This is a genomic window from Flavonifractor sp. An92 (assembly GCF_002159175.1).
Classification (GTDB): Bacteria; Bacillota; Clostridia; order Oscillospirales; family Oscillospiraceae; genus Pseudoflavonifractor_A.
In genome coordinates, this window is the sequence record NZ_NFGZ01000010.1 from 1 (window position 1) to 112040 (window position 112040).

The 112040-nt window shown below is 61.1% G+C and carries 120 protein-coding genes, 1 tRNA gene, 1 pseudogene, 1 riboswitch and 1 other annotated feature (1 of these 124 running past the window's edge); of the genes and pseudogenes, 95 read left to right on the top strand and 27 right to left on the bottom strand.

Annotated features, from left to right (window positions below):
- The 47 genes and pseudogenes from B5G43_RS08530 to B5G43_RS08750 all read left to right on the top strand — a co-directional run.
- Positions 1 to 509: DUF6138 family protein (locus B5G43_RS08530; protein WP_242960509.1), on the top strand; the 509-nt coding region annotated here is incomplete at its 5' end.
- On the top strand, positions 506 to 1888 hold the full coding sequence (locus tag B5G43_RS08535) for a DUF6138 family protein (protein ID WP_087260249.1): 1383 nt from the start codon (positions 506 to 508) through the stop codon (positions 1886 to 1888). The genes B5G43_RS08530 and B5G43_RS08535, both read left to right, overlap by 4 nt.
- A gap of 10 nt (positions 1889 to 1898) precedes the next feature.
- Entirely contained in the window at positions 1899 to 2741 is an 843-nt protein-coding gene (locus B5G43_RS08540; RefSeq protein ID WP_087260251.1) for a DUF2262 domain-containing protein, read from the top strand.
- Between the two features lie 18 nt (positions 2742 to 2759).
- Entirely contained in the window at positions 2760 to 2993 is a 234-nt protein-coding gene (locus B5G43_RS08545) for an Imm17 family immunity protein (protein WP_087260252.1), read from the top strand.
- Between the two features lie 13 nt (positions 2994 to 3006).
- Positions 3007 to 3219, top strand: coding sequence for a hypothetical protein (locus B5G43_RS08550; RefSeq protein ID WP_087260254.1), 213 nt, complete (start codon positions 3007 to 3009; stop codon positions 3217 to 3219).
- An 82-nt stretch (positions 3220 to 3301) separates the two neighbouring features.
- Positions 3302 to 3610, top strand: coding sequence for a hypothetical protein (locus tag B5G43_RS08555; RefSeq protein ID WP_242960510.1), 309 nt, complete (start codon positions 3302 to 3304; stop codon positions 3608 to 3610).
- Complete coding sequence (locus tag B5G43_RS08560) at positions 3601 to 4101, top strand: hypothetical protein (RefSeq protein ID WP_087260255.1); 501 nt, start codon at positions 3601 to 3603, stop codon at positions 4099 to 4101. The genes B5G43_RS08555 and B5G43_RS08560 overlap by 10 nt, the downstream gene beginning before the upstream one ends.
- Before the next feature lie 97 nt (positions 4102 to 4198).
- The gene (locus B5G43_RS08565; protein WP_087260257.1) at positions 4199 to 5341 is read left to right on the top strand and encodes a hypothetical protein; all 1143 of its coding nucleotides are present in this window, start codon (positions 4199 to 4201) and stop codon (positions 5339 to 5341) included.
- A gap of 26 nt (positions 5342 to 5367) precedes the next feature.
- Positions 5368 to 6447, top strand: coding sequence for an ankyrin repeat domain-containing protein (locus tag B5G43_RS08570; RefSeq protein ID WP_087260259.1), 1080 nt, complete (start codon positions 5368 to 5370; stop codon positions 6445 to 6447).
- 4 nt (positions 6448 to 6451) lie between these two features.
- Complete coding sequence (locus B5G43_RS08575; RefSeq protein WP_087260261.1) at positions 6452 to 7072, top strand: hypothetical protein; 621 nt, start codon at positions 6452 to 6454, stop codon at positions 7070 to 7072.
- Positions 7073 to 7084: 12 nt separating this feature from the next.
- Positions 7085 to 7675 carry a hypothetical protein gene (locus B5G43_RS08580; RefSeq protein ID WP_087260263.1) on the top strand — a complete coding sequence of 197 codons (591 nt, stop codon included), beginning with the start codon at positions 7085 to 7087 and terminating at the stop codon, positions 7673 to 7675.
- 14 nt (positions 7676 to 7689) lie between these two features.
- Positions 7690 to 8529, top strand: a complete 840-nt coding sequence (locus B5G43_RS08585) for a DUF2262 domain-containing protein (protein WP_087260266.1) — start codon at positions 7690 to 7692, stop codon at positions 8527 to 8529.
- Positions 8530 to 8542: 13 nt separating this feature from the next.
- Entirely contained in the window at positions 8543 to 9046 is a 504-nt protein-coding gene (locus tag B5G43_RS08590; RefSeq protein ID WP_087260268.1) for a DUF2004 domain-containing protein, read from the top strand.
- 11 nt (positions 9047 to 9057) lie between these two features.
- Positions 9058 to 9612 carry an SUKH-3 domain-containing protein gene (locus B5G43_RS08595; protein WP_087260270.1) on the top strand — a complete coding sequence of 185 codons (555 nt, stop codon included), beginning with the start codon at positions 9058 to 9060 and terminating at the stop codon, positions 9610 to 9612.
- A 23-nt stretch (positions 9613 to 9635) separates the two neighbouring features.
- Positions 9636 to 10484, top strand: a complete 849-nt coding sequence (locus B5G43_RS08600) for a YwqG family protein (RefSeq protein ID WP_087260272.1) — start codon at positions 9636 to 9638, stop codon at positions 10482 to 10484.
- A 4-nt stretch (positions 10485 to 10488) separates the two neighbouring features.
- Positions 10489 to 11493 carry a DKNYY domain-containing protein gene (locus B5G43_RS08605; RefSeq protein ID WP_087260274.1) on the top strand — a complete coding sequence of 335 codons (1005 nt, stop codon included), beginning with the start codon at positions 10489 to 10491 and terminating at the stop codon, positions 11491 to 11493.
- Positions 11494 to 11509: 16 nt separating this feature from the next.
- Entirely contained in the window at positions 11510 to 12055 is a 546-nt protein-coding gene (locus B5G43_RS08610) for a hypothetical protein (RefSeq protein ID WP_087260275.1), read from the top strand.
- A 16-nt stretch (positions 12056 to 12071) separates the two neighbouring features.
- On the top strand, positions 12072 to 12398 hold the full coding sequence (locus B5G43_RS08615; RefSeq protein WP_087260277.1) for a DUF5713 family protein: 327 nt from the start codon (positions 12072 to 12074) through the stop codon (positions 12396 to 12398).
- A gap of 5 nt (positions 12399 to 12403) precedes the next feature.
- Entirely contained in the window at positions 12404 to 12751 is a 348-nt protein-coding gene (locus B5G43_RS08620; RefSeq protein ID WP_006572426.1) for a hypothetical protein, read from the top strand.
- Positions 12752 to 12754: 3 nt separating this feature from the next.
- Positions 12755 to 13519 carry a DUF4241 domain-containing protein gene (locus B5G43_RS08625; RefSeq protein ID WP_087260278.1) on the top strand — a complete coding sequence of 255 codons (765 nt, stop codon included), beginning with the start codon at positions 12755 to 12757 and terminating at the stop codon, positions 13517 to 13519.
- 14 nt (positions 13520 to 13533) lie between these two features.
- Positions 13534 to 14493, top strand: a complete 960-nt coding sequence (locus tag B5G43_RS08630) for an NTF2 fold immunity protein (RefSeq protein ID WP_087260280.1) — start codon at positions 13534 to 13536, stop codon at positions 14491 to 14493.
- Positions 14494 to 14501: 8 nt separating this feature from the next.
- Complete coding sequence (locus tag B5G43_RS08635) at positions 14502 to 14738, top strand: hypothetical protein (protein ID WP_071435111.1); 237 nt, start codon at positions 14502 to 14504, stop codon at positions 14736 to 14738.
- A gap of 15 nt (positions 14739 to 14753) precedes the next feature.
- Positions 14754 to 16235, top strand: coding sequence for a hypothetical protein (locus B5G43_RS08640; RefSeq protein ID WP_087260282.1), 1482 nt, complete (start codon positions 14754 to 14756; stop codon positions 16233 to 16235).
- 12 nt (positions 16236 to 16247) lie between these two features.
- A complete protein-coding gene (locus B5G43_RS08645; protein WP_087260284.1) occupies positions 16248 to 16847 on the top strand; it encodes a hypothetical protein in 600 nt (199 codons plus the stop codon).
- Positions 16848 to 16878: 31 nt separating this feature from the next.
- Positions 16879 to 17478 carry a hypothetical protein gene (locus tag B5G43_RS08650; protein WP_087260286.1) on the top strand — a complete coding sequence of 200 codons (600 nt, stop codon included), beginning with the start codon at positions 16879 to 16881 and terminating at the stop codon, positions 17476 to 17478.
- Positions 17479 to 17488: 10 nt separating this feature from the next.
- Positions 17489 to 18358 (top strand): NADAR family protein, encoded by an 870-nt coding sequence (locus tag B5G43_RS08655; RefSeq protein WP_087260288.1) that lies wholly within the window; start codon positions 17489 to 17491, stop codon positions 18356 to 18358.
- Positions 18346 to 18804 carry a C-GCAxxG-C-C family protein gene (locus B5G43_RS08660; RefSeq protein WP_242960511.1) on the top strand — a complete coding sequence of 153 codons (459 nt, stop codon included), beginning with the start codon at positions 18346 to 18348 and terminating at the stop codon, positions 18802 to 18804. The genes B5G43_RS08655 and B5G43_RS08660 overlap by 13 nt, the downstream gene beginning before the upstream one ends.
- A 23-nt stretch (positions 18805 to 18827) precedes the next feature.
- Positions 18828 to 19262: pseudogene (locus B5G43_RS17795) on the top strand (immunity 51 family protein); the annotation flags it as partial.
- Positions 19248 to 19556: a hypothetical protein gene (locus B5G43_RS17800; RefSeq protein ID WP_343214417.1), complete on the top strand. Its 309-nt coding sequence runs from the start codon at positions 19248 to 19250 to the stop codon at positions 19554 to 19556. The pseudogene B5G43_RS17795 and the gene B5G43_RS17800, both read left to right, overlap by 15 nt.
- A 2-nt stretch (positions 19557 to 19558) precedes the next feature.
- Positions 19559 to 20248 (top strand): hypothetical protein, encoded by a 690-nt coding sequence (locus B5G43_RS08670; protein WP_242960512.1) that lies wholly within the window; start codon positions 19559 to 19561, stop codon positions 20246 to 20248.
- 9 nt (positions 20249 to 20257) lie between these two features.
- Positions 20258 to 20923, top strand: coding sequence for a hypothetical protein (locus B5G43_RS08675; protein ID WP_087260292.1), 666 nt, complete (start codon positions 20258 to 20260; stop codon positions 20921 to 20923).
- Positions 20920 to 21888 carry a hypothetical protein gene (locus B5G43_RS08680; protein ID WP_087260293.1) on the top strand — a complete coding sequence of 323 codons (969 nt, stop codon included), beginning with the start codon at positions 20920 to 20922 and terminating at the stop codon, positions 21886 to 21888. Before B5G43_RS08675 ends, B5G43_RS08680 begins: the two co-directional genes overlap by 4 nt.
- Positions 21889 to 21904: 16 nt before the next feature.
- The gene (locus B5G43_RS08685; RefSeq protein WP_087260295.1) at positions 21905 to 22474 is read left to right on the top strand and encodes an RNA 2'-phosphotransferase; all 570 of its coding nucleotides are present in this window, start codon (positions 21905 to 21907) and stop codon (positions 22472 to 22474) included.
- A gap of 127 nt (positions 22475 to 22601) precedes the next feature.
- A complete protein-coding gene (locus tag B5G43_RS08690) occupies positions 22602 to 23450 on the top strand; it encodes a hypothetical protein (protein WP_087260297.1) in 849 nt (282 codons plus the stop codon).
- 71 nt (positions 23451 to 23521) lie between these two features.
- Entirely contained in the window at positions 23522 to 23572 is a 51-nt protein-coding gene (locus B5G43_RS18135; protein ID WP_343214418.1) for a DUF6547 family protein, read from the top strand.
- A gap of 15 nt (positions 23573 to 23587) precedes the next feature.
- Positions 23588 to 29200, top strand: a complete 5613-nt coding sequence (locus B5G43_RS08695) for a DUF2185 domain-containing protein (protein ID WP_087260300.1) — start codon at positions 23588 to 23590, stop codon at positions 29198 to 29200.
- A 15-nt stretch (positions 29201 to 29215) separates the two neighbouring features.
- A complete protein-coding gene (locus B5G43_RS08700; RefSeq protein WP_087260302.1) occupies positions 29216 to 30079 on the top strand; it encodes a CbrC family protein in 864 nt (287 codons plus the stop codon).
- Entirely contained in the window at positions 30003 to 31208 is a 1206-nt protein-coding gene (locus B5G43_RS08705) for a hypothetical protein (protein WP_242960513.1), read from the top strand. The genes B5G43_RS08700 and B5G43_RS08705 overlap by 77 nt, the downstream gene beginning before the upstream one ends.
- 16 nt (positions 31209 to 31224) lie before the next feature.
- Positions 31225 to 31659, top strand: a complete 435-nt coding sequence (locus B5G43_RS08710) for a hypothetical protein (protein ID WP_087260307.1) — start codon at positions 31225 to 31227, stop codon at positions 31657 to 31659.
- Between the two features lie 25 nt (positions 31660 to 31684).
- Positions 31685 to 32434: an SMI1/KNR4 family protein gene (locus tag B5G43_RS08715; protein WP_087260309.1), complete on the top strand. Its 750-nt coding sequence runs from the start codon at positions 31685 to 31687 to the stop codon at positions 32432 to 32434.
- Positions 32424 to 33143, top strand: a complete 720-nt coding sequence (locus tag B5G43_RS17545; protein ID WP_204244496.1) for a hypothetical protein — start codon at positions 32424 to 32426, stop codon at positions 33141 to 33143. The genes B5G43_RS08715 and B5G43_RS17545 overlap by 11 nt, the downstream gene beginning before the upstream one ends.
- A gap of 4 nt (positions 33144 to 33147) precedes the next feature.
- Positions 33148 to 33669 carry a hypothetical protein gene (locus B5G43_RS08725; protein WP_087260314.1) on the top strand — a complete coding sequence of 174 codons (522 nt, stop codon included), beginning with the start codon at positions 33148 to 33150 and terminating at the stop codon, positions 33667 to 33669.
- An 18-nt stretch (positions 33670 to 33687) separates the two neighbouring features.
- Positions 33688 to 34047 carry a hypothetical protein gene (locus B5G43_RS08730; protein WP_087260317.1) on the top strand — a complete coding sequence of 120 codons (360 nt, stop codon included), beginning with the start codon at positions 33688 to 33690 and terminating at the stop codon, positions 34045 to 34047.
- A gap of 14 nt (positions 34048 to 34061) precedes the next feature.
- On the top strand, positions 34062 to 34706 hold the full coding sequence (locus tag B5G43_RS08735) for a DUF3885 domain-containing protein (RefSeq protein ID WP_087260318.1): 645 nt from the start codon (positions 34062 to 34064) through the stop codon (positions 34704 to 34706).
- A 27-nt stretch (positions 34707 to 34733) separates the two neighbouring features.
- Positions 34734 to 35513 (top strand): hypothetical protein, encoded by a 780-nt coding sequence (locus B5G43_RS08740; protein ID WP_087260321.1) that lies wholly within the window; start codon positions 34734 to 34736, stop codon positions 35511 to 35513.
- An 11-nt stretch (positions 35514 to 35524) separates the two neighbouring features.
- Positions 35525 to 36238, top strand: a complete 714-nt coding sequence (locus tag B5G43_RS08745) for a hypothetical protein (RefSeq protein WP_087260324.1) — start codon at positions 35525 to 35527, stop codon at positions 36236 to 36238.
- Complete coding sequence (locus B5G43_RS08750) at positions 36235 to 37113, top strand: DUF4261 domain-containing protein (protein ID WP_087260325.1); 879 nt, start codon at positions 36235 to 36237, stop codon at positions 37111 to 37113. Before B5G43_RS08745 ends, B5G43_RS08750 begins: the two co-directional genes overlap by 4 nt.
- Before the next feature lie 344 nt (positions 37114 to 37457).
- Here B5G43_RS08750 and B5G43_RS17070 read toward each other — a convergent pair whose 3' ends face one another.
- Positions 37458 to 38357, bottom strand: a complete 900-nt coding sequence (locus tag B5G43_RS17070; protein ID WP_143382847.1) for a hypothetical protein — start codon at positions 38355 to 38357, stop codon at positions 37458 to 37460.
- 484 nt (positions 38358 to 38841) lie between these two features.
- Here B5G43_RS17070 and B5G43_RS08760 point away from each other — a divergent pair, with 484 nt between their 5' ends.
- The 18 genes from B5G43_RS08760 (at position 38842) to hisE (ending at position 56618) form a co-directional block, all read left to right on the top strand.
- On the top strand, positions 38842 to 39345 hold the full coding sequence (locus B5G43_RS08760; protein ID WP_087260328.1) for a S26 family signal peptidase: 504 nt from the start codon (positions 38842 to 38844) through the stop codon (positions 39343 to 39345).
- Between the two features lie 256 nt (positions 39346 to 39601).
- A complete protein-coding gene (pyrH, locus tag B5G43_RS08765) occupies positions 39602 to 40324 on the top strand; it encodes a UMP kinase (RefSeq protein ID WP_087260468.1) in 723 nt (240 codons plus the stop codon).
- 1 nt (position 40325) lies between these two features.
- Positions 40326 to 40880 (top strand): ribosome recycling factor, encoded by a 555-nt coding sequence (gene frr / locus B5G43_RS08770; RefSeq protein ID WP_087260330.1) that lies wholly within the window; start codon positions 40326 to 40328, stop codon positions 40878 to 40880.
- 78 nt (positions 40881 to 40958) lie between these two features.
- Complete coding sequence (locus B5G43_RS08775) at positions 40959 to 41705, top strand: isoprenyl transferase (protein WP_087260331.1); 747 nt, start codon at positions 40959 to 40961, stop codon at positions 41703 to 41705.
- A complete protein-coding gene (locus B5G43_RS08780; RefSeq protein WP_087260333.1) occupies positions 41705 to 42529 on the top strand; it encodes a phosphatidate cytidylyltransferase in 825 nt (274 codons plus the stop codon). Before B5G43_RS08775 ends, B5G43_RS08780 begins: the two co-directional genes overlap by 1 nt.
- A gap of 13 nt (positions 42530 to 42542) precedes the next feature.
- Positions 42543 to 43682 carry a 1-deoxy-D-xylulose-5-phosphate reductoisomerase gene (locus B5G43_RS08785; RefSeq protein WP_204244497.1) on the top strand — a complete coding sequence of 380 codons (1140 nt, stop codon included), beginning with the start codon at positions 42543 to 42545 and terminating at the stop codon, positions 43680 to 43682.
- A 60-nt stretch (positions 43683 to 43742) separates the two neighbouring features.
- Entirely contained in the window at positions 43743 to 44807 is a 1065-nt protein-coding gene (locus tag B5G43_RS08790) for a M50 family metallopeptidase (RefSeq protein ID WP_087260337.1), read from the top strand.
- 15 nt (positions 44808 to 44822) lie between these two features.
- Positions 44823 to 45860 carry a flavodoxin-dependent (E)-4-hydroxy-3-methylbut-2-enyl-diphosphate synthase gene (ispG, locus tag B5G43_RS08795; RefSeq protein ID WP_087260339.1) on the top strand — a complete coding sequence of 346 codons (1038 nt, stop codon included), beginning with the start codon at positions 44823 to 44825 and terminating at the stop codon, positions 45858 to 45860.
- Positions 45861 to 45879: 19 nt separating this feature from the next.
- A complete protein-coding gene (locus tag B5G43_RS08800) occupies positions 45880 to 50052 on the top strand; it encodes a PolC-type DNA polymerase III (protein ID WP_087260341.1) in 4173 nt (1390 codons plus the stop codon).
- A gap of 144 nt (positions 50053 to 50196) precedes the next feature.
- Positions 50197 to 51366: an ATP phosphoribosyltransferase regulatory subunit gene (gene hisZ, locus B5G43_RS08805; RefSeq protein ID WP_087260343.1), complete on the top strand. Its 1170-nt coding sequence runs from the start codon at positions 50197 to 50199 to the stop codon at positions 51364 to 51366.
- Positions 51363 to 52013 carry an ATP phosphoribosyltransferase gene (gene hisG / locus B5G43_RS08810; RefSeq protein WP_087260345.1) on the top strand — a complete coding sequence of 217 codons (651 nt, stop codon included), beginning with the start codon at positions 51363 to 51365 and terminating at the stop codon, positions 52011 to 52013. The genes hisZ and hisG overlap by 4 nt, the downstream gene beginning before the upstream one ends.
- A complete protein-coding gene (gene hisD / locus B5G43_RS08815) occupies positions 52010 to 53284 on the top strand; it encodes a histidinol dehydrogenase (RefSeq protein ID WP_087260347.1) in 1275 nt (424 codons plus the stop codon). The genes hisG and hisD overlap by 4 nt, the downstream gene beginning before the upstream one ends.
- 12 nt (positions 53285 to 53296) lie before the next feature.
- A complete protein-coding gene (gene hisB, locus B5G43_RS08820; protein ID WP_087260349.1) occupies positions 53297 to 53872 on the top strand; it encodes an imidazoleglycerol-phosphate dehydratase HisB in 576 nt (191 codons plus the stop codon).
- Positions 53872 to 54480, top strand: a complete 609-nt coding sequence (hisH, locus tag B5G43_RS08825) for an imidazole glycerol phosphate synthase subunit HisH (RefSeq protein ID WP_087260351.1) — start codon at positions 53872 to 53874, stop codon at positions 54478 to 54480. Before hisB ends, hisH begins: the two co-directional genes overlap by 1 nt.
- Positions 54477 to 55199, top strand: a complete 723-nt coding sequence (gene hisA, locus B5G43_RS08830; protein ID WP_087260353.1) for a 1-(5-phosphoribosyl)-5-[(5-phosphoribosylamino)methylideneamino]imidazole-4-carboxamide isomerase — start codon at positions 54477 to 54479, stop codon at positions 55197 to 55199. The genes hisH and hisA overlap by 4 nt, the downstream gene beginning before the upstream one ends.
- A complete protein-coding gene (gene hisF / locus B5G43_RS08835; RefSeq protein ID WP_087260355.1) occupies positions 55193 to 55948 on the top strand; it encodes an imidazole glycerol phosphate synthase subunit HisF in 756 nt (251 codons plus the stop codon). Before hisA ends, hisF begins: the two co-directional genes overlap by 7 nt.
- Positions 55949 to 55951: 3 nt before the next feature.
- Positions 55952 to 56299 carry a phosphoribosyl-AMP cyclohydrolase gene (gene hisI, locus B5G43_RS08840; protein ID WP_087260358.1) on the top strand — a complete coding sequence of 116 codons (348 nt, stop codon included), beginning with the start codon at positions 55952 to 55954 and terminating at the stop codon, positions 56297 to 56299.
- Positions 56292 to 56618: a phosphoribosyl-ATP diphosphatase gene (hisE, locus tag B5G43_RS08845; RefSeq protein ID WP_087260361.1), complete on the top strand. Its 327-nt coding sequence runs from the start codon at positions 56292 to 56294 to the stop codon at positions 56616 to 56618. Before hisI ends, hisE begins: the two co-directional genes overlap by 8 nt.
- Positions 56619 to 56659: 41 nt before the next feature.
- Here hisE and B5G43_RS08850 read toward each other — a convergent pair whose 3' ends face one another.
- Genes B5G43_RS08850 through B5G43_RS08860 form a run of 3 tightly spaced genes read right to left on the bottom strand, consistent with a single transcriptional unit; the run spans position 56660 to position 58472 of the window.
- On the bottom strand, positions 56660 to 56920 hold the full coding sequence (locus B5G43_RS08850; RefSeq protein ID WP_087260363.1) for a hypothetical protein: 261 nt from the start codon (positions 56918 to 56920) through the stop codon (positions 56660 to 56662).
- A gap of 18 nt (positions 56921 to 56938) precedes the next feature.
- Complete coding sequence (locus B5G43_RS08855) at positions 56939 to 58066, bottom strand: peptidoglycan-binding protein (RefSeq protein WP_087260365.1); 1128 nt, start codon at positions 58064 to 58066, stop codon at positions 56939 to 56941.
- A 13-nt stretch (positions 58067 to 58079) separates the two neighbouring features.
- On the bottom strand, positions 58080 to 58472 hold the full coding sequence (locus B5G43_RS08860; protein ID WP_087260366.1) for a spore cortex-lytic protein: 393 nt from the start codon (positions 58470 to 58472) through the stop codon (positions 58080 to 58082).
- 150 nt (positions 58473 to 58622) lie between these two features.
- On the opposite strand from B5G43_RS08860, the gene B5G43_RS08865 reads away from it, so the two are divergent.
- Positions 58623 to 58699, top strand: a tRNA-Pro gene (locus tag B5G43_RS08865).
- 192 nt (positions 58700 to 58891) lie between these two features.
- On the opposite strand, the gene B5G43_RS08870 is transcribed toward B5G43_RS08865, so the two are convergent.
- On the bottom strand, positions 58892 to 59131 hold the full coding sequence (locus B5G43_RS08870; protein WP_087260368.1) for a hypothetical protein: 240 nt from the start codon (positions 59129 to 59131) through the stop codon (positions 58892 to 58894).
- 80 nt (positions 59132 to 59211) lie between these two features.
- The gene (locus tag B5G43_RS08875; protein ID WP_087260370.1) at positions 59212 to 59772 is read right to left on the bottom strand and encodes an adenylyltransferase/cytidyltransferase family protein; all 561 of its coding nucleotides are present in this window, start codon (positions 59770 to 59772) and stop codon (positions 59212 to 59214) included.
- A gap of 184 nt (positions 59773 to 59956) precedes the next feature.
- Between B5G43_RS08875 and B5G43_RS08880 the strand changes: the two genes are divergently transcribed.
- The gene (locus B5G43_RS08880) at positions 59957 to 60616 is read left to right on the top strand and encodes a YesL family protein (protein ID WP_158097386.1); all 660 of its coding nucleotides are present in this window, start codon (positions 59957 to 59959) and stop codon (positions 60614 to 60616) included.
- 50 nt (positions 60617 to 60666) lie between these two features.
- Here B5G43_RS08880 and B5G43_RS08885 read toward each other — a convergent pair whose 3' ends face one another.
- Both B5G43_RS08885 and B5G43_RS08890 read right to left on the bottom strand, forming a co-directional pair.
- Positions 60667 to 61524: a rhomboid family intramembrane serine protease gene (locus tag B5G43_RS08885; RefSeq protein ID WP_242960514.1), complete on the bottom strand. Its 858-nt coding sequence runs from the start codon at positions 61522 to 61524 to the stop codon at positions 60667 to 60669.
- Between the two features lie 90 nt (positions 61525 to 61614).
- The gene (locus B5G43_RS08890; RefSeq protein WP_242960515.1) at positions 61615 to 63984 is read right to left on the bottom strand and encodes a polysaccharide pyruvyl transferase family protein; all 2370 of its coding nucleotides are present in this window, start codon (positions 63982 to 63984) and stop codon (positions 61615 to 61617) included.
- 94 nt (positions 63985 to 64078) lie between these two features.
- Positions 64079 to 64174: riboswitch (SAM riboswitch) on the top strand.
- Positions 64175 to 64259: 85 nt separating this feature from the next.
- Between B5G43_RS08890 and metK the strand changes: the two genes are divergently transcribed.
- Positions 64260 to 65447 carry a methionine adenosyltransferase gene (metK, locus tag B5G43_RS08895; protein WP_087260374.1) on the top strand — a complete coding sequence of 396 codons (1188 nt, stop codon included), beginning with the start codon at positions 64260 to 64262 and terminating at the stop codon, positions 65445 to 65447.
- Between the two features lie 81 nt (positions 65448 to 65528).
- Here the strand turns inward: metK and B5G43_RS08900 are convergent, their stop codons facing one another.
- Together B5G43_RS08900 and larA are read right to left on the bottom strand one after the other, a co-directional pair.
- A complete protein-coding gene (locus B5G43_RS08900) occupies positions 65529 to 66701 on the bottom strand; it encodes a malic enzyme-like NAD(P)-binding protein (protein WP_087260377.1) in 1173 nt (390 codons plus the stop codon).
- 34 nt (positions 66702 to 66735) lie between these two features.
- The gene (larA, locus tag B5G43_RS08905; protein WP_087260380.1) at positions 66736 to 67989 is read right to left on the bottom strand and encodes a nickel-dependent lactate racemase; all 1254 of its coding nucleotides are present in this window, start codon (positions 67987 to 67989) and stop codon (positions 66736 to 66738) included.
- A 138-nt stretch (positions 67990 to 68127) separates the two neighbouring features.
- Here larA and B5G43_RS08910 point away from each other — a divergent pair, with 138 nt between their 5' ends.
- From B5G43_RS08910 to B5G43_RS17320, 7 genes are all read left to right on the top strand, one after another.
- Positions 68128 to 69003 (top strand): LysR family transcriptional regulator, encoded by an 876-nt coding sequence (locus tag B5G43_RS08910; RefSeq protein ID WP_087260381.1) that lies wholly within the window; start codon positions 68128 to 68130, stop codon positions 69001 to 69003.
- A 250-nt stretch (positions 69004 to 69253) separates the two neighbouring features.
- Positions 69254 to 70066, top strand: a complete 813-nt coding sequence (locus B5G43_RS08915; RefSeq protein ID WP_206405015.1) for a carbon-nitrogen hydrolase family protein — start codon at positions 69254 to 69256, stop codon at positions 70064 to 70066.
- Positions 70067 to 70141: 75 nt separating this feature from the next.
- Positions 70142 to 71026, top strand: a complete 885-nt coding sequence (locus tag B5G43_RS08920) for a polysaccharide deacetylase (RefSeq protein WP_087260383.1) — start codon at positions 70142 to 70144, stop codon at positions 71024 to 71026.
- 27 nt (positions 71027 to 71053) lie between these two features.
- Positions 71054 to 71383 (top strand): hypothetical protein, encoded by a 330-nt coding sequence (locus B5G43_RS08925; RefSeq protein ID WP_087260386.1) that lies wholly within the window; start codon positions 71054 to 71056, stop codon positions 71381 to 71383.
- Positions 71384 to 71407: 24 nt separating this feature from the next.
- Positions 71408 to 72436, top strand: coding sequence for a GTP-binding protein (locus B5G43_RS08930; protein WP_087260388.1), 1029 nt, complete (start codon positions 71408 to 71410; stop codon positions 72434 to 72436).
- Positions 72437 to 72475: 39 nt separating this feature from the next.
- Entirely contained in the window at positions 72476 to 73834 is a 1359-nt protein-coding gene (locus B5G43_RS08935) for a cytosine permease (protein WP_087260391.1), read from the top strand.
- A gap of 17 nt (positions 73835 to 73851) precedes the next feature.
- Positions 73852 to 74010, top strand: coding sequence for a hypothetical protein (locus B5G43_RS17320; RefSeq protein WP_158097387.1), 159 nt, complete (start codon positions 73852 to 73854; stop codon positions 74008 to 74010).
- A 102-nt stretch (positions 74011 to 74112) separates the two neighbouring features.
- On the opposite strand, the gene B5G43_RS08940 is transcribed toward B5G43_RS17320, so the two are convergent.
- Positions 74113 to 74811, bottom strand: coding sequence for a FadR/GntR family transcriptional regulator (locus B5G43_RS08940; protein ID WP_158097388.1), 699 nt, complete (start codon positions 74809 to 74811; stop codon positions 74113 to 74115).
- Positions 74812 to 74941: 130 nt separating this feature from the next.
- Between B5G43_RS08940 and B5G43_RS08945 the strand changes: the two genes are divergently transcribed.
- Positions 74942 to 76030: a C45 family peptidase gene (locus B5G43_RS08945; protein ID WP_087260395.1), complete on the top strand. Its 1089-nt coding sequence runs from the start codon at positions 74942 to 74944 to the stop codon at positions 76028 to 76030.
- Between the two features lie 47 nt (positions 76031 to 76077).
- Here B5G43_RS08945 and B5G43_RS08950 read toward each other — a convergent pair whose 3' ends face one another.
- On the bottom strand, positions 76078 to 76809 hold the full coding sequence (locus B5G43_RS08950) for a phosphatase (RefSeq protein WP_087260396.1): 732 nt from the start codon (positions 76807 to 76809) through the stop codon (positions 76078 to 76080).
- A gap of 101 nt (positions 76810 to 76910) precedes the next feature.
- Positions 76911 to 78605 carry a 2-isopropylmalate synthase gene (gene leuA, locus B5G43_RS08955; protein WP_087260398.1) on the bottom strand — a complete coding sequence of 565 codons (1695 nt, stop codon included), beginning with the start codon at positions 78603 to 78605 and terminating at the stop codon, positions 76911 to 76913.
- Between the two features lie 58 nt (positions 78606 to 78663).
- Positions 78664 to 78897: a binding site (T-box leader), on the bottom strand.
- A gap of 611 nt (positions 78898 to 79508) precedes the next feature.
- On the opposite strand from leuA, the gene B5G43_RS08960 reads away from it, so the two are divergent.
- Genes B5G43_RS08960 through B5G43_RS08975 form a run of 4 tightly spaced genes read left to right on the top strand, consistent with a single transcriptional unit; the run spans position 79509 to position 82810 of the window.
- Positions 79509 to 80897, top strand: a complete 1389-nt coding sequence (locus tag B5G43_RS08960; protein WP_087260400.1) for a pyruvate carboxylase subunit B — start codon at positions 79509 to 79511, stop codon at positions 80895 to 80897.
- On the top strand, positions 80894 to 81220 hold the full coding sequence (locus tag B5G43_RS08965; protein WP_087260402.1) for an OadG family protein: 327 nt from the start codon (positions 80894 to 80896) through the stop codon (positions 81218 to 81220). The genes B5G43_RS08960 and B5G43_RS08965 overlap by 4 nt, the downstream gene beginning before the upstream one ends.
- A gap of 14 nt (positions 81221 to 81234) precedes the next feature.
- The gene (locus B5G43_RS08970; protein ID WP_087260404.1) at positions 81235 to 81633 is read left to right on the top strand and encodes a biotin/lipoyl-containing protein; all 399 of its coding nucleotides are present in this window, start codon (positions 81235 to 81237) and stop codon (positions 81631 to 81633) included.
- Positions 81634 to 81646: 13 nt separating this feature from the next.
- Positions 81647 to 82810, top strand: coding sequence for a sodium ion-translocating decarboxylase subunit beta (locus B5G43_RS08975; RefSeq protein ID WP_087260407.1), 1164 nt, complete (start codon positions 81647 to 81649; stop codon positions 82808 to 82810).
- 480 nt (positions 82811 to 83290) lie between these two features.
- On the opposite strand, the gene B5G43_RS08980 is transcribed toward B5G43_RS08975, so the two are convergent.
- The 3 genes from B5G43_RS08980 to B5G43_RS08990 form a co-directional block, all read right to left on the bottom strand.
- Positions 83291 to 83701: a hypothetical protein gene (locus B5G43_RS08980; RefSeq protein ID WP_087260409.1), complete on the bottom strand. Its 411-nt coding sequence runs from the start codon at positions 83699 to 83701 to the stop codon at positions 83291 to 83293.
- 11 nt (positions 83702 to 83712) lie between these two features.
- A complete protein-coding gene (locus B5G43_RS08985) occupies positions 83713 to 84342 on the bottom strand; it encodes a flavodoxin family protein (RefSeq protein WP_087260411.1) in 630 nt (209 codons plus the stop codon).
- A 120-nt stretch (positions 84343 to 84462) separates the two neighbouring features.
- Positions 84463 to 86094, bottom strand: a complete 1632-nt coding sequence (locus B5G43_RS08990) for a CTP synthase (RefSeq protein ID WP_087260413.1) — start codon at positions 86092 to 86094, stop codon at positions 84463 to 84465.
- A gap of 309 nt (positions 86095 to 86403) precedes the next feature.
- On the opposite strand from B5G43_RS08990, the gene B5G43_RS08995 reads away from it, so the two are divergent.
- From B5G43_RS08995 to B5G43_RS09015, 5 genes are all read left to right on the top strand, one after another.
- Positions 86404 to 86751, top strand: coding sequence for a cupin domain-containing protein (locus tag B5G43_RS08995; RefSeq protein ID WP_087260415.1), 348 nt, complete (start codon positions 86404 to 86406; stop codon positions 86749 to 86751).
- A gap of 26 nt (positions 86752 to 86777) precedes the next feature.
- Positions 86778 to 88412: a hydroxylamine reductase gene (gene hcp / locus B5G43_RS09000; RefSeq protein ID WP_087260417.1), complete on the top strand. Its 1635-nt coding sequence runs from the start codon at positions 86778 to 86780 to the stop codon at positions 88410 to 88412.
- Between the two features lie 451 nt (positions 88413 to 88863).
- Positions 88864 to 89205 carry a helix-turn-helix transcriptional regulator gene (locus tag B5G43_RS09005; protein ID WP_087260419.1) on the top strand — a complete coding sequence of 114 codons (342 nt, stop codon included), beginning with the start codon at positions 88864 to 88866 and terminating at the stop codon, positions 89203 to 89205.
- Complete coding sequence (locus tag B5G43_RS17325) at positions 89192 to 89926, top strand: permease prefix domain 1-containing protein (RefSeq protein WP_087260421.1); 735 nt, start codon at positions 89192 to 89194, stop codon at positions 89924 to 89926. The genes B5G43_RS09005 and B5G43_RS17325 overlap by 14 nt, the downstream gene beginning before the upstream one ends.
- Complete coding sequence (locus B5G43_RS09015) at positions 89923 to 90438, top strand: hypothetical protein (protein ID WP_087260424.1); 516 nt, start codon at positions 89923 to 89925, stop codon at positions 90436 to 90438. The genes B5G43_RS17325 and B5G43_RS09015 overlap by 4 nt, the downstream gene beginning before the upstream one ends.
- A 51-nt stretch (positions 90439 to 90489) precedes the next feature.
- Here the strand turns inward: B5G43_RS09015 and B5G43_RS09020 are convergent, their stop codons facing one another.
- The gene (locus B5G43_RS09020) at positions 90490 to 91071 is read right to left on the bottom strand and encodes a hydrolase (protein WP_087260425.1); all 582 of its coding nucleotides are present in this window, start codon (positions 91069 to 91071) and stop codon (positions 90490 to 90492) included.
- A 40-nt stretch (positions 91072 to 91111) separates the two neighbouring features.
- Here B5G43_RS09020 and B5G43_RS09025 point away from each other — a divergent pair, with 40 nt between their 5' ends.
- Entirely contained in the window at positions 91112 to 91405 is a 294-nt protein-coding gene (locus B5G43_RS09025) for a GIY-YIG nuclease family protein (RefSeq protein WP_204244499.1), read from the top strand.
- Here B5G43_RS09025 and B5G43_RS09030 read toward each other — a convergent pair.
- Both B5G43_RS09030 and udp read right to left on the bottom strand, forming a co-directional pair.
- Complete coding sequence (locus B5G43_RS09030) at positions 91368 to 91898, bottom strand: NAD(P)H-dependent oxidoreductase (protein WP_087260429.1); 531 nt, start codon at positions 91896 to 91898, stop codon at positions 91368 to 91370. The genes B5G43_RS09025 and B5G43_RS09030 overlap by 38 nt on opposite strands.
- 114 nt (positions 91899 to 92012) lie before the next feature.
- On the bottom strand, positions 92013 to 92786 hold the full coding sequence (udp, locus tag B5G43_RS09035) for a uridine phosphorylase (protein WP_087260431.1): 774 nt from the start codon (positions 92784 to 92786) through the stop codon (positions 92013 to 92015).
- Positions 92787 to 93062: 276 nt separating this feature from the next.
- On the opposite strand from udp, the gene B5G43_RS09040 reads away from it, so the two are divergent.
- The 5 genes from B5G43_RS09040 (at position 93063) to B5G43_RS09060 (ending at position 98637) form a co-directional block, all read left to right on the top strand.
- On the top strand, positions 93063 to 93767 hold the full coding sequence (locus B5G43_RS09040) for a hypothetical protein (protein ID WP_087260434.1): 705 nt from the start codon (positions 93063 to 93065) through the stop codon (positions 93765 to 93767).
- Positions 93768 to 94060: 293 nt separating this feature from the next.
- Positions 94061 to 96178 (top strand): sodium-translocating pyrophosphatase, encoded by a 2118-nt coding sequence (locus tag B5G43_RS09045; protein WP_087260436.1) that lies wholly within the window; start codon positions 94061 to 94063, stop codon positions 96176 to 96178.
- 207 nt (positions 96179 to 96385) lie between these two features.
- The gene (locus B5G43_RS09050; protein WP_087377663.1) at positions 96386 to 96739 is read left to right on the top strand and encodes an Hpt domain-containing protein; all 354 of its coding nucleotides are present in this window, start codon (positions 96386 to 96388) and stop codon (positions 96737 to 96739) included.
- Positions 96740 to 96765: 26 nt separating this feature from the next.
- Positions 96766 to 97824, top strand: coding sequence for an HD domain-containing phosphohydrolase (locus B5G43_RS09055; protein ID WP_087260440.1), 1059 nt, complete (start codon positions 96766 to 96768; stop codon positions 97822 to 97824).
- A gap of 60 nt (positions 97825 to 97884) precedes the next feature.
- Positions 97885 to 98637, top strand: a complete 753-nt coding sequence (locus tag B5G43_RS09060; RefSeq protein ID WP_087260442.1) for an epoxyqueuosine reductase — start codon at positions 97885 to 97887, stop codon at positions 98635 to 98637.
- 46 nt (positions 98638 to 98683) lie between these two features.
- On the opposite strand, the gene B5G43_RS09065 is transcribed toward B5G43_RS09060, so the two are convergent.
- The gene (locus B5G43_RS09065) at positions 98684 to 99628 is read right to left on the bottom strand and encodes an L-lactate dehydrogenase (RefSeq protein ID WP_087260444.1); all 945 of its coding nucleotides are present in this window, start codon (positions 99626 to 99628) and stop codon (positions 98684 to 98686) included.
- Positions 99629 to 99846: 218 nt separating this feature from the next.
- On the opposite strand from B5G43_RS09065, the gene B5G43_RS09070 reads away from it, so the two are divergent.
- Positions 99847 to 100665 (top strand): alpha/beta hydrolase, encoded by an 819-nt coding sequence (locus tag B5G43_RS09070; RefSeq protein ID WP_087260446.1) that lies wholly within the window; start codon positions 99847 to 99849, stop codon positions 100663 to 100665.
- Here B5G43_RS09070 and B5G43_RS09075 read toward each other — a convergent pair.
- Positions 100640 to 102739, bottom strand: a complete 2100-nt coding sequence (locus B5G43_RS09075; protein ID WP_087260448.1) for an ATP-dependent helicase — start codon at positions 102737 to 102739, stop codon at positions 100640 to 100642. The two genes, B5G43_RS09070 and B5G43_RS09075, sit on opposite strands and share 26 nt — an antisense overlap.
- Positions 102740 to 102855: 116 nt before the next feature.
- Here B5G43_RS09075 and B5G43_RS09080 point away from each other — a divergent pair, with 116 nt between their 5' ends.
- Positions 102856 to 103803: a hypothetical protein gene (locus tag B5G43_RS09080; protein ID WP_087260449.1), complete on the top strand. Its 948-nt coding sequence runs from the start codon at positions 102856 to 102858 to the stop codon at positions 103801 to 103803.
- A 44-nt stretch (positions 103804 to 103847) separates the two neighbouring features.
- Here the strand turns inward: B5G43_RS09080 and galT are convergent, their stop codons facing one another.
- The 6 genes from galT to B5G43_RS09110 form a co-directional block, all read right to left on the bottom strand.
- A complete protein-coding gene (gene galT, locus B5G43_RS09085) occupies positions 103848 to 105338 on the bottom strand; it encodes a UDP-glucose--hexose-1-phosphate uridylyltransferase (RefSeq protein WP_087260451.1) in 1491 nt (496 codons plus the stop codon).
- A gap of 3 nt (positions 105339 to 105341) precedes the next feature.
- The gene (galE, locus tag B5G43_RS09090) at positions 105342 to 106334 is read right to left on the bottom strand and encodes a UDP-glucose 4-epimerase GalE (protein ID WP_087260452.1); all 993 of its coding nucleotides are present in this window, start codon (positions 106332 to 106334) and stop codon (positions 105342 to 105344) included.
- Positions 106335 to 106366: 32 nt separating this feature from the next.
- Positions 106367 to 107674 carry a galactokinase family protein gene (locus B5G43_RS09095; protein WP_164488735.1) on the bottom strand — a complete coding sequence of 436 codons (1308 nt, stop codon included), beginning with the start codon at positions 107672 to 107674 and terminating at the stop codon, positions 106367 to 106369.
- 71 nt (positions 107675 to 107745) lie between these two features.
- Positions 107746 to 108780 (bottom strand): LacI family DNA-binding transcriptional regulator, encoded by a 1035-nt coding sequence (locus B5G43_RS09100; protein WP_087260454.1) that lies wholly within the window; start codon positions 108778 to 108780, stop codon positions 107746 to 107748.
- A 492-nt stretch (positions 108781 to 109272) separates the two neighbouring features.
- Positions 109273 to 109653, bottom strand: a complete 381-nt coding sequence (locus tag B5G43_RS09105) for a DUF4363 family protein (RefSeq protein ID WP_087260456.1) — start codon at positions 109651 to 109653, stop codon at positions 109273 to 109275.
- Complete coding sequence (locus B5G43_RS09110; RefSeq protein ID WP_087260458.1) at positions 109650 to 110330, bottom strand: DUF421 domain-containing protein; 681 nt, start codon at positions 110328 to 110330, stop codon at positions 109650 to 109652. The genes B5G43_RS09105 and B5G43_RS09110 overlap by 4 nt, the downstream gene beginning before the upstream one ends.
- A 225-nt stretch (positions 110331 to 110555) precedes the next feature.
- On the opposite strand from B5G43_RS09110, the gene B5G43_RS09115 reads away from it, so the two are divergent.
- Both B5G43_RS09115 and carB read left to right on the top strand, forming a co-directional pair.
- Complete coding sequence (locus B5G43_RS09115; protein WP_087260479.1) at positions 110556 to 111641, top strand: carbamoyl phosphate synthase small subunit; 1086 nt, start codon at positions 110556 to 110558, stop codon at positions 111639 to 111641.
- Positions 111641 to 112040, top strand: partial view of a carbamoyl-phosphate synthase large subunit gene (carB, locus tag B5G43_RS09120; protein ID WP_087260460.1) — the 5' portion only. 2897 nt of this gene lie beyond the right edge of the window; the window shows 400 of its 3297 coding nt (coding positions 1-400); it begins with the start codon at positions 111641 to 111643; its stop codon lies beyond the right edge, outside the window. The genes B5G43_RS09115 and carB overlap by 1 nt, the downstream gene beginning before the upstream one ends.

Below are 112040 nucleotides of genomic sequence, written 5' to 3' on the forward strand. Positions count from 1 at the left end.
TGCTGGGGCAAGAGTGGCGGCAGCTGGTATGGGATTATCTCGATCTCTGTGATGATGAGCACTCCCACTTACAGGAAAAATTCCTCCGGGAGTATGTGAAACAGTTCGGATTTACCGCCGATACCGTCCCTATATTTGTCCGTGGGGTGCTGTCCATGCAGAACATGAAGTATTCCAAGGACTATACCGCGTGGATGGCAAATGCAGAAAGTCTGGACGCTCTGCTGGAGGCAAAAATCCATCTGTCCGAGATCGTTCCAAGCGGTTTTTCCTCCGACGAGGATGACGATGATGACGAGGACGAGGAACCCGCCGAGGAAACAGAAGCCAGCCCGGAGGAAGTGCTGCAATACGCATGGGAAACGGTCTGCTATGTGATCTGGGGCAAAGCCAGCGCCAAGGGTGGTCAGAAAGTGGTGGAAACAGCTCCAGAGGAACTGAAAGAGCGTTGCCGGCAGATTTTTATTCCAATAACGGAGAGCCTGGAAGAAAGAGGTAGCCTGCTATGAGTTTACCAAAGCGCGACGGCGTGCATGACCGCTACTATCTGATCCAAAAGCCGGACACTTCACCGGAGGTACTGGCGGAGGCGGATCTCTGCATTCGGGATGTGCTGAACGGCACCGCCCGTGAAAATCACTCCGCCTACCCGACCGTGGTGCGAAATCATAATGGAACACCCTTTCTCCCGGATCAACTGCTGGAGCGGTATCTTTCCCAGCTGCCCCTGAAGGGATTTCCCTACGAGGATGCTATTTCCCTCTGTGATGCCATGCGGCGGCTGGTGGGCTGGCAGGAGATCCGCTATACATTGGAGAAGTACATAGAAAAGCAGGTACAGGAGCGGCTCTTCCTTGTGGGAGAGCGGGAAGATGGGTTTACTGTCTTTCCACCCTGCACGGTATGGCCGGAATTGCGCCCGGAGGATGTGGACGAAGGGCTGCTGCGCTTTGCCTGCTATGTGGCGGTCTGCCATACCGTGTATGGGCAAAGTTTTGAATCTCTTACCAGCGAACACATCTTCGGTCTGGTTTCCCAGCTTCGACCAGATATGGTGAAGCAGATGAAAACAGCCGGCAGCGGCAAATTACCAAGGGACATCCAGCAGCGTAAGACGGAGCATTTCACTGCATCGGCCAATGATGCGTTTGCTACTATCCGCATTACCGCCAGGGATTCCACTGAGGAGTGCTATGCTGAAATCCTGGACTACCTGTGTGCGGTGCTGGAGCAGGAGGAATTCCCCCGCAGTTACTCGGTGGAGTTCAGAGGAAAGGAGAAAATCTATCTGCCCATTCCCGGCTTGCCCAAGAAGGGAGTCAATCAGCTCTTTGCCTGCGCTGTGCAGCACCCCAATCTGCATCCGGCTATGGAGCGATACGCTCGTCTGGCTATGCGGGAGTTTGAGTGGTACCAAAACCTCGCGGACGAAGCCTGTGCTATGCCTGGCACCTTTGCCGTGTTCGCCCTGGGGCTGGAGGGAGAACCGTGGGCGCCGCTGGTGGCGGAGTATTTGGATCTTTGCGATGACGAGCACTCCTCACTGCAAGAGAAATTCCTTCATGCCTTGATCCGGAAGTTTGGTTTTCAAACATGGACACTGGGCGTATTGGTACGGGGCGCATTGTCTATGCAGTGGCTGAAGCCTGCCAAGGAATTCCACAGCCTGATTGCCAATGCGGAAAGCCTGGATGCGCTGCTGATAGTCAAGCGCCGCTTTTCTGCTTATCTCCTGCCGGAAGAGGACAAGGACCCGAAATTCCGGGCCATCGCTTGGCAGAGCCTGCTCTGGGCCATCTGGGGCAAAGATTCTGAAAACGGCGGCAGCAAGGTCATCAAGTCGGCGCCCGAGGAACTGAAAGAGAAATACCAGCAGGTATTTGCGTAAGGAGAACGCCATGAAAAAGAGAACGGTCAAGGACTTTATTGCCCTGTACGCCCCAGAAGATGAGGAAAAACTGGTACTGATCCAGGACGGTGTCAGCGCAGACAAAACCTTTCTGGATACCTTTTGGGCGGCGCATACCCATGCCCTCGCCATGGCGGATGTCCAGACCGGACAGGTGATCTCCGGTCGATGCTACCTGAGCTGGCCGCTGACGGACAAGGAGCGGGAAGCCGGCGAATATTCCAAGCGGTTTGCCAAGGGCCAGATCTACCGGATCAAAGCCCGCGGCTGGAAAGGTGATGCCCTCTACGAACCTCAGTGGTATGTCACGGAGGTACTGGAGGAAGGCGTACCCTGTCCGGCACTGGAGGAGATCTGGGCGGAGTACACAAAGCCCATTCTTCTGGAGGACAAAGTGCTGGGAACCCTCACGCTGGATCGTGAAATGAGTATGTTCAACGGATCCTGCCTGTGGATGGGAAAAGACATCCAGATCTCACTGGATGTGGAGATTGAAAAGAAAGCATCCTGGACCCGCGTTACCAATGTGATGAAGAAACTGGTGGCAGATCAGGAAGCCTGGGATAAGTCCCTGCGGGCGATGGCTGCCCAGAAGCTCACTGCTCAGGCCAACGAATGGCTGGCGGACAATGACCAGACCGACCGGGACACGGAGAAAGACCCCATCACTGAGGATGAGTTCGCCCGGCGTATCCTGCTCACTGAGTTTACAGTATCTCCGGGTGGGCGTTTTACCGCCTGGTATGAGGACGACGATATGTTCTGGGGCCATGTGGTCACGGTGAATGGAACGCTGAAAAAAGGCCCCGTTGACGCTGATATACAGGGATAAGGAGAGGAGGAAACCTAAATGAACAGCGAGCAGATCACGGGTTTTTTACAGGAACATTGGAACTGGGTAACCCTGATCATCGGCGCTGTCCTGCTGATTGGGGCCATCATGAACTGGAACTGGCTCTGCGACCCCACCGGTAAGCCGGACTCTCACCGCTATGGCCGCGGCTCCAGGCGGGTGATCTTCTTCCTACTGGGAATCGTGCTGATCGTGGTCAGCATCTGGAGCCTTGTAATGGCACTGAATTAGGAGGCTGTGTCCCATGACCCAAGAAGAACAAATCCGCCTCTATCGGCTGATGGAAAAGCTCAACTGGTTTTTCCACCAAGAGATGCACTACCTGGATCGAGAAACGGCAGATAAGACCGCACGGGAGTGTTACCCGGAGATTCGGGATTTTACATACGACATTTTATGGAACGACCTGCCCAAAGAGGTCCAGGAGCAGCTCATGGACGAGGAGGAATCCCTATGAGTACGCTGATTTGCTCTTTTGATGGCCTGCATGACAACAGAGTCCTGCCTACTGCGCTGACTTTGAAGCCCATACCCTGCACATGGATACCCAGACTGAGGCCGGAGAGAAAGTATCCGTTCGCTTCACCGGCCTGCTGGCCCACTGGTTTGAAAATGTGATCCAGGACAACATCCTCTTCGGCATGGATGAGATCACCGTGGACGGTTTTTTTGAACAGTACAAAGACCTGCTGGGCGGGACCATCTCTTACGGCTTTCCCGCCTGCTGCAGCATCGAGGAACTGCGGAAGCGCATGGAACGGGAGCACATCCGGGTATTTGTCATCGACTCTTCCCTTGGGCTGTGCGGATTTGTACTGGCTCAGGAGGTGGAACTGCAATGTCCATAACTGCCTATAAAGTGGAAGCCGTTGGTCATGACCGAACCGGCGAAGACTATGGCTATGTAAATATCATGTACCGCTATGGCAACAAGCAGTCCTGTCCTCAGCCAGATCAATGTGAAAAGATAGAGGTCATGTGGGCGGATGAGAGCGTCTACGGGCCGCCTGCCCCTGGCAGCAAGGTGGGCGACTTTATAAAGACATGGCTGATGGGCTCCTGGGACTGCGGAGTATTTACCCACCGGGAGATTGCCCAGCGGCTCATGGATACCTTCACCGGTCTGAAGCTCAAGGAACTGGCGTGGTTTGAGAACCCCAGAGAAAAGACTCTGAAAAATGGCAAACCGCGTGCGCGCCGGGCCAATTGGCTGCCGGAGCGAGAGGTTGATCTGGTGTATCTCTACTCCGACTACTATATTGACGCAAGAGAACCTACTTCTGCCCAAACCGACTTTTTCACCGTTACAAGGATGGACGCCTGGGGCGTGAGTACCTAGTTCATGTGTACCCCAGAGGCCGCCGGGAAGCTGATCGCCATGAATTGCGACAATCTGGCCGTCAAGGAAACCACCATTGTGGGATAGGAGAAAATGAATGATGACTTTGGAACAACTGCCTCCCAAGGGCGTAAAGCGAGAACAGGCCATTTTGGAGCTGGGCAAGGATGAAGCAAACGGCGAACTGCTGTTCCAGCTTGTGAATACAGAAAAGGGCAAATGCAAAACGGCTGCTCAAAAGGCTTTGGCGCAGCTGGAGTATGCCCCTGCTGCCCCACTGTGGGCCAAGCTGGTCAAGGGCAAATGGATGGGCAGCAATATCATGTCGGATGCCTGTTCCGACTGTGTATCGGAGCAGATTGCCCCAGTTATTCTGAAGACTCTCTCCCAGCTGCTGGACGAGGGGGACACAAAGCCACTGAATATAGAACAACTGAACTTCTGTCTCCATTTGATGTTGGGGAAAGCCTCGCCCAAAATGCTGGAGGTCTACCGCTTTCTGGCGGAGAACACCCAGCGGATCGCCCAGCTGAAACGCGCGCCTGTTTATTCCGATGATGACTGCACCTCCTGGTGGATCACGGACGGGCTTCGCATTTGGGATGCCACACCCAAGGAAAAAGAGAAAATTCCCGCTGTGGTACTTACCGCCTCCCTGATCCGCAACTCGGATGAGCGACTGCAAGCATTGGCTGATGAGCTGAATGAACGCTATGGCGGCAGCTGGCTGATGCCGGTCTTTATGAAGGCGATCATCACCCAGCCCAAGGAGCAGGTGTACGAGACCTATTCACCCCTTCTGGATACGCCGCAAAAAGGCTATTTGTTCCATGCGCTGGGAATGCTCCATTACCGCTGTTATCCGGAAGACTGGACCTATGAACGCCTGGGCCCGGATGGAATGATTGCTCTGATTTTCTGGGGGGATTATAGCTATGGAACCTATGACACAAGGTTTATGATTGAACGATATGTGGATCTGGATGAGCGGTGGCTCTTTGATTTGGCCAAGGACCCAGAGGGCCGCAAACCTACGGTGACATGGCAGACCTACAACCGGGGCGGTGTGCTATATGGAAGCTACGACGAAATGTTCATCAGCCTGCTGCCCCTCAAGGTGGAGAACCCGGAACTGAAGCGCGTTCTGTGGGACTATTTCCGCATCCGTAGCCAGAAAAAGAAGGTGGCTAAGAGCATCACTGTTTACAAAGACGCTGCTGAGCGGTTTGGGGATGAATGAGTACAAGTCGAGAAAGCAGGTGCCTTATGTACCAAATTGCATATATTGGCCGCTGGGAGACCCTCCCGGAAACGGCTGCCGCCATCTGTGACCATGATACTCCCAAGCTGGAGGCGTTGCTCCAGGGCGGTCTGGATTTGGATGTTCCCATCCAGCTCAGCGAATATATCAAGCTGATGCCATTGGAGATTGCGGTTTTTCGGAATGATGTGCCCATGATTCACTTCCTACTGGAGCATGGAGCCGATCCCGGTCTGGCAGAGGAACAGCCCCTGCTGCTCACCGCCGCCCGCTGTTGTGGGCCGGAGGTGGTGGCGCTCTTTGCTGGACAGGCCGCAAAACTCACTCCGAAGCAGAAAGAGCGTGCCTTCCAGGAAGTGCGCTGGGGACAGCGAGCGGAGAATATCCAGGTACTGGAGCAAGCCGGGATCACGGTGGAGAAGTTTGGCGGCGAGGCATTCCGGGCCGCTGTGTCCGATGGCAATACCAAACTTGCCCGGCTGCTTCTGGAAAAAGGGGCAGACATCAATTACCACAAGCCGGACATGGTGTTTCCGAACGCCCCCACCGCTGTCACCGAAGCGGCTCGGCATAAGAATCTTCCCATGGTGCGCTGGCTCATTGAGCAAGGGGCTGACATCACCATTGCTGACAAATACGGCGACCGGCCTTACACTGTGGCGGTGCAGAACAAGAATCAGGAGCTGGCCGACTATCTAAAGGCCCTGGAGCCAGAGGAATGGCACAACGAGCAGGAAAAGATCCGGCAGCTCATGCCCTACAAGCTGCCCGCCAAGCTGGTGGAATACTTGAAGACCGGCCCCCTGCGGCTGGAGTTCCCGGATCAGGAATGGGTGAAGTGGGCGGAGCTCTACTCCTTCATGGATGTGCAGGAGATGACCTGGAAACGGAAGAAGCTGCTCTCTCTGATGGTGCAGATGGACAACTACAGCGACTATCTGCTGCTGTGGAGCCCCAGGGACAAAAAGCTGTGGTATCTGGACATCGAGCATGAGGAATTCCACCCTCTGGCCAAATGGGATGACTTCATCGCAAATCCCGGCCGGTATCTGAACGGGATGATCGAGGGTGAGTTTGAGGAGTAAAGCCATGACATCAATAGACTTTCTGAACAAGGTACATAAAAGCCTGGACTCGCAGGAATATAGCCTTTCTTATTCTCCAGCCAAGTCCAAGAATTATATGTTGTACTGCAACGGCAACTTCATCGGTGGCCTGTTCGATGAGGAGTTGTGCTTCGTCTACGCCGACAGTGTGAGTGAACTCCTGGGGCAGCCGGAACCCGTCTACCGTGGCTACTCCAGTACCGCCCAGCACAGGATGCTGGTGATCCCGGAGGAACACTGGGCAAAGGCGCTGAAACTGCTCTATGCTGAGAAATTTGACTGGAGCCGTTTGGTGTACGACATCACATACACCAGCATTGGCGCGGCTGTGGTGGAGGACTTCTACGACGAGAATGTGGTCTTCCTGCGCTTCTGCTTTGAAAAGGAGCTGCTGAAAAAGAATCCTCTGGACCGGCAGGGCCGTATCCTGCGGATGGTCTATCTCAATCAGGATCTGACAACAGCGGGCAAATATCTATTCCCCAGACTGATGCAAAAGTTCCTTGTTTTTACAGACCGAGGCGGGAAAAGCAGTCTGGAAACCATGCTGAAACGGTGGTACACCGCTCTGGAGAAGGAGTACCGCAGCCAGATAACGGGATAAGGGGGCGACAACATGACAGAAGAAAACAGAACCTACATCACCCATCTCAAGGTCACGGATGTCCCGTGGCACCGGCTCACCACCGCCTATGGCCGGGGGACGGATTTTCCCGCACACCTGACAGTGCTGGAGCAGATGCGTGATTTGGCGTCCGTCAAAGAGTCTCTCTATGAGCTTACCACCAACATGGAGCACCAGAGTACCCTGTGGCACACTACCCCCTTTGGCATGGTGTTCCTGTGCCGAATTCTGGAGAAGGCCCTTGCAGAGAGCGGGCAGAACCCTGTGGCCCATTTCCTGGCCGGGGAACTGCTGGACTTCTTCTCCTGCATCCTCCAGTGCTTTCACGACGGAGATGAGATGGAGCACGCCGAGGCGCTGCCGCTGTTCTCCGATTTGCTGAAGGAAGAATACCTGTGGTCGGAGGAATACGACGAGGAAGAAGATGAGATGCGCTACGAGGAGGACGAGGTTTTTCCCGATGACCTGTTCTACAGCTTCTATTACTATTCCTGGCAAGCGGTGAAAGCCTACCAGGATGTATTGGAGCAAGTCCCGGCAGAGTTTGCCAAGCCTGCTGACGCGGTGCTGGAACTGCTGTAAAGGAGGCTACAGCGATGTTTGAAGGATTCTATGAGATGTACGAGCCCGAGGAGCAGGAAGTGGTCGCTCTGATCAATCGCTGCATTGGGGGCGGATTTAACTGGAAAGGCAACTTTTGGGAAATGACCGCCCAGACACTGGGTATCATGTTCTGTGACACCGGCAAGGTCAGCACCAAAGAGGAGCGACTGGATTGGCCGGTCACCGAGGAGGAACGCAATAGCGACAAGGGCTGGGGACGCTTTGGCAAGGAGCAGATCTGTCGCCTGAAGATCCGCCGGATGAAAGAAGAATTGGCAAAGGATCTGGTGGTGCGCCCCTGGTGTATCTCCGAGATAGTCAATGCCCATGAGGACTGCCCGGAACTTCAGGCCGTTCTGGACGAGTACCACAAGCCGGTGGTGATCCAGGACCAGGTGCTGGGAGAACTGACACTGGACAAGGACTATGATACCTTCGAGGGCGAAATCCAGTGGTGCGGAAAGGATGTGAGCCTTTCTCTGGAGGTCAATGCTGAGAGCAAGCCATCCTGGACCCGTGCCCGCAGCGCCGCCAAGAAGCTGCTGGCCGACTGTGAAACCTGGGACAAAGCCATGCGGGAGCTTGCAGCAAAGAACCTGACCGAACTGGCTAACAACTGGCTTTCCCAGGATGAGGAAAACCCCCGCGATCCGGAAACAGACCCCATCACAGAGGAAGAACTTACCCGGCGGATCAGCCTGACGAGCCTGTCCGTCACCTCCGGCGGCAGCTTCACCGCCTGGTTTGACTGCGACGAGATGTTCACCGACCATGCGGTGACGGTCTACGGCTCCTTGAAAAAGGGCCTCAAAACTGCCAACATTGAGGGGTAAGGAGGATAACATTATGAAACTGAACTGTAAACGCATTGATTATACATATACACCCGGCGAGGAAATCTTCAACTTTCCCGAGGAATCGGGACTGCCCTTTCTCTTCGATGTAGAGGAAGAACTGACTGCTGATCCTGCTGCCATGGATGTGGTGGGAGGAATGTTGGATGAGGCGGAGAAATTGGCGGAAAAGGCCAAAGCCGCCATCAAAGCGGCGCTGGCGGACGAGGACAGCTGCTACCATAGCGTTGTGACATTTTTCATGGAGTTCCACCGGGACGATGTAGGCCCGGATATTGCGGCGGAACTTTTTCCGGGAACCGACCCGGAAAAGCTGTCTTTTGCCGAGATGGTGGACTTTTTGAAACTCAAGCGGTTCGGCAGTCTGGTGGATGGCGAGATGGATCAGCAAGTTTTTATTCTTGATCTGTCCTTCAATCCGGAGATCACCGACGAGCTGATGGTGATTTACTTTGATTTAAACAAGGAGATTTTCTATATCACACATGAGAGCTAAGGAGATACCCTATGATCAAAGAACGCATCTCCATCTCCGGCGATCTCAAAAGCAAGGTCAAGCAGCTGATGGAGTACGCCGGATGGCAGGAAGGGCGAAAGGTGGACATCTCCATTGCGGAGAAGTATTACGCCGAGCATGGCGTCCCGATGATGAAGACCACCCAGCGGTTTTACCGCAAGTATTTCGGCCTGTGCTGTGAGTGGTATCTGGAGCAGAAAAAACTGAACTGGGCGGCTGACTTCCAATTCGCTCTGTTTCCTTACCTGGTCAACGGGATCAAAAACCATTTGGAAGAAGCCTATTTTCGGGATATGTCCGGCTGTGAACTGGCAGAGATCGAACAGGCTGCCGGTGAAAAATGCCAGCCCATCGGTCATATCGGCTACTACTACCCGGCGGAGGTTTGGATCTCCGAGTACGGGAAACTGTATGCGAAATATGAGTATCAGGATGAGATCGAGTGCTTTCCAGATGTGTTTACCCTGATCGAACGGGACCTGCGGCAGTGTAAATTTGATTCCGCTGCCATGAAAACGGTTGAGGCACTGGATGGAAAGCTGTAAGAACTCTTCAAGGAGGAACTGACATGAGCATCAAAGAGAAACTGGAGTCGTTGGGCAGAAACAGCATTCAGCTGAAAATTGCCAGAAAAGAAACATACAAACTGGGCGCTACCCGCTTCGGCGGGAAGCCGGATGTGCCGCCGGACTTCGTTTGGCCCACCTATGAGGGCGAGAGCTATGACCATGTGGTGAAGGATCGTCCTCTCACTTTCCTGGCTCAGTTCAACTGTGCGGAGCTGGCCCAGTTTGACAAAGAGCATCTTCTGCCTGATCACGGCCTGCTCTCCTTCTTCTATGAGACGGATACCCAGTGCTGGGGCTATGACCCCAAGGATCAGGGCTGTGCCCGCGTCTACTGGTTCGAGGACATGTCCGCGCTGTCCGCCGCTGACTTCCCGGCGGATATGGAGGAAGACTTCAAATTTCCTATGGTCAAAATCAAGATGGACTCAAAATACTCCTATCCTTCCTGGGAGGACTTCAGCGAGGTGTTCCCGGATGAGGAGGATGACGACGCTTTCGACGATGCATGGGAGGAACTGACCGGCGAGGACTCAGAGGACCCGGATGACCGTTCCCAGCTGCTGGGCTGGCCCGATGTGATCCAGAACAGCATGTTTGACGAGTGCGACCTGGTATCCCAGGGCTACTATCTGGGCGACGGCTGGCTCAATATCCCCAAGGAGGTTCGTCAGCGGGCGGAAGAAACGGCCCGTGACCGCTGGATGCTGCTGTTCCAGATGGATACCGTGGAGCAGGGTGACTTCGAGTTGATGTTCGGAGACTGCGGGCACATCTATTTCTATATCACCAAAGAGGATCTGGCAGCCCGCCGCTTTGACCGGATCTGGCTGATCCTCCAGTGCTGTTAAAAATATGAAACAGGACTTTACAATTTGGCGCAATCAAATATTGCAGAATCCGCGGGACATTTCACCGATAAAATTCGGAATATCGCAGGATGAGGTCATAGAAATCTTCGGGAATCCCAATGCTGTTTCCACCATGAGAAGCGACGGAAAACCTTTGATCCTCAAATATCATGACATTGAACTGCATTTCGACAGAAAGGCCCCTCATGGGCTCTACTTAGTTTATAGCGACGACGAAATCGAGCTGAGCATAACAGATCATCACGAAGAACTGCTGCAGCCGATCACAAACATAGAGCCGGTGGACAATGAGTTTTTCTTTCAGGATGGAGCCGTATATTTCTCTGGCCTATATGAAAACGGCTTGTTGAAGGGTGTTTCGCCCAAAGACTTCTGCTGCTGGCGTTACTGGGGCAAATCCTCTACGGCCTGCTTTCTCGGCGGGATTCGCCTGCGTGGAGCAGACCCGGCATCGTTTCGGGTGTTAAACTATGCCTACGCGATGGACAAAACAGCCGTCTACACCACCAGCGGGAGAATCCCAGATGTAGAGCTGGCAGCCTTCCAGGTATTAGACAACGGCCAGAACGATTCGGGTGCGCCACAGGGATATGCAAAGGACAGCCGGCAGGTCTACTTCCACAACGGAGACGGCAAGGTTAAGATCATCAAAGGCACGGAAGTTTCCTCTTTCCGCTCGTTGGGCGACACCTATTTTGCCAGGGATGAGAAACGGATCTATGCTTACGGTAAGCAGCTTCCCAAGGCAGATCTGCCCTCATGGGAATTGCTCAGTCACTGGTATTCCCGCGATGCCAGGCGGGTGTACTACCTCAACCGGGAGATTAAGGGGGCGGATCGGGACAGTTTTACGGTATGCACCCCGCCAGACGCACCACCGCTTGCCGATCATCTGGCCCGTGACAAGGAACATTTTTACCAAAACGATGAGATGATTGAAGAACCGCTGTGGCTGGAAAGGCTGCATGAGTTAAAAGCAGAACAGTAGACGGAGGAATACGGCTATGGATTATTTGAAAGCACTGCGTGATGACCCTGATCTAGCAGAGGAGTTTGATTCCCTTTTTGACTTCTTCCTGCTGGATGAGTTGTTTCCGAGGGATGAGGCGGATGGTCGAGCAACCTTCACACTGCCCGGTATGGCTTTTGCGAGAGATGGCTCCGGCGGAGAATACCACCTGTTGGAAGATGGCTCCATCGGCTATTACAGCAGCGAAGGTGAGGCAGGCCGTCTGGCTGAGAGCGTGGATGACCTTTTTTCACTGATTGTGAGCTGTATCTGCTGGCACGACTGCTGTGACGCAAAGGAGTATGCAGACTCCAAAACACTGGAGGAATACGGACAGAGGCAGCGCAACATCAACTTGGAAGATATGGATATGGACAGCTGGCGGCGGGTAGCTGATGCTCTCGGCATCCCTACCGATGAGCCGCTGGCTCCGGTTCTGGAGCGGTTCCGCAAAGCAACACAGCGACAGCCTCTGTATCAGTGTATTTTCCATGAGGATGATGGCAGCCTGACCGAATCATACGGCCTGATGTTTGAATGAGAAAGGAGCAATCCCTATGAAAGCATTTGATCCCAACTACAAACTGCTGGACGAGATGTATCAGGACGATTACTATCCTGCCTTTCTGGTGGACAAGGTAAAGGACGAGCTTCAGAAGGTCATCGACCTGCTGGAGAGCGGCGAAACCGACACCGAAGTGGTGCAGGAGACACTGGACGAGGCGGTCTGCGGCATCAATGATCTCCAAGAGGAGTTTGACGAGAACGACAGCGAAATCGAAACGGTGGCCCGGGATTGTATTGGAGTCACTGTGGCCTACATTCTGGAGTGGTTCGGCATTCCGATTGATATTGAGGAGGCCATCCGAGAAAGGGACTGGTGAAAACAATGTCCATTGAAAATATGTTTGGCGACCTGGATAAGATCGACATTCTGGCAGAAACCAAAACGGGAGAAGTGGTAATGGTTTTGGTCTGCAATGGCTTTATTGACGGCTCCCCGGAAACGCAGAAGGCCCTGCTCGACAAGATGGAGGGCTATCTGAACCACACCCAGAGTGAGGAGTTTCAAAAGGAGTATGGTGGCTGGCCCGTGATTTTGCGTGTGACCCTTGGCCGGGAGCCGGATGAGCACATCCTGGCTCTGCTCAGCAAGTGTCCTGCGTGGGCGGCGGACTATGGCGTAAAGCTGGAAATTGAAATTGGAGGAAAACAGGTCCGCATTGTAGAGAGCTGACCGATGCTCAAATCGAATCAACAGGAGGAAATCATCATGCCGACTGCCGAGTGGCTGAACAAATACGAATCCATCAAAGACAAACTGGCCTGCAAAACAGACCTGGACGCTCATTTCACAGAGAAAGTGATTGGGAATATGGGCGTGGATGTGCTGGACATTGGTGCCGTCCACTTCCCTACCGGAACAATTTTCGCCTGCGATCCGCTGGTGGAGCTGGAGGATACGCCGCCCTTTCTTCAAACAATTCCCGCTGGGACTTATCCCGTGAAGATCTGCGTGGTACCCAGTGAAAAATACGGCGACCGCTACGCCTGCGTCAAGGTTGAGGTCAGCCGGGAAAAGCCTGTCCGCTATGAGCTGGGCATGACCGGCAAAGAGGATCTGGACGAGGAACTGGGCGAGGACGATTATTTTGGCTTTGGCGTAGATGCCGGGATGGGCTGCGTTGCGGACATCCAGACCCAGGCGGCCTTCAAGACCTACTGGGCCAAGCGGCTGGAGGAAGACCCGGACATCGACCCCTACAACGACCTGTTCTGCGATTTGCTGGAGGAAAACGCCAAAGCCCACCCCAAGTATCAGAGCAGCTACGGCGACTGGCTCAACTGGGCGGTGCCGGACACAGACTGCAATCTGCCCATCTTTGCCTCTGGCTGGGGGGACGGCTACTATCCGGTCTACTTCGGCTATGACGCAAGGGGCGAGGTCTGCGCCGTGTATGTGCGCTTCATCGACATTGAAGCCAGTTACAAGGAGCAGGCGTAAGGAGGGAAACAGCGATGGAATGGCCGAAACGGGCGCGGACAGTGAACTGGGAGAGCGGTGTCCTGACCTTAGACGGAGAAAAGCAATTTGAAGTCCCGGAGCTGACCGCAGAGATCATGGAGCAGCTGGCCGCTTACCCCCTGGTGGGCTTTCATGTGAAAGGCTATCCGGTGACCGATAAACTGCTTGCCCCCTTTGCCGGACATAAAAGCATGGCCAACTTCGGCGTGGAGGACGGTGCCCTCACCGACGCCTGTTTTCCCGTTTTTTCCGCTATGCCCAAGCTGCGTTATCTGCTGCTGGACGGCAATGCCGCCATCCACGGCAGCGGCCTGTCCGCCTTGCAAGGCTGCAAGCTGGACCTTATCACTCTCAACCGCACCGGGCTGGACGATGCCGGTCTGCTCCAGGCGGCCTCCATTCCCAAGCTCTCCCACATCCAGATCGACCATACCGCCGTTACCTATGAGGGCCTGCTGGCCATCGCTGGCAACAACCGCATTGAGCCGGTGGCCCATGTGCAATTCACCAAGGAGCAGATGGAACACTTCTCCCAGCTCCAGCGGGAAAAGGCAAAAAAGCCCGCCCAACTGGACGGGCAGGCGGCGGAAGAATGTCGCAGAATCTTGTCCTCTTTCTTTGCCGAGATGACAGAATGGGAGCAGTACATGGAGCAGGCCGGGTTTGAGGATGCCCAGGCTGTGCCCCGCCTGCTGGCGATCTGGGAAAAGTATGTGAGCGAAAAGCCCCGTCCGGGCTACCGGCCTCTGGGCATCTCATACAGTGCCCAGGGCACCTACAACGGGGAAGAATTCCTTGACGCGGAGCAGATCACCAAGAACAAGCTCTACATCTACACCAGAGAGAAAAATACCGGCTTTGACCGCCGTTTTCTCATGAAGCGTGTGGGCGAGGGCTGGAGGATCGACGGGGTTCAGGAGCGGCTGGACGGCTGGCAGCGCACGGGATTGTGAGGCATCACATGGCTTGGGAATATGAAACCTTTGGCCCAGACGGTCAATGCAAATTGTTCGGTGTGAACATCTTTAACTACGATTGGCAAACCACCGGAAAGCGAGTAAAAGTCCAAGACCCGATCTATCACCAAGACCATACCTTCGAGGTCTGGCAGGTGGAGATTGACGGGCAGATCCACCGCTTTGCTGCTGGAGAGTTCTCCAACTGCGTATGGGGATTCTATCTGGAAAAGAACGGATGAGAGGAGCGTGGCGCTATGAAAGCCAGCGCCGGAGAGGTCTATACAGTCTACAACCAATATCTGAAACGCTACACCGCCTGTCAGGTGGCCTATATTGCGCCGCCGGACACGGTGAGCAAAGAATCTTGGACGGTGATCCTCTCTCTGGATTGGGTGGGAGACGCCCCTCTAACCGCGGACGAACTGCCCCATCTCCGCCCACTCTACAAGGACTTCATGTACTGGTCCCGCGACCTTCATCTGCTGCGGGTGCCGTTGGAGGTCCCGCCCCAGTATAAGCTGGTGGGCACACTGCCGCCCTTCACCGACCAGCCCTGCCGCTCCTACGGCGGCTGGAGTGACGGCTATGATGTGTACCTCCAGATCCGGTGGCAGGCCATCCCGGAGGAGCGGCGGCGGGCCTTCAAGGAGGCCATGGAGAGCGACGGGGTGACGGAGATCGGCGGCATCCCGGTGAAGGTCAACAGCCACCGGATCATGGACCAGTATCCCCCCTTTGATTCGGCGTTGGAACTGGAGGCGCTGCCCTGCCTCTCCACCCTTATCTGCCAGCGGTGGCACCCGGATCTGCTGGAGTTTTTGCGGGGAAACCCCTTCCTTGATGAGCTGACTCTGCTGGACCACGGCCAGAGGACCCTGGACCTTCGGGGCACCAGCATCAGAAAGCTGATGCTGGACATGACCGGGCTGGAGGAACTGTGGCTGTGTGAGGGAACGGAGCAGCTCCTATTCCAGAACAAGGGGCCGGACGCCTGCACCATCCATGCCCCCGAAGATGGCAGCGGTTTGACCCTCCAATTTATCGGGGAATACCGCCCGCACCCGGAGCTGCCGGACCTGTGGGGGCTGCATGGCATCCAGCTGAAGGACTTTGATCTGACCGGACTGGCCGCTGTCCATCCCCGCCTGAAAGAGCTGAGGCTCTGGGGCGCGCCGGGAAACCTGGGGAACTTCTTCGCCGTGGGAGGGTTCCGGGAACTGACGAACCTCTCCACCTATGACCTGTTCGGCTTCGGGGCGGACGACATCCCCACCCCGGGGCAGATGCCGGAGCTTTGCTGGTTCTGGATGACCAGCCTGCCGGAGGACGCGGCAAAGGCGGCTAATCGGCTCTGGAAAAGCAAGCCGGGAATGGATCTGCGGATCACCAAGCCCCGGAAACCGGAGTGGCTGGCGCAAAACCTGGATAATCCATTCCGAGGCTGGGACGGTGCGGAGCATATCCCCGCCTCCGCTGCGAAAAAAGCAGCCAATCAATACCGCAAGACCCGTTCCCAGCTGATGAAGCTGGCCGTTGAACCGGGCGAGGACGCACAGGCCCAGGCGCTGGAGATGGTGGCAGCCTATACCCAGATCTTCAACAAGATGGGCTTTATCGAAACCGAGGAGCGGGATGAAATTTACATGGCCCTGCGGGGTATCCTTGATGCCCTGCCGGGCGATATGCTCCAGAAAGATGCCCTAATTGAACACTTTGATCATGTGCGAGATTTTTGAAAGGGGCATCACATGAGTTACACGAAATTCAGCAAGGCAGTGACCAAGTGGCTGAAAGCCAATGGCCTGCCCTGCTATGGAACAGCCTATGATAGCCCCGAAGAAACAAAAGCCCGGCTGGACGCATGGATGCGCGGGAGCAAAGAGATACTGCGCCAGTGGATCACAGATAAGCGTTACCGTGAACTGATCTCCTGCGCCCACGGAGGCTGGTATCAGGATGATGTAATTTTTGAGCCCTTGGCTGAACATTTTGTGGCGAACCACCTGTTTGATGAACTGCGTTTTCTCTGCGAACGCGGCATCCGTTTTTCTGCGGAAGATATGCTGGCCACCATTAAATCTGAGAAAGAGGAGCATGGGACGCTTGATATAGAAACAATTCGGTCTATCGATGTTCCAAGCTATGTGTCAGGTCGCAGTTATTCCCATTTGGGGGAAATCGCAAAATACAGGAAACGGGCGCTGGATCAGATTATCCGCTATGCAGGCTATCTGGAGCAGATCCACGCACCTGCGGAGTATTTGGAACAGGTAAATGTCCTGCAAGAGAGCGTTTCGGATCTGACAATCAAAACAAAAGATTTGAAACCATTTCGATTTCGGCTGTGAAAGTAATTACCTGAAAGGAGTGTGTGGGCGCATGAGCCGAATCGTTGATGAACCCTATTTCACCCACAGTGCCTACAGCGCCTTCACCACCGGCATCCAGGTAAAATGCCCCAAGTGCCATGGGGCGGGTGTGGTGACAGCGGACGATGATAACGCCTATTTCCGGTGCCTGAGCTGCGGCCATCAGGAGACCCGCGACCGGGAAATCTACCGCTATGATGTCCATAACCAGTGCAAAAACTGCGGCAGGTACTATCGGGTGGATATTGAAGATGAGGCAAAGCAGCACTATTCCGTTCTCCATGTGGCCTGCCCCTATTGTGGAACAACCATGTCGGGAGAAGTTCATAAAACAGCGGAGTCGTTTTCATATATTGGCGAAATCAGGGATGGACGAGAACCTTACTTCGGCCTGGAGCTGTGGTTTTTGACCTCATTCCAGGGTAAGCCAGTCTGGGCCCTAAACCGGGAACACCTTGCCTATCTGATCGGCTATCTCAGCGCCGACCTGCGGGAAAAGCCATCGGGTAGCCAGAAAAAGACTCAGGCCGACCATCTCCCCACCTTCATGAAAACCGCAAAGAACCGGGAGCGGATCGTGAAGCTGCTGAAGAAGCTGCAAGAGAAATGAGGAAAACAATATGGCACTACAAGATAAGAAAATCATGCCTCCCCCTTGGCTGGCCCACCGGGAGATCGAGCGATACTCCATTGGCTGGCGCATGGGCTATGGGGAGGATTACATAGACCGATTTGGCGATTGGCTGGACACCCTCTCCCCGGATGAGCGGACGGAATACCGCACTCTCTTTCCCGAGCCGGTGACCTGGAAGGGCTGGTGGGATGACGAGGACAGCGGCGAGGTGCTGGAGCATGGTGACTTCTTGGTGGATGCGTGGCAGCCGGAGGGCCGGCCAAAGTACACCCGCCAGTGGCTCCAGCAGGAGTTTGCCGCCGGGCGGAAGCGGGAGCTGTGCCTGTTCTGGGGCCATCAGCTATCCGAGGACGGCCAGCTGACAAAAAGCTGCCTCAGCCAGTGGTGGATGGAGGACTTCTATACGACGGCTGACTCCTACCTCTGCATGGAGCAGTATATGATGGCTGCCAAGGCCGAGCTGTTCGGCGACAAAGAGAACCGGGACCAGATTTTGAAATGCAGCGACCAAAAGCAGATCAAGGCTCTGGGCCGCAAGGTGCGGGGCTTTGAGCAGAAGGTATGGGACAAGTTCAAGTACGCCATTGTGCTGCTTGGCAACTGGCACAAATTCAGCCAGAACCGCGAACTGCGGGAGTTTCTCCTTTCCACCGGGGACAGCGTGCTGGTGGAGGCCAGCCCCTATGATGCCATCTGGGGTATCCGCCTCGCGGCCAGCTCCCCGGAGGCCCAGGACCCCATGAAGTGGCGGGGACAAAACCTGCTGGGCTTTGCGCTGATGGAGGTGCGGGACGAGCTGCGCCGGGTGACACAGAATGAAATGCTTTGCGATTGGAGTATGGTATGGCAACAATGAAACTCTATGAACTGGTCAACCACTACCACATCGGCACGGAACTGACCTGTGCCGAGGCGATGTTCATGGCCTGCAATGAATATTACCATCTGAATTTGTCCGAGGAGACCCGGAAAATGTTCTCCGTCATGGGCCTTGGGATGCAGACTGAGCAGTCCTGCTGCGGTGCTTTTACCGTGGCGGTGGGGATCATTGGGCTGATGACCGCAAAAGAAGGTCAGACGGATGTGAGCAACATGGAAGGCTATGGGATGATTGCTGAATTGACGGACTTCATGCTGGGCTTCTATGGAACGCTCCACTGCGTCGAGCTGCAAAAGCTGGAGATCGTGGGGGTTGAGAATCCCTGCCACGCCATTGTGGAGGCGCTGGCCAAAAAGCTGGAGGAACTGCTGGCGGGCCGAAGGATCTTCCGCCCGGTAAACGGAGGACAACTGGGCTGCTGATGTGCCGGGAAGCGAGGGATTACATGAAAGACTTTTCCCAATACGGAAACAGACCGGACGACCAGTGGGAGATGCTGCCCTGGATACCCGATCCGCGTCCGCCCTTCAAAATCTGGGTGAAGCCGGAGCAGATCGCGCCATTCTTTCTCATTCCCCACCACCCCTATGCTATCTCCCTTCTGCTGAAAATCAGCGACGGATTCCAGGTAGAAGAATTCTGCCGGCTTGGATTGACCGGAAGCAGCGGAGACTGGGAGCGGCTTGTCCGGGGCGTGATCCGGGAGTTTGAGGAAAATAACAGCGGCGTGGATCTGTTTCACTTCGACTCCGACGAAGATGTGTTCTGCGTGTACTCCCAATACATCGACGATTTGATGCTACTGTCCAAAATGATCCGGGCGGCCTGTGCCGATGAAAAAACGATGCGGACTTATCTTGGCAAGATCGAGTACATCAAGCTCTTTTGGGAGGGCGTACCGGAGGGTGAACCATCGGTCATCCTCTATGAAGTGGATACCGAAAATGAGCGGCTGTCCCTCCGCTCCATCGACATCTTTGCAGATGGCCGCACCCGTAACATCCCTGACCTTTACGACGGCGCCATCGAGATTACGCCGATCCCCACCGTGGAGGAATTGAACGCCCATGTCTGGGGCGAGGAGTTCCACGCCTGCTTGATAGAGAAAGCAGAATTTGAGGCTATCTGGGAAAGCCGATTTTATAGCGGATCGTTTTTGAAAAGCGAGGAATGAAAATGGTTGAGATCAATCGCGTCTGGCTCAATGTGGATACAGACACCAACAAAATCACACTATTCGGCCGCCCCCGTGTATCCATCCATGTGAATGAGTATATTTGGAGTTTGATCGAAGAACATATCGTGAAGCCCCATAAGCTCATGCGCAGTGAAAAGCACAAGTATCTGCTGAAAATTGCCTTTGGCCGATTTGATCCGGTGCGGCACCGATATTATCCGCTTTCCCCGTACAACGGGCAGCTTCGGGAAGGCGTCAAGCCGGACAGCGCAAACGGATGGTATCCCCGTGAGGACTTTGCAGACGCTGCGGAACGCGCCACCTGGTTCTCTCCCGATAAAATCTGGACAAACTGCGGCAACAAGGTTCTGGATGTGAATGTTGATGCCACCAATGTGAACGAGAGCATCACCCCCAGAGAATACGCAGACTTGCTGTTCGATGGGATTGGGGCAGCCTTGGTGTTTAACTTCAAAAGGCTCAAGCGCGAGGAGTTTGATGGGCTGAAACCCAAGATCAACTGGAGCATGGTAGAGAGTTTTCCCTTTCCCGCACCCTTTGAGGATCAGCAATACATTGGGGATGAAGGCAAAATTCATGTGTATTCCTGGGATGGCCGGCAGGAAACGAACCTTGTAGGCCCTTATTCTGTGCGGAATTTATATCTGGACCATTTCGGAAAATTGTGAGGTGAGCACATGGCAAAGGGCATTCGTGAACGCCTGCTGGAGCAGGCAATAAAGTTCCATCAATGGCAGGAAGCCACTTATCCTGGCAAAACCAGCGAGGAACTCGGCGGTGAGTGGGAAGTCGATTATCCATACTGGAATGATACTTACAGTGCCTTTTGCTATGTGTTGACCCAAATGGATGCAGAAACGGCAGACAGCGTCCTACTGGATGAGATGGTCTATCTGATCGCCAGGGACAACGAAGCGGAGGGGGTTATACAGGAGACCACTTCCCATCCCCAATGGTTCGAGTGCCTCTGCCACAGGGCCGCAGCCTCCAATGAGAGTGAGGCCAAGTGGCAGTTTGCCGCGTATCTGCCCGAATGTCCGTGCAGTCAGGAAGTCAAAGACATGATCCTGGACTTCGCAAAGGATCCCAATGAATATGTGAGCCGGCGGGCTCTTTTGGCGATGCCCGCTCTGCGGCCTGACTGTGTGGAACAGTTCGCTCCGCTGTTCTGGGAGCGGAACCGTTATTCCCTCGAATTACAGGAATACCAGCGGATCGCTGTTCTGGTCTCTCTGGACGCCATCCATTCCAGCTTGCTTCCGCAATACTTGGAGCAGGCCAAGCAGGATGGCAGGCGCTATCTGCTGGAACACGCTGAAAGGATCGAAGGAGGACTACTGTGAACGAAAAACTATCCCGCACCCAATTCAATCAACTGGAAACCACCGAGAAGCAGGTGCTGATGGAACGCCTGGCTGCTCGTTATAATATGACCTTTCTCGGTCTACATACCTTTGATCGCTGGGGCCAGAACTGTACCACCGGTCTATTCGAGAAAGATGGCCGGGAGTTTGTCTTTGTTCCCGGCGATACTGTCACCCTGGGCTGGGAACGGTTCGCCATAGGGCTCAGTCAGGACAGCCGAGAGGAACTGGACTATTTGTTCCAGGAATGGGAGATGGAACAGGACCCGGAGGAGATGATCCGGGAAAGCATGGCTCCCGTTCGGCAGGCAACCATTGGCCCTATGCTGGTGGGCCGTGAGCTGGAGGAGCTCTGCTGGGAGCCGGTCAAGATGGGTGATCCCAGACTAACTGCCCACCCCGACTGGCTGAAGAAGTTCCGGGATTTTGCCTGGAGCGACCTTGACAGCCTTACTATGCACCAGTCAGCCCGCATTGAGCGGACGGAAAAGGGCTTTCAGATCTGTATCTATAACCGCACTGATTACGATGAACTTCTTGCCGGGCTTGAAAAGCAGGGGCTCTCACTGCCTACGGTAGACGAGTGGGCCTATCTATGCGGCGGCGGGTGCCGCACCCTGTTCCCCTGGGGGGATGGAATGGACTACTCCATGCACCTGCATCACTTTGAAAGCCCGGAGGATGAGGACAAGCCCTTCGATATGGAGGAACCCAACTTCTTCGGCCTGTCCATCGCCTATGACCCCTATATGCGGGAGGTTGTGAAGGCTGAGCAGTTTACCACCTGCGGAGGTGATGGCGGGCGCAGCATCTGCGGCGGACTTGGAATTTTCCTCGGTTTCCTGCCCTGTTCGCCCCACTGCAAGCCGGAAGTGCAGGAGGACAAGGAACTGAACGGCGACTATGACTTCTACCGGCCTATTATCCGGGTGGATGTAATTTGAGAATGCGGAGGGCACCATGAGAGAAACAACACCCGATCTCACAAGGATCAGCAAGTATATCAGCTTGATCCTTCGGCACAAGCCGGAGGTTATTGGAATCCAGTTGGATACCCACGGCTGGGCGGATGTCAATGCGCTGCTGGCGGGTATCAGCAGGAAATACCCCATCAACCGGGACATTCTGGAGGAAATCGTGCGGAGTGATAAAAAGCAGCGATATTCCTTCAGCGAGGATGGGACAAAAATTAGGGCCAATCAGGGGCACTCCATCCAGGTAGATGTGGAACTGACCTTGACCGAGCCGCCGGAGATGCTGTACCACGGAACAGCCCGGCGGTTTGCCGCCTCCATCGAGGCCCAAGGACTGCTCTCCGGGAGCCGTCTGTATGTCCACCTTTCACCGGACCAGGAAACAGCGGAGAAAGTTGGGCGCCGGCATGGAGAACCTGTGATCTACCTGGTGGATGCCGGCCAGATGCACCGGGACGGATATTGCTTTTATTTGTCCGCCAATGGAGTCTGGCTGACAAAGGTGGTTCCTGCGACCTACCTGAAACGCTTGGAGGATAGATTGACACCGAATTGACCTATCCAACCGTTATGATTGTAGAAAGTAATTTGCAGCCGGAGGGAGAAGGAAAGCCTGGGCACCCGGCTGTGGGGCCGGTGTGGAACCTATTACTTACAGAAAAAAGGCTGAAGGAGGCGTCAAAATGGATGCCGTGAAACTTCCCAAGAAAGTCCGTATGGTCTGCTATGAGATCATGGATGGCAAAGAAGAAGCCTTGGACACCCTGGAATCCTTTGCTGATAAATACCCCCATCAGGTAGCAGCGGTCAAGGCCGAGGCCGCATATTTCAACCTGGACTATGAAAAGGCTCTGGCTTTGGATCTGACCATCCTTCCCTGGCTGGAGGAGTGGTATTACAGCAATGTGAGCGATGAACACATGATCGCCATGACGGTGGCCGCCATCCAGCTCCACCGGGAGCAGGAACTGATTGAGGCGCTGACGAAGGAACAGACGCGCATCCGGGCTGAGAACGGCCTCCCCCAGCGGGATCGGTTCTGTGACATCCTGATGGACTACCTCAAACGGGGCCTTATGCCCTTTGCGGACAACGACAAGAACTACCCCTACCATGAACCGGGGGAACCGCAGACAAAGGAGCAGCTCTGGGCAAAGCTGGTGGAACAGAATAAGAAGCACTCGCCAGACGATCCCGATGCCAGGCGGAAGCTCTATAACCACTGCTGTATGTTCGGAACCGCCATGGATGCCGTAGATCTCTTTGAGGAGATTCAAGGCGTGCCCATGGCTGACTCCTCCTATCGGGACGCAATCGCCCGCTATCTCTATTTAGGCGAACGGGAGAAGGCGCTCCAGACAGCGGAGCGGTTGGCAACATCGCGGCTGTGGGCGGTTGCCGGGCCGACGCAGGTGCGCCCCATGTCCTTCTTTGAGGACCCGAACCTGCGGGAGTTTTTGCTGGAACCGGAATCCCTCCGGCGCATCCGGGAAGCTGCCTTCATTGATGACGGAAGCTTGATCCGCAAGTAAATTGCTTGGAATTGGAGGGGCTGGAGCTTCATTAGGACGGCAAATCCTATTCCAACGATTATTTTGAGAGCCTGCACTATGACTTCATCAGCCGTTGTGACGGAGATGAGTGGCCGGAATAAAAGGAGGCGTGACAGATGTATATCGACAAATACTGGGGCAACTTTATCGGAGGCTCGGATGACAGCCTGAACCTTGTGGCATTTTTGGAAGACCTGAAGAAAGAGGAGATCCCCCTCAGCGAGATTTTTGCCAAGATAGGGCTGGACAAGCAGAACTGGGACTTCCGCCAGACCGTAAAGTATTTGGAGTTTACACACTCCGATGGCGTGGAGATGGACTTTCACTTCGCCATTGATGTGGTCACCGACCTGGCCGCCATCCTGCTGGAGTGCAGCGTCAGCGGCAGTGTGAACCTCCAGGATCTGGACGAGTACAACACCCCCTCCCGCCGCATCCGCATCACCGCCACGCCAGAGGAGCATGACGCCATGAACAAGGCCCTGGCGGATTTTGCCCAGAATCCGCTGGAATATGACCTCAGTGAGATGATGGACGATGAGGAGATCCAGGAGATGGCTCGGGATGTGGAGGCGCTGCGGAAGGAGCTGTACGAGGCCGCTGGCCGCAACCGAGACTACTATGTAAAGGCAGAGGACATGAAGAATCTGCTCCCCGACTGGGAGGAAGCCAGTGGCTGTATCGCCACCAACCGCATCACGGTGGAGGGCTGCAAGGTTGGCTACTGCTACCGGGAGAAGCCGGACGGCGACTGGGACAGCGGCTGGCGCTTCACCGCCGGTGATGAGAGCGAGGAGTACATGGACGATCCTAACAACGCCGGGATCTACGGCCTCAACACCATCTGCAACGACGATCCCGACATCATTCCTCTGCTGAACACCCCCGCCCCCTGCGCCTTTGAGCGGGATGAGAATGGCGTGTTCCAGCAAATCAAAGACTGGAAACCGGATGAGGACGAGGAGGACCCGGATATGGACATTTTGAAGCAGTGCCAGAAGTGGCATGAAAAGGGCCAATATCAGAAAATCATTGACGCGCTGGAGGCCATCCCTGCTGGGGAGCGTACCCCGGAGATGGACAGCGAACTGGCCCGCGCCTATAACAATCTGGCAGACCCATATAAGCCAGGCGGCAAAGAGATGCTCAAAAAGGCCATCGCTCTGCTCAAGCCCCATGAGGAATACTTTGCGGAAGACCACTGCTGGAACTTCCGTATGGGATATTCCTATTACTTTCTGGACCAGGAGGGCCGGGCATTGCCGTATTTCCGCAAGGCACTGGAGAAACTTCCTGGAGACGAGGACACCCAAAAACTCATTGATGACTGCGAGCACCGCATTTCTCTGCCACAGTTCTCGGAGTGCTTCCGGGAACGGACAGAGGACTGGTGGGAAACCTTTGCCGAGATGGAAGCGGAGCTGCGCCAGATGATGGACGACGACAAAGACCACACCCGCGGCGCCGAAATCGTGGCCCAAATGGAAGGAGCTTTGAACCAGGCGTTTGACGAAATCTCCTTCGAGATGGGCTTCAATGGCGAAAAGCATGAGTTGATCCTCACCCCGGAGGGTGACAAGGTCAAGCTGTTTGAGCTGATTTACTTCCAGAAGCACGCCCCCAAGGAGGTGCTGGAGCACTGGAACATCCTGGTGGGCCGTCAGCCCATCCGAAACATCGGCCTTCGCACCGACGATGGCTGGGACATCTCTGGGGAGGATGTGCAGATTTGGCTGGAGCAGCAGGGCAAAAACAGTTTCGCCCTCTCCGCCTACTGCGAAAAGCTGCTGCCCATGCTGGAGGAAGAAGAAGGCCGGGCCTGGTGGATGCTCACCACCCTCACCGACCAGGTGTTGGGCGAGATCCCCCACATGAGATACATAGACAGCTTTGATGTACTGGAGGCCCCCAGGGCAGAGCCGTCCATCCCCATGTCCCAGCTGCCGGACAAGCTGAAGGAAAAGGGAGCGAATCTCTCCACTGACCCGGAAGCCTATCTGAACAGCTACCTCGGCTACAAAATGGAACCCAACAAGGACCCGGATGCCGATTGGCGGCTGGATGTGATGGTCGGCTCCACCAACTGCGTGCCGCTCATCAACGGCTATCTGGATGCCGACAATGACTTCATGGACGCTCTCCATGCCGACGGCGCGGTGGCGGGCTTCTTCTGCTATCCTCTGGATACTCTGCGGGAGGAGGAAGGAACGGATAAGATTTTCGACTTCCGGGACAAGCTGGAAGAAGTGTTCACCACCGGCGACGGCCCGGAGGTTCTCACCCTCATCGGCGGAGCCACCGGCCTTTTCTGCGGCTATGTGGACTTCATCGCCTGGGACATCCGAACGGTGCTCCAGATGGCAAAGAAGTTCTTCGAGGACAGTGAGATCCCATGGGCCAGCTTCCACACTTTCCGCCGGGAGGCAGGCACAGTGAACCTGAAAACGCCGTCCGAGGAGGAACCGGACGATGAGGATCAGGTCCCCGAGCTGGACGAGACGCTGAAGGGCATGGACTATATCCCTTACACCCCGCAGAACGAAGAAGAATTCTTCCACCAGCTGGAGCAGTGGAACGACGAGGACGAGTACACCCGCTGCATCCAGGCCTTGAATGCCATCCCGGAGGATTGGCGGAACTACCGCATTGCCTACGCCATGGCACGGGCGCTGGAGAACTATGCCATCATTGGGGACCACGACGAGGGTACTCCTAACTATAAGGGAGATAAGGCCCTGCGCCGAGCCATCGAGGTGCTGGAGTCCGTCCGGGAGGAAGGACAGGATAAGGCCCAATGGAATATGCGGATGGCGTATGCCTATCAGTATCTCTATGGTCAGGAGGAAAAGGCCATCCCCTACGCCCAGCGGTGGGCGGAGCTGGATCCGGAAGACGAGGATGCCCCGATAGTGATTCAGGAGTGCCAGAAAGAGATCGCAAAGCGGGCCGAGGCAGAGGCCGAGGACGAGAGTGACCACACAGGCGTCTTCACCGGCTTTGTGCTGCTGTCCAAGGCAGAATGGGATAAAGAGCAGTTCATCCGGGACATGAAAGAAAAGTGGGACATTGCCGTGGATGAATACGACGCCAGCGAGGAGAAGGATGACGACGCGCTGGTATTCGAAGTGGGCGACATACTTGCCGCTGTCAGCCTGGCGACCTACCCCATCCCCGGCGGCGAGGCCGAGGGCAACGCGGAAAACAACTATATGTGGGAGGATGCGGTCAAGGTAGCCAAAGAGCACCGTGCCCACCTGATGGTAGCAGTGCTGGGCAAAGAGGAAGACCTTCTGGAAAAGGGCAAGCTGTTCACCAAGGTGGTTACCGCCTGCTGCCGCCAGGAATATGCCACCGGCATCTACACCAGCGGCGTGGTGTTTGAGCCTCGGTTCTATGAGGGCTTTGCCGACATGATGCAGGAAGACGAGCTGCCCATCTTCAACTGGATCTGGTTCGGCCTCTGGCGGGATGAGAATGGCATGAACGGCTACACCTACGGTCTGGATGTGTTTGGCAAAGACGAGATGGAGGTACTGGGTACCGATGCCAAGCCGAGCGATCTGCGGGACTTTTTGGCCAGCCTTGTGTCCTATGTGCTGGAGAACGATGTGGAACTCCACGATGGGGAGACCATCGGCTTTGCGGCAGACGATAAGCACACCATCACCCGCAGCCCTGGCGTCGGACTGCCGGAGGAGCAGATGACCCTGAAAATCTCCTGGGCGTCATCGGACGGTGACCCCGACGATGACGGAGATGAGGATGACCGGGACGGTGAAGCGCCCGAGGATGAAGAAACCGGTGTTCCCGCGGTCTACACCGAGGAAGAAATGGAAGCCGTCGAGGGGCATATCCAGCAGTATTTCGGCAAGTTCGAGAATGTGTTCCATGAGCTGTCTTCGCCGGATATCCATGTGGATATCTGCGTGGTGCCGCCCTCCGAGGAGCGGGACTACTACACCCTGGTAACCATGGGCATGGGTGCCCACCGGATGAATGTGCCGGAGGAACTGGCCGAATACAAGCTGGAGCGGGCGGAGCTTGCTATCGCGCTGCCAGGGAACTGGAAGCTGAAGCATGAGGACCTGAAGAATGAGCGGTGGTATTGGCCCATCCGCCTGCTGAAAACCCTGGCTCGCCTGCCCATTGCCAGCGATACCTGGCTGGGCTTTGGCCATACCATGGACAATGAGGATGACTTTGCAAAGGACACAAAGCTGTGCGCCGCCATGCTGACCGGTCCCCAGGATACCGAAGATGGCAGCGAGGTCTGCATCCTGCCGAGTGGCGAGGAGGTCAACTTCTATCAGGTGATCCCCCTCTACCGGGATGAATTGGAATATAAGCTGGCCCATGATGCGGACGCCCTGCTGGACAAAATGAACGGCATCAGCTTTGTGGTGGAGCCTGATCGTCAGGATGCTATCACTCGTGGCACTCTTTCCAATAATGATTTTGACGGTGAGATGGACGATGTCTCCTATCATATCGAGAGTATTGAGGAGAAGGGGTTGCCCGTTGACCCCATAAATGCTTATAACCTCTTTGCCATTTACCTCCGCTGGTGCATAGAGCATGATCTGATGGGCGAGGACTTTCTGAACGAATACGGCGAAGTGGCCAAACAGGTCAAAGCCGACCCTGCCAGTGTGGATCTGCGGGCGTTTATTCGGGACAAACTGAACGGGCAGATTATGGTTCCGATGTTCAATAAGGTTGGGCGAGCATTTACTTCTTACTACTATGGCGAACCTGATAGTCCAAATTTCCCCCGTGACATTGAAAACTATGCCTTGGAATATCTCGGCCCAGAAAAGTATTATTCCGATGAGTTCCAGTTTAAGGCCCCACTGTTCATCCCATTTGACGAGGACTACTACCAGGCCATGGCAAAGGTGATCGAGGAACGCTTCACCAACTGGCAGGGACAGGACTTCGACGAGGACACGCTGGAACCCTCCGAACTGGCTGAGGCGTTGATGGAGTATCTGGACTGTGAATGCACCTATTTCCCCTCCATGAAGGACGATGATCCCATCATGTCGGCATACAGCTATGCCAAACGGGAAAGTGTCAAAGAAGGCTTTGTGCCGGTGCTCATCAAGGCGGATGACGAAACGCTGTTGGAGTGTCTGGTGATGAACGCCGACCCGGAGAATGATTCGGACTTTTACGAATTTGACCTCAAAACTGTAATGGAGTACCGGAAAAAGATACTCTCTGCCCCCGTCAAGGACGGAAAGGCGGTTTTGGAGGAATTGACCGGCCAGCGCAAGGAAGAAGCCGAGGACGATGATATGGACTGGGAGGAGGAGATCCTGGGCGAGATGGAGGGCGGAGAACCAAACGACCGCTTCTCCAGCTACTGGGATGATGATACGGAGATGACCTATCCGCTCATCCTGGCCAAGATCCCGGTGAAGAATCCCTGGGAGATCTTCGCATACCTGCCCTTCGGAAACTGGAACGACTGCCCCGACACACCGGATCTGATGGCTGCGGCCAAATACTGGTTCGAGCAGTACGGCGCAGTTCCTGCCGCCATGAGCCACGATGAGCTGGAGTTCCTGCTTCCGGCCCCCGTCCCCAAGGAGAAGACCATGGATGTGGCGGTGGAGCTGTATGGCTTCTGCCCCGATGTCATCGACCAGGGACCGGAAGACGCCACCGTGGGCGCTTTGGCTGATGTGCTGCGGCAGTCCACTGTCTGGTATCTCTGGTGGGATTGATGGGAGATTTTGACTATGAACGAATACCTGAAGCAATATATTGAACTCCAAAAGCAGTTTCGAGAGACAAAAGGAAATCCAGACAGTGTCCGCTCTCTCTATACCTTCAAGGAGAAACTGGAGCAGTCGGAAGACAAACAGGCCAAAGAGATGCTGGTGGATGTGTATGATCTGCTGGACTTCAAGAAGGATGCCTACGAACTGCTCTGCCAAATCGGAAATCGTTCCGATAAAAAGACACTCAAGCGGCTGGGCATGCTGAAGGACTATGCGGAAAACTGGGGTAATCATTATGCCCTCCCCAAGCCCAAAACGCTGGAGGAAAAGCAGAAAGAGAAGGAGCGGCAGGCCCAGCTGGGCCTGCCCACCTTCCGGTATCACCCCAATCCGCTGGAAACCGGCGCTTTTGAGGAGTCCGCGGATGGCGTTGCCTGCGACTGCTGCGGCAAGACGACCCACATTTTCTATACAGGCCCCTTTTACGCTGTGGAGGATATTGAGTGCCTGTGCCCGGAGTGTATCTCCAGCGGCGAGGCGTCCCGGAAATACGACGGCAGCTTCCAGGACGATTGCTCCGTGGACGATGGCGTGGAGGACCCGGCCCGATTGGACGAGCTGATCCACCGAACTCCTGGCTACTGTGGCTGGCAGCAGGAATACTGGCGCGCCCACTGCGGCGACTACTGCGCCTATCTGGGCCATGTGGGTGCCAGAGAACTGCGGGCGCTGGGTGTGCTGGAGGATGTGCTGGACGATCCAATGTGGGATGACGAACATAAGGAAATGATTCAGGAATCCGTCAATGGCGGGCATCTGCAATGCTATCTGTTCCAGTGCCTCCACTGCGGAAAACATCTGGTCTGGATGGATTTTGATTGAGAAGGAGGTGCCTGCGCCAATGGAAAAAACCTTCCTCAACCCCGCTACAAATAAGCAGTGGCGAATTGAAATTGACGGACATGCCGTCCGAACCTGCTTGAATGGCGGGAAGGTCAAGGAGATCCTGTGCGACTCCGCTTACCAGGTCAAGAGCAAGGCGGCTAGCGCCATGATGGGCCAGATGCGAAAAGGATTTGTCTATCAGAATCCGGATGCCGCTGTTGGGCAGGCGCGGTGCCATCGGTTTGTCGGCAAGGACAGCAACGGTTTCATGCCCCTGGCTGCCGCTCTCACACGGGATGACTTCTTCCTGACAAGGGTGGTCAGAGATTTTGAGGACGAGACCCTCTATCACTTCGATGGCAGCGGGGAGATCCTTGAAACGGTCTCTCTGGGTGCCAAGCGGATGACCTATGAGCAGGTCCTCTGCCCCAATGACACCCTTCTTCTGAACAACAGCTATCTTTTGGAGCAGTTCTCACTCCGCACCCATGAGGTCACGCCCTTTGCCAACAAGAAAAACAGCATGAAGACCATGCTGGATGCCAGCGGCGACCTGGCCCTGTGGTACACAGGCGAGGAGATCGTCGTCTTTGACTTTGTCAGCAACACGGAGGTGCGGCGGGAAACGGTAAAATGCAAGAAGTCAAAAGACCCGGATTTTGCCTACTACTGCTTTGGAATGATCTCTCCCCGGCAGAGCAAAGCGGCTTACCGCGTCACCGAGGGTGAGTATGTGCTGGTCGATTTGAAGTCCGCCCAAAAAACAGTGATCTCCAATGCGGGACGGCATCCCTTCTTCTCTCCGGATGACCAGTGCTTCTCGGTGGGCGGCAAGTTCTATCTGACTCAGACCGGAGAGGAGATAGCCAATCCTTTCCCGTTTTCTGTCCGGCAGGGGCTGAGTTTTTCGGATACCTGCGCGGTGAGGACAAGGGGCAGTCTGATGGCTGTTCAGCAGGATCGTGGCAGCTCCCCCATAGAAGTATGGGATACCGGCAACGGCCAACTGCTGGCCACCATTGATGACCCCTTTGTAGTGCGGCAGGTGAATTTTGCCTTTACCCAAAGTGGGCTTGTCCTGCACACCGATTACGGGGCCATGAGCATCTATTCCTGCGCCCTCTGAAACGGAGAAGTGACCTATGGATCATGAGAGGAAAGAACTATTGGCTCAGAAAAAAGCGCAGCTCAAGAAAAGGCAGAAAAGAGCAGAGATACAGCAATACAAGGACCGTCTTACAAAAAGCATTGAACATTTTTCTCAAAAATACCGATACGCGGATGAAGCTGAAGCGCTCAAAATTGAAACCTTTATCTCAAAACTCAATTTTGAGCAGCCGGGGCAGCTGGCGATCCAAGAAGTTTGCCCATATCCCCATGGAAATGTCTACTTGTGCTTCTTAATGGGAACTGACGCATTATTTCAGATTTATGTATTTGGCAAGTATTCTGACATCATGAGCGATCATGATGCATGGGAAGTTTTCAGTCCATACCTGTTGCTTGTGGACGAGGATTTTATTCATTACACTTATATCAACGATAATGGCGAAGTCATGGAATCACAAGTATCGTAATGGCGGAGAAAGAGCGTGGACACCTATGAACAAAGAATCATTGACAGTAAAACTCCTGGACTTGGTCGAGGGGCGGGAAACTCCCGAAACCTGGAGGAGCTGGTGGGACGAACATGAGACGGAGTTGGAAGCCCTGCTGAGTCGGGGTGAATTTCTGAAACTGAAGCCCTGCCGACACGGTTTTCAGTGGGTCCCGGTGTTTGGCAGCCAAAAGGGAGCTATCGCCATTCTGGAAAAGAGCGGCACAGCATTTGAGGCCAGCAATCTCTACCAGGAGCGGTATCTGGCGGAGCTGGACGCTTTCTGCGAGGAACAGAAGCAAGTACAGCGGGAAAAGCAAGCGAAATTCAAGGCCGACAACCCGGAGCTGTTTCGACGCTACCCCAAGTTCTCCAAGGCGTTGGCAAAGGTGCTGGACCCCACTGATGAGATCCAGCCTGCCGCCACGGAGGCGCAAATCGCAGGCCGAGAAAGGGCGCTGGACTTCACGCTCCCGTCCCAGGTGCGGGAGTTCTTCCTGCTGACCGCAGGCATCCAGGCGTCCACAGGCGTGATCCTTTCCCTTGTCGGGATGTTTGATCTGACCATCCATGGAGAGCGGTATTGTGTGCTGGGCGAGTTCTGGAAAGAAGCGGACGGCGACCAACTTCTGCTCCGTCCCGGAGAGGAAACCATCTGGTACTACGCCCATGAGCAGGACAAGGTAAAGCGCCTCTGCAATGATATGGCAGAACTGCTGGAGAAGAAACTGGCGAGGTATCTCAATGAGCACTGAAAATATCGTCCATGAAAAACGCTATCGGGACTGGCGGGCGCAGTATAATGCTGTGTTTGCACCGGAGAACCGATCTCCTCAGCAAGACGAGCAGTTTTCGCTGACGGATGGATATTCCATCCGCTCCAAAACCTACATCTATGACGGCGATCTACATCTCTGCGGCAGTGAAAGCGAACTGCTGGACAATGAGGGCAAGGTGCGGTATGTTTGGCGTAATCTGGACACGGATGGTGAATTCTGTTCCCTGTTTCGCCACCGCAACGGAAAGTACTATCTGATCTTCCGCACCGAACTGTATGGATACAGCGTCCTGGAGGTGGAGAGCGGACAGGAGATGCACTATGTCCCTGCCTGTGTCCACCCGGAGGAGGGGCAGAAAGCCGAGGAAGTATTCATCTGGACCGGCGCGGACTATGACCCTGGCGCTGATCTGCTAGCTGTCACCGGCTGCATTTGGGCCTGTCCCTACTCCACTATCGTGCTGGACTTTTCCTGTCCGCTCCAGCCCCAGCCCCCGGAGCATTGGCTGGATCTGCGGCACATCGTTGACCCGGACAATACCCGGTTTGACGATATCGAGTTTGTCCGCTGGAGAAGCGACGCTCTGCTCCTCCGATGCTGCGATACAGAGAATGGCCGGTGGAAAGAAGCGCGAGTATCATTGGAGCGGTTGCAGTCCGTAATGTCACGATATCAAAAGGAGTGATGATATGGCAGGCGTATCCACTTGGAGCGGAATGCGGAACAAACTGGAGAATGATTACCTGTGCCCGGCGCTCCGGGGCCGCATCCAGTATTTTGCCACCAGCTACTGGGAAAGCCATGACCAAACAGGCCGGGCGGCCATTCGATTGGACGGCGTGGAGGTGCTGCGAAGCAACTACTATGCCTATGAACAGCATTATTGGAACAGATATCAGGCCCTGCGGCGGGAGGGTGTCGGAGAGGTCGACCCGAAGGCCCCCTTCCGGCTGGCCCATGAAGGGACGCTGAGCGACGGCTGTTTTGACAACGGTTTTTTCTATGAGGCGTTTCACGAATTTGACAACCAGAGCATCGAGAAAAGCCTTGTCAGCAAGAATCCTCTTGTCCGCATCTTTGCCCTCCTGGACCGCAGGCTGGGAAAGCGCCGCCTGCTGCCTTTGGAGGAATCCATGGAGCAAGAACTGGACTGGGTGCGGGCCTTCTATGTGATCCGGATGCAGGCCGAAGGGTTAATGGAAAAGGAATAACATTCAGGAGGAACTGCCATGTCACAGATCGCATCCTTTTATCTTCTCAAAGACGGCCGGCGGCAGGAACTGTCCAATGGCGACTGCTCTGGCGCGGTTTATATGGCCATCTGGGACTGGTGTGAGAGCGAGCTGGATTTGGATGTCCGTTTTCCTGCTCCCCAGACGGAGGAAACCCTGGACTGCACTCTGCTGAAGGGAGAGCTGGCGTCTAAACTGCTGGCAGCTCTGCGGGAGCAGAACCTCCCGGAGCTGGCCGCTAAAATTGCCACAGACTGGGATCTACTCACTGAGGCGGTACAAAGCGGACTTGAAACGCTGCGCTCCCATCTGGAACTGGTGCAGGGCGACGCTGCACTGCTGTATGAAATGTTGTAAGACGGAGGGATACCATGCTGGCAAAGCGGTTTAAACACATTTTACATGATCTGGGCATGGCTGGGCTGGAGCACCCTCTGTTCTACCATGCGCCGGTGGGCATCCGGTTTGAAATCGGCGGGGAGGAACCAATTTATCTGGACAGGAGTGCGGCGAAGCTGAAAACCAACCCCGCCTATGTTCAGGGGGCGCTGAACCGGGCCGCCGCAATCTATCAGGCACTTCCGGCAGTGCCGGACCTTCTGCGGATCGACGGGTATCCCGATGAAGAACCTGCCGAGTCCCTGCTGACAGTTATCCGGCAGCGAATGGGACTCCCGGTTCCCGATGAGCAACTTCCGGCCATAGAGCAGGATGAAGATGGGGATACCCATACACAAGTGCAGTTTTACTGGGATCTCAGCGGGATTACCTTTCAGCCGGAGCAACTTCTACAGGAAATCATTCTGGGGGATATCGGAGGCTGGAGCGGCTTTGTGTCCAGCGTCTATCTGACAGGGCCGGGACCGTTCCTCTACCACCTGTACGATGACCGGGGGCTGGATGTGCTGGGCAGTTCCAGAGAACTGCTTTTGCCGCTTTACCATCAGTTTCATGGCTGGATCTTGAAGTACGATCTGGAGAAAATCGACAGGCTGTTCGCTCCAGCAAAAGGATGACCGCATAACAGAGAAGGAGGCATCACTATGGGACTTGATATCTACGCCGGAACATTGACCCGGTACTATGCTCACAATTGGAAAACCGTTGTTCAGCAGTGGGCGGAGGAAAACGGATACGCCTTTAACCGGATTACGCCGGATAGAGAAGCTGCTGATAACGAGGAAGAAATGTCTCCAGCTGAAATCCAGGCGGCGGTGGAGAACTGGCGGGATCAGATCTTGAGCGCCATTTCTCAGCCGGGCCAGCCCCCCTACACTCCCTGGCCGGAGGACAATGAGAAGCCCTATTACACCGACAAGCCGGATTGGGATGCCTTCGGCGCTATGCTGCTGGTGGCCGCCTGCCATACATACGATGAGCCGGTGCCCCCCACCGTGGAAAAGGACTGGAACTTCGGAGAGCATCCTCTGGTCGCGCGCCTTGGATCAGATGAGGAGCGGGTGTGGTCCCTGTTCCGTGGGGCTACCTGGTGGCTGCCTCTGGCGGATTCCTTCTTATTTCAGGCGCCTCTGCCCACCGATGATCAGGCGATGATCGCCACCCTGGGCGGTCTGCGGAAGGAGTTGGAGAAGCTGAACCAGCTGGCGTGGCAGGCCGATGAGGATACCATCCTTGATTGGGCAGACACGGAGGGATACCCGGTAGACGGAACCGTGGGCCCGAATGGACAGTATAGCAAGGCGGACATCCCGGAACACACCCAGTATGACACCCAATCCCTTGCCAAGTTTGCCTTCTCCATGTTCTGGCGTGCCATGCGGTTTGCCGAGGAACAGCAGGTGCCCATTTTGCTGGATTACTGAGGAGAGATTTTATGGGATATGATGTAAGTTTTCACCCGATTTCACCGGAAGAAATGCGGGAATGGTATTTCACCCCGCTTACCTGGATACAGCAGGGGCAGGAGGAAAAGGTGATGGCCCTTGCCGCGCAGCACGGAATGGAGGATTTCTACGCGGAAAAATATCTGGACACCCTGCGAGTCGGGGCGGAGACAGAGCCTGATGAGTTATTTGATAAGAGCCATGGCTTTTACATTGCGGTGATCCAAGGCTTCTTCCGGGACTACTATTACACTAGAGGGAGCAGTTTTTCCCTTCTGATGGAGGAGAAGCCGGAATATGTCCGGTACTTCACCCCATGGGCGCAGGTGGTGCCAACAGCCTTTCCCAATCCGGCAGAAAATCAGATCATCGAAAACTACTGCTCCGGTGTGTACCTGTCTCGGGATCAGGTCACACAGCTCCTCCGGGATCTGGAGCAGGAACCAAAGGTGCTGGAAGATCTGGAGGGAGTTTGGAGCGATGGGCAGCTTGCGGTGCTGAAAAAGGCACTTGTCGCTGCGGCAGAATTGGGTGTCGGTCTGCTGGAAGCCACTGAGGTGGTGGAACCTAACCCTATCCGCCCCAATGAGAGTACGAGCTACTCAAACCTGTACCACTGCGACCGGGATGGGGTGTATCTCTACATGGATGCCGCCAGCAGGCAGATCGAGGATGCCATCAGGAGAAGCGAGGGACAAGTATGAGCAATAAAGTGTTCCAGCAAAACCTGAATGACAAAAAAGGCCACCAGCCTGGTGGCCCCTATCTCATTCAGATGCTGTTCAAAGAGCCGGTGGATATGCCGGACAAGGACGAAATGACCGCTGTAATGGAAAAGCACATTGGCGCTGTAGAGTGTTTCTGCCGTGATAAAAAGATGGCCGGCTTTGCCGCCCTGGATCATATCGCGGAATTTCAGGATGGCAAATGCCCGGTGCAGCTGATGGTAATGAAATGCGATAAATTCAAGGGTAAAGGCTTTGACGCCTTCCTGATGAGTCAGATGTGGGACTGCCAGGAGGACCGGGAGCGGATTTTCCGGGAGTGCCGGTATCAGGTGGTGGCCACCGATATGCTGGCTGCGGCGCTTCCGGCACTGGAGCGGGCCAACCTGGATGCCGACTTTGTGGAGGCCCTTGCGGAGCTGTACCCCACCTGTGAGGCGTTCTATTTCCAGAACTGCGGCAAGCTCCTACTAGCGGAGGATGTGCGTTCCCATCAGATCGAAGGCTCAGATCGGTTCATCCGTTTTGGCGTCAATGTCCGTTTCTTCAACATTGAGGGTACCGAGGATATGCTCATCGATACGGTGGGCATGAGTACCCTGTTCCTGCCGGATCTCCAGTACCACTTCCACGACATGGACCCCAATTGGGTGGTAAACCATGCCTACAATGTGGCATCCTATATTCTGGAGCATGACAACCCTATTAAGGATGGGGAAACGGTAGACGGCGTAGCGGATGGCCAAATGAGTCGGGAAATCCAGTGGAAGTGCCAGTATGAGGATGCCCTGATCCAGCCGCCCAGAGGAGTGTTGGACATCCATATGGGAGAATTTGCTGCTGGGCAGCGGTAAAATATAGTGCGTTTGGAGCAGATAGGGATGCTTTTCTTATATACAAAAGAGTAGGGGCATATTGCTTTTTGACTTGCGCCATCATGCTGCGTATTTTTGGCTCATGCAGTTGTGACCTGTTGTTAAAACAGCAGACAGACTTCTCGCTGCTCACAACATTGAGCCAAACCAATCAAGCTGTTGTATGTGGCACTGTCTCCCACCTTAATGATGCTTTTTGTGAAAAAGATCTGCTTTTATACATCAAAATGGTTACTCTCAGAGGACCTAAAATATGAGTTTGTGATACCGCATATAATACTTATGACTTTACTGTACGGACAGGCAACATCTCATCACAGGCCTCACACTGAGAGCGTGTCCCAAATTGTCTGACAGACCTCTTCTCGCTTTACAAAAGTAAAGCTGATGTGTGGGTACATGGCCTGATGCCGCAATACCTGTTGGTATAAGTGGGTCCCAATAAAAGTCTGATTTTTAATTGTGAACTGCCAACAGCATAAATCCGAAATCTGTACCACATGATCGTCTGGGGCAGTACCAATCACATACACCAGTTGTTTACCAGCTATTTGTGTAAGGAGTGCGGCATTTTCATAGGATTGTCTGTTTTGAGATCCTGCAAAATCCTTGTAGAGCTCCAGGATGTTATCTTTGCGGTCTACAATAACATTACTGCCTGACAAAGTATAATCTCCAGCAGGTAAGTACTGCGGCAGAATAATAACACCATGCTCGGCACACCAATCGACCATGGGAGATTTACCTTCGCGGCTGTCGCTACTAAGTACGGGCAGCCCGGACAAGTTTGCTAACAGCAATGCGTGCCGCCAGTTAGGATCGCCCTGCCGCCAGCCACCTTCAGTCCCAACACGGATATCATCTGGAGTAACCTGATAAGCAGATGCTGGCAATGATCTCCTTACATCTATATATCTGGTGCCCATCCGACGATGGAGCTCCAGACATATATGATGTCCCACTGATTCCACCAACGATTGTATCCTGGCATGTCTGCCGCGATTGAGCGCATCCAGTGCACACCGGATGGCAGTGGTACCTCTGTGCTTATCCAGTCTCCAGACCAGAGGCCACTTGCCGGTCTGCTGATACATATAGGTAGCCCATCCCACACATGGGCCAACCGATATGTCATAGCGGATATAATAGGCCACATCATCCTGCATAACTGCAAGAATTTTTACTCGATAGATACCATCCATTGGGATCTTAGGTGGGTACATTGACTTGCCTCCCAAACATATAGATTTAAGTTACTGACTGATTATAGGCAAGACAACTCAAATCTATCGGCAGACAATTTCTTTATGATTCACTCTTGAAAATCCACCCCAAAGATGTTAAGATTTTTTAAAAGAAACGAATTCCCCTTGGGTACCTTGTACTTGTCCCCCCGCAAACAAGCACATTGTCCCTAAATAATGACTCACAAAAGAGTCCGAGGAAATTCGTTTCCCCGGGCTCTTTTTTTATTTATTTTCTGTTTTAATCCCGGTTTTTGGCTTGATTCTGACTTTTACCGAACTTTTTCGGAAAAAGAATTGTCGAGCAGCTTGTGGTCAAAATGGTTGGACAAACGACCAGGTTGGAGTGGGATGACCACAAATTGCCAAATTGCAATCAGAAAGCGCCGGACCGCAGGGTCCGGCGCTTTTTTGCGTCTGGAGCTGATTCGAAAAAAACGGAACCTTCCCTGAAAAAAACAGAATGTCAGACGAGAGGAAAGAGAGGACCTCCGGAACTGCTGTGGACCGGAGAGCCGCGGATTTCTATGTGTATGTCTGGAACGGAAAGGAACAGGAGGGAACCATGAGAAGAATCGGCGATGATCGAAACACAGTACGGAACTATGTCGAGTTGGCCATCGCGCTTGTGATTGTCTGCGCCATCATGATCAGCGGGGTGCGAATTACTTTCGTAATCGGGCCGTCCATGTTGCCCACGCTGCAGGAGTACAGCTGGCATGTGGTCGTCGGGGTGCAGGACCCGGAGGTGGGGGACATTGTGACATTCCGTCTGCCGGATGAGAAGTTTTCGTATATCAAACGGATCGTGGCTGGACCCGGGGATACGGTGGACCACTGGGGGACCGCCATCACCCTGGGGGAGGACGAGTACTATGTGCTGGGGGACAATCGGGGAAATTCCCGGGATTCCCGGGCTTTCGGGCCCATCACGGGCGAAATAATCTGGGGGAGGCTGATATTTTGAGGCAAGAAAGGGAGTAGATCCGTTCCGGTCGGAGCAGGCCGGCGCATTCTGTCCCCGGGCGTATGGGCGCCCGGAGACTTTTTCCGCTCGGACAGAAGGTACGAATTCGAACAATTTGTAAAAACTTTTGTTTCAGGCCTATGCAAACCGCGGAAAATAAGTTACAATAACGGAAAGCAATAGTGAGACGTGGCCGCCGCCTGTCCGGCGCGGGGGGCCTCACACCAACAGCGAATATAAAAGGGGTTGAATCATGATGAGCGAACCGCAGTACAAGCGGGTACTCTTGAAGATCAGCGGCGAGGCTCTGGCCGGCGAGGCCAGCCGGGGCCTGGACTTTGGCGTCATCAACCAGGTCTGCGATGTCATCCGGCAGTGCGTGGAGATGGGCGTTGAAGTGGGCATCGTCGTGGGCGGCGGCAATTTCTGGCGCGGCATCAAGGACGGCAGCGGCAAGATGGAGCGCACCCGCGCCGACCACATGGGCATGCTGGCCACGACGCTGAACTGCCTGGCTCTGGCCGACGTGCTGGAGCAGCTGGGTGTGGAAGTGCGGGTCCAGACCGCCATCGAGATGCGGGCCATCGCCGAGCCGTACATCCGCTCCCGGGCTATCCGGCACCTGGAGAAGGGCCGCGTGGTCATCTTCGGCTGCGGCACCGGTAACCCCTTCTTCTCCACCGATACCGCCGCGGTGCTGCGGGCCGCTGAGATCAACGCCGATGTGATCCTGCTGGCCAAGAACATCGACGGTGTCTATTCCGCCGACCCCAACAAGGACCCCAGCGCGGTGAAGTACGACTCCATCACCTACGACGACGTGCTGGCGCAGCACCTGCAGGTTATGGACTCCACCGCCACCAGCCTTTCTATGGATAACAAGATCCCTGTGATCCTCTTCGCCCTCAAGGACCCCCAGAATATCCTGCGCGTCCTGAAGGGCGAGAAGATCGGCACCATTGTGAAGGAGGAACCGTGAGATGAACGCCATCCATAAGACTTACGACGACAAGATGCAGAAGACCATCGAGGTGGTCAAGAGCGACTTTGCCAGTGTCCGCGCCGGCCGCGCCAACGCCGCCGTCCTGGACAAGATCAGCGTGGACTACTACGGCAGCCCCACCCCCATCAACCAGGTGGCCGCCATCTCCTCTCCCGATCCCCGCACCCTGACCATCCAGCCCTGGGACAGCTCCCTGCTGAAGGCCATCGAGAAGGCCATCCAGACCTCCGACCTGGGCATCAACCCCCAGAACGACGGCCGCCTCATCCGCCTGTCCTTCCCCCAGCTCACCGAGGAGCGCCGCCGCGACCTGTCCAAGCAGGTGAAGAAGTACGCCGAGGCCGGCAAGGTTGCCATCCGCAACATCCGCCGGGACGCCGTGGACAGCTACAAGTCCATGAAGAAGAAGGGCGAGATCACCGAGGACGATCTGAAGGAGTACGAGAAGGAAATGCAGGATCTCACCGAGAAGAGCTGCAAGCAGATCGACGAGCTGACCGCCAAGAAGGAAGCCGAGCTCATGGCGGTGTAAGAGATACACCCCTGAATATGACCTGGTGCGGGGCGCGCTGCGTCCCGCACCAAATTCTGATTTGGTAGGATGTTAGCTATGCCCATCTTCAAAGCAAAGGAGCGGGAGACGCCCCAGGTGGACTTCTCCCGTCTGCCCCGGCATGTGGCCATCATCATGGACGGCAACGGCCGCTGGGCCAAGCGCCGGGGCCTGCCCCGGACAGCGGGTCACGCCGCGGGCGCGGAGACCTTCCGCACCATCGCCACCTACTGCAAGGACATCGGCCTGGAATATCTGACCGTCTACGCCTTCTCCACCGAGAACTGGAAGCGCCCGGCGGAGGAGGTCTCCGCCATTATGGGGCTTCTGAAAAAGTACCTGCTGGAGGCCATCGGCAAGATGGAGAAGGACCGGGTCAAGATGAAGTTTCTGGGGGACCTCTCGCCTCTGAGCGATGAGCTGAAGGAGCTGTGCCTCCGTACGGAGGAGATCTCCACCCACTACGACGGCTGTCAGGTGAACATCTGCCTGAACTACGGCGGCCGGGACGAGATCGTCCGGGCGGCCCGGGCTCTGGCGGCGGAGTGCGCCGCCGGTCAGCGGAAGGCGGAGGACATCACCGAGGCGGACCTGTCCGCCCACCTCTATACGGCGGGGCTGCCCGACCCGGATCTGGTGATCCGGCCCAGCGGGGAGCTGCGGCTGTCGAACTTCCTGCCCTGGCAGTCGGCCTATGCCGAGTTCTACTTTACCGACGTGCTCTGGCCCGACTTCACCCGGGAGGAGCTCAACAAAGCTCTGGCGGCGTATCAGGCCCGGTCCCGCCGGTTCGGAGGTGTGTGATGGGTAAGCGCATCCTGGTGGCGGTGATCTTCATCCCGCTGATTTTTGTGGTGCTGTACGGAGTCTCTCCCCAGTACCCCGTCGTGATCCCCGTGATCATTGCGGGGCTGTCCATGATCGCGGTGCATGAGGCCCTGTGGTCCACCGGATTTGTCAAGCACGCCCGGGTGTCGGGCTATTCCATCGCCCTGGCGGGACTCATTCCCTTCTGGGTGTATTTCAACGGCAACGAGGAGGGCGCGCTGGCGGGCCTGTTTATCTATGTGGTCCTCCTCTTCTGCGAGGCCATCGCCAGCCGCCAGACCCTGACCCTGGCCAAGATGGGGGGCGCCTTCTTCCTGGCCGTGATGATCCCCTTCTTCCTGTCCTCCTTTGTGCGTATCCGCAGCATGGAGCACTGGAAGTATCTGATCCTCATGCCCTTCCTGGCCGCCTTCGTCAGTGACGCCATGGCTCTCTTTGCCGGGATGTTCTTCGGTAAGCACAAGCTGGCCCCCCACCTCTCCCCGAAAAAGACGGTGGAGGGGGCCGTGGGCGGCTTCGTGGGCGCCATCCTGGGCATGCTCCTCTACGGTGTGGTGCTCCAGTTGGGCTTCCAGCATGTGGTGAGCTACCCCATGCTGGCCCTGTACGGCGCTCTGGGCAGCGTGGTGTCCCAGCTTGGTGACCTGTCCTTCTCCTATATCAAGCGGGAGTACGGCATCAAAGACTATGGCAACATTTTTCCGGGCCACGGCGGCGTGCTGGACCGGTTCGACAGCGTGATTTTCTGCGCGCCCGCCATCGAGCTGCTGGTGCGCCACCTGCCCGCCATCCTGTCCTGAGGGAGGGATTTTCGTGAAGCGTAAGATTTCCATTCTGGGCTCCACCGGCTCCATCGGCCGGCAGACCCTGGACGTGGTCCGCGCCGGCGGCGACACGGTGCTGGCTCTGACGGCCAACCGGGACGCGGCGCGGATGGAGGAGCAGTGCCGGGAGTTCCGGCCGGAGCTGGCGGTGATGATGGACCCGGAGGCGGCGGCTGACCTGCGCGTGCGCCTGGCGGACACCGACATCCGGGTGCTGGAGGGCATGGAGGGCCTCATCGAGGCTGCCACCATTCCCAAGGTGGACACGGTGGTCACCGCCGTGGTGGGCATCGTGGGCCTGCGCCCCACCATCGCGGCCATCCAGGCGGGCAAGCGCATCGCCCTGGCCAACAAGGAGACCCTGGTCTGCGCCGGTGAGCTGGTGATGAAGGAGGCCGAGCGCTGGGGTGCCCAGATCGTGCCGGTGGACTCGGAGCACTCGGCCATTTTCCAGTGCCTCCAGGGCTGCGCCGACCACGGCGAGGTCAAGCGCATCCTGCTCACCGCCTCGGGCGGCCCCTTCTGGGGCAAGACCCGGGCCGAGCTGGAGACGGTCACCCTGGCCGACGCCCTCAAGCACCCCAACTGGTCCATGGGGGCCAAGATCACCGTGGACTCGGCCACCATGATGAATAAGGGCCTGGAGCTCATCGAGGCCATGCGGCTCTACCGCCTGTCGGCGGAGAAAATTTGCGTGGTGGTCCACCGGGAGAGTATCATTCACTCGGCGGTGGAATACTGTGATAACGCGGTGATCGCCCAGCTGGGGGTCCCCGACATGCGCCTGCCCATCCAGTACGCCCTGACCTGGCCGGAGCGGGGGGAGGCGGTGGCGAAGCCCCTGGACCTGTTCGCCTGCGGCACGCTCACCTTCGCGCCCCCGGACGAGGAGAATTTCCCCTGTCTGGCGCTGGCGCGGCGGGCGGCCGCCCAGGGCGGCACCGCCACGGCCATCCTCAACGGCGCCAACGAGGCGGCAGTCGGCCGTTTCCTGGCCGGAGAGATCGGCTTTATGGACATCCCGCGCCTGGTGGAGCGGGCCATGGAGCATGTGCCCGCCGGGGCCGCGTCCACCCTGGAGGACGTGTTTGAAGCGGACCGGGCCGCTCGTGCCTGGGCCGCCGAATAACCCATCCCGCCTGGGGCGGCGCGCCAAGCGCCGTCCCATTCTGTTTCATCTGGAGGTTGTATGCTCTACATTATCATTGCCATTCTGGTGTTCGGCCTGCTCATCGCAGTGCATGAGTTCGGCCACTTCATCACCGCCAAGCTCCTGGGGGTGCGGGTCAACGAATTTGCCATCGGCATGGGCCCCGCCCTCTACAAAAAGCAGAAGGGTGAGACCCTGTACGCCCTGCGCCTGCTGCCCATCGGGGGCTACTGCGCGCTGGAGGGGGAGGACGAGGACACCGACGACCCCCGCTCCTTCCAGAACAAGGCCGCCTGGCGCAAAGTGATTATCCTGGTGGCCGGGTCGGTCATGAACTTCCTGGCCGGCGTGGTGATTTTGCTGATCCTGTCCATCCCGGCCACCGGGTACCAGCTGCCGGCGGTGGCGGGCTTCCTGGAGGGTTACGGCATTGAGGACTGCGGCCTCCAGGCGGGGGACCGCTTTGTGAAGGTGGACGGACATGGCGTGTGGACCTACAGCGACGCCAAGTATTTCCTGGACCGGGCCGGGGACACCGTGGACCTGGTGGTGGAGCGGGATGGGGAGAAAATCACCCTGAACGACGTCCACATCCCCTTCCAGACCAAGGAGACCGAGGAGGGCACCACCCGCCTGCGGGGCCTCCAGATGGGGGCCATCGTCCTGCCTGCCACCATCGGCAACCGCCTCACCATGACCATGCTGGAGGCCGCCGACATGGTGCGCATGGTGTGGTTCAGCTTGGGCGACCTGGTGCGGGGCGCGGTGGGTCTGCGGGATCTGTCCGGCCCCATCGGCATCGTGGACGCCGTGGAGGAGGTGGGCACCAGCACCGCCGAGAGCTACGGCGTGGCCGCCGCCCTCCAGAGCGTCTTTTACCTCATGGCCTTCATCGCCATCAACCTGGCGGTGATGAACCTGCTGCCCATCCCGGCGCTGGACGGCGGACGTATTTTCTTCCTGTTCCTGGGGGGCGTGTACCGCCTCTTCACCCGGCGCAAGCTGGACCCCAAGTATGAAAACGCCGTGAATATGGTGTGCTTCTTCTGCCTGCTGGGCCTGATGGCCGTGGTGGCGGTGAGCGACGTGACCAAACTCTTTTAGAAAGTGGGGAGGACCATGACAAAGCAGATCAAGGTGGGCAACGTCCCCGTGGGCGGCGGCGCCCCGGTGACCATCCAGTCCATGACCAATACCCGTACCGACGATGTGGCGGCCACCGTGGAGCAGATCCTCCGTCTGGAGGAGGCCGGGTGCGAGATCATCCGCTGCGCGGTGCCCGATCTGGCCGCCGCCAAGGCGGTGGGGGCCATCAAGGAGCGTATCCACATCCCTCTGGTGGTGGATATCCACTTCGACTACAAGCTGGCCCTGGAGGCCGCGGCGGCGGGGGCCGACGCGGTGCGCATCAACCCGGGCAACATCGGCGGGGAGGACCGGGTGAAGGCGGTGGCCGACGCCTGCCGTCAGCGGAACATCCCCATCCGCATCGGCGTCAACGGCGGCTCTCTGGAAAAGGAATTGCTGGCCAAGTACGGCGGCCCCACCCCCGAGGCCCTGGTGGAGTCGGCCTTCGGTCACATCAAACTTCTGAACCGCTGGGACTTTGACGACATCTGCGTGTCGCTGAAAACCTCCAGCGTCCCCGGCACCATCGCGGCCTACCGCAAGATGGCCGCCGAGAGCGACTATCCCCTCCACGTGGGCCTCACCGAGGCGGGCACCCCCCGCATGGGCATTTTAAAGTCCGCCGTGGGCATCGGAGGCCTGCTGGCCCTGGGCATCGGCGACACCATCCGGGTGTCCCTCTCCGCCGACCCGGTGGAGGAGGTCTATGCCGCCAAGGACATCCTCCAGGTGGTGGGCCTGCGGAAGGACGGCCCGGAGCTCATCTCCTGTCCCACCTGCGGCCGGACCAAGATCGACCTCATCGGCCTGGCCGGAGAGGTGGAGGAGCGGCTGCGGCAGGTCCACAAGCCCATCACCGTGGCGGTCATGGGCTGCGTGGTCAACGGCCCCGGGGAGGCCCGGGAGGCCGACGTGGGCATCGCCGGCGGAAACGGCGAGGGGCTCCTCTTCCGCAAGGGGGAGATCGTCAAGAAGGTGCCCCAGGCGGAGCTGGTGGACGAGCTCTTCCGCCTCATCGACGAGATCTAGTCAATAGGAGCGTTTACATATGCCAGAAATCCCATTTTTGACCCTCTTTTCCGCCCTCCCGGACACCGTGGCCGGGCGGAGCGAGGTGGCGGTTCTCCAGGTCAGCGGCGCGGTCATCCGCCGGGCCCAGCGGGCCCTGGAGGTGGAGCTCACCCCGCCGGGGCCGGAGGAGGGCCTGCGCCTCATGTTGGAGGACCTGCTGGCTCAGACCTACGACCTGAGCCGGGTATCCCTGGCGGTGGCCGGGGGAGGGGAGGACGTCCCCCCGGCGGTCCAGCCTGAGCCGGTCCAGGTGGCCGCAGCGGCCGCTCCGGTGGAGCCCGCCGTGCCGGTGACGCCCCCCGCTCCGGCGGAGGAAGCGGCGCCCACCCTGGACGCCTCAGCGGCAGAGGCCTTCGCCCGCACCGAGGCCATCCGCCAGGCGGCGTTGAAGAAGATCAAGGCCCCCGTGGTCTCCTCCGGCAGCAAGGAGAAAAAGGGCAAGCTCATCTTCGGCAAGCGGGACGTGAAGGGGGAGACCATCCCCATGCGCACCCTGGAACTGGACATGGGCACCGTGACGGTGGAGGGCGACGTGTTCGCCATCGACCACCGGGAGCTCAAGAAGCGCAAGGCTTGGGTCATCTGCTTCGACATGACCGACTACACCGGTTCGGTGCGGGTGAGCAAGTTCTTCAACGGCGACGAGGGCAAGCCCATCGTGGACGGCGTGAAGAAGGGCCAGCACCTGCGCATCCAGGGCCGCCTGACCATCGACCGCTTCTCCGGGGACCTGGTGCTGGAGCCCTACGCCATCCAGGAGGGAAAGCGCACCCTGCGCACCGACGACGCGCCGGAGAAGCGGGTGGAGCTCCACCTTCACACCACCATGTCCTCTATGGACGCCCTCACCCAGGTGGGCCCCAAGCTGGGCCCCGAGAAGAACGTGGTCAAGCGCGCCGAGTCCTGGGGCCACCGGGCCATCGCCATCACCGACCACGGCGTGGCCCAGTCCTTCCCCGACGCCTGGCACTCGGCCAAGAACATTAAGATCCTCTACGGCGTGGAGGCCTACTACATCAACGACGTGGACGACCGGGTGGTGGTCCACGGTGAGGCGGACCAGGATTTCCACGGCGAAGTGGTGTGCTTCGACATCGAGACCACCGGCCTGGACAAGCGCCGGGACGTCATCACCGAGATCGGCGCCGTCGTCCTCCGGGACGGCCAGGTGGCCGAGACCTTCAACACCTTCGCTGACCCCGGGCGGCCCCTGGACCGAACCATCGTGGAGCTCACCGGCATCACCGACGACATGCTGAAGGGGGCTCCCAGCCAGGCCGAGGCCATCAATGCCTTCCTGGACTTCGCCGCCGGACGGCCCCTGGCCGCCCACAACGCCGAGTTCGACATGGGCTTTATCGCCGAGGGCTGCCGGAAGATGGGGAGATCCTTTGAAAACACCTCCATCGACAGCCTCATCCTGGCCCAGAACCTGCTGCCCCAGCTCTCCAAGCACAAGCTGGACATCGTGGCGGAGCACCTGAACCTGCCCGCCTTCAACCACCACCGGGCCAGCGACGACGCGGCCACGGTGGCCTATATGCTGATCCCCTTCTTCAAGATGCTGGAGGACCTGGGGGTCCACACCCTCCAGGGCATCAATCCGGCCATGACCCGGCTGCGAGGCGCGGGCAAGGCCAAGCGCCAGCCCAAGCACCTCATCGTCCTGGCCAAGAACCAGCTGGGTCTGCGGAATCTGTATCAGCTCATCTCCAAGGCCCACCTGGAGCACTTCAAGCGCTATCCCATCATGCCCAAGAGCCTCATCAACCAGCACCGGGAGGGGCTCATCCTGGGCTCGGCCTGCGAAGCGGGCGAGCTCTACGAGGCGGTGGTGAAGCATAAGGACTTTCAGGAGCTCAAGCGCATCGCCTCCTGGTACGATTTCCTCGAAATCCAGCCTCTGTGCAACAACGCCTTCATGCTGCGCAAGGGCATTGTCCGCAGCGAGGAGGAGATCCGGGACTTCAACCGCACCATCGTGGAGCTGGGCAAGGCCCTGGACAAGCCCGTCTGCGCCACCGGCGACGTCCACTTCCTGGACCCAGAGGACGAGGTATACCGCCACATCCTCCTGGACACCAAGGGCTTCGAGGACGCCGACGCGGAGCTGCCCATCTACTTTAAAACCACCGGCGAGATGCTGAAGGAGTTCTCCTACCTGGGCAAGGAGGAGGCCTACAACGTGGTGGTGCGCAACACCAACCTGGTGGCCGACTGGTGCGAGAATGTGGTGCCGCTGCCCCAGGGCCTGTTCCCGCCCTCCCTGGAGGACTCCGAGGGTGAGCTGAAGCGCCTGGTGTGGGGCAAGGCCCACCAGCTCTACGGCGAGGAGCCCCCTCAGATCGTGGTGGACCGCATCAACGTGGAGCTGGACGCCATTCTGGGCCGGCACTACGACGTGATCTACATGTCCGCCCAGAAGCTGGTGCAGGACTCCCTGGACCACGGCTATCTGGTGGGCTCCCGTGGCTCGGTGGGCTCCTCTCTGGTGGCCTTCATGTCGGGCATCACGGAGGTCAACTCCCTGCCGCCCCACTACCGCTGTCCCAACTGCAAACACTCCGACTTTGAGATCGCCAAGGAGCTGGGGGCGGGCTGCGGTGCCGACATGCCCGACGCGGTGTGCCCGGTGTGCGGCACCCCCTACGCCAAGGACGGCTTCAACATCCCGTTTGAGACCTTCCTGGGCTTCGGCGGCGATAAGGTTCCCGATATCGACCTGAACTTCTCGGGCGAATACCAGGCCAAGGCCCACCGCCACACCTTTGAGCTCTTCGGCGAGAGCCACGTGTTCCGGGCGGGCACCATCGGCACCGTGGCGGAAAAGACCGCCTTCGGGTACGTGAAGAAGTACCTGGAGAAACGGGCCCTCCACGTTACACGGGCGGAGGAGAACCGCTTGGCCATGGGCTGCACCGGCGTCAAGCGCACCACCGGCCAGCACCCCGGCGGCATGGTGGTCATCCCCCAGGACCGGGAGATCTATGACTTCTGTCCGGTGCAGCACCCCGCCGACGACCCCAACACCGACATCGTCACCACCCATTTCGAATATCACTCCATGGAGTCCAACATCCTGAAACTGGACATGCTGGGCCACGATGACCCGTCCATGATCCGTATGATGGAGGACCTGACCGGGATGAACGCCCAGGAGATCCCCCTGGACGACCCGGACACCATGTCCCTCTTCACCTCCTCCAAGGCCCTGGGCTTTGAGAACGACAAGCGACTGGGCCCCACCGGCGCGGTGGCCATCCCGGAGTTCGGCACCTCCTTCGTCCGGGGCATGCTGGTGGACACCCAGCCCCACGAGTTCGACATCCTGGTGCGGCTGTCCGGCTTCTCCCACGGCACCGACGTGTGGCTGGGCAACGCCCGGGACCTGGTGGTGGACCAGGGCATCCCCGTCGGCCAGGCCATCGGCTGTCGTGACGACATCATGCTCTTCCTCATCGCCTGCGGCATGCCGGAGAAGCGGTCGTTTAAAATCATGGAGTCGGTGCGAAAGGGAAGAGGGCTTCCCGAGGGCGCCGAGGACGAGATGAAGGCGGCCAATGTGCCCGAGTGGTACATTGAGTCCTGTAAGAAGATCAAATACCTCTTCCCCAAGGCCCACGCGGTGGCCTACGTGATGATGGCCTTCCGCATCGCCTGGTTCAAGGTCCACCGGCCTCTGGCCTTCTACGCGGCCTACTTCTCCATCCGGGCCAAGGCCTTTGACGAGACCTATATGTGCCGGGGACTGGACGTGTGCCTCCAGAAGATGCGGGACATCCAGGCCAAGGACAAGGACGCCTCCGCCGTGGAGCAGGACATGATGACCACGCTGGAAGTGGTGTACGAGTTCTACATCCGGGGCTTCACCTTCCAGCACGTGGACCTCTACCGCTCCCACGCCACCCTCTTCCAGATGGACGAGGAGAACAAGAGCCTGCTGCCCCCCTTCACCTCCATCACGGGTCTGGGCGAGACGGCGGCCTGGTCCATCACCGAGCAGCGGGAGGGTAAGCAGTTCATCTCCATCGAGGAGTTTTCCGCCGCCTGTCCCAAGGTGTCCAAGACCCACATCGAGCAGCTCAAGGCCGCCGGAGCTCTGGACGGCATGCCCGACACCAGCCAGATTACACTCTTTGACGGATTTTAAGGAATACGGAAAGGCCCTACCGGCCTGACAGACCCAGCGGGGCCGGCAGTTTGCCGGCCCCGCTCTGCACATCCGCTCTTGACAAGAACTTCACTATATAGTATATTAGCGTGGTAAAGTGATAAAGCAGAGGAGGATGCTCCGATGACATACCGTATCAACACCCCCGAGGGCACCCGGGACCGGCTCTTTGCCGAGTGCCAGGAGCGCCGCCAGGTCCAGGGGCGGCTGACCCGCCTGTTCCGGCAGCGGGGATTTCTGGAGGTGTCCACCCCGGACACGGAATTTTACGATCTCTTTGCCCGCTCGGGCAGCGCCATCCCCCAGGAGCGCATGATCAAAGTCGGGGACCCCAGCGGCAAGTTCTGCGTCATGCGCCCCGACTCCACCACCCCCATCGCCCGGGTGGCGGCCAGCAAGCTGAAGGCGGTGGCCCTGCCTCAGCGGCTCTACTACGACCAGACGGTCTACCGGGCCAACCCCGCCCACAACGGCGGCAGCCGGGAGATCCCCCAGTGCGGCGTGGAGCTCATCGGCGCCAAGGGGAAGAAGGCCGACGTGGAGATCATCGTCACCGCCATTGACGCCCTGCGCTGCTGCGGGGCCCCCAAGTTCCACGTGGAGATGGGCCACGCCGGGTATTTCCGGGAGCTGGCCGGGCGGCTGGAGCTGGGGGAGGAGACCACCGAGGAGCTGCGCGCCCTCATTGAGGGCAAGAACTTCGCCGCCCTCACCGCCCTGCTGACCCCCTACCGGGGCGATCCCGCCTGCGCTGCTCTGGAGCAGCTCAGCCGCCTCTTCGGTGGGGTGGAGGTGCTCTCCCAGGCCGAGAAGCTGGCGGGCAAGACCCCCGCGGTGGACTACCTGGCCGAGCTCTACGACGAGCTCTCCGCCGCCGGATACGGCCAGTACGTCCGCTTTGACCTGGGCATGGTCCACCAGATCGACTACTACACCGGCGTGGTCTTCCGGGGCTACGTGGAGGGAGCGGGGGACGCCGTCCTCTCCGGCGGCCGGTACGACAACCTGGTGGGCATCTTCGGCCGTGAAGCCCCCGCCACCGGCTTTGCTGTGGACGTGGACGCGGTGGCCCGCACCCTGCCCGAGACCGCTCTGCCGGTGCTGCGCACAGTGGTGCACTACGAGCCGGGCTACCTGGCCCAGGCCCTGGAGGCGGTGGACAGCCGCCCCGCCGGTACCTGTGAGCTCTCCCCCTGCCGCACCCTGGAGTCCAGCCTGAATCTGGCCCGGGACAAGGGGGCCGAGTCGGTGCTGGTCTTGGATAAGGACGGAGAAAGGACGGTGCGGGTATGAGCGAGCGGCTGAAGATCGCCATTACCAAGGGGCGGCTGCTGGACAAGAGCATGGAGCTGTTCGAGGCGGCGGGGCTGGACTGTACGCCGGTGCGCAACCCGGGCCGCCGCCTGGTCCACTGCGTGCCCAACTACCCGCTGGACGCGGTGCTGGCCAAGGCTCCCGACGTCATCACCTACGTGGAGCACGGCGTGTGCGACCTGGGCATCGTGGGCAAGGACACCATCCTGGAGAAGGGCGGCTCCTTCTATGAGGTACTGGACCTGGGCTTCGGCAAGTGCCGCTTCGCCCTGGCGGTGAAGGAGGGCTCCGACTTCTACGGCACCTACAAGACCCGGCGCATCGCCTCCAAGTACCCGGAGGTGACCCGCGCCTTCTTTGCCAAAAAGGGCATGGACGTGGACATCATCAAGATCGAGGGCAGCGTGGAGCTGGCCCCCATTCTGGGGCTGGCCGACGCCATCGTGGACATCGTGGAGACCGGGGCCACCCTGAAGGCCAACGGTCTGGTACCCATCGAGGACGTGGCGCCGGTGAGCGCCCGGCTCATCGTGAATACGGCCAGCATGAAGCTCCACAAGGAGCTCATCGAGGACTTTATCCGCCGCTGTGAGGCGGAGCTGGAGAAGCGGAGGGAACAGGCATGATCCAGATCGTACGCGCCGACGGGTCCGCCGAGCAGGCGGTCATCGCCGGTATGAAGGCCCGCTCGGCGGCCAAAAACGCCGACATCCAGCGCGCCGCCGCCGCCATTCTGGAGGACGTGCGGCAGCGGGGCTACGAAGCGGTGGAGGAGTACTCCCTGCGCTTTGACAAGGCCGCTCCCCGGGAGATCACCCGGGAGGAGCTGGACGCGGCCTACGCCCGCTGCCCGGCAGATTTGATCGCCGCTCTGGAGCGGGCCGCGGCCAACATCCGGGATTACAATGAAAAGCTCCTGGTAAAGTCCCAGGAGTGGACCTCCCCCGACGGGGGCGTAGTGGGGCGCATCGTCCGGGGCCTCACCCGGGTGGGCATCTACGTCCCCGGCGGCACGGCGGCCTACCCCAGCAGCGTGCTGATGAACGCCGTCCCCGCCAAGGTGGCCGGGGTGGAGGAGATCGTCATGGTCACGCCCCCCACCGAGAATCTGAGCGACCCGGTGCTGGCGGCGGCGAAGATCGCCGGCGTGGACCGGGTGATCGCCGTGGGTGGGGCCCAGGCGGTGGCCGCCCTCACCTACGGCGCGGGCTTCATCCCCCAGGTCGATAAGCTGGTGGGCCCGGGCAACGCCTATGTGGCCGCCGCCAAGCGTCTGGCCTACGGCACGCTGGACATCGACATGGTGGCCGGACCCTCCGAGGTGCTGGTCATCGCCGACGGCAGCGCCAACCCCAAATTCGTGGCCGCCGACCTGCTGAGCCAGGCCGAGCACGACAAGCTGGCCTCCGCCGTGCTGCTCACTGATTCCATGGAGCTGGCCCAGGCGGTGGACGGGGAGATCATCCGCCAGACCGGGTATCTGAGCCGCTCCGAGATCATGGAGTGCTCCCTGCGGGACTTCGGGTGCGCCGTGGTGTGTGAGAATCTGGATGCCTGCGCGGCGCTGGCCAACCAGATCGCCCCCGAGCACCTGGAAATCGTCACGGAAGATCCCCGAGCCCTGCTGCCCAACATCAAAAACGCCGGCGCGGTGTTCCTGGGGGCCTGGTCCCCGGAGCCGCTGGGCGACTATCTGGCCGGGCCGGACCACGTGCTGCCCACCAGCGGCACCGCCCGCTTCTTCTCGCCCCTGAGCGTGGACAGCTTCCTCAAAACCATGAGTGTCATCCAGTACGACCAACAGAGCTTGTCCCCCATCAAAGACCAGATCATCACCCTGGCCGAGGCGGAGAAGCTCACCGCCCACGCCAATTCCATCCGGGTGCGGTTTGAGTAAAGGAGAAGGACGATGAGAACAGCACAAGTGAACCGCACCACCAAGGAGACCGACATCCGTTTAAAACTGTCTCTGGACGGGGGCGAGGTGTCGGTGTCCACCGGCATCGGCTTTTTTGACCACATGCTCACCGCCTTTGCCTTCTATGGCGGCCTGGGGCTGGAGCTCACTGTCAAGGGCGACCTGGAGGTGGACGGCCACCACACGGTAGAGGACACCGGAATCGTCCTGGGGCAAGCCTTGAGCCGGGCCCTGGGGGACCGGAAGGGCATCCGCCGCTACGGCTCGGCCTTCGTGCCCATGGACGAGGCCCTGTGCTTCACCGCCCTGGACTTCTCCAACCGGCCCTTCCTGGTCTTTGACGCGGAGATGCCCCAGCCCATGATCGGGAGCTACGATTCCTGCCTGACGGTGGAATTCATGCGGGCCCTGGCCATGAACAGCGGTCTCACCCTTCACCAGAAGTGCCACTACGGCGCCAACGCCCACCACATCACTGAGGCCCTCTTTAAATCCCTGGGCATGGCCGTCAAGGAGGCCGTCCAGGTCACCGGCGGGGGCGTCACCTCCACCAAGGGGGTGCTGTGATGGGCTATACCGCGATCGTGGACTACGGCGTGGGCAACCTGAAGAGCGTTACCAACGCCATGCACTACTTGGGGCTCCCCACCCGCATCACCGGCGACGCCAAGGAGCTGGAGATGGCCGACGCCATCCTCCTCCCCGGTGTGGGGGCCTTCCCCGACGCGGCGGAGCGCCTGCGCCAGACTGGCCTGGACGCCGTACTGCTGGCCCAGGCGGGGAAAAAGCCCATTCTGGGCATCTGTCTCGGCATGCAGCTTCTCTTCGAGCAGGGGGAGGAGGTGCGGGAGTGCGCCGGCCTGGGGCTCATCCCCGGCTGTGTCCGCCGCATCGAGACGGCGGAGAAGCTCCCCCACATCGGGTGGAACAGCTTACAGTTCCCCAACCCGTCGCCCCTCTTTGCGGGCGTGGAAGCGGGGAGCTATGTCTACTTCGTCCACTCCTTCTGCGGCGTGGCATCCGACCCGGCTACCGTTCTGGCCCGGACCGACTACGGCACCCCCGTGGTGGCGGCGGTGGGGCAGAACGGGGTCTACGGCTGCCAGTTCCACCCGGAAAAGAGCGGCGAGGTGGGCTTACAGATTTTGCGGAATTTCGGAGGGCTGAACAGATGATCTTGTTTCCCGCCATTGATTTGAAAGACGGCAAGGCGGTGCGCCTCTACAAGGGCGACTTCGCCACCGCCCACCAGGTGGCCGACGACCCCCTGGCCACCGCCAAGGCCTTTTACGACGCCGGAGCCCGGCACATCCACATGGTGGACCTGGACGGGGCCCGCAGCGGCGCGCGGAAAAACGGGGCCATCGTGCAGGCCGTGGCCGAGCAGTCCGGCCTGAAGGTGGAGCTGGGGGGCGGCATCCGCTCCATGGCCGACCTGGAAGAGGTCTTTTCGCTGGGTGTGTGGCGGTGCGTCATCGGCTCTGCCGCCGTCAGCGACCCGGACTTTGTGAAAGAGGCGGTGGAGAAATACGGCGAGCGGGTGGCCGTGGGCATCGACGCCATGGACGGCATCGTCAAGACCTCCGGGTGGGAGCAGTCCTCCGGCCTCGATTACCTGGACTTCGCCAGGTCCATGGAGGCCCTGGGGGTGAAAACCATCATCTTCACCGACATCGCCACCGATGGCATGCTCTCCGGACCCTCCTTTGGGCGGCTGGACGCGCTCCAGAAGGCGGTGAACTGCCAGATCGTGGCCTCCGGCGGGGTGGCCTCCAACGGGGACCTGTTCCAGCTCAGCGGCATGGGCCTCTACGGGACCATCATCGGCAAGGCCTGGTACGCCGGGACGGTAGACCTGGCCGCGGCCGTGCGGGAGGAGGGTGCCCAGTGCTAGCCAAACGCATCATCCCCTGTCTGGACGTGCGGGACGGCCGGGTGGTGAAGGGGGTCAATTTTGTCAACATCCGGGACGCCGGCGACCCGGTGGAGCTGGCCAAGTTCTACTCGGACCAGGGGGCGGACGAGATCGTCTTTCTGGACATCACCGCCACCAGCGACGCCCGGGACACCGTGGCGGACGTGGTGGAGCGCACCGCGTCCCAGGTGTTCGTGCCCCTCACGGTGGGGGGCGGCATCCGCACCGTGGAGGACTTCCAGCGGCTCCTCCGGGCGGGCGCGGACAAGATTTCGGTAAACTCCGCCGCTGTGGCCCGGCCGGAACTGATTTCCGAGGCCGCCGAGCGCTTCGGCTCTCAGTGCGTGGTGCTGGCCGCCGACGCCCGGGCCCGTGGGGACGGCACCTGGGAAGTGGTCGTGGCAGGTGGACGGAAGCCAACCGGCATCGACCTCATCGACTGGGTCAAGAAGGCCGAAGCTCTGGGGGCGGGGGAGATTCTGCTCACCTCCATGGACGCCGACGGCACCAAGGCGGGATTTGATCTCGCCATGACGAAAGCCGTCACCGACGCCGTGTCCATCCCGGTGATCGCCTCCGGCGGCTGCGGGTCGCTGGAGCACTTCGCGGAGGTCTTTGAGGCGACGAACTGCGATGCCGCCCTGGCCGCCTCCCTCTTCCACTTCGGGGAGCTGACCGTCCCCCAGGTGAAGGACTACCTCCGCACCAGACACATCCCCGTGAGGTGAACCATGGACTTTGATCTTGATTTGCTCTTTCAGAAATCGGACCTGATCCCCGTCATCATCCAGGACGCAGAGACGAAAGACGTACTTATGCTGGGCTTCACCAACAGAGAGGCGGTGGAGCTGACCCTAAAGACCAAGACCGCCTGGTTCTGGTCCCGCAGCCGCCAGAAGCTGTGGAACAAGGGAGAGAGCTCGGGCCACTTCCTCCACGTGAAGAGGATGGTCACCGACTGCGACACCGACACGCTGCTCTACTTCTGCGATCCCGTGGGCCCTACCTGCCACACCGGGGCCAGAAGCTGCTTTTTCAACGAAATTCCCATGAAGGGAGAGGAGGATACCCATGAATGATACCCTGGCCAAGCTCTATGCCGTGGTGCAGGACCGGAAGGCCAATCCCCGGGAGGGGTCCTATACCTGCTATCTGTTCGACAAGGGGCTGGATAAGATTCTGAAAAAGGTGGGCGAGGAGTGCTCCGAGACCATCATCGCCGCCAAGAACGGCGTCCAGGCCGACACGGTGGGGGAGATCTCCGACCTCATCTACCACCTGACCGTCATGATGGTCCAGGAGAACATCCCGCTGGAGGCGGTGATGGAGGAGCTTGACCGCCGCAGCCAGAAGATCGGCAATCTGAAGCAGTTCCACCAGAGCGACCACAATACTTAATAAGAGACGGGGACCTGTTCGTTAAAACAGGTCCCCGTCTTTTAGGTTCCGCCGCAGCGGCGGCACAGGCGGTGCAGGTGAGCCAGGCGAAAAAAGAGGGGGCCGTCCAGCACCCCGGTCTGGGCCTGGCCCAGCATCCGCTGGAGCCAGAGCACGTTCTGGATGGAAGTGCCGGAGTGCCGCCCGTCCACCGGGCCGGGCTGGGGCCCATTCAGCACCTGGGACAGCTCCAGGAACATGGCCTGGGCGGGCTGGAGGGCGGCGCTGCGGCCGCCGGGGGGGATGGGAGTCCAGTCGTACAAGGGGAGCGCCTCCTTTCCTCAGGGCAGCAGAGTGGCCAGGGGCAGGGCCTGGCCGTCGATGATGACGGTGTCCCGAATTCCGGCGTAGGCCTGGTAGATGGCCTCCCAGGTGGTGCGGTCCACCTCGCCGGTCTCGGGGAGGCCGGAGGCCCGCTGGAAGGCCAGCACGGCCTGCCGCGTCTCCTCGCCGTAGATGCCGTCCTGCTCCGGGCCGGGCACCTGGGCGTAGAAGGAGGAGAGGACCTCCAACAGATACTGGAGGACCCGCACGCCGCCGCCCCGGCTGCCGGGAGAGAGACGGCCGTCGTCCAGCTGGAGGAGGGAGTCCTGGTAGTCCAGCTGACCCTCGCTGACCAGCTCCGCCAGATCCCGGATACCTACATAGAGATAGACCAGCCGGTACCAGGTGGCCTTGCCCACCACGCCGTCCACCGCCAGGCCGAAGATCTCCTGAAAGCGGCGGACCGACTCCTCGGTCTGCTGGTCAAAGATGCCGTCCACCTCTTCGATGGTGGGGAGGGCGGGGTAGTCCCGGGCCACTTGGTTGAGCATGGTCTGGAGCTGGGCCACGTCGGCGCCCCGGTCGCCCCGGCGCAGGGGAGAGCCGGGGTAGGAGTTGACGATACCCATGACCGGCGCGTCGGTGACCAGCTCGATGTCGGGTCCGTAGTAGAAGCGTAGGATGGACATGGCGTCGTAGCCCTCCTGGGCCAGGGCCTGGCTCCCCCACTGGGAGAGCCCGTCGCAGGTGGTGGTGGTACCGTTGCAGAATTTGGCCGCCAGGGGTTCGATGAAGCCCTCCCGCCGCAGGTAGGAGGTGAAGAGCTCATCCACCAGGCGGTCGATGTTCTCGTAGGTGCTGCGGCCGTAGATGAATTTCTGGTCGTAGGCGGTCTCGGAGGTGATCTGGAAGGGGTAGCCCCGGCTGGGGTAGAACTCGGTGTACACCCGATTGAGGGCGAAGGAGATGATGGCCAGGATATTGGCCTCCAGGGCGGCGGGCTCCCAGGTGGGGTAGATCTCGCTGGAGGCCACGTTCTTCACGTAGTCGGGGAAGGGGACGGTGACGTTTTCGGAGCTGCTGCCCGGCGCGCCCAGGTGGACGGTGATGGTGCGGGGGATGTAGGGGACAGGGGGTACGGCCATGGTTTCACCTCCTTCAGAGCGTGGGGGGCGTGATGACAGTGGTGCTGCCGTTGGCGGAGCCGATGGTCTCGGGCCGGGACAGGGGGACCAGCTCCACGTCCTGAATGGTCTCTACGCCGGGGTAGACCTCAATGCCCTCCACCACCTGATAGCCATAGCCGGGGGCCTCGCACCAGAGGGTGACCAGGGCGTAGGGGGTTTCTCCGCCGGGGCTGGTGCCCTGGGCGAGGTCGGGGGTGGGGAGGCGGACCGGAGACGTGAAGCCGCTCTCGTCGGTGACCCGCAGGGCCAGGAGCGTAGGCTTCCCGCCGGAATTGGGCTGGAGCAGGGCGACCAGTGCGCCCGAGACCGGGAGCTGTGCCCGGGAGGTAAAAACGTGTGCAATGATGGTGCCGGATGAGGCCAAGCTGCATCCCTCCTTTTATGGGAAATCTATGTGCCGTCTGACCGCCCTAGCACCGCAGAAAAAAATCTCGAAAAATTTTACAAAACCTCTTGCCAAACGAAAAAGAGTGTGCTATATTATATGAGCTGTCTGAGATAAGCAGTCAGAAATCCGGGTGTGGCGAAGTTTGGTATCGCGCCTGAATGGGGTTCAGGAGGCCGCTGGTTCAAGTCCAGTCACTCGGACCAAGTCCGTATTCCGCAAGGAATACGGACTTTTTCTTTTCCTTCGCGCATCAAAAAAACCCGGCCGGCAATCTTTTGCCGGCCGGGTTTTGCCGCAAAGCGGGCCGGCGAGGCCGTACTTCGGGCGTGTGGGCAGGGTGCCACGGGGAAGGGGAGGGGTAAGTACGCCGCCCGAAGGGGCGGCGCGCTGGAGCCTCAATCGCAGCCGCAGTTGCAGCCGGAGAGCAGCCGGAACTGGTCGATGGTGCCGGTGACCACGAAGCGGTGGCTGGCCTGGGCGGAGGACTCCTCCTCGGCCTGAGCGGCGGCACACAGGAACTGGGGCACGGAGACGTAGCAGGAGCTGCCGGTCCGGGCCTGGTTCCAGGTGTTCTGGCAGCCGCCCCAGCAGGAGCAGCCGCAGCGGGAACGGCTCTGATTGTTACAACAACACATATGTGATTCCTCCCCATCAGAAGTGGCGGGCTTTTGCCCACAGCCCATGCTATGCGCCGGGTGCGGGGAGGGTTCCACGATCAGGCCAGGGCGTCTTTGAGCCGCTGGATGAGGCCGTGACTCTCGATGTAGCGCCGGGCGGCAGGGGGGACCAGGTGCTCCCAAGGCTGGCCCTGGGCGATGAGACGGCGGACCTCGGTGCCGCTGGTGAGGCGCTGGCTGTCGTCCCGCACCCACAGCACCTCCGTGCGCAGGCCCAGGTCCTCCAGTACCTGCCGCTTGTGCTCGCCCCACTGGTCGTAGATGGTCACGTAGTAAGCGGCATCGGGGGGCGCGAAGTTGGCGATGCGCTCGGGGTACTCGATGGGGAAGGGGATGACGTCGAAGCGCTCCCGGGGGAGGCCGGCCTCCACCAGACTGTCCCGCAGCATGACCATCCGCTCGTAGTAGGTGAAGGGGTTGGCGTTGCGCTGGGAGCGGGCCAGCTCCCGCACGCCGTCGGGCTTCTCCTCCCAGGGCGTGAAATTGGTGACCCCCACCAGGAGGTGGTCACAGCGCTGGGCTCCCGCCAGCAGGTATTCCATATGACCCAGGTGGAGCCCCTGGAAGCGCCCCATGATGACGCCGATGGAATCGTTCATATCGTCTCTGCCTCCGGTCAGATTGAATTTCAGCACAGGATATCCTAGCCGAAAGCAGACGAAATGTAAAGAAAAACCCGGACTTTATAGAAAAAAACAATGAAAACCGGGAGGAGGATTTGACGCGGCGGGGAAAATAAGGTAGAATGACGGTAAACGACGATTTACAGGGAGGACCATGCCCATGTGGGGGACCATTTTCAATCCCGAGAACGGCTTTTTTCAAACCATCGACCGCATCTTCACCGTCGTGGCCATGAGCTTTTTGTGGGTGGTGCTGTGCATCCCGCTGGTGACGGCGGGACCGGCCACGGCGGCGCTCTACTACACCATGGTCAAGTGCTGGCGGCGGCGGGAGCCCTTCCCTTATAAAAACTTCGTGGAGAGCTTCCGCCTCAACCTCAAGACCGGCCTGTTGGCGAGCCTGGTGTGCCTGGTGGCGGCGCAGGTGGTGGCGATGCTGCTCTACATGTTCTACCAGATGGCGGCCAGCGGCGACCGGACCGCGATGGTGCTGCTGGTGGCCGGCGCGCTGCTGGCGCTGGTGCTGCTGGGCTATCTGGCCTATCTCTTTCCCACGCTGTCCCGGTTCGATGTCCGCCTGGGCGGGCTCTTCTCCCTCAGCGCCCGGCTGGCAGTCGCCCACGCGCCCACCACGCTGGCTTTGGGCGTGCTGCTGCTGGTGGTGGGCAGCGTGATCCGCTTCTGGCCCTTTGGGCTCTTCGTTCTGCCGGCGCTGACGGCGATTTGGGCGTCCCTCCTGCTGGAGCGGGTGTTGAAGTCCGAGATGCTGCGCACCATGGAGCTGCCCCCCGAGGACGAGCGCCCCTGGTATCTCCGCTGAAACGAAAAATGCCCGCCGTCTGGGGAACAGACGGCGGGCGTTTTTTGCGCTTATTCGATGTGGACGTGGTTGTTGATATGGTCCTTGCAATAGCAGTAGTAGCCGTTGCACTTGGAGCAGTAGCGGAACTCCATGTCCGGGTAGTCGGTGTCGGTCTTGCCGCACACGGCGCACTTGTGGATGTAGCCCTTCTGCTGCTGAGCTTGCCGGGTGGCCTTCTTGAAGTTGATGGTCTGCCGGGAGGTCTGGTGCTGCACCCGGCGCCTGGCGTAGCCCAGGGTGTTCCTCAGGTCCGAGGCGAAGAAGAGGAAGTAGTTCAGGATGGCCACCAGGGGGAGAATGGCCCCCGCCAGATCCAGGGCCAGGAGGCTGCTGAGCACCGACCAGGCGAAGAGGGCGGCGTCCACCCAGGCCAGCCACTTCACCTTGATGGGGATGATGAAGAAGAGGAGGACCTGGAGGTTGGGGTAGAGGGTGGCAAAGGCGAAGAAGAGGGACAGGTTCACATACCGCATGGTGACCAGCACGGCCTTGTCGCCGGTGGCCAGCGCCAGGAAGCCGAAGAGAATGTTGAGCACCACGCCGGAGAGGTAAAAGAGGCTAAACTTTGCGGTGCCCCACTCCCGCTCCAGGGCGGAGCCGATGAACCAGTAGAAGTAGAGCTCCAGCAGCAGCAACACGCCGCCACTCATGGGCACGAACACGAACGTGACGAGCCGCCAGATCTCCCCCTCGAGCACCAGGCTGGGGAAGAGGGCCAGGGCGGCGGACAGGGACACGCCCCGGCCGAATTGGTTGAGCAGGTAGACCAGAGCGGTGCCCAGGGCGACAATGGTCATCAGGTTGGGGATGCCGAACCGGGGGTGCTTGCGGCAGAAGCGGTCCAGCATCGTCTCGATGGATCTCAAATCAAACCCTCCTAAGGTAAAATATCTCAGCGCCTACCAGTGTAGCAGGATGGGCGGAAAAAATCCCGAACAATTTGTAAACTTGAGGGATTATTTCAGGACTTTCCGCACGGCAGCTTTCATCTGGGGGGTGAGCACCTTGGAGGCGGCCCGATAGGGGAGGGGCGGAGGCGTGAGGAAGGTTTTCTCGGTGGCCTCATACCCCCGGGCGCGCAGGGAGGCGAAGAAGGCGGCGCGCTTGGGGCTGGGGGCGCTGGGAGAGGCCAAACGGGGATTGCCCTTGATGGCCTCTTCCACGGGGCGCTCCACGAGGCCCGCCCGGCCGGAGATGGCCTTCAGTACAGCGCGGCCCTTCTCGGTGTTGGCCAGCACCAGGGAGATGCCCTCGTCCCGCTGGGTGGGCAGGTCTACCTGCTCACTCAGACCCCAGAAGTCGCCCAGGGTCAGGTCAGCGGGGCGGCGGTGGAGGTCGGTGTAGGGGCACTTGGCGCAGCAGGGCCGCAGGAAAATGCCCATGCCGAAGCCCCGGCCGAAGGTAGTCTGATAGAGGGGGGCGCTCTGCTGCTTGCCCCCGTTGAAGGTGAGGGTGAGGTGGGCCTTCTTCCAGCCGTGGGACTTGTCCCGGAACTTGAGGGAGGTCACCTGCTTTTTGGCCTTCTTCTCGGTCTGCTCCACGAAGGAACGCAGCACCTTGGGGGAGGGCACGCCGTGGCACACCAGGTCCACGGTGAGGAGGTTGTCATACGAGCGGCCCAGGTAGCGGTTCAGGCCGTCGATCTGGCAGGCAGTGCCGGTGAAGAGGACGGGGGTCCCCAGGTCCAGCAGCTCCCGGGCCTGCCGGAAGGTGTTGCCGATGGCGCTCTGGACGTACTTGGAGCCGCGCATGGGGGCCAGCTCCTGCTCGGTGCGGGCGCAGACATGGCGGGCGGTACGGCCCTGCTCCAGCACCGCGCCGAACACGGCGCCGCCCTGGTCCAGCACTCGTTTGGCCAGCAGGGAGAAGGCGCCGCCGGAGGTGGAGGCGGCGCGGACCTGGCTGTCCAGGGCCCACAAGGCCCAGGCGTCGGTGGCGCAGTCGCTGTGGACCGAGGGGGAGAGCTGGGGGCAGGCTCCCTCGCACTTGCGGCAGAGGATGCAGTTCTTGCCCACGGTGGGACGGAGGAAGCCCTCGTGGTCCTCGGTCATGGTGATGGCCCCCACGGGGCAGACCTGGGCGCAGGCCGCGCAGCCGGTGCAGGCCTCAAAGGAGCACAGGTTGGGCCCCTTGGCGGGGGCGGGCTTCACCACCTGCTCGGGGGGGATGGGGCGGCCCTCCAGGGCGGCGTCCAGGTAGGCCAGGGCGTCGGCCCGGGCCTCGGCCAGGCGCTTCTGGATGGCGTCGTAGTCCATGGGGGCCTCCACGTCGGCGGTGGAGGGGAGGCCGATCACCCGGTCGGCGCAGCCCAGGCGGCTCAGGAGGCTGTAAATGCGGCTGGCGGTGGGGTTGGCCTTCTCCTTTGGAGACATGGAGGTGAAGAAGGGGCGGCTGAACTGCACGGAGAACACGGCCCCGTGGAAGGAGTTGGTACACACGCAGGCGGCGTGCTGGAAGAGGCCCAAAAATTCCCGGGGACCGGCATCAAAGACCACTTCCTTGGCTCCGGGGATCTTCCGCCGGGCGCCGGCCAGCTGCACGATGGGCCAGCCGGTGCGCTCGGAGAGGGCCAGGGCGTAGGGGGCCACCTCGCCGGGGTCGGACACGCAGTAGCAGAGGATATAGGGGTCCTTGTACTTGGGCTCCACCGCCAGCTCGCCCCAGTCCGCGCCGGTGAGCAGCAGGGTGGGGTCCAGCACCACCCGGGCCTCCCGTCCGGCGGCGGCGCGGATCAGGTCCCGGCCCTTGTCCTCCCGGGCGGAGAGGGCGTCGAAGGAGGCCAGGTACCCCTTGAGCTGCTCGTCGTAGGGCGCGGGCAGGGTGGGGGTGCCAAGGCTGGGGGCGTAGGAGATCTTGCGGCCCTCTTTCACGAAGTCCAGCAGGAAGGCGGGCTCAAACTGCCGGTCGGCGTAGATGAAGGGGTTCCAGATCTGGTCACTGCCCGCCACATACACGTCGTAGGCGGGGGGATCGGCCTTCAGCTCGGCAAAGGAGGTGTAGCGCTTGGGGCTCAGGCGCATCTGGGTGTCCACAAAGGCCTCGAACCGCTCATACCGGGTCTGGAAGGACTTGTAGTGCAGGGCGGTGTGGGCGTCGGAGGCCACCGCCCGGGGGTTGGGGGAGGCCTTGAAGAGCTTGTTGGTGCGGGTGGTGTGGGGGAGGCGGAAGTCGATGATCTCGCACTCCTTGCCCAGGTTCCGGATGGCGCGCATGGTGGCGTAGGCCTGGAGCTGGGCCCCGTAGTGGTGGGCGAAATGGAAGGTGATGAGTCCGGCACGGATCATGTAGGAGTCACTCCTCTTGTCGTCGGTAATGGGTAATATCATGTTATTATACCACAGTTCGCCCGCCGGGGGGAGAGAAACTTTTCTCTTGACAAAATCCGAGCGGGCGTATACAATACTCGATACAAGTTCATACACCTTATCAAGAGTGGTGGAGGGAACGGCCCTGTGAAGCCCGGCAACCTGCGCAAGCAAGGTGCCAAATCCGGCGGTGCGAATCGAAAGATGAGGATGGCAAGCCAGTGCTCCATGCGCCCCGCCGGGATCGGCGGGGCGTTTTCACATCCTCTTCCGTGTGCAGAAAGGAAGCAATTACCATGGCAAAACGTCTTTTTACCTCTGAGTCCGTGACGGAGGGGCATCCCGACAAAATCTGCGACCAGATCTCCGACGCGGTTCTGGACGCCATTCTGGAGAAGGACCCCATGGGCCGTGTGGCCTGTGAGACCACCGTCACCACCGGCCTTGTGAACGTGATGGGCGAGATCACCACCCACTGCTACGTGGACATCCCCAAGATCGCCCGCCAGGTCATCCGGGAGATCGGCTATGACCGGGCCAAGTACGGCTTTGACTGCGATACCTGCGCGGTGCTCACCTCCATTGACGAGCAGTCCGCCGACATCGCCCTGGGCGTGGACAAGTCCCTGGAGGCCAAGGAGGGCGGCGAGAGCGAGGATCTCACCAACGGCGCCGGCGACCAGGGCATGATGTTCGGCTACGCCTGCGACGAGACCCCCGAGCTGATGCCCCTGCCCATCTCCCTGGCCCACAAGATGGCCAAGCGCCTGACCCAGGTGCGCAAGGAGGGCCTGGTGGACTACCTGCGCCCCGACGGCAAGACCCAGGTCACCGTGGAGTACGACGAGCAGGACAAGCCCATCCGGGTGGACGCGGTGGTCCTCTCCACCCAGCACGGCCCCGAGGCCAGCCTGGAGCAGATCCGCAAGGACATGATCGAGCTGGTTATCAAGCCCACCATCCCCGCCGAGCTCATGGACGAGAATACCAAGATCTACGTGAACCCCACCGGCCGCTTCGTTATCGGCGGTCCTCAGGGCGACTCCGGCCTCACCGGCCGTAAGATCATCGTGGACACCTATGGCGGTTCCGCCCCCCACGGCGGCGGCGCCTTCTCCGGCAAGGACCCCACCAAGGTGGACCGCTCCGCCGCTTATGCCGCCCGCTGGGTGGCCAAGAACGTGGTGGCCGCCGGTCTGGCCTCCCGCTGCCAGATCCAGCTGGCCTACGCCATCGGCGTGGCCGAGCCCGTGTCCGTCCGGGTGGACACCTTCGGCACCGGCAAAGTCTCCGACCTGAAGCTGGAGGACGCCGTGGAGAAGGTCTTTGACCTGCGTCCCACCGCCATCATCCGCGACCTGGACCTGCGCCGTCCCATCTACCGGCAGACCGCCGCTTACGGCCACTTCGGCCGCACCGACCTGGACCTGACCTGGGAGCGCACCGACCGGGTGGAGGCCCTGAAGGCCGCCGTCAACGGCTAAACCTATTTATATAAGGAAGTGAGCGCCCGCCCCGAAGTTCGGGGCGGGCGCTCTTTGTATGGGGAGAAGGAAAGGAGTCTTTTAAATGCGGGCCACACCGGAGTCCCGGGCAGCCTGAGCCACGGCCTGGGCCACGGCGTCCTTGACGCGGGGGTCGAAGGCGGCGGGGAGGATGTAGTCGGCGTTCAGCTCCTCGTCGCTCACCAGTCCGGCGATGGCCTTGGCGGCAGCCACCTTCATGGCGTCGTTGATGTCGGAAGCACGCACATCCAGGGCGCCGCGGAAGATGCCGGGGAAGGCCAGGACGTTGTTGACCTGGTTGGGGAAGTCGCTGCGGCCGGTGGAGACCACGGCGGCGCCGCCGGCCTTGGCCTCGTCGGGGAAGATCTCGGGCACAGGGTTGGCGCAGGCGAAGATGATGGCGTCCTTGGCCATGGTGGAGACCATCTCTTTGGTGAGGGTGCCGGGGGCAGAGACGCCGATGAACACGTCGGCGCCCTTGATGACCTCGGCCAGGGTGCCCTTCTCATGGTTGAAGTTGGTGATCTTGGCCATCTCCTCCTTCACGGGGTTCAGGCCCTCGCGGCCCTCGTAGATGGCGCCGGTGCGGTCGGTCATGATGACGTTCTTGAGGCCCATGCTCATCAGGAGCTTGATGATGGCGATGCCGGCAGCGCCCGCGCCGGAGGTGACGATCTTCACGTCCTCGATCTTCTTGCCCACCACCTTCAGGGCGTTGAGGAGGCCCGCCAGGGTGATGACGGCGGTGCCGTGCTGGTCATCGTGGAAAATGGGAATGTCACACTGCTCCTTCAGCTTCTTCTCAATCTCAAAGCAGCGGGGAGCGGAGATGTCCTCCAGGTTCACGCCGCCAAAGGAGCCGGCCAGCAGGGCCACGGTGTGGACGATCTCGTCCACGTCTTTGGAGCGGACGCACAGGGGGATGGCGTCCACGTCGCCGAAGGCTTTGAAGAGGACGCACTTGCCCTCCATGACGGGCATACCGGCCTCGGGGCCGATGTCGCCCAGGCCCAGCACGGCGGTGCCGTCGGTGACCACCGCCACGGTGTTCCAGCGGCGGGTGAGGTCGTAGCTCTTGCTCACATCCTTCTGAATCTCCAGGCAGGGCTGGGCCACGCCGGGGGTGTAGGCCAGGGAGAGGGCCTCCTTGCTGTCCACGGAAGCGCGGGGAGTGACCTCCAGCTTGCCCTTCCACTCATAGTGCTTCTTCAGAGATTCCACTGCGTAATCCATGTTCAATTCCTCCTATATTCTATATTTGATTGTATCAACATGAGGTCGTCAAGGTGGGCAGGGTGGACCCGCCGTAGGGCATGGCCAGCACAGTGGCATGTTCACCCAACTGGGCCCGGGCGGCGTCGTAGGCTTCCTGGATGGTGGAAAAGGGGGTGAGGAAGCACCCGCGCACCAGTTCGGGGGGCATCTGGGAGACCAGGTAAATGGAGCACCGTTCCAGCACCAGGGCAATGGCGGCGGCCTTGTGGCCGCCCAGCCGGAACTCCCGCTGGATGCGCCGGATGAGCTCCTGGGGGCTCCGGGCCTCCAGCATCCACTGCTGGAAGGTGTTTTCCCCCAACCCCTCGGGACAGGCCCCGGCCAGAATGATGACGCCGCCGGGCTTGACGGCGTGCTTGGCGTTGTCCAGGGCTTTTTGGGTCTGATAGAGGTTCAGATCCTTGGGCGCGCCGCCCTGGGAGGCGATGACGATGTCGGCTAGTTCTGAGATCGGGGCCCGGTAGTGCCGGTCCAGCCAGGCACAGCCCGCCCGGTGGGCGGCGGTGACGTCGCCCGTCACGGCGTGGACGATGCGCTTGTGCTCGTCCAGCACCACATTGAGGAGAAAGTCCACCCCTACCAGGGCGGCGGCCTCCTCCAGGTCCTCCCGCACGGGGTTGCCCTCCAGGCGGCCCACGCAGGCGTCGGGGTGGGTCATGCGGCTGTGATTGGCCTGGATGGCGGCCCGGGTGGACACGCCAGGCATGATGGCCTTGGCCCCGCCGGAGTAGCCGGCGAAGTAGTGGTATTCGATGTTACCCAGGCAGATCCGCCGGTCGGCCTCCGCCACATGGCGGTCGATCTCCACCGGGGTGCCCCGGCGGGTGGTCCCCAGGGAGACAAATCCGTCCTCCCCGGAGTCCGCGCAGCGGATGGCGCCCCACGCCGTGCCGGTCAGGCGGCGCATCTCCTCTTCAGTGTGGCCCCGGTGGCTGCCCAGGGCAAAGACCAGGGTGATGTCCTCCGGCGAGACCCCGGCGCGGTACAGCCGCGCCAGCAGGGCGGGGAGCACCCGGGCGGTGGGGAAGGGGCGGGTGATGTCGCTGGTGACGATGGCCACCGTCTCGCCGGGGCGGACCAGCTCCTCCAGCCGGGGGGCTCCGATGGGGGCGTCCAGGGCCTGGGCCAGCAGGGCCGCCTCCGTCTCGGGCACGTCGATGGGCGTGGGGCGCAGCACGCCCAGAAGCCGCCGCTCCTCCACCTCCACCGCCTGCACACCGGAGCCATAGCAAAATTCCAACCGCATCGATACCCCTCCAATATCCGTTTAGATGTTCTTGATTTGCTTAAATCATAGGGCTATTGGTCACAATTTGTCAAATATAGTTTTTATTGATTGATATAAAATAATTTTATATAATAGGGGCAAAAGGAGGGATTCCTCATGACCCTGCAACAGCTGCGCTATTTTCAGGCGGCCTGCCGCTACCACAGCATCACCGGCGCGGCGGAGGCGCTGCACATCTCACAGCCCTCCATCTCCATCGCCATCCGGGAGCTGGAGCACGAGTTTGGCCTGAAGCTCACCGCCCGGCGGTACCAGGGCTTTTCCCTCACGCCGGAGGGGGAGGAGCTGCTGACCCTGGCCGACGGGCTGCTGGCCCACACCGACCAGGTCCTCTCCCACATGCGGGACCTGAGCCAGCGCCACTATCCCATCCGCCTGGGTATGCCGCCCATGGTGGGCATGACCCTGCTGCCCCATCTGTACACCCACGTGGTCCCCCGGCACCCGGACCTCACCGTCTCCACCCGGGAGGGCGGCGGAAACATGCTGCTGCGGGGGCTGTTGGAAAAGACGCTGGACCTGGCCTTCATCACCCACGACCAGCCCCTGGGGGAGGAGTTCCAGGTGCTGCCCCTCATGTCCACCGAGACGGTGTGGTGCGTCAGCCGGGACCACCCCATGGCAGGGCGGACGGCGGTGTCGGTGGAGGAGCTGCGGGAGGAGCCGCTGGTCCTCTTTCAGAAGAACTTCTTCCACTATGAGATCGTCATGCACCGCTTTGAGGAGGCGGGGGTCACGCCCAGAGTGATCCACGCCACCGACCAGCTCTCCACCGCCCGGCGTCTCATCCAGAGCGGCATCGCCTCGGGCTTTCTGCTCAAGAGCGCGCTGTCGGAATTCCGGGACCTGGTGGGCATCTCGCTGACGCCGCCCATCCAGGCCCAGCTCAGCCTGGTCTGGGAGCGCAACCGCCATCTCTCGGCGGACATGCGCTGTCTCATTGAGGACTATCAGAACCTGGAACTGACCTGAATGCCGAACTACCAGAAAGACCTCTGTCCGTGGACAGAGGTCTTTTGTTTGCCCGCGTGCGAGGGAATCGCGGGGGCGTCTGTGAATTATGACAAAAAGCAGGGGCGAATTTTGGCGAATCAGACGTGTAATTCGCGCAAAAAGCCGATTGTAATTTTTGAAATTTGTGGTATGATGATTACAGTGGTATGATGGTATACCAGTAGATGACATACCAAATAAAAGCTTACAGAAGAGAGGAGTGAGGCATTTGATCTCAACGGTCAAAGTCGCCGCCGTGCAGATGAACAGCCTCCCGTACGACAAGGCGGGGAACCTCGCCCTGGCGGAGGGACTGGTCCGGCAGGCCGCGGAAGCCGGCGCCAAGCTGGTGGTGCTGCCGGAGCTGTTCAACACGGGTTATCAGGTGGCCGATCAGGATTACGCGCTGTCCGAGCCGGTGCCCGGCGGCGAGACGGTGCGGTGGATGGAGGAGCTGAGCGCCCGCCATCAGCTCTACCTGGTGGCGGCGATCATCGAGCGCAGCGCCTGTGAGGGCGTGCTGTACGACACCTGCGTGCTCACCGGACCGGAGGGCTACGTGGGCAAGTACCGGAAGGTGTGCCTCTGGGGCGCGGAGAGCCTGCGCTTCCGCTCGGGGCACGAGTATCCGGTGTTCGATCTGGGCTTTGCCCGGCTGGGGATGCAGATCTGCTACGAGGTGGGCTTCCCCGAGGGGGCGCGCATCCTGACCCTGAACGGAGCCAACCTGCTGGCCTATTCGGCGGCCTTTGGCCGCAGGCGCTCCTATGTATGGGAGCTGGCCTCCCGGGCCCGGGCGCTGGAGAACGGGCTCTATGTGGTGGCGGCCAACCGCTCCGGCGCCGAGGGCGAGGAGAGCGTATTTGCCGCCAAGAGCCGCATCGTGGACCCCACCGGCGCGGTGCTGGAGGAGACCGAGGCGGAAAACGGGATCATCGTCACCGAGATCGACCTGGACCGGGTGCCGGTGCAGCGCATGACAGTGCCCTATCTGAGGGATTATAAACAGCAGCTCTTCGCCAACGGGATCGGCGGCGTGTAAGCAGCAGGGAAGCGTGTTGGAATTTGGTTTTGGGGCGGACTCAAACCACGATATCATAGAAAAGGAGACGGAATTATGGGAAAGAAAGAAATTCTGGTCGCGTACGGAGTGCACGTTGACGCCGTTGCCGGTTGGCTCGGCTCCTATGGCGGTGAGGACTCTCCCACCGACATCTCCCGCGGTATTTTCTCCGGCGAGGTGGGCTCGCCCCGCATCTTGAAGATGCTCCAGAAGTACAACCTGCCCAGCACCTGGTTCATCCCGGGCCACTCCATCGAGAGCTTCCCCGAGCAGATGAAGGCGGTGGCCGACGCCGGGTGTGAGATCGCCCTCCACGGCTACTCCCACGAGGACCCCTGCACCATGACCCCCGCCCAGGAGGAGGCGGTGCTGGTCAAGTGTATCGACCTCATCGAGAAGCTCTGCGGCCAGAAGCCGGTGGGCTATGACGCGCCCTGGTGGCAGTTCTCCCCGGTGACCAACGAGCTGCTGCTCAAGCACGGCATCAAGTACGACAACAGCCAGATGCACAACGACTTCCACCCCTACTATGTGCGGGTGGGCGACACCTGGACCAAGATCGACTACTCCAAGAACGCCGAGGAGTGGATGAAGCCTCTGGTCCGGGGCACCGAGTCCGACCTGGTGGAGATCCCCGCCAGCTGGTACCTGGACGACCTGCCTCCCATGATGTTCCAGAAGGCCAGCCCCAACAGCTACGGCTTCGCCAGCCCCCGGGACATCGGCCAGATGTGGCAGGACCAGTTCGACTACGTCTACCGGGAGTACGACTACGCCGTATTCCCCCTGTGCATCCACCCCGACGTCAGCGGCCATCCCCAGAACATCCTGATGAACGAGCGGCTCATCGAGCACATCATGGCCCACGAGGGCGTGCGCTTCGTGACCTACAAGGAAGTGGCGGAGGACTTCGTCAAGCGCTTCCCCCGCAAGAAGTAAGAGGGCCTGAGGGAAGGAGTGGTTTCCATGTGCATGGCGTGCAGCCAGATGTTTTCCAGCATCCACTGGAGCGACCGGCAAAAGACCGATGAGCGGGGCTTCGTGGACCAGGGTGAGCTGCTGCGCACCCGGCTGATGAAGGTGAAGTTCACCAATCAGGTGCTGGAGTACTACGGCCTGAAGGTGAGCGGGCGGACCGGCGGCGGCTACACCGTCTCCGACCGGAAGGGCCGCTCCCTGCTGTGCCAGGATTTCGGCGATCTGTGGCCCAAGGCCCAGCAGCTCAGCGGCCGGACCGTGGACCCGCTGGACCCGGCCCTCATCGCCCACCTGAGCGGGGACGAGGCCAGGGCGTAACCATCGTGAAAGGAGAGGAGAGGCATGTCGGAGCGCGTTCTGCCCGTGACCATCGTGACCGGCTTTCTGGGCAGCGGCAAGACCACCCTGCTGGGGTACTGGCTGGGCCACCCGGATTTTCAGCACACGGCGGTCATCGTCAATGAGTTCGGCAAGGTGGGCCTGGACCACCGGGTCCTCCGCCGCATCGAGGAGAACACCATCCTCCTGGGGGGCGGCTGCGCCTGCTGCAATGTGCGGGCCGACCTGGTGAAGGAGCTGGCCAACCTCATCAACGCCCGGGACCGGGGGGAGCTGGAGGTGGACCGGGTGGTCATCGAGACCTCCGGCCTGGCCGATCCGGCGCCCATCCTCTTCTCCATCATGACCGACTCCATGATCCGCCACCACTACCGGGTGGACTATGTGGTCACCTGTCTGGACGGGGTGAACGGACTGCTCCACCTGGACGGCAGCGCCGAGTCGATCAAGCAGATCGCCGTGGCCGACCGGGTGATCCTGACCAAGACCGACATCGCCGACCCCAAGGTACTGGCCCGGCTGGAGGGCCGCATCCAGGCCATCAACCCGGCGGCGACGGTGCTGCGGGCGGCCTGCGGGCAGATCGAGCCGGAGGAGGTCTTTGCCAAGGAGACGGCGGCCCGGCCGGAGCGGCGGAAGCTCCCCCTGCCGGACCAGGGCCACGACCACGGCAGTCACACCACTCAGGTCCACTCCATCTCCATCGGCTTCACCGAGCCGCTGAACTGGGCGGCCTTCGGCCTGTGGCTCTCGGCGCTGCTGTACGCCCACGGGGAGAACATCTTCCGGGTGAAGGGGCTCATCGACACCGGCGCGGAGGGGCCCGTGATGCTCAACGGCGTACAGCATATCATCCACCCGCCCCAGCACCTGGACAGCTGGGGCGAGGAGGAGCGCCGCTCGGAGATCGTGTTCATCATGCGGGACATCGAGCCCCGCCGGGTGCTGGAATCTCTGCGGGCGTTCCAATCCATCATCGGCGCGACTGCGCGCATTGAGGAGTTGAATCTGGACCCCTACGGCAGCCGCTAGGGGCAGGAACCTGCGAACAAGAGAAAGAGAGGTGTGCATATGAGCACAGAGGTGGAAAAGAAAACCAACAGCAGCGGCGACGATTTTCAATACGAACCGGTCCCGGCGTCCCAGCGCAAGACCTGGTATGACCTGACCTTCGTGTGGTTCGGCGCGGCCATGGTGGCCCAGCTCTACCAGGCCGGCGTCTCGGTGACCATCGGCACGGGCGGCCTGCCCACGGGCCTGCAGTCCATTCTGATCGGCGCCCTTTTCCTGGCGTTTTTCACGGCCCTCAACGGCTTCATCGGCTACAAGACCCACTGTAACTCGGCACTCTCCTCCCGCTACGCCTACGGCAGTTTGGGCGTGGCCATCCCCGGCTTCCACATCGCGGACATCGGCTGGTATGTGGTCAACGCCGCCATGTTCTGCTCCATCCTGGTGTCCCTCTTCCCGGCAGTGGACGTCCGGGTGTGGTGCATCCTCATCTCCATGCTGTTTATCACCAACAACTATGTTGGCTTCTCCAAAATGGTCATTCTGAACCGCTTTGCCTTCCCGGTGCTGCTCATCACCGGCCTGTACGGCATCTACCGCTGCGGCCAGATGCCCGGCGGCTTCGGGGCCATCTGGTCGGCCACCTATCCCCAGACCATGACGGTCAACGCCGGCGTGGCCATGGTCATCGGCACCTGGGCGGCGGGCTGCTCCCGCGCGGCGGACTACATGCGCTTTGCCAAGGACGCCAAGAGCTCCTTCATCGCCTCGTTCCTGGGCTTCTTCTTCGGCTTCTGCCTGTGCATCGTCTGCGGCGCCATCTGGGGTGCGGCCACCGGCACTTCGGTCATCGCCGACACCCTGAGCATGCTGGGCATGGTGGGCCTGGGCGCGCTGATGTTCTTCCTGCAGAACTGGGCCACCTGTGAGCACAGCTCCTACATCACCTCCACCTCGCTGCCCATCACCATCGAGGTGGTCACCAAGAAGCGGGTGCCCCGCCGGTTCATCGTGCTGGGCGTGGGCCTGATCGCGGTTTGCATCTCCGGCCTGGACATCCAGAGCTACTATGTGCCGTTCTGTTCCTTCCTGGGCTACCTGATCCCGCCCATCGCGGCGGTGTCCATCGCGGACTACTTCATCCTGTCCAAGACCAAGTACCACTGGACGGGTCACAAGAACTACTATGACATGGACGTCAACTCGGAGGACGTCACCCACCACAAATTCAACTGGGCCACGGTCCCGGCGCTCATCGCCGGTCTGCTGCTGGGCTGGAAGCTGAACTGGGGCATCTCCTCGGTCAACGCCTTTGTGGGCACGGTGGTCGTCTATACGGTGGCCAGCCTGATCCTGTACGCCGCGGGCATGCAGAAGAAGGAAGTGGCGCGGAACGAGGCGCTGGCTGCGCGTCGCTGAGAAGGAGGGAGAAAGATATGTTGAACTGGATCGTACTGGTAGTCGGACTGGCGCTCATCGGCCTGTTCTGGCATTTCATCTCTCCGGAGGAGCGGAAGAAGGAGACCCACATCGTGGCCGGCGTGTTCCTGGTGCTGGGCGTGGTGGTCTACTTCCTCCAGTCCACATTCGTGTAAATGAGGGAATGCGCCCGAACCTCCCCACGGGCGCGCAAAAAGGCCCCGATGGCGGGCGGAGCGTTCCGTCCATCATCGGGGCCCTTATTTGGAGTGGAGGGCTCAGAGCTCCACGGCGATCTCCCGGCCCAGGCGGGTGTAGACCTGCTTCAGGTGGTCGTACATGGCCTGCTTGGCGGCGGCGGCATTGCGGTCGCAGAGCGCCTGGTAGATTTTCCGGTGGCAGCCGCAGGCAATCTCCGGCTGGCCCTCGATGTTGCCCACGGCGTCGATCATGTCGACCATGCCGTGCTCGCACACCTTGTAGACCGAGCGGAGCACCTCGTTCTGGCTGAAGTCGATGAGCTTGGCGTGGAATCGGGCGTCGTGGCGGCTGCCGCTCTGACCGGCGGCCACGCTCTGCTCCATGTCCTGCAAGATCTCCTCCAGCTCCTGAAGCTGTTCGGCGGTGATGCGCTTGGCCACCAGGCTGGTGGAGGAGGGCTCCAGGATGAGGCGCAGTTCCATGATGTCGTCGGTGGTGCGGCTGTCCTGGGCCAGCACCGACATGAGCGGGGAGAGGATGTCGTCCACCGAGACCTCCCGGATGTAGGTCCCGTTGGTGCGGGACTCCAGGTAACCCACGCTCTCCATGGAGCGGATGGCCTCCCGGATGACGGTACGGCTCACCTGGAAGATCTCAGCCAGCTCTCTCTCCGAGGGGAGCTTGCTGCCCTGGGGAAATTCTCCGGAGGAGATCGCGTTGACGATCTGATCCATCACTTCTTCGTACAGCTTTTTGCGTTTAATTTGTTGCAGCAACGGTAATACCCCCGAGAGATTCAATTTAAACGGGAAAGTGTTTCGCACAGAGTGTAATAAAAATATATACCAAACAAGTGGCATTGTCCATACACTTGATGAAAATGATGGAAATAAAGGAGGAAGCAGAATGGAGCAGAAGATCGCTTTTCCGGTCCTGGAGCTGTCGGGGACGCCCCGTGAGATCGGCCGGCAGCACGGCCGTCTGGCCCGGGAACAGCTGGACGTGAGTATGAGGTGCTACCGCTCCATGTTTGAGGATTATTCCCACATCACCTGGGCGGCGGCCCGGCGCTACGCCCGGACTTTTCTGGAGCCTATCGGGGACTATGACCCGGAGATTTTGGAGGAGATCCGGGGCGTGGCGGAGGGCTCGGGCTACGATCTGGAGGACATTCTGGCCCTGAACGTGCGCAGCGAGATCGTGCTGCAATCGGGCCAGCTGAGCCAGGGCTGCACCGCACTGGCCCTCACGCCGCCGGTCACCCGGGGCGGGGAGACCTGGCTGGCCCAGAACTGGGACTGGAAGGTGGGCCAACGCCAGGCCTATGTGCTCCTCCACATCCGCCAGCGGCACAAGCCGGACCTGTTCCTCTTCACCGAGGCGGGCATCGTGGGCAAGCTGGGCTTCAACAGCGCGGGGGTGGGGGTCTGCCTCAACGCTCTGGGGTCGGACCAGCGGGTGGAGGGCCCCACCGTGCCCCTCCACATCGTCCTGCGTGGGATTCTGAACAGCGCCACCCTGTCCGACGCCATTCAGAACGTGGGCCGGGTCCACACGGCCTGCTGCGCCAATTTCCTCACCGCCAGCGGCGAGGGACAGGCCATCTCCATCGAGGCGGGGCCGGGGGATTTCGACGTGCTCTATGCCGAGGAGGGCTGGATCGCCCACACCAACCACTTTGTGGCGCCCCGGTGGCAGACCGTCCATGACACGGGAAAAATGGCCTTCCCCGACACCTTCCTGCGGTATGGCCGGGTGCGGCAGCTGCTGCGGGCGGCGGTGGACCGGGGCCCCGCGGGCTTCCCGGAGATCCAGGACATTTTGCGGGACCACATGGGCTATCCCGACGCCATCTGCCGCCACGAGGACCCCAGCGAGCCTCCGGAGAAGCGGATGGGCACCGTCTTTTCCATCGCCATGAACCTGACCCGGCGGGAGCTCTATCTCACCGCGGGCAACCCCTGCCAGACGCCCTATCTGCGCTGCGGGATGTAAAAAAGAGAGAGGACGTGGGGCCCTGTCGGGCCGCACGTCCTTTTTTATTACTTTGCCCGGTTCCGGTGGGCCTCCACAAAGGCCCGGAACGCGGCGGCATCCCGGTTCATGACCAGCTCCTCGGGGAAGTCCAGCTCCTCGAAGAGGGCCTGGGCGTATTGGTGATTGCCCACGAAGGAGACAAAGTGGGCGTCGCTGCCCACCACCACGGGTACGCCCTCCTTCTTGCACAGGCGCAGCATCTCGGCGCAGTGGACCGGGGCGTTGACCCGGAAGCAGCCGGGGGTGAGGGAGCTGTTGTTCACCTCCAGCAGCACGCCGTGCTCACCGGCGGCCCGGACCAGGGTGGGGTAGTCCAGGGGGTAGCGGCCGTCGTCGGGGTGGCCGATGATGTTGACATAGGGGCTCTGCATGGCGGTGACCAGGGCGTGGGTGTACCCCTCGGCGTCGCCGCCGGGGGCGATGCACTTGGTGTGCAGGCTGGCAATGGCCAGGTCCAGCTTCTGGAGCATGGGCTCGTCCAGGTCCACGGTGCCCTGGGTGTCCATGATGTTCAGCTCCGCGCCCACCATCAGGTGTACGCCGAAGAGCTCCCGGTCGATGACGCGGGCGTTGGCGAAGTAGTCCCGGTTGGTGGTGCCCTCCATGCCGGGGGCGTGGTCGGTGATACACATGAGCTCCAGGCCAGCGTCGGCGGCGGCGCGGGCCATCTCCAGAACGGTGCTGTACGCGTGTCCGCTGGCCACGGTGTGAGTGTGACTATCCAGTACAAATTTCATAGAATTCTCGCCTCTCATCCATTGTTCCTTCAAATGATACTATATTTGAGGCGGGAATGCAAGCCGGGCGGAGCCAACGGCTCCGCCCGGGGGAGTGGGAATTACTTCTTGCGGCCCTCGCTCCACCAGCGGTTGATGCCGGAGAGGATGCCCTTGAGGGGGGCCAGGTTGATGTTGTGGCTCATGCCGACGCCGAACCAATCCCGGCCGTCCTCGTCCTTGAGGTGGATGTAGGCCACAGCCTGGGAGTCGGAGCCCTGCTTGATGGCGTGCTCCTTGTAGTCGATGAAGGTGAAGTGGTCCATCTTCTGGCCGTGGATGGCGTTGAAGAAGGCGTCGATGGGGCCGTTGCCGGAGCCCTGGACCTGGAACACGGTCTCCTTGTGGCGGATGGTGCCGGCGAAGGTGACGTGGGAGTGGCCCTCCTCGTCGGTGAACTCGGCGAAGGAGTGGCGCACCAGCTGGTAGGGAGCGGTGGCGTCGATGTACTCGTGCTTGAAGAGCTCATAGATGCGCTCGGGCTTGAGCTCGGTGCCCACCCGGTCGGTCTCCACCTGGACGATGTGGCCGAACTCGGGGTGCATGGCCTTGGGCAGGTCGAAGCCGAAGGAGTGCTGCATGACGAAGGCGGCGCCGCCCTTGCCGGACTGGGAGTTGATGCGGATGATGGGCTCGTACTGGCGGCCCACATCGGCGGGGTCGATGGGCAGGTAGGGGATCTCCCAGTAGGGGGAGTGGCTCTCCTCCATGTAGCGGGTGCCCTTGTTGATGGCGTCCTGGTGGGAGCCGGAGAAGGCGGTAAAGACCAGCTCACCGGCGTAGGGCTGCCGCTCGCCCACCTTCATCTTGGTGCAGCGCTCGTACATGTCCCGGATCTGGTTGATGTTGGAGAAGTCCAGCTCGGGGTCCACGCCCTGGGTGTACATGTTCAGGGCCAGGGTGATCATGTCCACGTTGCCGGTGCGCTCGCCGTTGCCGAAGAGGGTGGCCTCGATGCGCTCGGCGCCGGCCAGCAGGCCCATCTCGGCGGTGGCCACGCCGCAGCCCCGGTCGTTGTGGGGGTGGAGGGAGATGATGGCGCAGTCCCGGCTGGGGAGCTTGCGGATGAAGTACTCGATCTCATCGGCAAAGTAGTTGGGCATGCAGTTCTCCACGGTGGTGGGGAGGTTGAGGATGACCTTCCGCTCGGGGGTGGCGTGGAGGTGCTCCAGCACGGCCTGGCAGATCTCCACGGCGTAGTCCATCTCGGTGCCCATGAAGGACTCAGGGGAGTACTCAAAGCGCAGATTCATGCCCTCTTCCAGCATGGGCTGGCTCATCTCGTAGATGAGGTCGGCGGCGTCGGTGGCGATCTGGGTGATGCCCGCCATGTCCATGTGGAACACCACCTTCCGCTGGAGGGTGGAGGTGGAGTTGTAGAAGTGGAGGATGACGTTCTTGGCACCGCGGATGGCCTCGAAGGTCTTTTTGATGAGGTGAGGCCGGGCCTGGACCAGCACCTGGATGGTCACGTCGTCGGGGATGTGGCCGCCCTCGATGAGCTCCCGGCAGATCTCATATTCGGTCTCGCTGGCGGAGGGGAAGCCGATCTCGATCTCCTTCACGCCGATGTCCAGCAGAGTGTGGAAGTACTCCAGCTTCTCCTGCAGGTTCATGGGGTCCACCAGGGCCTGGTTGCCGTCCCGCAGGTCCACCGAGCACCACACCGGGGCCTTGGTGATCTGCTTGTCCGGCCAGGTGCGGTCGCTGAGGGGGATGGGCTGGAAGGGGATGTACTTCTCATAAGATGCGTTCATGTGAAACTCCTCCTGTCAAATGGGCCAGGGGTATGAAAAAAGCCCCTGACCGAGTTCGGTCAGGGGCGTAAAAAGCTTACGCGGTACCACCCTGGTTCCGCCCGCCGTCGCCGCCGGGCGCTCAAGGCCTCCAACAAGGCCACGGCCGATAACGGGGCCAGCCGTCCCGCCCTGGATCGCTCCTCAGGCAGGCCGCTCCGGGACCAGTATCCGCGCCGCCGCCGCGCCGGTTCGCACCAACCACCGGTTCTCTGAGCGGGACAAACGCGTTTTTTCCCTTCATCGCAGTTTGATTGGAACATATTATACCCACGGGTCTTGCATTTGTCAAGTGGGGAAACGAAAGGCAGGCCGTGACGGGGGAGTCACGGCCTGCCGGCTGGGGAGAAGGGAAACAGCGGCGAAAACAGCCTTTCGGGGGAAAGCGCGGCTTTCGCCGTGATAAAAAGACAGACCCGGGAAGTGATCGGACTTTTTATCCATGGGGCAGAGGACCGCCTCCGAGCGGCCTCTCTGGAAGGCATCTTTATCATACCACGGCGGCGCGGAAAAATCCAATCTTATTTATTGATAATCGCCGAGTATAGTCATAGATAGGATCAATAAAGAAAAGGGAACCTAAGGGACGGCCAATTTCGATTTAAGGCGCATCGTAAATCAAAAATGAGTACGGTCCGATACAGAAAACCGGGACTTAGCTGGATGCACTTGGCATTTAAACGAAACAGTTTTGTAGAAATTGCAAAAAGAACACAGAATTGAAAGCGAAATTTATTTGCTTTATGCTTAGGATGGTGCTAAAATAGGGGCACGAAAGACTGGGGAGTTTTGCCTCGCCCTGCTGCGGACCCGAGTTTTCCGAACTCTAGTGAGAAGAGAGTATCTTGAAGGAGTGAAGCGATCTTGAAGAAACTGGACATCACAGAAACCGTACTGCGCGACGCGAACCAATCACTCATGGCCACCCGGCTGCCCATCACCGACTTTGAGGACATTCTGGACACCATGGACCAGGCGGGCTACCATTCGGTAGAGTGCTGGGGCGGCGCCACGTTCGACTCCTGCCTGCGGTACCTGGGGGAGGACCCCTGGGAGCGCCTGTGCACCATCAAGTCCCATCTGAAGCACACCAAGCTCCAGATGCTCCTGCGCGGCCAGAACCTGCTGGGCTACCACCACTACTCCGACGACACGGTGCGCCGCTTCGTCCGCGCCTCGGTGGAGAACGGCATGGACATCATCCGCATCTTCGACGCCCTCAACGACCTGCGCAACATCCGCACCGCCGTGGATGAGTGCCTGAAGGCCGGCGCCGAGGCTCAGGGCACCATCTGCTACACCCTCTCTCCCATCCACAACCTGGAGGCCTATGTGGCCCTGGGCAAGGAGATCGAGTCCATGGGCTGCCAGTCCCTGTGCATCAAGGATATGGCGGGCATCATGAGCCCCCAGGAGTGCTACGACCTCATCACCGCGCTGAAGAAGGGCGGTGTGAAGATCCCCATCTACGTCCACACCCACGCCACCACCGGCCTGGGCTACATGACCCTGCTGAAGGCCGCCGAGGCCGGCGCCGCCGGCATCGACACCGCCACCTCCTGCTTCTCCGGCGGCACCAGCCAGCCCACCACCGAGTCCATGGTCTACGCCCTGAGCCAGATGGGCTTTGACTGCGGCGTGAAGTACGACGTACTCAAGAAGGTCAACGACTTCTTCGTGCCGGTCCAGAAGAAGTTCGTGGAGAAGGGCACCTTCGACCCCTACGTCCTCTCGGTGAAGGCCGACGCCCTGACCTACCAGATCCCCGGCGGCATGCTGTCCAACCTGGTGGCCCAGCTGAAGGCCCAGAACGCCATCGACCGCCTGGACGAGGTGCTGGCCGAGACCCCCAAGGTCCGGGCCGACCTGGGCTATCCGCCCCTGGTGACCCCCATGAGCCAGATGGTGGGCGTGCAGGCCACCGTGAACGTGCTCCTGGGCGAGCGCTACAAGAACATCGGCAAGGAGGTCAAGGCCTACATCCGCGGCGAGTACGGCACCCCTCCCGGCAAGATCGACCCCGAGCTGGTGAAGAAGGTGCTGGGCGACGAGTCCCCCATCACCGGTCGCTACGCCGAGACCCTGGCGCCCGAGTTCGAGCAGGCCAAGAAGGAGCTGGGCAGCCGCGCCCAGTCCGATCTGGATGTGCTCTCCTACATCGCCTTCCCCCAGCAGGCCGAGCAGTTCTTTGAGCAGCGCGAGCTGAAGAAGGCCGTCAAGGCCACCTACACCATCAAGGAGGTGCGGGAATGATCTCTGTCACAAGCGCCCTCCTGGTGGCGCTCTCCGGCATGGTCATCGTCTTTCTGATGCTGGCCGTGCTGTGCGGCATGATCGTGGTCATCTCCAAGGTGGTGGCCGCGCTCACCAAGAAGTCGGAGAGCGCCGCACCTGCGCCCACAGCGGCTCCCGCGCCTGCTCCTGCGGCTCCCGCTCCGGCGCCCGGCCCCTTCGGCGGCGAGGTGGCCCTCATCGATGTGGATGAAAAGACCGCCGCCTGCATCATGGCCATCGTGAGCCATGAGACCGGCATCCCGCTCTCTGAGCTGGTGTTCAAATCCATTAAAGCACTGTAACGGGGGAAGGAACGATGAAATATATTGTAACGCTCAACGGTAACCAGTACGAAGTCGAGGTGGAGAAGGGCCAGGCCACCGCGGTCTACACCGGCCCCGCCCCGGCTGCGGCTCCTGCGCCTGCGCCCGCTCCGGCGGCCGCCCCGGCCCCTGTGGCTCCCGCCGCCGCGCCCGCCCCTGCCGCCGCTCCTGCCGGAGCCGGCGAGGCGGTGACCGCCCCCATGCCCGGCAACATCCTCCAGGTCAACTGCACCGCCGGTCAGGCGGTGAAGGCCGGCGACATCCTCTTCGTGCTGGAGGCCATGAAGATGGAGAACGAGATCTGCGCCCCCAAGGACGGCACCGTCACCGCGGTCATGACCACCAAGGGCTCCGTCGTGGAGACCGGCACGCCGCTGTGCACCCTGGCATAAGGGGGGCGGAACGATGCTGGAATTCTCCTTCTTTGGTACGCTGGGGGACATCCTGGCCGGCTCCGGCTTCGCCGATTTTGCGCGGGACCCCCGCAGTCTCATCATGATCATCATCGCCTGTGTACTGCTGTACATGGGCATCGGGAAGAAGTTTGAGCCGTTGCTGCTGGTGCCCATCGCCTTCGGCATCCTGATGGCCAACTTCCCCCTCACCGGCATCCTCAACCCGCCCGACGGCACCAACGTGGGCCTCTTCTGGGTGTTCTATCAGGGCGTGCAGTACGCCGTGTATCCCTCCATCATCTTCCTGGGCATCGGCGCCATGACCGACTTCGGTCCCCTCATCGCCCGGCCCTCGTCCCTGCTCCTGGGCGCGGCCGCCCAGCTGGGCATCTTCACCGCCTTCTTGCTGGCCCTGGCTCTGGGCTTTGACCCGGCCGTGGCCGCCGCCATCGGCGTCATCGGCGGCGCGGACGGCCCCACCGCCATTCTCACCGCCTCCAAGCTGGCGGCCAAGTACCTGCCGGCCATCGCCATCGCGGCCTACTCGTACATGGCCCTCATCCCGCTGATCCAGCCCCCCATCATGAAGCTCCTCACCACCGAGGAGGAGCGCAAGGTGAAGATGGAGCAGCTGCGCCCCGTGTCCAAGGCGGAGAAGATCATCTTCCCCATCGCGGTGGCCATCTTCGTCATCCTGCTCATCCCCGACACTGCCCCCCTCATCGGCATGCTGATGCTGGGCAACCTCTTCCGGGAGTGCGGCGTCACCGAGCGTCTGAGCGACACCGCCCAGAACAACCTCTGCAACATCGTCACCATCTTCCTGGGCCTCTCCGTGGGCTGCAAGGCCCAGGCCGAGACCTTCCTGACGGTGGAGACCATCAAGATCATCTTCCTGGGCCTCTTCGCCTTCATGCTGTCCACGGCTGGCGGCCTGCTCTTCGGCAAGGTGATGTATAAGCTCTCCGGCGGCAAGATCAACCCCCTCATCGGCTCCGCCGGCGTGTCCGCCGTGCCCATGGCCGCCCGTGTGTCCCAGGTGGAAGGCCAGAAGGCCAACCCCTCCAACTTCCTGCTCATGCACGCCATGGGCCCCAACGTGGCCGGTGTCATCGGCTCGGCTGTGGCCGCGGGCTTCATGATCAAGGTGTTCCAGCCCCTGGTGGGCGGCTAAACCCCGCAAATGGTATGAAAAAATCCCCGGACCAGATTGGTCCGGGGATTTTTGTTTGCTCGATTGGCTAGGCGCTTCCGGGGAGCCCGGAGGACTTGCGCTCGCCGCGCGGGCCGCCTGCTCGGCGGGAGCACCGCTTTCTTTGCGAAGAAAGCGGTGGGAAAGAAAGCCCAGAGGGGGGATACCCCCCTCTGGACTCCCCCAAAGCGCATCCCGGCTTTCATTCTTCTGCGGCGGTATTTCCTTACTCTGGCGTGGCCAATTCCGGGCTTTCCGACTATCCGGAAAGCGTTGTACCCTGGCAATCGGGGCGGCCCCCTAAAGGCCGCCCTTTTGGAGGGGAGTGGAGAGGGGAACGAGAAGTTCCCCTCTCCTTCTTTTCTTTCCCCGGTTTCTTTTCGAGAAAAGAAATCGGGCGCTGTCCGCGCAGGACGCCTGTGCGGCGAGCACAAAACCTCCCGGCTTAGTCGGGCCGGATGTTTACAGCATCGCCTTCAACTCCTCCGCCCGGGCCCGCAGTGCCTCGGGGGAGGGGTAGTTGAGCTCCTCGCCCACAACAGCGTCGGCCTCGATGAGGGCCAGGTACAGCGGCCAGTGCCACTTAAGGGCGGGATGGAGCACGGTGAGCAGCTCCTCCTTCACTTCCGCCAGCCGCTCCTCCGGGCGTTCGAACTCACTCTGTCCGTAGCGGTCCCGGTACACGTCCCGGCCCGAGAGGTAGCACGTCAGCGCCAGGGGGAGCTTTTCCTCCGGGACCAGCTGCCGCAGCAGCCCCTCAACGGCGGTCTTTTGGGCCGCGCCGTGGGGGAAGGAGGCCCGCTCATACTTTTCCATGCTGCGCTGGCGCTGCCGGGGGGTCTCAAAGGAGAACCAGGAGAATCGATGTCCCATGGCGGCGCTCCTCAGCGGATGAAGTTGGTGCGGCTGTCCCGCTCGGCCTCGGGGGGCTGGATGCCCGCCTGAGCCCCGGCCTGGATGCAGGAGATGAGCCACACCAGATTCCGGGCGGCGTTGCGCATGGTCTGGAGGCCCTCCTTGTCCTGGAGCACCTCTTCGGGGGCGTTGCCGTGGACCATGGGCCAGTAGGTGGAAGAGACCACCGGCATCTGGTTGATGGTCAGGTGCTTCAGCACCGCGTCCAGAGAGGCGGTGGTGCCGGCCCGGCGGGCGGAGGCCACGGCGAAGCCGGGCTTGTGGGCGAAGGCGGTCTTATCCGCATAGAAGGCGCGGTCCAGGGCAGACAGGAGCCGTCCGGAGGGGTGGGCGTAGTACACGGGGGTGCCGAACACGAAGCCGTCGGCCTCCCGGGCCTTGCGGATGAGGTCGTTGACTACGTCGTCGTCAAAGACGCACTGGCCGTCGCCCTTCCGGGCGCAGCCGCCGCAGCCGATGCAGTCCCGCAGGGGGTCGCCCCCCAGCTGGAAGAGCTCCCACTCCGCGCCGCACGCCTCCAGGGTGTGGGCCACCTCCATGAGCGCGGTGTAAGTACAGCCCATCAGGTGGGCGCTGGAATTGACCAACAGAATCTTCATAGCGGAAACCTCCAAGAGAGAAAGATAAGAACAGTTTAGCACTCCGGGGGCAAAAATACAACTGCCTGGAAAAAACCGGGACACAGCAGGAGGGAGGTTCCTGCTGTGTCCCGGCGCTGGTTACGGCCGGTCCGAGAGGGGGGCGGACCGAGCCTGGAGGTCCGCCGCAGCGGCGACGAACTCCCGAAACAGGGGGTGGGGGCGATTGGGGCGGCTCTTGAATTCCGGATGGTACTGCACCCCAACGCAGAAGGGGTGGCCCGTCAGTTCCACCGCCTCCACCAGCCGCCCGTCGGGGGAGAGACCGCTCAGGACCAGCCCAGCCCCCTGGAGGGCGGTCCGGAAGGAGTTGTTGAATTCATAGCGGTGCCGGTGGCGCTCCGCGATGAGCGCCGTGCCATAGCACCGCTCCAGGGTGGTGCCCGGCTGCACGCAGCAGGGATAGCTGCCCAGGCGCAGGGTGCCGCCCTTGTCGATGTCGGCGCTCTGGCCGGGCATGAAGTCGATCACTTTGTGGGTACACATGGGGTCGAACTCACCGGAGTCGGCGTCGGGGAGCCCGGCCACGTGGCGGGCGAACTCGATGACCGCGATCTGCATGCCCAGGCAGATGCCGAGGTAGGGGATCTTCTGCTCCCGGGCGTAGCGGGCGGCGGAGATCATGCCGGGGATGCCCCGGTCACCAAAGCCGCCGGGGACCAGGATGCCGTCCAGTCCGGCCAGGATCTCCGGGGCGTTTTCATCGGTGATCGTCCCGGAGTCGATCCAGCGGATGTCCACCCGGCGGGAGAGAGCATATCCGGCGTGGCGCAGGGCCTCAGCCACCGAGAGGTAGGCGTCGTGAAGCTGAACGTACTTGCCCACCAGGCCGATGGTAACGGTTTCCCGGGTACTCTGGATGCGCTGGACCAGGTCGTTCCACTCGGTGAGGTCAGGCTGGGGAGCGTCGATGCCCAGCTCCCGGCACACCACATTGGAGAAGCCCGCCTTCTCCAGCATGAGGGGGGCCTCGTAGAGGGTGGGGAGGGTGACATTTTCGATGACACAGTCGGGTTTCACGTTGCAGAACCCGGCGATCTTTTCAAAAATGGTGGGGTCGGTGATGGGCTCGTCGCACCGCAGGACGATGAGGTCGGGGGAGATGCCGAAGCCCTGCAACTCCTTCACCGAGTGCTGGGTGGGCTTGGACTTGTGCTCGCCGGAGGCCTTCAGGTAGGGCACCAGGGTCACATGGATATACAGGGCGTTCTCCCGGCCCACCTCGTGACCCACCTGGCGGATGGCCTCCAGAAAGGGCTGGCTCTCGATGTCGCCGGTGGTGCCGCCGATCTCGGTGATGACCACGTCGGCCTCGGTCTTTTGGCCCACGGCGTAGATGAAGCGCTTGATCTCGTCGGTGATGTGGGGGATGGTCTGCACCGTCTTGCCCAGGTACTCGCCCCGGCGCTCCTTGGCCAGCACGTTGGCGTACACCCGCCCGGTGGTCAGGTTGGAGAACTGATTCAGGTTTTCGTCGATGAAGCGCTCATAGTGGCCCAGGTCCAGGTCGGTCTCGGCGCCGTCCTCGGTGACGAACACCTCCCCGTGCTGGTAGGGGCTCATGGTGCCCGGGTCCACATTGATATAGGGGTCCAGCTTCTGGGCGGCCACCTTCAGGCCCCGCGCCTTCAAAAGCCGCCCCAGCGAAGCGGCGGTGATGCCCTTGCCCAGGCCGGACACCACGCCGCCGGTCACGAAAATATACTTGGTCATACTGCCTCCTTGTCCCGCGCAACAGGCCGTTTTCTCCAGCTTTCCCGCGGAAAACGGCCATAATACACCCCGGAACACAAAAAAGGCGACGGCGTCCCGGAGCACATCCAAGACGCCGTTGCCTTTTCGATGGACCTACTATACGCGCTCGGGCGCAGTTTGTCAATGAAAATCTTGCACGGGCTTGGCAGTACATTTTTTAAAAGCGTTGTAAATACAACGGACGAACAGGGGCCGGACGGGGTATACTGCATAGCGTCACGACACAGCAGACCCCGCCGGTTTGGCGGGAGAACAGGAGGCAGTTTTATGTCTTATATCAAGAACATCCCCCACGAGGAGGTCCTGGGCCTGGCGGAGCAGGTGTCTGTCCTGGAGGGACAGGTGGTCAGCAAGACCCTGGCCCAGAACCGGCACGTCACTCTCACCCTCTTCGCCTTTGCCAAGGGGGAGGAGATCAGCACCCACGCCTCCACCGGCGACGCCATGGTGCTGGTGCTGGAGGGCGAGGCCCTGCTCACCGTGGACGGCAAGGAGCACCGCGTGAAGGCGGGGGAGACCCTCATCATGCCGGCCAACAAACCCCACGCCGTGTTTGCCGCCGAGGACATGAAGATGCTCCTCACGGTGGTGTTCCCCACCCAGCCCCGGAATTGAGAAAACACCTGCTTTTGGAGGAAATTATGGATAATCTGATGTTTTGTTACCAGTGCCAGGAGACCGCCGGCTGCACCGGCTGCACCCGCGCCGGTGTGTGCGGCAAGACCGCCCCGGTGGCCAACCGGCAGGACCTGCTGATTTTTGTGACCCGTGGGCTTGCCGCCCTTACCACCGCCCTGCGGGAGAAGGGGAAGGCCATCGACCCCGCGGTGGACCAGCTGGTCACCGTGAATCTCTTCACCACCATCACCAACGCCAACTTTGACCCCGACGCCATCGACGCCCGCATCCGGGAGACTCTGTCCGTGATGGACGGACTGAGGAAGGAGCTGGGGGATGTGTCCGCCCTGCCTGAGGCCGCCCGCTGGGACGGCTCCGGCGACTGGGAGGAGAAGGCCCGCACCGTGGGCGTCCTCTCCACCGAGAACGAGGACATCCGCTCTCTGCGGGAGCTCATCACCTACGGCCTGAAGGGTCTGGCCGCCTACACCAAGCACGCCAACGCTCTGGGCAAGTCCGACCCGGAGGTGGACGCCTTCCTGCAGCGTGCCCTGGCCGCCACCCTGGACGACTCCCTCACCGGCGACGAGCTCACCGCCCTGGCCCTGGAGACCGGCAAGTACGGCGTGCAGGGCATGGCCCTCCTGGACGAGGCCAACACCTCCGCCTACGGCAACCCCCAGATCACCAAGGTCAACCTCGGCGTGGGCAAGAACCCGGGCATCCTCATCTCCGGCCACGACCTGCGGGACCTGGAGATGCTGCTGGAGCAGACCCAGGGCACCGGTGTGGATGTGTACACCCACTCGGAAATGCTCCCCGCCCACTACTACCCCGCCTTCCGGAAGTACCCCCATTTCGTGGGCAACTACGGCAACGCCTGGTGGAAGCAGAAGGAGGAGTTCGAGTCCTTCCACGGTCCCATTCTCATGACCACCAACTGCATCGTGCCCCCCAAGGACAGCTACAAGGACCGGCTGTACACCACCGGCGCGGCGGGCTACCCCGGCTGTAAGCACATCCCCGGCGGCCCGGGAGAGTGGAAGGATTTTTCGGCTCTCATCGAGCAGGCCAAGCACTGCGCTCCGCCCCAGGAGATCGAGCGGGGCGAGATCGTGGGCGGCTTTGCCCACGCGCAGGTGCTGGCCCTGGCCGACCAGATCGTGGAGGCGGTCAAGTCCGGCGCTATCAAGAAGTTCGTGGTCATGGCCGGCTGTGACGGCCGGGCCAAGAGCCGCAACTACTACACCGACTTTGCCAAGGCCCTGCCCAAGGACGCCGTGATCCTCACCGCCGGCTGCGCCAAGTACAAGTACAACAAGCTGGACCTGGGCGACATCAACGGCATCCCCCGGGTGCTGGACGCGGGCCAGTGCAACGACTCCTACTCGCTGGCGGTCATCGCCCTGAAGCTGAAGGAGGTCTTTGGCCTGGACGATGTGAACGAGCTGCCCATCGTCTACAACATCGCCTGGTATGAGCAGAAAGCAGTCATCGTCCTGCTGGCCCTCCTGTCTCTGGGCGTGAAGAACATCCATCTGGGCCCCACCCTGCCCGCCTTCCTCAGCCCCAACGTGGCCAAGGTGCTGGTGGAGAACTTCGGCATCGCCGGGATCGGCACCGTGGAGGATGACCTGAAGCTCTTCTTCGGGGCGTAACCCCGGAGGATTTGCGCTCGCCGCGCGGGCCGCTTATCCAGCGGGGACCCGATTTCTTTTCTCGAAAAGAAACCGGGGAAAGAAAAGGCGGAGAGGGGAACTTCTCGTTCCCCTCTCCACTCCCCTCCAAAAGGGCGGCCTTTTAGGGGCCGCCCCGTTTTTTGCCGGGGTACAACGCTTTCCGGATAGGCGGAAAGCCCGGAATTGGCCACGCCATGCTTTGGAAATACCGCCGCAGCCGGATGAAGGCCGGGATGCGTTTTGGGGGAGTCCAGAGGGGGGTATCCCCCCTCTGGGCTTTCTTTCCCACCGCTTTCTTTGCAAAGAAAGCGGTGCCCTGTCCGGGTAGGACGCCCGCCCGGCGAGGGCAAAGTCTCTCCCCCTTGACATACCTTGACCATCCAGGTATACTATACTTAGAAGATCCAGGTATCAGAAAGGAGGGGACGAAATGAAGTTCGACAAGAGTCTGCTCAGCGGCAGCACCCGCCTTTTGGTGCTCTCCCTCCTGGCGGAGGAGGACTGCTACGGTTATCAGCTCATCCGCAAGCTGGAGGAGCGCTCCCAGAAGGTCTTTTCCCTCCAGGAGGGGACGCTGTACCCGGTGCTCCACAAGCTGGAGGGGGACGGCGCGGTGCGGGCCTACGAGAAGGAGGAGGGCGGCCGGAAGCGCCGGTATTACACCCTCACCGACCGGGGCCGGAAGCAGCTCAGCGAGGAAAAGGAGCAGTGGCATGCCTTTCAGACGGCCGTGGGCCGGGTGATCGGAGGGGAAGCCTATGGACTGGCGTGAGGACAGCCTCTCCCCGGAGGCGGATTTCATCCACGCGGTGGTGAAACAGGTCCGCTTCCGGCCCGACCGGCGCGCCATCGCCGAGGAGCTGCGGCAGCACCTGGACGAGAGCGCGGCCTGGCTGGAGGAGGAGCGGCAGCTCTCCCCGGAAGAGGCCCGGAAGGTGGCGTTGGCCCAGATGGGCGACCCGGAGGCGGTAGGAGAGGGGTTCAACCTCACCCACAAGCCCCTCCTGGGCTGGGCGTGGTACCTGAGCCGCATCCTCTGCGTGACGGTGTGCCTGACTCTGGGGCTGTATCTGGCCTATGTTCTGGTAGGCGTGACGGTAATCACCGTGGTGGACAGCCTGGAACAGACGGTCTTTTATCGGTATGAACAGCCGGTGGAGCGGGTGATTTCCGTTGAGAAAACCTTCGACCTGGGGCCCCACACCATGACCATCGACGAGGTGGCCCTGCTGGAGGACGGCAGCGCGATGGTGCGCTACCACGGCGTAGGCGGGCCCCGGGTGAACTGGCACGCGCCGGAGATCCGGGTCCTGGACGAGACGGGAAATTACCTGGGTGGCGGCGGCTCTTCCACTGCCGGCTGGATCAACTGGAAAGTCAGCGACTTCAAACTGCCTGAGGGGACGGAAGCGCTCACCCTCGGCTGGCCGGACCTTGATCCCGACGCGGTGGTGACCATTGACCTCACCGGTGGAGAGGGGGGAGCGGCATGACCCGAAAAGGTAAGCTCATCCGCAATCTGGCGGTGACGGCGGCGGTGTTTGTGGGGTTCCTCTTGGTTTGCGGGGTGTATCTGGACCCGGAAAACTGCGCTCTGGCCAGTGCCCGCCAACTCTACTTTGGAGACTGCACCGTCCGGGGCTGGGGCGACACGCCGGAGGGCGAGCGCATCTACATCCTGACCAATGAGGAGGACACCATCTCCTACTGCAAGGTCCGGCGGCATTTCTGGCTCTTCTGGACCACCGGGTCCTGCAGCAGCGGAAAGCAGATGGAGGAGGGCGCGCCGGTCTACATCGGTCGTCTGGGCAACGGAGAGCAGGGCACAGTCTGGTGCCTGCGGGCTTCCGAAGAGGTGCAGACCCTCTCATGGTACGGGAAAGAGACCAGCGTGTGGCACGGCGACGTGGCTATCCTCAGCGCCCCGGAGCGGAACGCCGCCTATGAGCCGGTGGAGGTCTACGACGGGGAGGGCAATCTCCTCTGGACCGACACCTTTTCTTAAAAAAGAACGCCCGGGACCGATTCTGGTCCCGGGCGTCCGGTGTGTATGGGTTTAACCCTCGGCGCAGCGGCTTTCGATGAGGGCTTCCTTGTCCTTCATGGCCTGGAGGGTGCGGGAGAGGAGGGTGTCCAGCTCCCAGCCCAGCAGCTCGGCGCCCTGGCGGATGGTGTCCCGGGAGCAGCCGGCGGCGAATTTCTTGTCCTTGAACTTCTTCTTGAGGCTGGAGAGCTCCATGTCCGACACGCTCTTGGAGGGGCGCATGAGGGCGGCGGCCCCGATGAGGCCGGTGAGCTCGTCGCAGGCGAAGAGGACCTTTTCCATCTCGTGCTCAGGGGCCACGTCGGCGCCGGTGAGGCCCCAGCCGTGGCAGACCACCGCGCGGATGAGGGCGGGCTCGGCCCCGGCCTCTTCCAGGAGGGCCCGAGCCTTCACACAGTGCTCCTCGGGCCAGCGCTCGAAGTCGATGTCGTGGAGCAGGCCCACGTTGGCCCAGAACGGGGCGTCCTCGCCGTAGCCCAGCTCGTGGGCGAACCAGTCCATGACGGCCTCCACGGTGTAGGCGTGGCGGAGGTGGAAGGGCTCCTGATTGTAGGTTTTCAGCAGGCTCACAGCCTGTTCACGGGTAAAAGCCATGGGAAATGTACTCCTTTCAACAGATAGGATGGAGGGGAATATGGACGAAGGAAATTGGTGGGTGTACATCCTCCGCTGTGCGGACGGGACGCTGTACACCGGCTCCACCACCGACGTGGAGCGGCGGCTTTCTCAGCACAACGCGGGCAAGGGGGCCAAATACACCCGCGCCCGCCGCCCGGCGGAGCTGGTCTACCGGGAGTTCTGCGGGAACCGGAGCGCGGCCCTGCGGCGGGAGGCGGCCATCAAGCGCCTCTCCCGGGCGGAAAAGCTGGCGCTCATCGCCCGAAGTGGGCTTACAGATTCCGGCCCAGGGCGCGGAAACGCTCCATAAGGGCGGCGTCCTTGGCCACCTCACCGGGGGCGTAGGCGCTGACGCCCTCAGAGAAGAGGACTTCCCAGTTCAGATACTCCCCGATGCAGGCGAACTGCTCCCGGATCAGGCGGTACTGGGGGGTGTCCAGCCCGTCGGCGCCCACGGCGACCACGCCGATCTTCTTGCCCTTGATGGCCGCGCCGCCGGCATAGAGCCGGTCAATGGCCAGCTTCAGCTGGGCGGAGATGCCCCACCAGTACACGGGGGAGCCGAAGATGATGCAGTCGGCCTCCAGCACCTTTTGCAGCAGGGCGGGGGCGTCGTCCTTCTGCACGCAGGTGCCGCCGTTCTTCCGGCAGGCGTCACAGCCCAGACAGGGGGCGATCTTCTGACTCTGGAGGTCTACCAGCTCCACCTGGTGGTTCTTTCCGGCCTCCTCGGCCAGGGCGGTGAGGAGGGTGCGGGTGTTGCCGTTTTTGCGGGGGCTTCCGTTGAGGATGAGGACCTTCACTTCCAAACAACTCCTTTTCCGTATTTTCTCTAGAATAATCCGTCCGGTGGGATTTTGCAAGAGCAAGCGACCGCCCCGGGAGCCAACGCTCCCGGGGCGGTCGTGTGTTTTGATTTAGCCGTTCTTGGCCCGGTCGGCCCGGATGAGGTTCTTGAGGCCCTCGATGCCCACCTCGATGGCGGCGGACAGGTCGTGGCTCTCCTCCTGGTCCAGCCCGGCGGCCTCCCGCTCCTGGTTCCAGATCACATGGAAGCAGGACCCGCAGCGTACGCCCAGCGCGGCGGCACAGCAGAAGAGGGCGGCGGACTCCATCTCGGAGGCCAGAACGCCCAGGCGCTTCCAGGCCTCCCACTTGTGGAGCAGCTCATAGGAGACCGGCATCCGGGTGGGGTCGTGCTGGCCGTAGAAGGAATCCTTGCACTGGACCACGCCGGCGTGCCAGGGTTTTCCCAGGGCCTTGGCGGCGGACACCAGGGCCTCCTGCACCTCGTAATCGGACACGGCGGGGAACTCGATGGGGGCGTACTCCCGGCTGGCGCCCTCATGGCGGACGGCGCCGGTGGCGATAATGACGTCATCGCTCTTCACCTTCAGGGCGATGCCGCCGCAGGTGCCCACCCGCACGAAGGTGTCGGCGCCCAGGTTGTGCAGCTCCTCCATGGCGATGACGGCGGAGGGGCCGCCGATGCCGGTGGAGCAGACGCTGACCTTTTCGCCCAGAAGGGTGCCGGTGTAGGTGGTGTATTCCCGGTTGGACTGGATTTTGACCGGATTGTCAAAATAGGCGGCGATCTTCTCGCACCGGCCGGGATCGCCGGGGAGGATGCAATAGCGGCCTACGTCGCCCTTGCCGCACTGGATATGGAATTGCAGCTCATGTTCATGCATTGGTTCACACCTCGCTGTTGTCGGGGACCGGCGCGCCGGTCCGGAGAAAAAAGGGAAACGAAGGCGGGGGAAACGGCTCCGGCGGCCTTCGTTTATCCATATTATAATCAAAAATGGGACAGAAAGCAAGATGATTTGTGCAATCTGTATACTGATTTTGCTTCTGTAACTTTTTGTGGTTGTTTTTTTCAGCTCCGTCCAGTAAAATATTCTGGAATGAATCACCGCGGAGGGGGCGGCACGGACCGGACCGCCGCGGTGAAAGCGAGGTGCCCGATGAAAAAACCGGTACTGATCAGCCTGCTTCTGCTGCTTTGCTGCGCGCTCGGGTGGGCGGTCTACCTTTTCACGAACACATACCGCCAGGGGACCCCGGTCCGCAACACGCTCAGCTCCACCACGGCCGCGTCGGCGGTGCCCAGCTACGACAGCACCCGGCCCGGCGTGACGGCCACGCCTACACCGCTGGATACGACGGACGACGCGCTGCTGCTGGAGCGGGCCGGCGAGGTGCTGGACGCCCTGGCCGACCAGGACTACACCGCGCTGTGCGCGCTGGTCCACCCCCAGCGTGGGGTGACTTTTACCCCGTATTCCACTGTGGACCCGGAAAACGACCTGTGCTTCCTGCCCGACCAGCTCAGCAAGGCCATCTCGGACGGGAGCACCTACCTGTGGGGCTTCACCAACGGGAAGGGGGACCACATCAATCTGACGGTCAGCGAGTACATCAGCCGCTATGTCTATAATGAGGACTACCGGAACGCGCCAGTGGTGAGCATCGACCAGATCGCGGTGTCCGGCAACGCGCTGGAGAACGTGCAGGAGGTCTTTTCCGACTGCCGCTTCGTGGAGTATTACTACCCCGGGGTAAAGCCGGAGATGGACAATTTTGACTGGTGCGCGCTGAAGGTGGTTCTGGCGCCCTATGCCGAGCAGTGGTATCTGGTGGGCCTGATCCATAGCGAATGGACCGTATAAGGGACGTACCGGCGCAAAAGCCGCAAAAAGGAGGACGTTTGTCCTCCTTTTTCTTTACTTGGTCAAAAATTGGCAAAAAACGGATAGATCGGACGCGATATATGTAAAATTGCTACAAAAATTGCGGCTAGACTGACGGGTTTTGTGTAAAAAGTAAAAAAACATCGTGATGGACAAAATGAAGTGACGAACTGCTTGCAAAACAGGTGGGGAATGCGCTAAGATTAGCTTGTTAAAAAGTGAAGGAAGCCAGAACTTAGCGGGGTTTCCAAAGAAGCAAAGGAGTTGGGAAGATGAATGTAGAGAATCTTTTCTGGGTTGGACTGGTAGGATCAGTCATTGCACTGCTCTTCGCCTGGATCCAGTGCCGGAAGGTGCTCCAGTTCTCCGAGGGCACCGATGTCATGAAGAAGCTGGCGGCTTCCATCCGGAAGGGCGCCAACGCCTACCTGAAGCGCCAGTATAAGACGGTGGTCAAGATTTTTGCCGTCGTGTTTGTGGTCCTGTTGGTCCTGGTGGCCACCCACCAGCTGGACAACTGGTTCATCCCCTTCGCGTTCCTCACCGGCGGATGCTACTCCGCCCTGGCGGGCTTCATCGGCATGAAGATCGCCACCTCCTCCAACGCCCGTACCGCCCACGCCGCTCATGAGAGCCTGAACCGCGGCCTGAACGTGGCCTTCTCCTCCGGCGCCGTCATGGGCTTCACCGTGGTGGGCCTGGGCCTGCTGGACATCTCCGTCTGGTTCCACATTCTGAAGTATGTGGCCGGCTTCGGCGCCGAGAAGATCGCCCAGACCATGGTCATGTTCGGCATGGGCGCCTCCTTCATGGCTCTGTTCGCCCGTGTGGGCGGCGGCATCTTCACCAAGGCCGCCGACGTGGGCGCCGACCTGGTGGGTAAGGTGGAGGCCGGCATCCCCGAGGATGACCCCCGCAACCCCGCTACCATCGCTGACAACGTGGGCGACAACGTGGGCGACGTGGCCGGCATGGGCGCCGACCTGTACGAGTCCTACGTTGGCTCCATCCTGGCTACCTTCGCGCTGGGCGCTTCCGCCTACGGCGGCGAGCTGGCCTGGAATGCCATGCTGCTCCCCCTGGCCATTGCCGTGCTGGGCGTGATCTGCTCCGTGCTGGGCACCTTCCTCATCCGCACCAAGGAAGGCGCCTCCCAGCGCGACCTGCTGGGCACCCTGCGTAAGGGCACCTACACCGCCGCTCTGCTGGCCGCCATCCTGGGCGCCCCGCTGACCTACTTCATCCTGGGCGACATGGGCGTTTATGTGGCCATCCTGGCCGGTCTGGTGGCCGGCTGCGCCATCGGTTACTTCACCGAGTACTACACCTCTGATACTTATAAGCCCACTCAGGGCCTGGCTTCCGCTACCGAGACCGGCCCCGCCACCACCATCATCGGCGGCATCTCCCTGGGCATGCTGTCCACCGCCGCCCCCGTCATCATCGTGGGTATCGCCATCATCGTGTCCTTCCTGGCCGCCGGCGGCTCCCTGGATACCGCCAACCATGAGGTCTATGAGGCCTGCTTCAACAAGGGCCTGTACGGCATCGGCATCGCCGCGGTCGGCATGCTGTCCACTCTGGGCATCACCCTGGCTACCGACGCCTACGGCCCCGTGGCCGACAACGCCGGCGGCATCGCCGAGATGAGCGGACTGGGCGAAGAGGTCCGCAACCGCACCGACGCTCTGGACTCCCTGGGCAACACCACCGCCGCCACCGGCAAGGGCTTCGCCATCGGCTCCGCCGCTCTGACCGCCCTGGCCCTGCTGGTCAGCTATGTGGACGTGGTGGAGACCAAGACCACCATCGACCTGTCCCTCACCAACCCCGCCGTCCTGGTGGGCATCTTCCTGGGCGCCATGCTGACCTTCATCTTCGGCGCTCTGACCATGAGCGGCGTGCAGCGCGCGGCCCAGTCCATCGTGGTGGAGGTCCGCCGTCAGTTCAAGGAGATCGCCGGCATCATGGAGGGCAAGGCCGATCCCGACTACGCCCGCTGCGTGGACCTGTGCACCCGCGGCGCTCTGCATGAGATGGTGGTTCCCTCCCTGCTGGCCATCATCGTGCCCATCGTCACCGGCTGCATCCTGGGCGTTGAGGCCGTCGTGGGCCTGCTGGGCGGCGTGACCGTCACCGGCTTCGCCATGGCCGTGTTCATGTCCAACGCCGGCGGCGCCTGGGACAACGCCAAGAAGTACATCGAGTCCGGCCAGCATGGCGGCAAGGGCTCCGAGTGCCACAAGGCCGCCGTCATCGGCGACACCGTGGGCGATCCCTTCAAGGATACCTCCGGTCCTTCCCTGAACATCCTCATCAAGCTGGTGTCCACCGTCTCCATCGTGTTCTCCGGTCTGGTCATCAGCGTCAGCCAGATCTTCCTGGGCTAACTCTGTGTGAAAAAGGTCCGGACATGCCGTTTCTGCGGCATGTCCGGACCTTTTCTGCTGGGAGAGGTCCCGGAAAACGGTTGACAGGCGGCGGAAGTTGGCGTATCCTAACACTGTTATAGTCATACAAAAAATGACATGCACGGCCGTGAAAACGGCGTGATCACCGGACGCGGGGCACCGCGTCCAGAAGCGGAGGAAACGGAAATGAATCTGGAAGAGCTGGCTGGAACGATCCAGATGGATCTGCAGGGAACGCTGGCCCGATTTGGCGGCAGCCGCGCGCTGCTGGTGCGTTTTCTGAAGAAGTTCCCCCAAGACACCACCTTCGAGACCCTGAAGGAGGCGGTGGCCGCGGGCGACGACGCAACGGTGGAGCGGGCCGCGCATACGCTGAAGGGTGTGGCGGCCAACCTGGGTCTGGAGCCGGTGCGCGCCGGCAGTGACGCGCTGGTGACCGCGGTGCGGACCGGGCGTCAGGCCGAGATTCCCGCCCTCTTTGAAACGCTGCGCGCGGATTACGAGGCCGCCGGTACGGCCATTGCCGCGCTGGCGGAATGAGGCGCGGAAAGTGAGGAACCAATAGTATGGCGGAGAGACAGACCATCCTGATCGTGGATGATGAGGAGATCAACCGCGCCATTCTGAGCATCACCTTCGGAGACGATTTCAACATTCTGGAGGCGGAGAACGGGCAGGAGGCGCTGGACTGCATCGAGGCCCACCCGGGCCAGATCGTGGCGGTGCTGCTGGACGTGGTGATGCCGGTGCTGGACGGGTTTTCCGTCCTGCGGGAGCTGGGGAAGCGGAAGCTGCTGGAGCAGCTGCCGGTGTTCCTCATCACGGCGGAAAATTCCGAGGAGAAGCTGCGCCTGGGCTACGACCTGGGGGCGGTGGATATCATCGAAAAGCCCATCGTGCCCTACTTCATTCGCCGCCGGATCGGCAACGTCATTCAGCTGAACAACCTGGTACGCACCCAGGACCAGATGCTGGCCGAGCAGGCCGAGGAGATCCAGGAGCTCAACAGCTCCATCCTGGAGACGCTGGCCACGGCCATCGAGTTCCGGGACCAGGAGTCGGGGGAGCACGTGCGCCGCATCCGGCAGCTCACGCTGCTGCTGCTGCACATCCTCATGGAGCGGTATCCGGAAAAATACCACTTTGACGAGGAGGAGCTGCGGCTCATTGCCGACGCGGCGGTGATGCACGATCTGGGCAAGATCGCCATTCCCGACAGCATCTTGAACAAGCCCGGCCGTCTCACGCCGGAGGAGTTCGAGATCATGAAGACCCACACCACCCAGGGCTGCGTGCTGCTGGACAGCGTGCCCCGCCTGCGGGAGAACCCGGTGTACGACTACGCCTATGACATCTGCCGCCACCACCACGAGCGCTGGAACGGCAGGGGCTATCCCGACGGACTGAAGGGGGAGGAGATCACCATCTGGGCCCAGGTGGTGGCGCTGGCCGACGTGTACGACGCGCTGGTGGGCGAGCGGGTCTATAAAAAAGCCTTCACCCATGAGAAGGCGGTGGATATGATCCTCAACGGGGAGTGCGGGGTGTTCAACCCCGACCTCATGGAGTGCCTGGCCCAGTCGCAGGAGCGGATCCGTCAGGAATTCCGGGAAGGAAAGCGCTAGAACAAGGGGCGCAGCCCGACGGGTGCCGGGGGGAGCGCTGCGGTAAAGGAGAGAAGAAGTATGGAATCTTTGGATGTGCGCCTGCGGGAATTGATCGCGGACGAGGTGAAGAAGCTGAACCGGCCGGACCTGTTCCGGGAGCCGCTGGTTGCCGTCTCGGCGGCGGACGACCCCCGATATGCCCAGCTCAAGACCATGATCGGCCCCTGGCATCTGGAGCCCCGGGAGCTGCTCCCCGATGCGGAGCGGGTCATCAGCTACTTCGTGCCCTTCACCCGCGAGGTGGTGCAGGACCCCCACCGCAGCTCCGGCGCGCCGGCGGTGTGGGGCGAGTCCTACATCGTGCTCAACGACTACTTCGACCAGATCGGCCGCTCGGTGTCCGCCCTGCTGGAGGGGGAGGGCTACTCCTGCTATCCCATCGCCGGCACCCACACCTATGACCCCAAGGATCTGAAGTCCATGTGGTCCCACCGCAGCGCCGCGGCCATCGCGGGGCTGGGGGCCTTCGGGGCCAACCGGATGCTCATTACGGAGAAGGGCTCCGGCGGGCGCTTCTGCACCATCCTGACCTCCGCGCCGCTGACGGTGAACACCGAGGAGGCGGAGGACCGCTGCATTTACCACAAAAACGGCAAATGCGGCCTGTGCTTCCGCAACTGCCCCGTGGGGGCGCTGAAGCCGGACGACTTCGACCGCTTCCGCTGCCACGACACGGTGCTCCTGCCCAACGCCGAGGAGCTGAAGGACATCGGCTTCTGCGACGTGTGCGGCCGGTGCATCAGCGTATGCCCCATGGCGTACCTGGAATAAGAGAAACGGCCCGGAAAGCTGCTGCTTTCCGGGCTGTTTTGCGCGTTTACAGCTCCAGCTGGGCGATGACCTCTTTGAGCTGCCTGGCGGAGGCGTGGAGGGCCTCATCCTCTTCGGGGCTAAGGGGGATCTCCAAAATGCTCTCCAGGCCGTTCTTGCCCACCACCGAGGGGATGGACAGGCACAGGCCGTCCAGGCCGTACTGCCCCTCCAACACCACCGACACGGGGAGGACCGACTCCTGATCCAGCACGATGCTCTCGGCGATGCGGCCCACCGCCATGGCGATGCCGTAGTAGGTGGCGCCCTTGCGCTCGATGATCTGGTAGGCGCTGTCCCGCACGTTCTCATAGATGCGCTGCATGGAGGCCCGGTGGTCGTAGTGGCCCCGCAGCTCGCAGAAGTCGTTCAGGTCGATGCCGGAGACGTTGGCGCCGCTCCACACGGCCAGCTCACTGTCGCCGTGCTCGCCGATGATGACGGCGTGGACGTTGCGGCTGTCCACCCGCAGGTGCTCGCCCAGCAGCTGCTTGAGCCGGGCGGTGTCCAGCACGGTGCCCGAGCCGAACACCCGGTTGGCGGGCAGGCCCGACATGTGCCACGCAGCGTAGGTCAGCACGTCCACCGGGTTGGATACGATGAGGAGGATGCCCTCGAAGTTCCGGCGGCGGATCTCGGGGATGATGGATTTGAGGATGGCCACGTTTTTGCCGATCAGGTCCAGGCGGGTCTCGCCGGGCTTCTGATTGGCACCGGCGGTGACGATGATGAGGCCGCAGTCGGCGGCGTCGTCGTAGTCGCCGGCGTAGATGTCCATGGGGGCGGTGTAGGGCAGACCATGGCTCAGGTCCATGGCCTCGCCCTCGGCCTTGGCGCGGTTGGCGTCGATGAGGACCAGCTCGGAGAACAGGCCCCGCTGCATCAGGGTAAAGGCGATGGACGCGCCCACGAATCCGCAGCCCACCACGGCGGCTTTCCGGGGATTGAGCATAAAAGACACTCCTTTCAGAGGGATGCTGTTAGTATGTACACACCGGCGGGAGAAATCGCATCTCCGTCCCGGCTGAATAAAGAATACCATGCTGGTAGGAATTTGGCGGTTGTAAAAACAACGAAAGGCAAAAAAATCCGGCCCGCCCCCTGAAGGGCGGACCGATTGAGCGGTGTGGAGTGGTATGGTACAATGGGGGAAAGTGAGGAGGGGACGCCATGCGCGAAAGAAGCTATACCACGCTTTGCGGCGACATCCACTACTGGGTCGGCGGGGTGGAGGACGGCCGGACGCTGGTCTTTTTGCCGGGGCTGACGGCGGACCACCGGCTCTTTGAGAAGCAGCTGGACTGCTTTGCGGAAACCTGCCGGGTGCTGGTGTGGGACCCGCCGGGTCACGGGGCCTCCTGGCCCTTCCAACTCTCGTTCCACCTGATGGACCAGGCGGAGTGGCTGGACGCCATCCTGGAGCGGGAGGGGGTCCATGCTCCGGTCCTGGTGGGCCAGTCCATGGGCGGATATGTGGGCCAGGCCTATACCCAGCGCTATCCGGGCAAGCTGGGCGGCTTCGTGGCCATTGACTCGGCGCCCCTCCAGCGCAAGTATGTCACAGGGGCGGAGCTTTGGCTGTTGAAGCGGATGGAGCCGGTCTACCGGTTTTGGCCGTGGAAGTGGCTGCTCTCCGCCGGCAGCCGCGGCGTGTCGGTGACGGAGTACGGACAGACTCTCATGCGGGAGATGATGCTGGTCTACCAGGGCGACCAAGTGCGCTATGCCCGCTTGGCCGGGCATGGGTTCCGGATGCTGGCGGAGGCCATGGAAGCGGATCTACCCTACCGTCTGGACTGTCCGGCGCTGCTCCTGTGCGGGGAAGCGGACCGGGCCGGGTCCTGCAAGCGGTACAACCGGGCATGGCACCGGGACACCGGCATTCCTCTCCACTGGTTAACGGGCGCGGGGCACAACGCCAACTGCGACCAGCCCCAGCAGGTGAATGAGTTGTTGGAGGACTTTATCCGGGCTCTTCCAGCCCCATGAGGCCCTTGTTCAGGCAGGACTCCAGATCGAATTTCTTGCACTCGCCGCTGTCCAGGGCCAGGAGCACATAGGGCCCCTGGAGCTGGAGGATGGAGCCGGGGCCGAAGCTCCGGTGGATCACCCGGGTGCCGGGCTGGTACTGGTCCAGCCGCCCGGTGTGGAGCTCGCCCTCCGCACCGGGGCTGGGGGCAGAAGGGGCCACGGCGGTGACAAAGGAGGAGACCGGGGGCGCGGGCTGGCCGAACTCCCGGGCGCAGGTGAGGATCTCCAGCTGCCGCTTGGCCCGGGTAAGGGCCACGTAGAAGAGCCGCCGCTCCTCCTCCAGGGTGGCCTGGTCCTCGGGGCTGAGCTTCTGGCCGGGGGAGGGCTCGGCCACGCTGGGGAAGATGCCGTCCTGCACGTCGATGAGGATCACCCGGGGGTACTCCAGGCCCTTGCTGGCGTGGACAGTGGAGAGGAGAAAGGGACAGCCCGCCCCGCCGGGGCCGCCCCGGGCCACGATGCCCTCCAATTCTTCCAGCCGCTGGAGGAACTGCTCCAACCCCGGATTCTGGTTGGCCAGGGCCAGCAGGGGGTGGAGGCGGCTGGTGTCGGCCCCCCGGTTTTTCAAATAATCGCCGTACCCCATGTACTGGATGATGCGGTTCACCGCCTGATAGCTGTTCCCCTCCAGCAGGTGGGTCAGGTGGGTGCGCAGGGCCTTCACCTTGCCGATGGCCCAGGGCTCCAGCCCCGGGGATTCCAGCAGGAGGGAAAAGACATTCTCCTCCGGGTGGGCGGACTGGCGGCGGAGGACAGCCTGGACCCGGTCCTTTTTCAGGGGACAGCCCAGCTTATAATAGAGCCGCTGGAAGAGCTCCCCGTCTCCCGGGCGGAAGGCCAGGCGGATGGCGTCGGTCACATCCCGCACGGTGTAGTGACTGAAAAAGAGCCCCTCCCCCGCCCGGCAGCGGTAGGGCACCCCCTCCTGTTCCAGCAGGTCGATGAGGGGGATGGCGCTGTAATGGTTGCGGTAGAGGACCGCCGTCTCCTCGGTGCAGTTTTTCGCCACCTCCAGCAGGTAGCGGTATTGGCTCCGGTAGTCCCGCAGGACGGTGTGCTTGATGGGCGGGCCGTCGGGGTTGCGGGTGAACATGTGCTTGTCCCGCCGCTCCCGGTTGCGGTGGATGAAGGAATCCGCCGGGCCCACGATGGCGGGGGTGGAGCGGAAGTTCTCCTCCAGAAAGAGGACGGCGGCGTCGGGGTAGATCTGGTCGAACTCCAATAACGCCTGAGGCCAGGCGGCCCGGAAGCCGTAGATGCTCTGGTCCTCGTCACCCACCAGAAAGAGGTTCCGCCGCGCCCCGGCCAGGAGCCGGAGGATGATGTGCTGGATTTTGGAGGTATCCTGGGCCTCGTCTACACAGATGTAGTGGTAGCGCCGCTGGAACTGCGCCAACACCGGCGGGCAGGAGCGGAGGATCTTCAGGCCGTAGACCATCTGGTCGTCGTAGTCCATTTTCCGGGTCTTTAAGAGCCGGTCCTGGTAGCGGCGGTAGAGGGGGAGGAAGTCCGCGCCGCTCTCCAGGCGGATGGCCTCCATCTCCTCCTCCCGCAGCATCATGTTCTTACAGAAGGTGATCTGAGTACGCAGCTCTTTTAAGTCGCTCTCGCTGGGGAACTGCTTGGTCTGCTCCAGCCACAGCTCCCGCAGCAGCCGGGTGATCTCGCCCTCGTCGGAGAGCAGCTCAAAGGCCACTCGGCCGGTGTGGCGCTCATAGGCCCGGATGATGCGGGCGCACAGGCCGTTGATGGTGCGGAACTCCAGCCGCCCCGCCAGCTCCTCCCCGAAAAGGGCCGCGCACCGGCGGCGCAGGTCGGCGGTGGCGGCCACGGTGTAGGTGACGGTGAGGATGTTCTCGGGCTCCACCTCCCGGCAGAACACCAGGCACCCCAGCCGGGAGAGCAGCACCGTGGTCTTGCCGCTGCCGGGGACGGCCAGCAGCAGCACCGGTCCCTCGGTGCGCTGGACGGCCACGGCCTGCTGGTCGGTGAGTGAGAGATTGAATTTGGTCCGGAAGCGCTCGTAGTCCATACCATACCTCGCTGTGCGTCATTAAAATAACATTATACCGCCTTTTGGGCCGGGAGACAAGCCGTTGCGCCCCCCGGAAAAAGCAGGTACAATCAGAGCAGAAAGGGGAGAGCGCCATGGACGAGCGGATGCAAGAGCTGGACCGGGCCATCCAAGCGGCCTCGGCGGACCAGAAGCGGCTCAAACAGATCAGCGCCCAGCTGGACGACCTGTACCGCCAGCAGGCGGAGCGGCGGGAGAAGCTGGACGAGGCCGCCCAAAACCTGCGGAAAGAGGAGAAGGATGTGGAGGACCTGGAGCACCTGAGCTTCAAGGCCCTCTGGACCGCCCTGACCGGCGACAAGGAGGAGCGGCTGAGCCGGGAGCGCCGGGAGGACCTGGCGGCCAAGTGCAAGTACGACCAGGCGGCGGAGGACCTGGACTATCTGGAAAAAAAGCTGACCGAGCTGCTCGGAGAGCGCAACCGCCTCCAGCAGATCCCCCACACCCTGGAGCGCCTCTGGTCGGAGAAGGCCGACCTCCTCAAGGCCCAGGGCGGCACGGTGGGGGAGGAGCTCACCGCGCTGGACCGGGAGCGGGCGGAGCTGGACGGTCAGGAGAAGGAGCTGCGGGAGGCCATTTCGGCCGGAGAATACGCCCGGCGGCTGCTGGAGGCGGTGCAGACCGACCTGGACAGCGCGGCGAGCTGGGGCACCTGGGACATGCTGGGGGGCGGGATGATGGCCACCCTGGCCAAGCACGACCGGCTGGACAGCGCCCGGACCAACATCAGCGCCGCCCAGCGGGCCCTGTCGGCCTTCCGCACCGAGCTGGCAGATGTGGGTCCGATGGAGGTGCCCGACGTGGAGATCGGGAGCTTTGCCACCTTTGCCGACTTTTTCTTCGACGACATTTTCTCGGACTGGTACGTCCAGACGGGTATCCGGACGGCCCAGGACGGGATCTCGGACGTCCGCTGGAAGGTGAACGCCGCCCTGGACCGGCTGCGCTGGGCCCGGGAGACGCTGGAGGAGCGCCGGGAGAAGTTGGAGGCGCGGCGGAAGGAGCTCCTCACCGACGCATAAAAAAGGGTCTGCCCCACGGGGCAGACCCTTTTTTATGCCTTATATCAGATGGTAGCCAGGAACTTCAGGAAGGCGGCTTTGCCCTCCTCGGTGCGCTTGTACACGCCCGCGTGCTCCAGCACCTGGGCAAAGACCAGGCCGGTCTCCTTCTGCACGATCTCCAGGGCGTTTTCCTTGGTGATCTGGTACTTGCCCTTGAAACCCTCGGCCCAGGCGGCGTGGGAGGCGGTAAGGGGGTCGGCGGTGAGGTCGGCCCCGTCGGCCAGCTTCTCGGCCACGGCGGCCAGCTCCGCCTTCAGCCGGGCGGGCAGCACGGCCAGACCCATCACCTCGATGAGGCCGATGTTCTCCTTCTTGATGTGGTGGAGCTCGGCGTGGGGGTGATAGACGCCCAGGGGGTGCTCGTCGGTGGTGATGTTGTTCCGCAGCACCAGGTCCAGCTCGTAGTCGCTGCCGCGGCGGCGGGCGATGGGGGTGATGGTGTTGTGGGGCTCGCCGTTGGTCTCGGCGAAGAGGAAGGCGTCGGCGTCGGTGTAGCCCCGCCAGGCGTCCAGGATGCGGTCGGCCAGGTCGATGAGCCGCTGGGGGTCGGCGGCGGTGAGGCGTACCACCGACATGGGCCACTTCACGATGCCGGCCTTCACATCTTCATAGCCGGGGAAGGTGAAGGGAGTCTCCACCGGGGCCTTCTCCATGGCGAAGGTGTACCGGCCGCCCTGGAAGTGGTCGTGGGCCAGGATGGAGCCGCCCACGATGGGCAGATCCGCGTTGGAGCCCACGAAGTAATGGGGGAACTGGCCCACAAAGTCCAGGAGCTTGCCGAAGCACGCCCGGTCGATCTTCATGGGGGTGTGGACGCTGTTGAGGCAGATGCAGTGCTCGTTGTAATAGACGTAGGGGGAGTACTGCAGGAACCAGGGAGAGCCGTTGATGGTGATGGGGACGATGCGGTGGTTCTGGCGGGCGGGGTGGTTGACCCGGCCGGCGTAGCCCTCGTTCTCGGCGCACAGCTGGCAGCGGGGATAGGCCGAGGCGGGCAGGTTCCGGGCGGCGGCAATGGCCTTGGGGTCCTTCTCCGGCTTGGAGAGGTTGATGGTGATGTCCAGCTCGCCGTATTCGGTGGGAGCCTTCCACTGCATGTCCTTGGCGATGCGGTCCCGGCGGATGTAGTTGGTGTCCTGGCTGAACTGGTAGTACCAGTCGGTGGCCTTCTGGGGGTCCTCGGCGCGGAGGGCCTGGAACTTCTCAATGACCTGGGCGGGGCGGGGGGTCAGCGCGCCCATGATCTTGGTGTCGAAGAGGTCCCGGTAGACGATGGAGTTCTCCTTCATCACGCCCCGGGCGTAGGCGTCGTCCATCAGCTCATCCAGGACGGCGGGCAGGTCCACCTCGCCCACTTCCTCGCCGGTGGGGGCGTAGCTGTCCAGCTCCAGCACTTCCAGCAGGGCGTTGGCGGCCCAGTGCTCCTCGCAGGGCTGGATGAGGCCCTTGCGCAGGGCGTAGGTCAGCAGCTGCTCAATGGCGCGGTCCACCATGGCTCAGACCTCCTCGTACCCGTGGGGATGGGTGCTGTGCCACTTCCAGGCGGTCTCGATGATGGTGTTGAGGTCGTTGTACTGAGGCTTCCAGCCCAGGACGTTGACCGCCTTCTCGGAGGAGGCGATGAGCTGGGCGGGGTCGCCGGCGCGGCGGGGGGAGACCACGGCGGGGATGGGATGGCCGGTGACGGAGCGGGCCACGTCGATGACTTCCTTGACGGTGAAGCCCACGCCGTTGCCCAGGTTAAAGACGTTGTTGTCGCCGCCGTTCAGGAGGTAATCCAGGGCCAGGATGTGGGCCTGGGCCAGGTCGGTGACGTGGATGTAGTCGCGCACGCAGGTGCCGTCCTTGGTGGGGTAGTCGTCGCCAAAGACGCTGATCTGCTTCCGGGTGCCGTTGGCCACCTGGAGGATGATGGGGATGAGGTGAGTCTCGGGGTCATGGGCCTCGCCGATCTTGCCGGAGGGGTGAGCGCCGCAGGCGTTGAAGTAGCGGAGCGCCACGTACTTGAGGCCGTGGGCCTGGGACACCCAGCTCATCATCTGCTCCATGGACAGCTTCGTGTTGCCGTAGCAGTTGGTGGGCACGGTCTTGTCGGTCTCCAGGATGGGCACCCGCTCGGGCTCGCCGTAGGTGGCGGCGGTGGAGGAGAAGACGATCTTGTTCACACCGTGGGCCACCATGGCCTGGAGGAGCACCATGGTGCCGTAGAGGTTGTTGTCATAGTACTTGAGGGGGTCGGACATGGACTCGCCCACCTGGGAGGAGGCGGCGAAGTGGATGACGCCGTCGATCTTCTCGGCCTGGAACAGGGTATCCAGGGCCCCGCGGTCCCGGATGTCCAGCTGATAGAAGCGGGCCTTGGGGTGGACCGCCGCCTTGAAGCCGGTGAACAGGTTGTCGGCCACCACTACGTCGCGGCCGGCCTCGATGAGCTCATAGACCGTGTGGGAGCCGATGTAGCCAGCTCCGCCCAAAACCAGAATCGCCATAACAAAACACCCTTTCTTAGAATGATGAAAGATCAGTCGTTTGCGAACACCACGCAGCCGCCCACGGGACGGATGCGCAGCACGTGGCACTTGCCCAGGCCCAGCACGCCCTCCATGACGGAGCGGAAGTGCTCCAGCCGCTCCACGGGGACGAAGGCCTGGATGGTACCGGCGAAGCCGCCGCCGTGGACCCGGACGGCGCCCTGGCCTTCCAGGGCCTCCTGGGCCATGGCCAGGGCGAGAGCCACCGCCTGCTCCCGGGGGTCGTTGCCGGCGATGACGTTCTGAAGGAGCTCAGCGGAGGAGCGGCCGGACTGGTTCACCAGGTCCAGGAACCGCTGGAAGTTGCCCGCCGCCAGGGCGTCGGCCTCCTGAGCGGCCCGCAGGTCGTCGTGGAAGAAGTGGAGGGCCCGCAGCACGGCGCGGTCGCCGCAGCGTACCCGCAGGGAGGGGATGGCCTCCAGGACCTCGCTCCGGTCCACATCCCGCAGCACGGTCTTGCCGAAGTGGGCGGCCACAGCGCACATCTCCTGGGGGATGGAGGCGTAGTCGTCGGTGAGGTCGGCGTGGCAGGAGCCGGTGTCCACGATGCACAGGGCGTAGCCGCAGTGATCGAAGTCAAAGTCGATGCGGCGCACCACGGGGGCGGCGGGGTCCTTGAAGTCGATGGCCACGGCGCTGCCCACGGCGGAGGCGGCCTGGTCCATCAGGCCGCAGGGCTTGCCGAAGTACACGTTCTCCGCCATCTGGCCGATCTGGGCCAGCTCCATGGGGGTGAAGGAGTCCTCGCAGAAGAGGTGGTTGAAGATGTTGCCCACCAGCACCTCGTAGGCGGCGGAGGAGGAGAGGCCGGAGCCGGAGAGCACGTTGGAGGTCACATAGGCGTCAAAGCCGCCCACGGTCTTGCCCCGCTGGGCAAAGCCGGCGGCCACGCCCCGCACCAGGGCGGCGGAGGTGTTCTTCTCGGCCGGGACCGCCTCCAGCTGGTCCAGGGAGATCTCCAGAGGGGCGTAGCCCTCGGAGTGGATGCGCACGACGTTCAGCCCGTTGGGACCGGCGCAGGCCAGGGTGTCAAGGTCCACACTGCCGCAGAGGACGTGGCCGTGCTGGTGGTCGGTGTGGTTGCCGCCGATCTCGGTGCGGCCCGGGCCGCTGAAGAGGGCGGCGGGGGCGGAGCCGTCGGGGGAGAAGGCGGTCTGGAACCCCTGGGCGGCGCCGATGGCCCGCTGGCGGGCGGCGTCCAGAGCGGCGGAGTCGGCGTTGGGGGCGTAGAGCTCGGTCAGGCGGGCGTCGCAGGACCCGTCGGACAGGCGCTCAAGCAGCTGATGGAGAGATTGCATGGTCCTCACCTCATGTCTCGTTCTGTTGTGGCCAGTATACTAAATTTTTAGTAAAAATTCAAGAGGGTATTTTAAAAAATTTTCGGGGCCGGACCGGTGCTCTCCCGGCACACCAGAGTGGGGGGGAGGACGGCCTTCTGGGGGAGGGTGCGCACCGGCTCTTTCCCGCCCACGGCGGCGCGCTGGACCAGCAGGCGCAGGGCGGTGCGGACCATCTCCTCCACCGGCGCGGAGACCGAGGTGAGGGGCGGGTCCAGCAGGGCCGAGCGGGGGGTGTCGTTGAAGGACACCACCGAGCAGTCTGCGGGGGTGGAGCGCCCGGCGTCCTTCAGGGCCCGGACGGCGCCCACGGCGCAGTCCTCGTTGGCGCAGAGCAGGGCGGTGGGGCATTTTCCGGCCTCCAGAGCGGCCCGGACCGCCCGGGCGGCGGCCTCCACCTCCATGGGGCAGTCCAGGATGGTGGTCTGTTCCCCAAGGCCGTGCCTGGCCATGAGGGATAAGTAGCTCTCCCGCCGGGCCTCGGGGGCGGGGGAGGCGCTGTAACGCCGGTGATCGGGGCCCAGAAAGGCGATGTTTTTATGCCCCAGCTCCCACAAAAGCTCCAGCGCCTGCCGGATGCCCAGCTCGTAGTTGAGGATCACCGAGTCGAAGCGGCTCTCGTCGGGGGAGGCGTCCAGAAACACGGTGTTGGGGGAGAAGGAGGCCAGGGTCTCCACCTGGGCGGGGGAGAACTCGCCCACGGCCACGATGCCGTCCAGGCCCTCTCCCTCCGGCGGGAGGTAGGAGTCCCCCAGCGCGGGGATGGGGAGACAGACGTAGCGCTGCTCCAGACAATGGCGGCGGACCAGCCCGCCCAGATAGAGGAAGTAGGGGTCGTCCAGCTGCTGCTGAGGGGTGAGCCGCTCGGCCAGACCGATGCGCAGCAGGCTCTTGGGGGCGCGGCCCCGGCGGCTCTTGGTGGCGGCGTAGTTGAGGCGGCCCGCCTCCTCCAGCACCCGCTGGCGGGCCTCGTCGCTGACCGACAGGGAGGGATCGCCGCTGAGGATGCGGGAGATGGTGGCGGGGGAGTACCCGGTGCTCTGGGCCAGTTCCTTCAGTGTAGCCATGGTGGGCCTCCTTGGACGTAATTTTACTAAAAATATTTTACCCGATTTTGGCCTGTTTGGCAAGGAGAAAAGGGCTGGATTCTTCCGGGCAGCCCGGAGGGGTTTGCCCTCGCCGGGCGGGCCGCTTATCCAGCGGGGACCCGATTTCTTTTCTCGAAAAGAAACCGGGGAAAGAAAAGAAGGAGAGGGGAACTTCTGGTTCCCCTCTCCACTCCCCTCCAAAAGGGCGGCCTTTTAGGGGGCCGCCCCGGGCAGCAAGGTACAACGCTTTCCGGATAGGCGGAAAGTCCGGAATTGGCCACGCCAAGCTGAGGAAATACCTCCGCACCGGAATGAAGACCGGGATGCGTTTTGGGGGAGTCCAGAGGGGGGTATCCCCCCTCTGGGCTTTCTTTCCCACCGCTTTCTTTGCAAAGAAAGCGGTGCTCCCGCCGAGCAGGCGGCCCGCGCGGCGAGCGCAACACCCCCGTTCCGGGAAAAGAAATCGACTTTTCAGAACAGATTCGCCAGCGTCAGCTGTTCACCCGCCGCCATCAGGGAGAGTCTCTGGAGGAGCTGGGCGGAGGCGGAGGCGTACTCCGCCTGGTCCTGGCAGTCGATGAGGGCCAGGACCTGATCGAATCCGGTCTGGACGGCGTCGGTGTCGGTGTGGCGGAGGGTGACGTGGAGCCAAAGGTCCCGCTGGTCCCAGGTCGTCTTGGCCTCTTTGGTCAGGTCCTGGGCCTCCGCCCAGTCCCCGGCCTCCACCCGCTGCTCCGCCTCCCGCAGGGTGTCTGAGAGGGTCTGGGTAAAATCCTCCAACTCGGCGGCGTTCCACAGCGCCAGGGCCAGCAGCAGCGCCATGCCCCCCACCGCGCCCCACAGCCGCCTCATGGGTTCTCCTCCCGGGGAGTGCAGCGCACCGTCCCCTGCTCGTCCACCGTGAGGAGAAAGACCTCATCCTCACGGCTCAGGTGGCGCTTTTTCAGCTCCTTTTGGAGCCAGGTGTCGTTGTACCCCCGCCGCTGGAGGTTGCGCCGCAGGAGCCGCCCGTCGCTGATGAGCACGGTGGGCAGCCCGGTTTCCGGGGGTTTCAGGCCTATCTGTCCGGCGGTGACCGGCTGCTCGGCGGCCTTCAGCAGCACCGAGAGCTGCCCGTTGGTCTCCAGAATGGCGTATTTCACCGTGTCCAGATCGGCCACCCCCTGGCAGCGCAGCTCCTCGTGGAGCTCGTCCAGGGTGAAGCGGTTGCGCCGCATCTCCCGCTGGTCTACCTGGCCGTCCCGCACGATGATGCTGGGCCGCCCGCAGAGAAGGGCGCGGAACCGCAGGCTCTTCATGGTGAGGACCGAGAGCACCATGGTGAGGCACAGCAGCACCAGAATGGGCCCGATGCCGGAGAGGAGCGGGATGCCGTAGTCCTGCATGGGCACCGCCGCCAGGTCCGCGATGATGAGGTCCAGCACCAGCTCCGACGGCTCCAGCTCGCCCACCTGGCGTTTGCCCATCAGGCGGATGCCCACGATGATGATGAGATAGAGGATGACCGTGCGCACCAGAGCCACAGCCATGGAAAACACCTCCTTTCGTTCCAGTGTGTCCCGGAGAGACTGGGCTTATGCACAGGCAAGTCCTATAAGCAATGTGAAAAACGACGGGAAGGAACGGAGATGGGCGGCTTGTATTTATGGAATCTAACACATTTTTCGGCGGAATTGGAAAAAGAAATTGAAAATAAAACGGGGTTGGAATAGAATTGAACAAATACATAATGGAAAGGCGGGACAAAAATGCAGATGAAGGCGACGCTTATTCTGGAAAACGGCAGTGTCTTTACCGGACAGAGCATTGGCGCAACCACTGAGCGCATCTGTGAAATGGTGTTCAACACCTCCATGACGGGGTATCAGGAGATCCTGACCGACCCCTCTTACGCTGGCCAGGGGATCGTGATGTGCTATCCCCTCATTGGCAATTACGGGGTCAATCACGAGGACAACGAGTCCGCTCGTCCCTGGGGCGAGGCATTCGTGGTGCGGCATCTCTCTCCCCGGGGGAGCAATTTCCGCTGTGAGGGCACGCTGGACGACTATCTGAAAAAATATGATATCACGGGCATCCAGGGCGTGGACACCCGTGCTATTACTCGTATACTCCGCAATCAGGGGACCATGAACGGCATGATCACCTGTGCGGAGCATTTTTCTATCCCGGAAGTGCTCTCCCGCATCCAGGCCTACCGGGTGGAGGGCACCGTGGAGAAGGTGACCCGGAAGGAAGCCCAGGTCTACCCCGCCGTGGGGGAGCAGCGCCACCGCGTGGCCCTGATGGACTACGGCGTGAAGGAGAATATGATCCGCTGCCTCCAGAACCGGGGGTGCGAGGTGACGGTCTATCCCGCCCACACCACCGCGGATGAGGTGCTCTCCGGCGGCTTCGACGGCGTGATGCTCAGTAATGGCCCCGGCGACCCGGCCGACAACGTGGATATCATCCGCGAGGTCCGCAAGCTCTACGACTCCAACATCCCCATCTTTGCCGTGTGTCTGGGCCACCAGCTCATGGCCCTGGCCACCGGCGCCGAGACCCGGAAGATGCGCTTCGGCCACCGGGGCGGCAACCACCCCGTCAAGGACCTGGACGCCGGGCGGGTGTACATCACCAGCCAGAACCACGGCTATGTGGTCTGCGCCGAGACCGTGGACCCGGCCGTGGCCAGGGTGTCCCATGTGAACGTCAACGAGGGCAGCGTGGAGGGCCTGCGGTACCTGAACGGCAACGTCCTCACCGTGCAGTTCCACCCGGAGGCCTCCCCCGGGCCCCGGGACACGGAAAATCTCTTTGATCGCTTTGTCCGCCGCATGGAAGGAGGGGAATGGTAATGCCGAAGAATCCGGATATCAAGAAAGTGCTGGTGCTGGGCTCCGGGCCCATCGTCATCGGCCAGGCCGCAGAATTTGACTACGCCGGCACCCAGGCCTGCCGCGCTCTGAAGGAAGAGGGCGTGGAGGTGGTGCTGGTCAACTCCAACCCCGCCACCATCATGACCGACAAGGACATCGCCGACCATGTGTACATCGAGCCGCTGAACATGGCCAGCGTGGAGCAGATCATCGCCAAGGAGCGCCCCGACTCCATCCTGCCCACCCTGGGCGGACAGACCGGCCTGAACCTGGCCATGAACCTCTACGAGCAGGGCATCCTGGAGCAGTACGGCGTGAAGCTGCTGGGCACCAGCCCCGCCTCCATCCGCAAGGCGGAGGACCGCCAAGGCTTTAAGG

Bases quoted from the DNA above. Each gene is read 5' to 3' on its own strand.
- B5G43_RS08535 (WP_087260249.1), top strand. From the start codon at position 506: ATGAGTTTACCAAAGCGCGACGGCGTGCATGACCGCTACTATCTGATC.
- B5G43_RS08540 (WP_087260251.1), top strand. From the start codon at position 1,899: ATGAAAAAGAGAACGGTCAAGGACTTTATTGCCCTGTACGCCCCAGAA.
- B5G43_RS08545 (WP_087260252.1), top strand. From the start codon at position 2,760: ATGAACAGCGAGCAGATCACGGGTTTTTTACAGGAACATTGGAACTGG.
- B5G43_RS08550 (WP_087260254.1), top strand. From the start codon at position 3,007: ATGACCCAAGAAGAACAAATCCGCCTCTATCGGCTGATGGAAAAGCTC.
- B5G43_RS08555 (WP_242960510.1), top strand. From the start codon at position 3,302: ATGGATACCCAGACTGAGGCCGGAGAGAAAGTATCCGTTCGCTTCACC.
- B5G43_RS08560 (WP_087260255.1), top strand. From the start codon at position 3,601: ATGTCCATAACTGCCTATAAAGTGGAAGCCGTTGGTCATGACCGAACC.
- B5G43_RS08565 (WP_087260257.1), top strand. From the start codon at position 4,199: ATGATGACTTTGGAACAACTGCCTCCCAAGGGCGTAAAGCGAGAACAG.
- B5G43_RS08570 (WP_087260259.1), top strand. From the start codon at position 5,368: ATGTACCAAATTGCATATATTGGCCGCTGGGAGACCCTCCCGGAAACG.
- B5G43_RS08575 (WP_087260261.1), top strand. From the start codon at position 6,452: ATGACATCAATAGACTTTCTGAACAAGGTACATAAAAGCCTGGACTCG.
- B5G43_RS08580 (WP_087260263.1), top strand. From the start codon at position 7,085: ATGACAGAAGAAAACAGAACCTACATCACCCATCTCAAGGTCACGGAT.
- B5G43_RS08585 (WP_087260266.1), top strand. From the start codon at position 7,690: ATGTTTGAAGGATTCTATGAGATGTACGAGCCCGAGGAGCAGGAAGTG.
- B5G43_RS08590 (WP_087260268.1), top strand. From the start codon at position 8,543: ATGAAACTGAACTGTAAACGCATTGATTATACATATACACCCGGCGAG.
- B5G43_RS08595 (WP_087260270.1), top strand. From the start codon at position 9,058: ATGATCAAAGAACGCATCTCCATCTCCGGCGATCTCAAAAGCAAGGTC.
- B5G43_RS08600 (WP_087260272.1), top strand. From the start codon at position 9,636: ATGAGCATCAAAGAGAAACTGGAGTCGTTGGGCAGAAACAGCATTCAG.
- B5G43_RS08605 (WP_087260274.1), top strand. From the start codon at position 10,489: ATGAAACAGGACTTTACAATTTGGCGCAATCAAATATTGCAGAATCCG.
- B5G43_RS08610 (WP_087260275.1), top strand. From the start codon at position 11,510: ATGGATTATTTGAAAGCACTGCGTGATGACCCTGATCTAGCAGAGGAG.
- B5G43_RS08615 (WP_087260277.1), top strand. From the start codon at position 12,072: ATGAAAGCATTTGATCCCAACTACAAACTGCTGGACGAGATGTATCAG.
- B5G43_RS08620 (WP_006572426.1), top strand. From the start codon at position 12,404: ATGTCCATTGAAAATATGTTTGGCGACCTGGATAAGATCGACATTCTG.
- B5G43_RS08625 (WP_087260278.1), top strand. From the start codon at position 12,755: ATGCTCAAATCGAATCAACAGGAGGAAATCATCATGCCGACTGCCGAG.
- B5G43_RS08630 (WP_087260280.1), top strand. From the start codon at position 13,534: ATGGAATGGCCGAAACGGGCGCGGACAGTGAACTGGGAGAGCGGTGTC.
- B5G43_RS08635 (WP_071435111.1), top strand. From the start codon at position 14,502: ATGGCTTGGGAATATGAAACCTTTGGCCCAGACGGTCAATGCAAATTG.
- B5G43_RS08640 (WP_087260282.1), top strand. From the start codon at position 14,754: ATGAAAGCCAGCGCCGGAGAGGTCTATACAGTCTACAACCAATATCTG.
- B5G43_RS08645 (WP_087260284.1), top strand. From the start codon at position 16,248: ATGAGTTACACGAAATTCAGCAAGGCAGTGACCAAGTGGCTGAAAGCC.
- B5G43_RS08650 (WP_087260286.1), top strand. From the start codon at position 16,879: ATGAGCCGAATCGTTGATGAACCCTATTTCACCCACAGTGCCTACAGC.
- B5G43_RS08655 (WP_087260288.1), top strand. From the start codon at position 17,489: ATGGCACTACAAGATAAGAAAATCATGCCTCCCCCTTGGCTGGCCCAC.
- B5G43_RS08660 (WP_242960511.1), top strand. From the start codon at position 18,346: ATGGCAACAATGAAACTCTATGAACTGGTCAACCACTACCACATCGGC.
- B5G43_RS08670 (WP_242960512.1), top strand. From the start codon at position 19,559: ATGGTTGAGATCAATCGCGTCTGGCTCAATGTGGATACAGACACCAAC.
- B5G43_RS08675 (WP_087260292.1), top strand. From the start codon at position 20,258: ATGGCAAAGGGCATTCGTGAACGCCTGCTGGAGCAGGCAATAAAGTTC.
- B5G43_RS08685 (WP_087260295.1), top strand. From the start codon at position 21,905: ATGAGAGAAACAACACCCGATCTCACAAGGATCAGCAAGTATATCAGC.
- B5G43_RS08690 (WP_087260297.1), top strand. From the start codon at position 22,602: ATGGATGCCGTGAAACTTCCCAAGAAAGTCCGTATGGTCTGCTATGAG.
- B5G43_RS08695 (WP_087260300.1), top strand. From the start codon at position 23,588: ATGTATATCGACAAATACTGGGGCAACTTTATCGGAGGCTCGGATGAC.
- B5G43_RS08700 (WP_087260302.1), top strand. From the start codon at position 29,216: ATGAACGAATACCTGAAGCAATATATTGAACTCCAAAAGCAGTTTCGA.
- B5G43_RS08705 (WP_242960513.1), top strand. From the start codon at position 30,003: ATGGCGGGCATCTGCAATGCTATCTGTTCCAGTGCCTCCACTGCGGAA.
- B5G43_RS08710 (WP_087260307.1), top strand. From the start codon at position 31,225: ATGGATCATGAGAGGAAAGAACTATTGGCTCAGAAAAAAGCGCAGCTC.
- B5G43_RS08715 (WP_087260309.1), top strand. From the start codon at position 31,685: ATGAACAAAGAATCATTGACAGTAAAACTCCTGGACTTGGTCGAGGGG.
- B5G43_RS17545 (WP_204244496.1), top strand. From the start codon at position 32,424: ATGAGCACTGAAAATATCGTCCATGAAAAACGCTATCGGGACTGGCGG.
- B5G43_RS08725 (WP_087260314.1), top strand. From the start codon at position 33,148: ATGGCAGGCGTATCCACTTGGAGCGGAATGCGGAACAAACTGGAGAAT.
- B5G43_RS08730 (WP_087260317.1), top strand. From the start codon at position 33,688: ATGTCACAGATCGCATCCTTTTATCTTCTCAAAGACGGCCGGCGGCAG.
- B5G43_RS08735 (WP_087260318.1), top strand. From the start codon at position 34,062: ATGCTGGCAAAGCGGTTTAAACACATTTTACATGATCTGGGCATGGCT.
- B5G43_RS08740 (WP_087260321.1), top strand. From the start codon at position 34,734: ATGGGACTTGATATCTACGCCGGAACATTGACCCGGTACTATGCTCAC.
- B5G43_RS08745 (WP_087260324.1), top strand. From the start codon at position 35,525: ATGGGATATGATGTAAGTTTTCACCCGATTTCACCGGAAGAAATGCGG.
- B5G43_RS08750 (WP_087260325.1), top strand. From the start codon at position 36,235: ATGAGCAATAAAGTGTTCCAGCAAAACCTGAATGACAAAAAAGGCCAC.
- B5G43_RS17070 (WP_143382847.1), bottom strand. From the start codon at position 38,357: ATGTACCCACCTAAGATCCCAATGGATGGTATCTATCGAGTAAAAATT.
- B5G43_RS08760 (WP_087260328.1), top strand. From the start codon at position 38,842: ATGTCAGACGAGAGGAAAGAGAGGACCTCCGGAACTGCTGTGGACCGG.
- pyrH (WP_087260468.1), top strand. From the start codon at position 39,602: ATGAGCGAACCGCAGTACAAGCGGGTACTCTTGAAGATCAGCGGCGAG.
- frr (WP_087260330.1), top strand. From the start codon at position 40,326: ATGAACGCCATCCATAAGACTTACGACGACAAGATGCAGAAGACCATC.
- B5G43_RS08775 (WP_087260331.1), top strand. From the start codon at position 40,959: ATGCCCATCTTCAAAGCAAAGGAGCGGGAGACGCCCCAGGTGGACTTC.
- B5G43_RS08780 (WP_087260333.1), top strand. From the start codon at position 41,705: ATGGGTAAGCGCATCCTGGTGGCGGTGATCTTCATCCCGCTGATTTTT.
- B5G43_RS08790 (WP_087260337.1), top strand. From the start codon at position 43,743: ATGCTCTACATTATCATTGCCATTCTGGTGTTCGGCCTGCTCATCGCA.
- ispG (WP_087260339.1), top strand. From the start codon at position 44,823: ATGACAAAGCAGATCAAGGTGGGCAACGTCCCCGTGGGCGGCGGCGCC.
- B5G43_RS08800 (WP_087260341.1), top strand. From the start codon at position 45,880: ATGCCAGAAATCCCATTTTTGACCCTCTTTTCCGCCCTCCCGGACACC.
- hisZ (WP_087260343.1), top strand. From the start codon at position 50,197: ATGACATACCGTATCAACACCCCCGAGGGCACCCGGGACCGGCTCTTT.
- hisG (WP_087260345.1), top strand. From the start codon at position 51,363: ATGAGCGAGCGGCTGAAGATCGCCATTACCAAGGGGCGGCTGCTGGAC.
- hisD (WP_087260347.1), top strand. From the start codon at position 52,010: ATGATCCAGATCGTACGCGCCGACGGGTCCGCCGAGCAGGCGGTCATC.
- hisB (WP_087260349.1), top strand. From the start codon at position 53,297: ATGAGAACAGCACAAGTGAACCGCACCACCAAGGAGACCGACATCCGT.
- hisH (WP_087260351.1), top strand. From the start codon at position 53,872: ATGGGCTATACCGCGATCGTGGACTACGGCGTGGGCAACCTGAAGAGC.
- hisA (WP_087260353.1), top strand. From the start codon at position 54,477: ATGATCTTGTTTCCCGCCATTGATTTGAAAGACGGCAAGGCGGTGCGC.
- hisI (WP_087260358.1), top strand. From the start codon at position 55,952: ATGGACTTTGATCTTGATTTGCTCTTTCAGAAATCGGACCTGATCCCC.
- hisE (WP_087260361.1), top strand. From the start codon at position 56,292: ATGAATGATACCCTGGCCAAGCTCTATGCCGTGGTGCAGGACCGGAAG.
- B5G43_RS08855 (WP_087260365.1), bottom strand. From the start codon at position 58,066: ATGGCCGTACCCCCTGTCCCCTACATCCCCCGCACCATCACCGTCCAC.
- B5G43_RS08870 (WP_087260368.1), bottom strand. From the start codon at position 59,131: ATGTGTTGTTGTAACAATCAGAGCCGTTCCCGCTGCGGCTGCTCCTGC.
- B5G43_RS08875 (WP_087260370.1), bottom strand. From the start codon at position 59,772: ATGAACGATTCCATCGGCGTCATCATGGGGCGCTTCCAGGGGCTCCAC.
- B5G43_RS08880 (WP_158097386.1), top strand. From the start codon at position 59,957: ATGTGGGGGACCATTTTCAATCCCGAGAACGGCTTTTTTCAAACCATC.
- B5G43_RS08890 (WP_242960515.1), bottom strand. From the start codon at position 63,984: ATGATATTACCCATTACCGACGACAAGAGGAGTGACTCCTACATGATC.
- metK (WP_087260374.1), top strand. From the start codon at position 64,260: ATGGCAAAACGTCTTTTTACCTCTGAGTCCGTGACGGAGGGGCATCCC.
- B5G43_RS08900 (WP_087260377.1), bottom strand. From the start codon at position 66,701: ATGGATTACGCAGTGGAATCTCTGAAGAAGCACTATGAGTGGAAGGGC.
- larA (WP_087260380.1), bottom strand. From the start codon at position 67,989: ATGCGGTTGGAATTTTGCTATGGCTCCGGTGTGCAGGCGGTGGAGGTG.
- B5G43_RS08910 (WP_087260381.1), top strand. From the start codon at position 68,128: ATGACCCTGCAACAGCTGCGCTATTTTCAGGCGGCCTGCCGCTACCAC.
- B5G43_RS08920 (WP_087260383.1), top strand. From the start codon at position 70,142: ATGGGAAAGAAAGAAATTCTGGTCGCGTACGGAGTGCACGTTGACGCC.
- B5G43_RS08925 (WP_087260386.1), top strand. From the start codon at position 71,054: ATGTGCATGGCGTGCAGCCAGATGTTTTCCAGCATCCACTGGAGCGAC.
- B5G43_RS08930 (WP_087260388.1), top strand. From the start codon at position 71,408: ATGTCGGAGCGCGTTCTGCCCGTGACCATCGTGACCGGCTTTCTGGGC.
- B5G43_RS08935 (WP_087260391.1), top strand. From the start codon at position 72,476: ATGAGCACAGAGGTGGAAAAGAAAACCAACAGCAGCGGCGACGATTTT.
- B5G43_RS17320 (WP_158097387.1), top strand. From the start codon at position 73,852: ATGTTGAACTGGATCGTACTGGTAGTCGGACTGGCGCTCATCGGCCTG.
- B5G43_RS08945 (WP_087260395.1), top strand. From the start codon at position 74,942: ATGGAGCAGAAGATCGCTTTTCCGGTCCTGGAGCTGTCGGGGACGCCC.
- B5G43_RS08950 (WP_087260396.1), bottom strand. From the start codon at position 76,809: ATGAAATTTGTACTGGATAGTCACACTCACACCGTGGCCAGCGGACAC.
- leuA (WP_087260398.1), bottom strand. From the start codon at position 78,605: ATGAACGCATCTTATGAGAAGTACATCCCCTTCCAGCCCATCCCCCTC.
- B5G43_RS08965 (WP_087260402.1), top strand. From the start codon at position 80,894: ATGATCTCTGTCACAAGCGCCCTCCTGGTGGCGCTCTCCGGCATGGTC.
- B5G43_RS08970 (WP_087260404.1), top strand. From the start codon at position 81,235: ATGAAATATATTGTAACGCTCAACGGTAACCAGTACGAAGTCGAGGTG.
- B5G43_RS08975 (WP_087260407.1), top strand. From the start codon at position 81,647: ATGCTGGAATTCTCCTTCTTTGGTACGCTGGGGGACATCCTGGCCGGC.
- B5G43_RS08980 (WP_087260409.1), bottom strand. From the start codon at position 83,701: ATGGGACATCGATTCTCCTGGTTCTCCTTTGAGACCCCCCGGCAGCGC.
- B5G43_RS08985 (WP_087260411.1), bottom strand. From the start codon at position 84,342: ATGAAGATTCTGTTGGTCAATTCCAGCGCCCACCTGATGGGCTGTACT.
- B5G43_RS08990 (WP_087260413.1), bottom strand. From the start codon at position 86,094: ATGACCAAGTATATTTTCGTGACCGGCGGCGTGGTGTCCGGCCTGGGC.
- B5G43_RS08995 (WP_087260415.1), top strand. From the start codon at position 86,404: ATGTCTTATATCAAGAACATCCCCCACGAGGAGGTCCTGGGCCTGGCG.
- hcp (WP_087260417.1), top strand. From the start codon at position 86,778: ATGGATAATCTGATGTTTTGTTACCAGTGCCAGGAGACCGCCGGCTGC.
- B5G43_RS09005 (WP_087260419.1), top strand. From the start codon at position 88,864: ATGAAGTTCGACAAGAGTCTGCTCAGCGGCAGCACCCGCCTTTTGGTG.
- B5G43_RS17325 (WP_087260421.1), top strand. From the start codon at position 89,192: ATGGACTGGCGTGAGGACAGCCTCTCCCCGGAGGCGGATTTCATCCAC.
- B5G43_RS09015 (WP_087260424.1), top strand. From the start codon at position 89,923: ATGACCCGAAAAGGTAAGCTCATCCGCAATCTGGCGGTGACGGCGGCG.
- B5G43_RS09020 (WP_087260425.1), bottom strand. From the start codon at position 91,071: ATGGCTTTTACCCGTGAACAGGCTGTGAGCCTGCTGAAAACCTACAAT.
- B5G43_RS09025 (WP_204244499.1), top strand. From the start codon at position 91,112: ATGGACGAAGGAAATTGGTGGGTGTACATCCTCCGCTGTGCGGACGGG.
- udp (WP_087260431.1), bottom strand. From the start codon at position 92,786: ATGCATGAACATGAGCTGCAATTCCATATCCAGTGCGGCAAGGGCGAC.
- B5G43_RS09040 (WP_087260434.1), top strand. From the start codon at position 93,063: ATGAAAAAACCGGTACTGATCAGCCTGCTTCTGCTGCTTTGCTGCGCG.
- B5G43_RS09045 (WP_087260436.1), top strand. From the start codon at position 94,061: ATGAATGTAGAGAATCTTTTCTGGGTTGGACTGGTAGGATCAGTCATT.
- B5G43_RS09050 (WP_087377663.1), top strand. From the start codon at position 96,386: ATGAATCTGGAAGAGCTGGCTGGAACGATCCAGATGGATCTGCAGGGA.
- B5G43_RS09055 (WP_087260440.1), top strand. From the start codon at position 96,766: ATGGCGGAGAGACAGACCATCCTGATCGTGGATGATGAGGAGATCAAC.
- B5G43_RS09060 (WP_087260442.1), top strand. From the start codon at position 97,885: ATGGAATCTTTGGATGTGCGCCTGCGGGAATTGATCGCGGACGAGGTG.
- B5G43_RS09065 (WP_087260444.1), bottom strand. From the start codon at position 99,628: ATGCTCAATCCCCGGAAAGCCGCCGTGGTGGGCTGCGGATTCGTGGGC.
- B5G43_RS09070 (WP_087260446.1), top strand. From the start codon at position 99,847: ATGCGCGAAAGAAGCTATACCACGCTTTGCGGCGACATCCACTACTGG.
- B5G43_RS09075 (WP_087260448.1), bottom strand. From the start codon at position 102,739: ATGGACTACGAGCGCTTCCGGACCAAATTCAATCTCTCACTCACCGAC.
- B5G43_RS09080 (WP_087260449.1), top strand. From the start codon at position 102,856: ATGGACGAGCGGATGCAAGAGCTGGACCGGGCCATCCAAGCGGCCTCG.
- galT (WP_087260451.1), bottom strand. From the start codon at position 105,338: ATGGTGGACCGCGCCATTGAGCAGCTGCTGACCTACGCCCTGCGCAAG.
- galE (WP_087260452.1), bottom strand. From the start codon at position 106,334: ATGGCGATTCTGGTTTTGGGCGGAGCTGGCTACATCGGCTCCCACACG.
- B5G43_RS09095 (WP_164488735.1), bottom strand. From the start codon at position 107,674: ATGCAATCTCTCCATCAGCTGCTTGAGCGCCTGTCCGACGGGTCCTGC.
- B5G43_RS09100 (WP_087260454.1), bottom strand. From the start codon at position 108,780: ATGGCTACACTGAAGGAACTGGCCCAGAGCACCGGGTACTCCCCCGCC.
- B5G43_RS09105 (WP_087260456.1), bottom strand. From the start codon at position 109,653: ATGAGGCGGCTGTGGGGCGCGGTGGGGGGCATGGCGCTGCTGCTGGCC.
- B5G43_RS09110 (WP_087260458.1), bottom strand. From the start codon at position 110,330: ATGGCTGTGGCTCTGGTGCGCACGGTCATCCTCTATCTCATCATCATC.
- B5G43_RS09115 (WP_087260479.1), top strand. From the start codon at position 110,556: ATGAAGGCGACGCTTATTCTGGAAAACGGCAGTGTCTTTACCGGACAG.